This window comes from Pseudomonas sp. PSB11 (assembly GCF_014596605.1).
Lineage (GTDB): Bacteria > Pseudomonadota > Gammaproteobacteria > Pseudomonadales > Pseudomonadaceae > Aquipseudomonas > Aquipseudomonas umsongensis.
The window spans coordinates 397,110-510,368 of record NZ_NOIO01000001.1 but is presented as its reverse complement, the minus strand read 5'-3'; the positions used below and the strand labels follow the sequence as shown (position 1 = coordinate 510,368).

At 60.4% G+C, this 113,259-nt stretch carries 109 protein-coding genes and 1 pseudogene (2 of these 110 running past the window's edge); 50 read left to right on the top strand and 60 right to left on the bottom strand.

All coding sequences use genetic code 11. From position 1 onward, the window contains the following. Both mdcA and CGA21_RS02400 read right to left on the bottom strand, forming a co-directional pair. Positions 1-960, bottom strand: the 5' portion of a protein-coding gene (mdcA, locus tag CGA21_RS02405) for a malonate decarboxylase subunit alpha (protein WP_188263448.1). The gene continues 711 nt to the left of window position 1, outside the view; the window shows 960 of its 1,671 coding nt (coding positions 1-960); it begins with the start codon at positions 958-960; its stop codon lies beyond the left edge, outside the window. A 97-nt stretch (positions 961-1,057) separates the two neighbouring features. Beyond that, positions 1,058-2,161, bottom strand: a complete 1,104-nt coding sequence (locus CGA21_RS02400; protein ID WP_188263447.1) for an RHS repeat-associated core domain-containing protein — start codon at positions 2,159-2,161, stop codon at positions 1,058-1,060. Positions 2,162-2,541: 380 nt separating this feature from the next. On the opposite strand from CGA21_RS02400, the gene CGA21_RS02395 reads away from it, so the two are divergent. Then, entirely contained in the window at positions 2,542-2,910 is a 369-nt protein-coding gene (locus CGA21_RS02395; RefSeq protein WP_188263446.1) for a DUF6124 family protein, read from the top strand. A 143-nt stretch (positions 2,911-3,053) separates the two neighbouring features. On the opposite strand, the pseudogene CGA21_RS02390 reads toward CGA21_RS02395, so the two are convergent. Both CGA21_RS02390 and CGA21_RS02385 read right to left on the bottom strand, forming a co-directional pair. Then, positions 3,054-3,414, bottom strand: a pseudogene (locus tag CGA21_RS02390) (hypothetical protein). Next, on the bottom strand, positions 3,377-4,006 hold the full coding sequence (locus CGA21_RS02385) for a transcriptional regulator (RefSeq protein WP_188263445.1): 630 nt from the start codon (positions 4,004-4,006) through the stop codon (positions 3,377-3,379). Before CGA21_RS02385 ends, CGA21_RS02390 begins: the two are co-directional and overlap by 38 nt. A gap of 451 nt (positions 4,007-4,457) precedes the next feature. On the opposite strand from CGA21_RS02385, the gene CGA21_RS02380 reads away from it, so the two are divergent. Continuing rightward, positions 4,458-4,826, top strand: a complete 369-nt coding sequence (locus CGA21_RS02380) for a DUF6124 family protein (protein WP_188263444.1) — start codon at positions 4,458-4,460, stop codon at positions 4,824-4,826. Between the two features lie 113 nt (positions 4,827-4,939). Here the strand turns inward: CGA21_RS02380 and CGA21_RS02375 are convergent, their stop codons facing one another. From CGA21_RS02375 to pilG, 6 genes are all read right to left on the bottom strand, one after another. Continuing rightward, positions 4,940-5,407: a chemotaxis protein CheW gene (locus tag CGA21_RS02375; protein WP_188263443.1), complete on the bottom strand. Its 468-nt coding sequence runs from the start codon at positions 5,405-5,407 to the stop codon at positions 4,940-4,942. Then, positions 5,400-11,411, bottom strand: a complete 6,012-nt coding sequence (locus CGA21_RS02370) for an Hpt domain-containing protein (protein ID WP_188263442.1) — start codon at positions 11,409-11,411, stop codon at positions 5,400-5,402. The genes CGA21_RS02375 and CGA21_RS02370 overlap by 8 nt, the downstream gene beginning before the upstream one ends. A 49-nt stretch (positions 11,412-11,460) precedes the next feature. Beyond that, the gene (locus tag CGA21_RS02365; RefSeq protein WP_020797388.1) at positions 11,461-13,521 is read right to left on the bottom strand and encodes a methyl-accepting chemotaxis protein; all 2,061 of its coding nucleotides are present in this window, start codon (positions 13,519-13,521) and stop codon (positions 11,461-11,463) included. 155 nt (positions 13,522-13,676) lie between these two features. Further along, positions 13,677-14,210: a chemotaxis protein CheW gene (locus CGA21_RS02360; RefSeq protein WP_110750291.1), complete on the bottom strand. Its 534-nt coding sequence runs from the start codon at positions 14,208-14,210 to the stop codon at positions 13,677-13,679. 10 nt (positions 14,211-14,220) lie between these two features. Further along, positions 14,221-14,586: a twitching motility response regulator PilH gene (gene pilH / locus CGA21_RS02355; protein ID WP_110750289.1), complete on the bottom strand. Its 366-nt coding sequence runs from the start codon at positions 14,584-14,586 to the stop codon at positions 14,221-14,223. Between the two features lie 57 nt (positions 14,587-14,643). Further along, the gene (pilG, locus tag CGA21_RS02350; RefSeq protein WP_110750287.1) at positions 14,644-15,048 is read right to left on the bottom strand and encodes a twitching motility response regulator PilG; all 405 of its coding nucleotides are present in this window, start codon (positions 15,046-15,048) and stop codon (positions 14,644-14,646) included. 235 nt (positions 15,049-15,283) lie between these two features. Between pilG and gshB the strand changes: the two genes are divergently transcribed. From gshB to CGA21_RS02315, 7 genes are all read left to right on the top strand, one after another. Further along, a complete protein-coding gene (gshB, locus tag CGA21_RS02345) occupies positions 15,284-16,237 on the top strand; it encodes a glutathione synthase (protein ID WP_020797384.1) in 954 nt (317 codons plus the stop codon). 64 nt (positions 16,238-16,301) lie between these two features. Continuing rightward, a complete protein-coding gene (locus CGA21_RS02340) occupies positions 16,302-17,201 on the top strand; it encodes an energy transducer TonB (protein WP_020797383.1) in 900 nt (299 codons plus the stop codon). Between the two features lie 135 nt (positions 17,202-17,336). Next, entirely contained in the window at positions 17,337-17,909 is a 573-nt protein-coding gene (locus CGA21_RS02335) for a YqgE/AlgH family protein (protein WP_110750286.1), read from the top strand. Then, complete coding sequence (gene ruvX, locus CGA21_RS02330; protein ID WP_020797382.1) at positions 17,909-18,346, top strand: Holliday junction resolvase RuvX; 438 nt, start codon at positions 17,909-17,911, stop codon at positions 18,344-18,346. The genes CGA21_RS02335 and ruvX overlap by 1 nt, the downstream gene beginning before the upstream one ends. 86 nt (positions 18,347-18,432) lie before the next feature. After that, positions 18,433-18,936, top strand: coding sequence for a bifunctional pyr operon transcriptional regulator/uracil phosphoribosyltransferase PyrR (gene pyrR / locus CGA21_RS02325; RefSeq protein WP_020797381.1), 504 nt, complete (start codon positions 18,433-18,435; stop codon positions 18,934-18,936). A 27-nt stretch (positions 18,937-18,963) separates the two neighbouring features. Next, on the top strand, positions 18,964-19,968 hold the full coding sequence (locus tag CGA21_RS02320; RefSeq protein WP_020797380.1) for an aspartate carbamoyltransferase catalytic subunit: 1,005 nt from the start codon (positions 18,964-18,966) through the stop codon (positions 19,966-19,968). Then, positions 19,965-21,236: a dihydroorotase gene (locus tag CGA21_RS02315; RefSeq protein WP_188263441.1), complete on the top strand. Its 1,272-nt coding sequence runs from the start codon at positions 19,965-19,967 to the stop codon at positions 21,234-21,236. Before CGA21_RS02320 ends, CGA21_RS02315 begins: the two co-directional genes overlap by 4 nt. A 94-nt stretch (positions 21,237-21,330) precedes the next feature. On the opposite strand, the gene CGA21_RS02310 is transcribed toward CGA21_RS02315, so the two are convergent. Beyond that, positions 21,331-21,762: an NINE protein gene (locus CGA21_RS02310; RefSeq protein WP_042955345.1), complete on the bottom strand. Its 432-nt coding sequence runs from the start codon at positions 21,760-21,762 to the stop codon at positions 21,331-21,333. A 249-nt stretch (positions 21,763-22,011) separates the two neighbouring features. Between CGA21_RS02310 and CGA21_RS02305 the strand changes: the two genes are divergently transcribed. Beyond that, positions 22,012-22,629 (top strand): C40 family peptidase, encoded by a 618-nt coding sequence (locus CGA21_RS02305; RefSeq protein ID WP_188263440.1) that lies wholly within the window; start codon positions 22,012-22,014, stop codon positions 22,627-22,629. 105 nt (positions 22,630-22,734) lie between these two features. Here the strand turns inward: CGA21_RS02305 and CGA21_RS02300 are convergent, their stop codons facing one another. Further along, positions 22,735-23,769: a type IV pilus twitching motility protein PilT gene (locus CGA21_RS02300; protein WP_188263439.1), complete on the bottom strand. Its 1,035-nt coding sequence runs from the start codon at positions 23,767-23,769 to the stop codon at positions 22,735-22,737. Positions 23,770-23,825: 56 nt separating this feature from the next. Between CGA21_RS02300 and CGA21_RS02295 the strand changes: the two genes are divergently transcribed. The 9 genes from CGA21_RS02295 (at position 23,826) to CGA21_RS02255 (ending at position 30,504) form a co-directional block, all read left to right on the top strand. Beyond that, positions 23,826-24,512, top strand: a complete 687-nt coding sequence (locus tag CGA21_RS02295; protein ID WP_188263438.1) for a YggS family pyridoxal phosphate-dependent enzyme — start codon at positions 23,826-23,828, stop codon at positions 24,510-24,512. Between the two features lie 21 nt (positions 24,513-24,533). Then, entirely contained in the window at positions 24,534-25,352 is an 819-nt protein-coding gene (proC, locus tag CGA21_RS02290) for a pyrroline-5-carboxylate reductase (RefSeq protein ID WP_188263437.1), read from the top strand. 24 nt (positions 25,353-25,376) lie between these two features. After that, positions 25,377-25,964 carry a YggT family protein gene (locus CGA21_RS02285; protein ID WP_110750274.1) on the top strand — a complete coding sequence of 196 codons (588 nt, stop codon included), beginning with the start codon at positions 25,377-25,379 and terminating at the stop codon, positions 25,962-25,964. 183 nt (positions 25,965-26,147) lie between these two features. Beyond that, complete coding sequence (locus CGA21_RS02280; protein ID WP_188263436.1) at positions 26,148-27,287, top strand: homoserine O-succinyltransferase MetX; 1,140 nt, start codon at positions 26,148-26,150, stop codon at positions 27,285-27,287. Between the two features lie 7 nt (positions 27,288-27,294). Next, entirely contained in the window at positions 27,295-27,915 is a 621-nt protein-coding gene (gene metW / locus CGA21_RS02275) for a methionine biosynthesis protein MetW (protein ID WP_077046059.1), read from the top strand. A gap of 26 nt (positions 27,916-27,941) precedes the next feature. After that, positions 27,942-28,376: a DUF4426 domain-containing protein gene (locus CGA21_RS02270; protein WP_110750270.1), complete on the top strand. Its 435-nt coding sequence runs from the start codon at positions 27,942-27,944 to the stop codon at positions 28,374-28,376. Next, complete coding sequence (gene rdgB / locus CGA21_RS02265; RefSeq protein WP_188263435.1) at positions 28,373-28,969, top strand: RdgB/HAM1 family non-canonical purine NTP pyrophosphatase; 597 nt, start codon at positions 28,373-28,375, stop codon at positions 28,967-28,969. The genes CGA21_RS02270 and rdgB overlap by 4 nt, the downstream gene beginning before the upstream one ends. Continuing rightward, positions 28,966-30,171: a radical SAM family heme chaperone HemW gene (gene hemW, locus CGA21_RS02260; RefSeq protein WP_110750268.1), complete on the top strand. Its 1,206-nt coding sequence runs from the start codon at positions 28,966-28,968 to the stop codon at positions 30,169-30,171. The genes rdgB and hemW overlap by 4 nt, the downstream gene beginning before the upstream one ends. 9 nt (positions 30,172-30,180) lie before the next feature. Continuing rightward, on the top strand, positions 30,181-30,504 hold the full coding sequence (locus CGA21_RS02255) for a DUF3392 domain-containing protein (RefSeq protein WP_008063519.1): 324 nt from the start codon (positions 30,181-30,183) through the stop codon (positions 30,502-30,504). Between the two features lie 131 nt (positions 30,505-30,635). Here the strand turns inward: CGA21_RS02255 and trmB are convergent, their stop codons facing one another. The 4 genes from trmB to CGA21_RS02235 form a co-directional block, all read right to left on the bottom strand. Beyond that, on the bottom strand, positions 30,636-31,361 hold the full coding sequence (gene trmB / locus CGA21_RS02250; protein WP_020797367.1) for a tRNA (guanosine(46)-N7)-methyltransferase TrmB: 726 nt from the start codon (positions 31,359-31,361) through the stop codon (positions 30,636-30,638). A gap of 9 nt (positions 31,362-31,370) precedes the next feature. Then, entirely contained in the window at positions 31,371-32,165 is a 795-nt protein-coding gene (locus CGA21_RS02245) for a thiazole synthase (protein ID WP_020797366.1), read from the bottom strand. A gap of 60 nt (positions 32,166-32,225) precedes the next feature. Next, positions 32,226-32,426: a sulfur carrier protein ThiS gene (gene thiS / locus CGA21_RS02240; protein ID WP_007953386.1), complete on the bottom strand. Its 201-nt coding sequence runs from the start codon at positions 32,424-32,426 to the stop codon at positions 32,226-32,228. A 71-nt stretch (positions 32,427-32,497) separates the two neighbouring features. Then, the gene (locus tag CGA21_RS02235; RefSeq protein ID WP_110750264.1) at positions 32,498-32,878 is read right to left on the bottom strand and encodes a DUF423 domain-containing protein; all 381 of its coding nucleotides are present in this window, start codon (positions 32,876-32,878) and stop codon (positions 32,498-32,500) included. Between the two features lie 74 nt (positions 32,879-32,952). Between CGA21_RS02235 and mtgA the strand changes: the two genes are divergently transcribed. Beyond that, positions 32,953-33,675 carry a monofunctional biosynthetic peptidoglycan transglycosylase gene (gene mtgA, locus CGA21_RS02230; RefSeq protein WP_110750262.1) on the top strand — a complete coding sequence of 241 codons (723 nt, stop codon included), beginning with the start codon at positions 32,953-32,955 and terminating at the stop codon, positions 33,673-33,675. Positions 33,676-33,878: 203 nt separating this feature from the next. On the opposite strand, the gene rpoH is transcribed toward mtgA, so the two are convergent. The 4 genes from rpoH to ftsY form a co-directional block, all read right to left on the bottom strand. Further along, complete coding sequence (rpoH, locus tag CGA21_RS02225; protein ID WP_008065085.1) at positions 33,879-34,733, bottom strand: RNA polymerase sigma factor RpoH; 855 nt, start codon at positions 34,731-34,733, stop codon at positions 33,879-33,881. A gap of 112 nt (positions 34,734-34,845) precedes the next feature. Then, the gene (gene ftsX, locus CGA21_RS02220; protein ID WP_020797361.1) at positions 34,846-35,868 is read right to left on the bottom strand and encodes a permease-like cell division protein FtsX; all 1,023 of its coding nucleotides are present in this window, start codon (positions 35,866-35,868) and stop codon (positions 34,846-34,848) included. After that, entirely contained in the window at positions 35,865-36,536 is a 672-nt protein-coding gene (gene ftsE, locus CGA21_RS02215) for a cell division ATP-binding protein FtsE (protein WP_008065082.1), read from the bottom strand. Before ftsE ends, ftsX begins: the two co-directional genes overlap by 4 nt. Continuing rightward, on the bottom strand, positions 36,533-38,047 hold the full coding sequence (ftsY, locus tag CGA21_RS02210; protein ID WP_188263434.1) for a signal recognition particle-docking protein FtsY: 1,515 nt from the start codon (positions 38,045-38,047) through the stop codon (positions 36,533-36,535). Before ftsY ends, ftsE begins: the two co-directional genes overlap by 4 nt. Positions 38,048-38,390: 343 nt before the next feature. On the opposite strand from ftsY, the gene CGA21_RS02205 reads away from it, so the two are divergent. The 5 genes from CGA21_RS02205 to CGA21_RS02185 all read left to right on the top strand — a co-directional run bounded on the left by CGA21_RS02205 (position 38,391) and on the right by CGA21_RS02185 (position 43,742). Beyond that, the gene (locus tag CGA21_RS02205) at positions 38,391-39,746 is read left to right on the top strand and encodes a M16 family metallopeptidase (RefSeq protein ID WP_188263433.1); all 1,356 of its coding nucleotides are present in this window, start codon (positions 38,391-38,393) and stop codon (positions 39,744-39,746) included. Then, positions 39,739-41,229, top strand: coding sequence for a M16 family metallopeptidase (locus tag CGA21_RS02200; RefSeq protein ID WP_110750255.1), 1,491 nt, complete (start codon positions 39,739-39,741; stop codon positions 41,227-41,229). Before CGA21_RS02205 ends, CGA21_RS02200 begins: the two co-directional genes overlap by 8 nt. Then, the gene (gene rsmD / locus CGA21_RS02195) at positions 41,229-41,843 is read left to right on the top strand and encodes a 16S rRNA (guanine(966)-N(2))-methyltransferase RsmD (protein ID WP_110750253.1); all 615 of its coding nucleotides are present in this window, start codon (positions 41,229-41,231) and stop codon (positions 41,841-41,843) included. The genes CGA21_RS02200 and rsmD overlap by 1 nt, the downstream gene beginning before the upstream one ends. Before the next feature lie 63 nt (positions 41,844-41,906). Beyond that, positions 41,907-42,905: a hydrolase gene (locus CGA21_RS02190; RefSeq protein ID WP_110750251.1), complete on the top strand. Its 999-nt coding sequence runs from the start codon at positions 41,907-41,909 to the stop codon at positions 42,903-42,905. 3 nt (positions 42,906-42,908) lie between these two features. Beyond that, positions 42,909-43,742, top strand: coding sequence for an AraC family transcriptional regulator (locus tag CGA21_RS02185; RefSeq protein ID WP_110750249.1), 834 nt, complete (start codon positions 42,909-42,911; stop codon positions 43,740-43,742). A 125-nt stretch (positions 43,743-43,867) separates the two neighbouring features. Here CGA21_RS02185 and CGA21_RS02180 read toward each other — a convergent pair whose 3' ends face one another. Then, positions 43,868-44,722 (bottom strand): sulfurtransferase, encoded by an 855-nt coding sequence (locus tag CGA21_RS02180; RefSeq protein ID WP_188263432.1) that lies wholly within the window; start codon positions 44,720-44,722, stop codon positions 43,868-43,870. A gap of 48 nt (positions 44,723-44,770) precedes the next feature. Then, a complete protein-coding gene (locus CGA21_RS02175) occupies positions 44,771-45,439 on the bottom strand; it encodes a TetR/AcrR family transcriptional regulator (protein ID WP_110750244.1) in 669 nt (222 codons plus the stop codon). A gap of 145 nt (positions 45,440-45,584) precedes the next feature. Between CGA21_RS02175 and CGA21_RS02170 the strand changes: the two genes are divergently transcribed. From CGA21_RS02170 to CGA21_RS02145, 6 genes are all read left to right on the top strand, one after another. Next, positions 45,585-47,015 carry a coniferyl aldehyde dehydrogenase gene (locus CGA21_RS02170; RefSeq protein ID WP_188263431.1) on the top strand — a complete coding sequence of 477 codons (1,431 nt, stop codon included), beginning with the start codon at positions 45,585-45,587 and terminating at the stop codon, positions 47,013-47,015. Between the two features lie 28 nt (positions 47,016-47,043). Further along, positions 47,044-47,589 (top strand): twin-arginine translocation pathway signal protein, encoded by a 546-nt coding sequence (locus CGA21_RS02165; protein WP_110750240.1) that lies wholly within the window; start codon positions 47,044-47,046, stop codon positions 47,587-47,589. A 128-nt stretch (positions 47,590-47,717) separates the two neighbouring features. Continuing rightward, the gene (locus CGA21_RS02160; RefSeq protein WP_188263430.1) at positions 47,718-49,313 is read left to right on the top strand and encodes a GMC family oxidoreductase; all 1,596 of its coding nucleotides are present in this window, start codon (positions 47,718-47,720) and stop codon (positions 49,311-49,313) included. 142 nt (positions 49,314-49,455) lie between these two features. Next, positions 49,456-50,334 (top strand): SDR family NAD(P)-dependent oxidoreductase, encoded by an 879-nt coding sequence (locus tag CGA21_RS02155; RefSeq protein ID WP_110750236.1) that lies wholly within the window; start codon positions 49,456-49,458, stop codon positions 50,332-50,334. 188 nt (positions 50,335-50,522) lie between these two features. Further along, on the top strand, positions 50,523-51,002 hold the full coding sequence (coaD, locus tag CGA21_RS02150; protein ID WP_008065062.1) for a pantetheine-phosphate adenylyltransferase: 480 nt from the start codon (positions 50,523-50,525) through the stop codon (positions 51,000-51,002). Between the two features lie 181 nt (positions 51,003-51,183). After that, positions 51,184-51,435, top strand: coding sequence for a YfhL family 4Fe-4S dicluster ferredoxin (locus CGA21_RS02145; RefSeq protein ID WP_003195146.1), 252 nt, complete (start codon positions 51,184-51,186; stop codon positions 51,433-51,435). A 78-nt stretch (positions 51,436-51,513) separates the two neighbouring features. On the opposite strand, the gene mutM is transcribed toward CGA21_RS02145, so the two are convergent. Next, a complete protein-coding gene (mutM, locus tag CGA21_RS02140; RefSeq protein ID WP_188263429.1) occupies positions 51,514-52,326 on the bottom strand; it encodes a bifunctional DNA-formamidopyrimidine glycosylase/DNA-(apurinic or apyrimidinic site) lyase in 813 nt (270 codons plus the stop codon). Positions 52,327-52,368: 42 nt separating this feature from the next. Then, a complete protein-coding gene (locus CGA21_RS02135) occupies positions 52,369-53,184 on the bottom strand; it encodes an HDOD domain-containing protein (protein WP_177411623.1) in 816 nt (271 codons plus the stop codon). 208 nt (positions 53,185-53,392) lie between these two features. Here CGA21_RS02135 and CGA21_RS02130 point away from each other — a divergent pair, with 208 nt between their 5' ends. The 4 genes from CGA21_RS02130 (at position 53,393) to ilvD (ending at position 58,901) form a co-directional block, all read left to right on the top strand. Beyond that, positions 53,393-53,932, top strand: a complete 540-nt coding sequence (locus tag CGA21_RS02130; protein WP_110750230.1) for a type 1 glutamine amidotransferase domain-containing protein — start codon at positions 53,393-53,395, stop codon at positions 53,930-53,932. A gap of 171 nt (positions 53,933-54,103) precedes the next feature. Next, positions 54,104-55,300 (top strand): class I SAM-dependent rRNA methyltransferase, encoded by a 1,197-nt coding sequence (locus CGA21_RS02125; protein ID WP_110750229.1) that lies wholly within the window; start codon positions 54,104-54,106, stop codon positions 55,298-55,300. Between the two features lie 205 nt (positions 55,301-55,505). Next, the gene (locus CGA21_RS02120) at positions 55,506-56,741 is read left to right on the top strand and encodes a multidrug effflux MFS transporter (RefSeq protein ID WP_110750227.1); all 1,236 of its coding nucleotides are present in this window, start codon (positions 55,506-55,508) and stop codon (positions 56,739-56,741) included. 318 nt (positions 56,742-57,059) lie between these two features. Continuing rightward, on the top strand, positions 57,060-58,901 hold the full coding sequence (gene ilvD / locus CGA21_RS02115) for a dihydroxy-acid dehydratase (protein ID WP_020797344.1): 1,842 nt from the start codon (positions 57,060-57,062) through the stop codon (positions 58,899-58,901). 359 nt (positions 58,902-59,260) lie between these two features. Here the strand turns inward: ilvD and CGA21_RS02110 are convergent, their stop codons facing one another. Continuing rightward, the gene (locus CGA21_RS02110; protein WP_110750225.1) at positions 59,261-60,316 is read right to left on the bottom strand and encodes a haloacid dehalogenase-like hydrolase; all 1,056 of its coding nucleotides are present in this window, start codon (positions 60,314-60,316) and stop codon (positions 59,261-59,263) included. Positions 60,317-60,556: 240 nt separating this feature from the next. Between CGA21_RS02110 and CGA21_RS02105 the strand changes: the two genes are divergently transcribed. Further along, complete coding sequence (locus CGA21_RS02105) at positions 60,557-61,948, top strand: L-cystine transporter (protein WP_188263428.1); 1,392 nt, start codon at positions 60,557-60,559, stop codon at positions 61,946-61,948. 104 nt (positions 61,949-62,052) lie between these two features. Here CGA21_RS02105 and CGA21_RS02100 read toward each other — a convergent pair whose 3' ends face one another. After that, positions 62,053-62,565 carry a dihydrofolate reductase gene (locus CGA21_RS02100; protein WP_188263427.1) on the bottom strand — a complete coding sequence of 171 codons (513 nt, stop codon included), beginning with the start codon at positions 62,563-62,565 and terminating at the stop codon, positions 62,053-62,055. An 85-nt stretch (positions 62,566-62,650) separates the two neighbouring features. Between CGA21_RS02100 and CGA21_RS02095 the strand changes: the two genes are divergently transcribed. Then, positions 62,651-64,021, top strand: a complete 1,371-nt coding sequence (locus tag CGA21_RS02095; RefSeq protein ID WP_188263426.1) for a DUF2868 domain-containing protein — start codon at positions 62,651-62,653, stop codon at positions 64,019-64,021. Beyond that, the gene (locus CGA21_RS02090; protein ID WP_110750215.1) at positions 64,014-65,390 is read left to right on the top strand and encodes a GTPase/DUF3482 domain-containing protein; all 1,377 of its coding nucleotides are present in this window, start codon (positions 64,014-64,016) and stop codon (positions 65,388-65,390) included. The genes CGA21_RS02095 and CGA21_RS02090 overlap by 8 nt, the downstream gene beginning before the upstream one ends. Positions 65,391-65,496: 106 nt before the next feature. Here the strand turns inward: CGA21_RS02090 and CGA21_RS02085 are convergent, their stop codons facing one another. From CGA21_RS02085 to CGA21_RS02060, 6 genes are all read right to left on the bottom strand, one after another. Then, positions 65,497-66,054: a phosphonate degradation HD-domain oxygenase gene (locus CGA21_RS02085; protein WP_188263425.1), complete on the bottom strand. Its 558-nt coding sequence runs from the start codon at positions 66,052-66,054 to the stop codon at positions 65,497-65,499. 161 nt (positions 66,055-66,215) lie between these two features. Further along, a complete protein-coding gene (locus tag CGA21_RS02080) occupies positions 66,216-67,241 on the bottom strand; it encodes a putative 2-aminoethylphosphonate ABC transporter substrate-binding protein (protein ID WP_110750211.1) in 1,026 nt (341 codons plus the stop codon). Between the two features lie 33 nt (positions 67,242-67,274). After that, positions 67,275-68,999, bottom strand: coding sequence for a putative 2-aminoethylphosphonate ABC transporter permease subunit (locus CGA21_RS02075; RefSeq protein ID WP_188263424.1), 1,725 nt, complete (start codon positions 68,997-68,999; stop codon positions 67,275-67,277). Further along, the gene (locus CGA21_RS02070) at positions 68,999-70,075 is read right to left on the bottom strand and encodes a putative 2-aminoethylphosphonate ABC transporter ATP-binding protein (protein WP_110750207.1); all 1,077 of its coding nucleotides are present in this window, start codon (positions 70,073-70,075) and stop codon (positions 68,999-69,001) included. The genes CGA21_RS02075 and CGA21_RS02070 overlap by 1 nt, the downstream gene beginning before the upstream one ends. Positions 70,076-70,332: 257 nt before the next feature. After that, positions 70,333-71,196, bottom strand: a complete 864-nt coding sequence (locus tag CGA21_RS02065) for a LysR family transcriptional regulator (RefSeq protein ID WP_110747869.1) — start codon at positions 71,194-71,196, stop codon at positions 70,333-70,335. Between the two features lie 16 nt (positions 71,197-71,212). Continuing rightward, positions 71,213-73,474, bottom strand: a complete 2,262-nt coding sequence (locus tag CGA21_RS02060; RefSeq protein WP_188263423.1) for a heavy metal translocating P-type ATPase — start codon at positions 73,472-73,474, stop codon at positions 71,213-71,215. A gap of 85 nt (positions 73,475-73,559) precedes the next feature. Between CGA21_RS02060 and cadR the strand changes: the two genes are divergently transcribed. After that, the gene (gene cadR / locus CGA21_RS02055; protein WP_110747874.1) at positions 73,560-74,009 is read left to right on the top strand and encodes a Cd(II)/Pb(II)-responsive transcriptional regulator; all 450 of its coding nucleotides are present in this window, start codon (positions 73,560-73,562) and stop codon (positions 74,007-74,009) included. A gap of 126 nt (positions 74,010-74,135) precedes the next feature. On the opposite strand, the gene CGA21_RS02050 is transcribed toward cadR, so the two are convergent. The 3 genes from CGA21_RS02050 to CGA21_RS02040 all read right to left on the bottom strand — a co-directional run bounded on the left by CGA21_RS02050 (position 74,136) and on the right by CGA21_RS02040 (position 76,836). After that, entirely contained in the window at positions 74,136-75,107 is a 972-nt protein-coding gene (locus tag CGA21_RS02050) for a thymidylate synthase (protein ID WP_188263422.1), read from the bottom strand. A 49-nt stretch (positions 75,108-75,156) separates the two neighbouring features. Beyond that, positions 75,157-75,963: a prolipoprotein diacylglyceryl transferase gene (gene lgt / locus CGA21_RS02045; RefSeq protein ID WP_008064986.1), complete on the bottom strand. Its 807-nt coding sequence runs from the start codon at positions 75,961-75,963 to the stop codon at positions 75,157-75,159. 90 nt (positions 75,964-76,053) lie between these two features. Continuing rightward, the gene (locus CGA21_RS02040) at positions 76,054-76,836 is read right to left on the bottom strand and encodes a sulfite exporter TauE/SafE family protein (protein ID WP_188263421.1); all 783 of its coding nucleotides are present in this window, start codon (positions 76,834-76,836) and stop codon (positions 76,054-76,056) included. Positions 76,837-76,968: 132 nt separating this feature from the next. Between CGA21_RS02040 and CGA21_RS02035 the strand changes: the two genes are divergently transcribed. Further along, entirely contained in the window at positions 76,969-77,715 is a 747-nt protein-coding gene (locus CGA21_RS02035) for an NRDE family protein (protein WP_188263420.1), read from the top strand. Between the two features lie 104 nt (positions 77,716-77,819). Here the strand turns inward: CGA21_RS02035 and ptsP are convergent, their stop codons facing one another. Together ptsP and CGA21_RS02025 are read right to left on the bottom strand one after the other, a co-directional pair. Beyond that, positions 77,820-80,099: a phosphoenolpyruvate--protein phosphotransferase gene (ptsP, locus tag CGA21_RS02030; RefSeq protein ID WP_110747883.1), complete on the bottom strand. Its 2,280-nt coding sequence runs from the start codon at positions 80,097-80,099 to the stop codon at positions 77,820-77,822. Positions 80,100-80,121: 22 nt separating this feature from the next. Further along, on the bottom strand, positions 80,122-80,601 hold the full coding sequence (locus tag CGA21_RS02025) for an RNA pyrophosphohydrolase (protein ID WP_007897732.1): 480 nt from the start codon (positions 80,599-80,601) through the stop codon (positions 80,122-80,124). A 143-nt stretch (positions 80,602-80,744) separates the two neighbouring features. Here CGA21_RS02025 and CGA21_RS02020 point away from each other — a divergent pair, with 143 nt between their 5' ends. Next, the gene (locus tag CGA21_RS02020) at positions 80,745-81,401 is read left to right on the top strand and encodes an HAD family hydrolase (RefSeq protein WP_188263419.1); all 657 of its coding nucleotides are present in this window, start codon (positions 80,745-80,747) and stop codon (positions 81,399-81,401) included. Between the two features lie 104 nt (positions 81,402-81,505). Here CGA21_RS02020 and CGA21_RS02015 read toward each other — a convergent pair whose 3' ends face one another. Together CGA21_RS02015 and ilvA are read right to left on the bottom strand one after the other, a co-directional pair. Beyond that, positions 81,506-81,931: a DUF2269 domain-containing protein gene (locus CGA21_RS02015; protein WP_110747889.1), complete on the bottom strand. Its 426-nt coding sequence runs from the start codon at positions 81,929-81,931 to the stop codon at positions 81,506-81,508. Between the two features lie 40 nt (positions 81,932-81,971). Next, positions 81,972-83,486, bottom strand: coding sequence for a threonine ammonia-lyase, biosynthetic (gene ilvA, locus CGA21_RS02010; RefSeq protein ID WP_110747892.1), 1,515 nt, complete (start codon positions 83,484-83,486; stop codon positions 81,972-81,974). A gap of 269 nt (positions 83,487-83,755) precedes the next feature. On the opposite strand from ilvA, the gene rpiA reads away from it, so the two are divergent. After that, positions 83,756-84,430: a ribose-5-phosphate isomerase RpiA gene (gene rpiA / locus CGA21_RS02005; RefSeq protein ID WP_110747895.1), complete on the top strand. Its 675-nt coding sequence runs from the start codon at positions 83,756-83,758 to the stop codon at positions 84,428-84,430. 122 nt (positions 84,431-84,552) lie between these two features. Here rpiA and CGA21_RS02000 read toward each other — a convergent pair whose 3' ends face one another. The 4 genes from CGA21_RS02000 to CGA21_RS01985 all read right to left on the bottom strand — a co-directional run bounded on the left by CGA21_RS02000 (position 84,553) and on the right by CGA21_RS01985 (position 88,898). Further along, positions 84,553-85,470 carry an SdiA-regulated domain-containing protein gene (locus tag CGA21_RS02000; protein ID WP_188263418.1) on the bottom strand — a complete coding sequence of 306 codons (918 nt, stop codon included), beginning with the start codon at positions 85,468-85,470 and terminating at the stop codon, positions 84,553-84,555. A gap of 166 nt (positions 85,471-85,636) precedes the next feature. Continuing rightward, on the bottom strand, positions 85,637-86,560 hold the full coding sequence (locus CGA21_RS01995) for an SdiA-regulated domain-containing protein (RefSeq protein WP_188263417.1): 924 nt from the start codon (positions 86,558-86,560) through the stop codon (positions 85,637-85,639). A gap of 247 nt (positions 86,561-86,807) precedes the next feature. Continuing rightward, positions 86,808-87,473 carry a fumarylacetoacetate hydrolase family protein gene (locus CGA21_RS01990; RefSeq protein ID WP_110747904.1) on the bottom strand — a complete coding sequence of 222 codons (666 nt, stop codon included), beginning with the start codon at positions 87,471-87,473 and terminating at the stop codon, positions 86,808-86,810. A 30-nt stretch (positions 87,474-87,503) separates the two neighbouring features. After that, positions 87,504-88,898: an FAD-binding oxidoreductase gene (locus tag CGA21_RS01985; protein ID WP_110747907.1), complete on the bottom strand. Its 1,395-nt coding sequence runs from the start codon at positions 88,896-88,898 to the stop codon at positions 87,504-87,506. Positions 88,899-89,102: 204 nt separating this feature from the next. Between CGA21_RS01985 and serA the strand changes: the two genes are divergently transcribed. Then, complete coding sequence (gene serA, locus CGA21_RS01980) at positions 89,103-90,332, top strand: phosphoglycerate dehydrogenase (RefSeq protein WP_020797315.1); 1,230 nt, start codon at positions 89,103-89,105, stop codon at positions 90,330-90,332. Positions 90,333-90,383: 51 nt separating this feature from the next. Here serA and CGA21_RS01975 read toward each other — a convergent pair whose 3' ends face one another. Further along, positions 90,384-90,809: a DUF4399 domain-containing protein gene (locus tag CGA21_RS01975; RefSeq protein ID WP_110747909.1), complete on the bottom strand. Its 426-nt coding sequence runs from the start codon at positions 90,807-90,809 to the stop codon at positions 90,384-90,386. A 136-nt stretch (positions 90,810-90,945) separates the two neighbouring features. On the opposite strand from CGA21_RS01975, the gene CGA21_RS01970 reads away from it, so the two are divergent. Next, positions 90,946-91,530: a transporter substrate-binding domain-containing protein gene (locus CGA21_RS01970; protein WP_110747912.1), complete on the top strand. Its 585-nt coding sequence runs from the start codon at positions 90,946-90,948 to the stop codon at positions 91,528-91,530. A 123-nt stretch (positions 91,531-91,653) separates the two neighbouring features. Here CGA21_RS01970 and CGA21_RS01965 read toward each other — a convergent pair whose 3' ends face one another. Together CGA21_RS01965 and CGA21_RS01960 are read right to left on the bottom strand one after the other, a co-directional pair. Beyond that, complete coding sequence (locus CGA21_RS01965) at positions 91,654-92,139, bottom strand: DUF523 domain-containing protein (RefSeq protein WP_110747916.1); 486 nt, start codon at positions 92,137-92,139, stop codon at positions 91,654-91,656. A gap of 2 nt (positions 92,140-92,141) precedes the next feature. Beyond that, the gene (locus CGA21_RS01960) at positions 92,142-92,774 is read right to left on the bottom strand and encodes a 2OG-Fe(II) oxygenase (protein ID WP_188263416.1); all 633 of its coding nucleotides are present in this window, start codon (positions 92,772-92,774) and stop codon (positions 92,142-92,144) included. A 108-nt stretch (positions 92,775-92,882) separates the two neighbouring features. Between CGA21_RS01960 and CGA21_RS01955 the strand changes: the two genes are divergently transcribed. After that, a complete protein-coding gene (locus CGA21_RS01955; RefSeq protein ID WP_110747920.1) occupies positions 92,883-93,635 on the top strand; it encodes a DUF2059 domain-containing protein in 753 nt (250 codons plus the stop codon). 119 nt (positions 93,636-93,754) lie between these two features. Here CGA21_RS01955 and CGA21_RS01950 read toward each other — a convergent pair whose 3' ends face one another. Beyond that, positions 93,755-94,702: an alpha/beta hydrolase gene (locus tag CGA21_RS01950; RefSeq protein WP_110747923.1), complete on the bottom strand. Its 948-nt coding sequence runs from the start codon at positions 94,700-94,702 to the stop codon at positions 93,755-93,757. Between the two features lie 95 nt (positions 94,703-94,797). Between CGA21_RS01950 and CGA21_RS01945 the strand changes: the two genes are divergently transcribed. Continuing rightward, positions 94,798-95,379: a DUF6436 domain-containing protein gene (locus CGA21_RS01945; RefSeq protein WP_188263415.1), complete on the top strand. Its 582-nt coding sequence runs from the start codon at positions 94,798-94,800 to the stop codon at positions 95,377-95,379. 109 nt (positions 95,380-95,488) lie between these two features. Continuing rightward, positions 95,489-97,900 (top strand): penicillin acylase family protein, encoded by a 2,412-nt coding sequence (locus CGA21_RS01940; protein ID WP_188263414.1) that lies wholly within the window; start codon positions 95,489-95,491, stop codon positions 97,898-97,900. 136 nt (positions 97,901-98,036) lie between these two features. Here CGA21_RS01940 and CGA21_RS01935 read toward each other — a convergent pair whose 3' ends face one another. Further along, the gene (locus CGA21_RS01935) at positions 98,037-99,002 is read right to left on the bottom strand and encodes a GlxA family transcriptional regulator (protein ID WP_188263413.1); all 966 of its coding nucleotides are present in this window, start codon (positions 99,000-99,002) and stop codon (positions 98,037-98,039) included. A gap of 176 nt (positions 99,003-99,178) precedes the next feature. Here CGA21_RS01935 and CGA21_RS01930 point away from each other — a divergent pair, with 176 nt between their 5' ends. Beyond that, positions 99,179-99,820, top strand: a complete 642-nt coding sequence (locus CGA21_RS01930) for an HD domain-containing protein (RefSeq protein ID WP_110747933.1) — start codon at positions 99,179-99,181, stop codon at positions 99,818-99,820. Positions 99,821-99,961: 141 nt separating this feature from the next. Here CGA21_RS01930 and CGA21_RS01925 read toward each other — a convergent pair whose 3' ends face one another. The 8 genes from CGA21_RS01925 to CGA21_RS01890 all read right to left on the bottom strand — a co-directional run bounded on the left by CGA21_RS01925 (position 99,962) and on the right by CGA21_RS01890 (position 108,702). Beyond that, positions 99,962-100,849 carry an ABC transporter permease subunit gene (locus tag CGA21_RS01925; protein WP_110747936.1) on the bottom strand — a complete coding sequence of 296 codons (888 nt, stop codon included), beginning with the start codon at positions 100,847-100,849 and terminating at the stop codon, positions 99,962-99,964. Next, complete coding sequence (locus CGA21_RS01920; protein ID WP_188263490.1) at positions 100,846-101,727, bottom strand: ABC transporter permease subunit; 882 nt, start codon at positions 101,725-101,727, stop codon at positions 100,846-100,848. Before CGA21_RS01920 ends, CGA21_RS01925 begins: the two co-directional genes overlap by 4 nt. Before the next feature lie 35 nt (positions 101,728-101,762). Continuing rightward, positions 101,763-102,905 (bottom strand): ABC transporter ATP-binding protein, encoded by a 1,143-nt coding sequence (locus tag CGA21_RS01915; RefSeq protein WP_008064958.1) that lies wholly within the window; start codon positions 102,903-102,905, stop codon positions 101,763-101,765. A 71-nt stretch (positions 102,906-102,976) separates the two neighbouring features. Next, positions 102,977-104,074, bottom strand: a complete 1,098-nt coding sequence (locus CGA21_RS01910) for a polyamine ABC transporter substrate-binding protein (protein ID WP_033041955.1) — start codon at positions 104,072-104,074, stop codon at positions 102,977-102,979. 167 nt (positions 104,075-104,241) lie between these two features. Next, the gene (locus CGA21_RS01905) at positions 104,242-105,354 is read right to left on the bottom strand and encodes a polyamine ABC transporter substrate-binding protein (protein WP_110747941.1); all 1,113 of its coding nucleotides are present in this window, start codon (positions 105,352-105,354) and stop codon (positions 104,242-104,244) included. A gap of 168 nt (positions 105,355-105,522) precedes the next feature. Next, positions 105,523-106,887 carry an aspartate aminotransferase family protein gene (locus CGA21_RS01900; protein WP_188263412.1) on the bottom strand — a complete coding sequence of 455 codons (1,365 nt, stop codon included), beginning with the start codon at positions 106,885-106,887 and terminating at the stop codon, positions 105,523-105,525. Between the two features lie 59 nt (positions 106,888-106,946). Next, positions 106,947-108,305, bottom strand: a complete 1,359-nt coding sequence (locus CGA21_RS01895; protein ID WP_110747944.1) for a glutamine synthetase family protein — start codon at positions 108,303-108,305, stop codon at positions 106,947-106,949. Positions 108,306-108,342: 37 nt separating this feature from the next. Next, the gene (locus CGA21_RS01890; RefSeq protein WP_188263411.1) at positions 108,343-108,702 is read right to left on the bottom strand and encodes a gamma-glutamyl-gamma-aminobutyrate hydrolase family protein; all 360 of its coding nucleotides are present in this window, start codon (positions 108,700-108,702) and stop codon (positions 108,343-108,345) included. A gap of 278 nt (positions 108,703-108,980) precedes the next feature. Between CGA21_RS01890 and CGA21_RS01885 the strand changes: the two genes are divergently transcribed. Then, on the top strand, positions 108,981-110,357 hold the full coding sequence (locus tag CGA21_RS01885) for a glutamine synthetase family protein (protein ID WP_015097275.1): 1,377 nt from the start codon (positions 108,981-108,983) through the stop codon (positions 110,355-110,357). 226 nt (positions 110,358-110,583) lie between these two features. Further along, complete coding sequence (locus CGA21_RS01880; RefSeq protein ID WP_110747950.1) at positions 110,584-111,222, top strand: TetR/AcrR family transcriptional regulator; 639 nt, start codon at positions 110,584-110,586, stop codon at positions 111,220-111,222. 170 nt (positions 111,223-111,392) lie between these two features. Here CGA21_RS01880 and CGA21_RS01875 read toward each other — a convergent pair whose 3' ends face one another. The 4 genes in view from CGA21_RS01875 to ssuD are tightly spaced (at most 33 nt apart) and all read right to left on the bottom strand, a layout consistent with a single transcriptional unit that may run on beyond the window. Beyond that, complete coding sequence (locus CGA21_RS01875; RefSeq protein ID WP_003229256.1) at positions 111,393-111,608, bottom strand: molybdopterin-binding protein; 216 nt, start codon at positions 111,606-111,608, stop codon at positions 111,393-111,395. Between the two features lie 33 nt (positions 111,609-111,641). After that, positions 111,642-112,448 carry an aliphatic sulfonates ABC transporter ATP-binding protein gene (ssuB, locus tag CGA21_RS01870; protein ID WP_188263410.1) on the bottom strand — a complete coding sequence of 269 codons (807 nt, stop codon included), beginning with the start codon at positions 112,446-112,448 and terminating at the stop codon, positions 111,642-111,644. Then, a complete protein-coding gene (ssuC, locus tag CGA21_RS01865; protein WP_188263409.1) occupies positions 112,445-113,227 on the bottom strand; it encodes an aliphatic sulfonate ABC transporter permease SsuC in 783 nt (260 codons plus the stop codon). Before ssuC ends, ssuB begins: the two co-directional genes overlap by 4 nt. An 8-nt stretch (positions 113,228-113,235) precedes the next feature. After that, positions 113,236-113,259 carry the 3' portion of an FMNH2-dependent alkanesulfonate monooxygenase gene (ssuD, locus tag CGA21_RS01860; RefSeq protein ID WP_083349883.1) on the bottom strand. Its footprint extends 1,125 nt past the window's final position, so the window shows 24 of its 1,149 coding nt (coding positions 1,126-1,149); the start codon falls outside the window, past its right edge; its stop codon occupies positions 113,236-113,238.

Genomic DNA, 113,259 nt, shown 5'->3' with positions numbered 1-113,259 from the left:
GTTTTCCATGCCCAGTTCGGTGCCGAAGCAATGCACGCTTTCGACCCAGCCACTTTCAATCGCCGGGATCAGGGTGGGGTGGGGATTGAGTGTCCAGTTACGGCAGATCTTGCCCTTGAGGCCCAGGGATTCGCCGTAGGTCGGGAGGATCAGTTCGATGGCGGCCGTGTTGAAGCCGATGCCGTGGTTGAGCGACTGCACGTTGTGTTTTTCGTAGATCCCGCGAATCGCCATCATCGCCATCAGCACGTGCACCGGCTTGATGTGCCGGGGGTCACGGGTGAACAGCGGCTCGATGTAGAACGGCTTGTCCGCCACCACCACGAAGTCGACCCAGGAAGCGGGAATGTCGACCCGCGGCAAGTCGCTGACGTCATCCACCAGTTGGTTGACCTGGACAATGACGATGCCGTCGCTGAAGGCGGCCGGTTCGATCAGCGCCGGCGTGTCTTCGGTGCTCGGCCCGGTGTAGATGTTGCCGGCACGGTCAGCCATGAAGCCGGCGCTGAGCACCACGTTGGGAATCAAGTCGACCACCAGCCGCGCATAAAGCTCGATGTAGGTGTGGATCGCGCCGATCTCCAGCAGGCCATCTTCGAGCAACTGGCTGATACGCAGGCTCTGGGTGCCGGCAAAGGAGAAGTCGAGCTTGCGTGCAATGCCGCGTTCGAACAGGTCCAGATGCTCGGAACGACCGACGCTGGGCATGATCATGTGCAGGTCATGCAGCTTGCCTGGATCGGCCTTGGCCAGGGAACGAGAAAGAAAATCCGCCTGCTTCTGGTTGTTGCCCTCCAGCACCACGCGGTCGCCGGGCAAGATCAACGCCTCCAGCGCCGCCACCATCTTGTCGGTGGGCAACACCACACCGTCGGCCAGGTCTCGCACCAGCGCAAGACGCCGCTGCTTTTCGCTGCGCCGCCGCGTCCATCGCGAGTCGGGGGATATTGTTGTTGTCATGACCACTCCACGGGTTCGCTGTCGTGGGGGTCACCTTAGGAGCGTTGGGTGGGGGGCATCAATCAAGCAGGGTGGTGAATTGTTACGGTTACCGTAACTATTGCGATTCTCGTATTTTCTTCTGTTGCCGATCAAACCGATCCATTGCCGACTTCAACACCTCTCTTGCGCGAGCGTTATTTCCCTTCAATAAAAGTTCTTGATATCGGCTTATACCTACCTCAAGATTCGCATGAGCGCGACTAAAAGTCGGGAGGATTGACTTTCCTTTATCAAAATCAGCTACTTTTTCTAGCTCATCTAGTACACGATAATGTTTCTCCCGATGACTTATAAAGCTTTGTAGCTTCGGGTTCAAAACAACTGCGTTCAGATCGTAGGAAGAGTCTGGATTAGGAAGATCAAAATCTATTCTATGATTTTTTTTCATGAAGTCCAAGTTTAATGGATCAGAATCCCTCACGCTATGATAATCAACTGATGCCCTATTCGAAAATCGTTTCGGAGATCGCCATTTCGCAAGTTGTACGTTTGAATTGGATAATGGGTTTTCCAGATTATTCAAATGTTTTGCATGTGAAAATCTGTGCCCAACCGTAAACTTACTCATACTGGCAAATGTTGGATCGCGTTTGAAATTTGTAAAATCCATCGTTGATAGTGAAAACCAACGCATGTGGCCAGTGGGATCACTCCCGTTAACAGGATCCCCCAAACAATACGCATATGAATTCAATCCCCCCTTGCCAAACGGACTCAAACTGTCCGAACTGTTAAATCTCATCAACACCGGATTAAATGCTCGAAAACCATTACCTAACAAATAATGCCCTGTCACTGCATCCGGCCGCTCACCATTAAAACCCAGCAAACTGGTTAAACCACTTTCTGCGCGAAGATGCCCATAGGGCGAATAAACAATCGGAAGCGAATGCCCGCCAACAGTTTGCATCACTGAACGCTGCTGATCAGTGGCCAACAATGCCGTTTCCTGTGCGTCGCCCAATCGCTTCTGTTGCGCCAATAACTGGTCACCCTGTTGTACAATCGAACAGCGCGCCAATCCTTGAATCTCCGTGGCTAGCCGGGTCTTGCAGTAAAAGCGCTGAAGCGCGTCCGGCTTGGCCGAATTAAAGCCAATCAAACTGTCCAGCGGATCATAGTGATAAGTGCAGAGTACTTCTTCGTTTTGGGAAGGCATTGGCAGGGCTCCTGCTGCTCCTTGCTGATAGCATTGAGCTTCGGCTTCTTTGCTGAAAGTGTCTACTAGTAGAACTGATAGGTAATTGCTTGCCTAAAGCCTTCACCAAGGTCCGGGACAAGCTGCTCACGACAAGCGGCCTGAACCGATTGTTTTTTGTTTAATCATTTGTCTGCAGGAACAGCGTGAGGCTACGCAGTTTGACGCTGGGACCTACAGCAACCCCGGAACCCGCTGACCGGCGGGTGCGCGCGGGAGGCCTTCGAGTCTGCCGGGTTGTTATTTCCGTTTACCCCCGGATTTCCAGCCTGCGTACAGCTGCGACCCCTTCGCCTGGAAATCGAATGGAGCAGCTGAAACTCATTAAGCGGAGATTCAGTATGTTCAAGGTAACTCCCAATCCTCCGGAAACCGATCCCGATTCCCAAGATGCCTTGGAAGCCGAGAAGCCCAAGGAAGCCGCCGACCGCGCCCTCTCTCATTACCTCCCGCCCCCTCACGAAAAACCGGCCAGGCGCCGAAAATACCAGCTGTTCACCGTCTCTCCCGAGATCGGCACCGAAGTGCTTCTGGCCAACGCCTCCGAAGACCTGCTGTCCATCAGTGCCAGTGCTGCCGATCTGGCGGACGGCGTGGAAGGCTCGCGCCGCTCGGTAGCCTCGGCGCTCAGCAGAATGGCCGATGGCGTGCATTTGTTGGTGGAGCGGGCGCTGGATCATCATGAGTCGCTGGATCAGGCCAAGGTTTAGCCGTCAGGTTTTCGGTGGATTGAAGGCCGTATTCGCGAGCAGGCTCGCTCCCACAGTGATTCGGCGGCATTCACAAAACCTGTGGGAGCGAGCCTGCTCGCGAAGGGGCCAGGAAAGATTCCAAAGCGTTGGGCCATGGAACATCACAGCTCGCCCATCCGCTCCTGCACTCGAATCAAAAGCTGCGCAGTACTTTCCAACAACTGCGCCAGCAATGCTTCGTCTTCATCCATATAGCCTTCGTAATCCGCCAGATTTCGCCGCTCGTGGCACAAGGCGAAAAGTCGGACCTGAAGCTTGTTCGCATCGGCGGTATGAACCAGACACTGGAAAACCAGATAGCGCTTGTCGGAGCGGTATCCACTCAACCGCAGAGCGGTAAGCGCAATAGCGTGAGCAGCGTTGTAAGCCACGCATCAAGCCGTCGCATTCCTTGCGCTCCGGCGGCTCGACCTTTAACCCACCACTACGTACCAGATTCTCCAGACTCTCGTTGCTGCCCATCCTTGGACTCCATAGGGTTCTCACCCACCAGATTGATCTTGTCCTGCTGCGCTACCCGCACGACGAAGCTGTTTTCAGCCTTGGTTTTTGCGGCCCAGTCCTGAGGGGTGTAGAGCGTCGGGTTGAGGGTGCGGCCCAGTTGCTCTTCCAGGGGCAAGAGCCGTTCCATCACTTCGCTGTAGTGCAGCCCCTCGCCGATCAGCATGAGATCAATGTCACTGGATGCGTTGGCCTGATCCTTGGCGATCGACCCGTAGATAAACGCCCAAACGAGCTGATCGGCGAAAGGCTGCAATGCGTCGCGCAAAGGTTGTGCGATACCGAAGGTTTTGCGCGTGATACCCAGAAGTTCGGCATAGATCGGGCAATCAGGGTTGGCTTGATAGTGAGTCTGGTTGCCCTGTCGGGACATCGTCAGTACACCCGCCCGTTGCAAGCGACCCAGTTCGCGCATGAGGCTGCCTTTGCCCACTTGAGCCCAACGTGCGATCTCGTTGGCGTAGAAACTGCGGTCGGGTTTGCCGAACAATAGGCCCAGCACTTTTTGCTGGGTGGTCGTGAACAAGGCTTCGCTGAGGGAAAGGTTTTGCACAGTGACAACCAATGAGTCCCAAAATGGGAACGATAGGTCCCTTTTTGGGAATCTTCAACCTTTGGGCATCTTCGCCAGCCGATCGGGTTTTGTGTTTAAACATTTGTCCGCAGAAAGGGTGGAAGGCTACAACGCTTGGCATCGCTGCCTACAGAAATGCCGGAACCCGCTGACTGGTGCGCTTTTGCGCGGATCTTTATCGTGTGTGCGTCGCTGCAAATTCAGCGGCCGGGTTTGGAACCCCGAGGTGTAAAGGGCGAAAAAGCGCCATTCATAACGTATGCTTGCGCACCTTCATAGTGTGCATTCCGTTATGGCGGCTGTGCGCGGGAGACCTTCGGGTCTACCGGGTTTTCTCCATTTACCTCGGGTTCCAACCTGCGTACAGCTGCCACCCTAATTCGTTTGGAACCGAATGGGGCAGCTGAAACTCGTCAAATGGAGATTCAGTATGTTCAAAGTAACTCCCAATCCCCCGGAAACCGATCCCGATTTCCAAGCTGCCATGGAAGCCGAGAAGCTCAGCGAAGCCGCAGACCGCGCCCTCTCTCATTACTTCCCGCCCCCTCACGAAAAACCGGCCAAGCGCCGAAAATACCAGCTGTTCACCGTCTCTCCCGATATCGGCACCGAAGCACTTCTGGCCAATGCCTCCGAAGACTTGCTGTCCATCAGCGCCATTGCGGCCGATCTGGCGGACGGGGTGGAAGGTTCGCGCCGTTCGGTAGCCTTGGCGCTCAGCCGAATGGCCGATGGTGTGCAATTGTTGGTGGAGCGGGCGCTGGATCACCATGAGGCGTTGGCCCAGGCCAAGGTTTAGCCGTCAGGTCTTCGGTGAATTGGAGGCCGCTTTCGCGAGCAGGCTCGCTCCCACAGGGTTTGGTATTCGTCGCAAAACCATTGTGGGAGCGAGCCTGCTCGCGAAGGGGCCCTTCAGACGAGCGCGGCACTCACCAACAACTCCTCCAGTGCTAACAAATCCGGCACCTTGGCCACTTGGTCCGCCACCTGCACCGCCGCTCTCTCCAGCGGGCACAAAGGCACGTCCACATAGCTCAACTGACTGTCGAGCTTGTACGAGCGCGGTATCCCTTGAACCAGTAGCGCGATGAATTTCAGCTCGGGCCGACCGCCGAGCGCATTGAGAATGACGATTCGCGCGCGTTCGCCGATGACGATTTTCTGCCCGCACGCCGACTCGAAGCTGAGCAACGGTATCTGCCGGTTGCGCCACGCGACCCTTCCCAGATACCAGGGTGGCGAGTCCAGGTCGATGGCCGCGGGTTGGTAGCCGATCAGTTCAGCCACTGCGACGTTAGGCAGGATCAGGTGGCGGTCAGCCAAAGGCAGTAGCAGGCCGGTGAGTTGGCTGTCGCGCGGGTCGTGGCGACGCTCATGCATGGGTCTTGCTCCACAGGGCAATGCTTTCAAGCAATACCGATTCCTGGTACGGCTTGCCCAGGTAATCGTTGACGCCAATGGCCATGGCCCGGTCGCGATGTTTCTGGCCAGTACGGGAGGTGATCATGATGATCGGCAGGTGCCGCAGACGCTCATCGTTGCGCACCTGGGTGGCGACTTCGAAGCCATCCATGCGTGGCATTTCGATGTCCAGCAGCATCAGGTCCGGGATGTGCTCTTCCAGCAGCAGCATGGCGTCGACACCGTCCTTGGCGGTGAGCACGTTCATGCCGTGGCGTTCGAGCAAACGGCTGGTGACCTTGCGCACGGTGACCGAGTCGTCGACCACCATCACCAGCAACGGCCGCTGCGGTTCGACCTCGACGTCGTGACTGACCGGATGCTGCGGCGCACGGGCCTGCATGGCGCGAACCGGCGCCAGCAGGTCCAGAATCAGCACCACCCGGCCATCCCCCAGAATCGTCGCCCCGGACACCCCTTGCACGGCGGCGAACTGCGGGCCGAGACTTTTCACCACGATCTCGCGCGTGCCGGCCATGGCATCGACCTGCACCGCAATATGCCGCTCGTTGCATTGCACCAGCAACACCGGCAGCGGCAGGCTCTGGCCCAACAGCCGTGGACGTGGGCTGGTTTTCAGCAGCTCGCCCAGATAACACAATTCATAGCGCTGACCGGCGTATTCATAGCTCGGTGGATCAAGGCGGAAATGCCCTTCCAGTTCGTTGGGCAACACGCGGACAATGCCATCGATGGTGTTCAGCGGAATGGCGTATTGATCCTCCCCGCATTGCACCATCAGCGCCCGGTTGACCGACACGGTGAACGGCAGGCGAATGCGAAAATGCACGCCCTGCCCCGGCACCGAGTCGATGCTCATGGTACCGCCCAGTTGCCGCACTTCTTCGTGCACCACGTCCATGCCGACCCCACGCCCGGAGATCTGGGTGATTTTCTCGGCGGTGGAAAAACCCGGTTGCAGGATGAATTGCAACACGTCGTGGTCGCTGATGACACTGTCCGGGTCGAGCAGGCCGCGCTTGATCGCCTTGCGCCGCACCGCCTCCAGTGGCACGCCGGCACCGTCGTCGCGAATATCGAAAATGATGTCGCCGCCTTCGCGCAACAGATCCAGGGTGATCCGCCCTTGCGCCGGCTTGCCCGCCGCCACACGCACCGCGGCGGATTCCAGGCCGTGGTCGACGGCATTGCGCAGCATATGCTCCAGCGGCGCCGCCATGCGCTCGAGTACATTGCGATCCATCTCGCCTTCGGCGTTGCCGACGATGAACTCGACGTCCTTGCCCAGCTCACCGGCCACCTGACGGACGATGCGCTTCAAGCGCGGCAGCATTCGCTCGAACGGCACCATGCGCGTGCGCATCAGGCCTTCCTGCAATTCGGTGTTGATGCGGCCCTGCTGTTGCAAGAGGTTTTCCGCGTCCAGGTTGCGCCGATCGAGGGTTTCCTTGAGGTCGAGCAAGTCGGAGGCGGATTCGAACAGGGCTCGCGACAGTTGTTGGAGTTGCGAGTGGCGATCCATTTCCAGCGGGTCGAACTCTTCGTAGCCCAGGCGCTCGGCATCGACTTGCTGACGGCTGAGGATCCTGCCCTGGGTTTCGGTATCGAGCCTGCGCAACTGGTCGCGCATGCGCTCGATGGTGGTTTCCATCTCGTTGAGGGCGACCTGCGCGTCGTTGACCTGCTGTTCGATGCGACCGCGAAAGATCGAGGTTTCAGCGGCCAGGTTGACCAGGTCGTCGAGCAGTTCGGCCGAGACCTTGACCATGTCCGCCCCGGCATCGGGCTGCAGCGCTGGTGTCTCGGTTTTTGCCGTAACGGTGAGTGGCGCCGGGGCTTCAGGCAGCACCGGGTGACTGAAGTTCTGGATGGCATCGATCAGCCGGTCGGCCGGCGGCAGTGGCTCACCGGCGCGCGCTGCGTCGAGCATCTGCGCCAGCCGGTCATGGCTGCGCTGCAGCAGTTCGAACATCGCCGCCGTGGGTTGCAGCATGCCGGTGGATAAACCTTCGTAGAGAAACTCCAGCTCGTGGGCCAAATCGCCAATGGGAGCGATTTCCACCATGCGCGCACCGCCCTTGAGGGTATGCAGGTCGCGCAGCAGGGTTTCCATTTCCTGCCGGTTCGACGGCTCGGCCTGCCAGCGCAGCAGCGCCGCCCCGGAGCTTTCGATGATGTCGAAGCCTTCTTCAAGAAAGATGTCCAGCAACTCGCTGTCATGGTGGGCCGAGTCGACGCCAGCGGCAGCTTCGATGACCTGGGCATTGTTTGCGTGGCTTTGCCTGAACGCGCGAATCGCTTCGATCAGTTCCTCGGGATCGCCCAGGGCTTGATGGTCCTGCAACTGCTCAAGCATCTGCGCCAGATGGCCATGGCTCAGTTGCAGCAGTTGCGTCAGCACTTCGCTGTGGCTGTAACGGCGGTCCGCCAGGCCCTCATAGAGGTTTTCCAGTTCCTGGGCCAGGTCTGCGACCGGTTCGACCTCGGCCATCCGCGCGCCACCCTTGAGGGTGTGCAAGTCGCGCTGCAACGAGGACAGCGGCGCGGGGTTATGCGGGTCACTTACCCAGCGTTGCAAGGAATGGTTGGCGCTTTCGAGGATATCCTCGGCTTCCTCAAGGAAGATCGAAACGATGTCGTCGTCCAGTTCGGCTGCGCGGTCTCCTGTAGGAGCGAGCCTGCTCGCGATGGGCTCATAGGCGCCGCGTTTATCCAATGAAAGCGCGTCATCGTTAGCGTCCATCGCGAGCGTGCTCGCTCCTACAGGGGGGAGGGTGCTTTCAAGTTCGGCGGTGGCGTCGCCCAGCTCGCGGATGCTCAAGGTGCGACTGCCGTCACTGCGGATCAAGCCCATGGCCGAAGGGTCCAGGCTCTGATCGAGCAAGCCGTGCAAGGCCCGAATCCGCTCCGGGCGCGGGCTGACTTCCTGGCCAGCCGCCAGCTCATCAAGCATGTTGATCAGCGCTTCGTGGGCACTTTGGGCTTCATGGAAAAATTCCTCGCTAACCGCCAGGCTGCTCTCTTCCACAGCACCGTAGAGGTCGAGCAAGGCTTCGCAGAGCTCATCCACCGGATGCAGGTCGGCCAGGTGGGCGCCTTCGCCGAGGGTGGTCAATTCGTCCAGCAGTGCACTGAGTTCCTGGCGTTCGCCTGGATGCTGCTGCCAGCGCCGCAACAGGCTTTCGGCGTCGAGCAGGATGTCCATGCCCTGGGCCAGGAAGTTGTTGATCAACTGCGGGTCGCGCTTGATCCTCAGGCCGGCACTGGGCGTGCTCAAGTGACTTTGCAGGCGTTCGGCGAGCAGCGCCCTGGCGCGTTCGATCAGGGCCCCGGAGCCGGGGATTTCAGCCAACGGGTCGGTCTTGAGCTGGCGCAAGCCAAGACGGAACAGTCCTTCGGCCTCCAGCAGCACTTCGACTTCGTCCAGGTCGAGCGCGATCAGGTGAGCCTTGTACTCCCGGGCCAGTTGATCGAGCGGCGTCGCCAGCTCGGCAATCGGCACGACCCCGGCCATCGACGCACTACCCTTGAGGGTGTGCAAAGCACGCTGCAGCTCATCGCTGGCCTGCAGCGGCAGGCGTTCGGCGGCCTGGTCGAGAAAGCGGTTGAGGCTGCTCAAATGGGTTTCGGCTTCCTTGCGGAAGATTTCCAGCAATAGCGGGTCGAGGGCCGCGACGTCCTGGGTATCCTCGTCCGCTGCCGTGTTATCGCCCTTGGCCAGGGCGTGGGCACGGGCCGCCAACTGGTCAACATCATTGCGCTGACGCTGGGCATCGGCGGCATATTCGGCCACCAGTTCCGGCAGCAGATCGAGCACATCGTCGAGCAGTTGCTGCACGCTGGCGCCAGGCTCCACGCTGTGTTCCAGCACGCGATTAAGCAGGTTTTCCACGGCCCAGGCCAATTCGCCAAGCACCAGGGCTCGTACCATCCGGCCACTGCCCTTGAGGGTATGAAAGGCACGGCGCAATTCGCTCAGGGCCAAGCGGTTGGTGGGGTCCGCCGACCAGCGTGGCAAATGTTCGCGAAGGATCTCCAGCACTTCATCCGTTTCTTCGAGGAATACTTCACGCAATTCCTCATCCACCGGCTCTTCGCCTGAAGGTGGCGGCAGCAGGCTATCCGGGGTGTCGAGCGCGGGCGGGTTGAGGGCCGAAACCGGGCTGGCCAGCACATCGGCCAGGGCCTGGGCGATGGCCGGGGCATCCCGCTCCTGCTGTTGCCGCAGGGACTGCGCTTCGCCGGGGCTCAGGACATCCGCCAGCACTGGCACCTGTCGCTCGCTGGGGAAAAAACCGAGTGAGGCCAGGCGACTTTGCGCCACGTCGAGCAGTTGCTCACCGGGGGCTTCGGGGTCGTCGTTGAGGCGCTCAAGGTAATACTCGATGCTGGTGATCACGTCGGCCAGGCTGTCCAACGCCTGCCAGCCGGGCTGATGCGGCTCAAGCAGCAGGTGTTCATGAATGTAGTGATTGCAGGTTTCGATCAGGCCCGCCGCGCGGGTCAACGGGATCATCGCCAGCGCACCCCGCACCTGGGTCAGCAGGGCCGGCAGCCCCTGCAGGTGCTGTCGGTCCCAATCGGCATCGATGTAGTCGACGATCATGTCCTTGGCTTGCTGCAGACAGATGCGCGCTTCCTTGATGACGATCTGGTGGATCTGCGTCAGGTCGGTGGTGGGCAGCCGACTGTCTTCCTGGCTTTCAGGCTCTACGGTGCCGACCATGCCCGCCAGCGTCGCTTCGACGTAAAGCAAGGCCCCGGCCACGTCCATGAGGATCGCATCATCGGGTATGCGCTGGCCTTGGGCCAGGCTCAGCACCACGGCCAGTTGATCGATGATCACCTTGCGGGGTTGGCCGAAGCCCAGTACCGCCAGGGTGTCAGCGATTTGCCGCAGGGGCGCCAGCAGGCTGTCGAGGTCCGAAGTGTGTTGCCGATCGCTGCGCACGAACAGGTCCAGGCGCTCCTTGACCCGCACCAGCTCTTCGCACAATGCCGCCAATACCGAGCGCATGGCATCACGATCAGGACCGGCCAGGCGGGCGCGTTCTTCGTCGACCATCGCGCTGTCAGGCAATGCATCGTCCAGTGCGTAGCGATCTTTCATGGTCAGCATCTGCCCGGTGGGATGTTCGGCCTTGGCAATGTAGAACAGCAAACTCTTCAGCAACTCGGGTGGCGGCGGCTGATTGATGCCCTGCATGCCTTGTTCGAGCAGACGCTTGAGCTCTTTGTCGGCCTCCTTGAACAGGCTGCGCAAGGCCGGGCTGTTGGTAATGACGCCGGCGCGCATGCCTTCGACCAGCGCTGAAGCCACCTGCCACAGTGGGCTCAGGGGCGCTGAATCGCACAAGCCTTCCAGACGAGTAAAGACCTTGGCCAGGTACTCCAGGTGCGTGTCGTCATCCTGCTCACGCAGCAACCCGACCAGGGCCATCTGCAACATTTGCCGCAACTTGCGCAGCACATTCGGCAAGTCCGCCGGCTCCAGCCGCGCCAGGGCCGCTTGATCCAGGGCAGGCAGGTCTGGCAACTGCGGGCTGAACAGGCTGGTTTCCGACAACAGGCTTTCGCCGCGGGCGCTGCGCAGGTCGTTGATCAGCGGCAACACGACCAAAGGCAGATCGCGGCGTGCACCTTGCACGCGATCCAGGTAGATCGGCAACTGCCCCAGCGCTTGCAGCATTAGGTGCAACGCCTCGTCACGATGATGGACGCGATTGTGTTGCAAGGCGGTGACCAGTTGCTCCATTTCTTCGGCGAGCAACGCCGCGCCGTAGAACTCGACCATCTGCAGACTGCCGTGAACCTGATGGATGCACGCCAGGCATTCGCTCAGGGCGTGCGTCGCCTGCGGGTCATCAAGCTGGGTTTCGATCGCGTGATGAGCCTGCTTCAGCGTTTCGGCAATTTCGCCTTTGACCCATTCAAGGGCCACATAGTCGTGCCGATCACCCATAACCACTCCAATCCCCACTTCTATCAAGATAGCCATGCCCGGGGGCGGTTCAAGCTTTGTCCGCGACCTGCGCCTGGGTGGCCGGCAAGGTGAAGCCAGACACCGAACGCCGCAACTGGCTGGCCATTTTTGCCAGGTTGCCGATGCTCTCGGCGGTGGCGGTAGAGCCGGACGAGGTCTGCGAAGTGATCTGCTGGATCACGTTCATCGTCAGGGAAATCTGACCGGCAGACGACGTTTGTTGTTGCGCCGCGTTGGAAATGCTCTGGATCAGCGCCGCCAGGGTCTTGGACACCCCTTCGATTTCTTCCAGGGCCACACCGGCATCCTGCGCCAGACGCGCGCCGCGCACCACTTCGGTGGTGGTCTGCTCCATGGAAATGACCGCTTCGTTGGTGTCGGCCTGGATCGCCCGCACCAGGGTTTCGATCTGCCGCGTTGCGGCCGAAGAGCGTTCCGCCAGGCGCTGCACTTCATCGGCAACCACTGCGAAACCACGCCCGGCGTCACCGGCCATGGACGCCTGGATCGCCGCGTTGAGGGCGAGAATGTTGGTCTGGTCGGCAATGTCATCGATCAAGCTGACGATATCGCCGATTTCCTGGGAAGACTCGCCAAGGCGTTTGATTCGCTTGGCGGTGTCTTGAATCTGTTCGCGGATGTTGTCCATGCCATGGATGGTGTTGTGCACCACTTCATTGCCCTTGTTGGCGATTTCCACCGAACGCTCGGCCACCGCCGAGGATTCCGCGGCGTTGGCCGACACCTGATCGATGGACTCAGCCATGTCGTTGATCGCGGTGGAGGCTTCGGAAATCTGTTGGGCCTGATGTTCCGAGGCCTGCGCCAGGTGCATCGCGGTAGCCTGGGTTTCCTGCACGGCGGCTGCAACCTGGCCCGCCGTCAGGTTGATCGTTGCCACCAGATCGCGCAGTTGGTCCACGGAATAGTTGATCGAATCGGCGATGGTCCCGGTGAAGTCTTCGGTTACCGTGGCGGTCACGGTCAGGTCGCCGTCGGCCAGGTCTTCGATTTCGTCGAGCAGGCGCATGATCGCGTTCTGGTTGCGCTCGTTCTTTTCGGCAGTCTCGCGCAGCTGGCGATTGGTTTCGCGCACCATCACCAGGCCGATGAGGATGATCGACATCAGCGCCCCCAGGCCCAGGACATAACCGCCGATGGTGTCGGTGTCACGCCCTCCGGCGAGGTTTTCAAAGCCACTGGCCAAATGGGAAGCTTCGTCTAGCAGGGTTTGCGAAAGGCTGAAAATATTGGTGGCCGACTCACGAACCTTGAACAGCTCCGGTGAGGTTTCGAGGATTTCGTCCACTGAACCTGAGACGAATTCGAACAGCTCGGATATCTCGATCAGCCGCGCGCGCGCGTCACGGTCCTCGACCTGGCTGACCCGCAGAGAGGCGTTGCCCTGGAGCATGCCGTTGAGCACCTGGCCGAACCGCGCCGCATCACGGCCGAACGCATCGGCGGCCTGCTGTGAGTTTTCGTCGCCGGACAACACGGTATTGACCGCCCCTAAAATACGCTCGGCCAACAGTGATTGACGCTGCGCCATCGCCACCTGCGCCGCCGGGGCGCCACGTTGCAGCAGGGTTTCCACCACCTTTTCGTATTCAACCTGCAACTGCGGCACGGTTTCGGCCAGGGTCGCGGCGACTTGATGCAGCGACAGCACCGTCTGTTCACTGGACAGGATCGCATCGGTGTTTTTCAGCAAGCGCTCCCAGTCCAGTTGCACGGCGCGCATTTCCGGGCGCACGCTGGGCGGTGCCGGTGGCAGGCCGGTGGCGGGGTCGCCTTTCTTCAGATAGCTCCAGCGCCGGGCAAAATCGTTGCGCGCATCGCTGAGCAACTTGAATGCCGCAGCCTTGCCGGCAGCGGCCTCGGTCGCATTCTTGGCGATGCGCTGGGACAACACGCGCAGCTCACCGGCGTGACCGATGTACTGTTTGTCGTAGGTGGCCTGGGTGTTGAGGTACGCGAAGTTGGCGAACAACAACATGATGAAGATGATCAGGGCGATGAACAGCGCGATGATCTGCGATCGACTGCGCGACGCCTCCATTGGCTTGCCTGTTTTTGCTTTTATCATCGGTCTTCGCCTGTTAACCCACTTCTAGGCCTGCCAGAATCCCCTGTGGGAGCGGGCTTGCTCGCGAAAGCGCCAGTCCATTCAACATTGATATTGACTGATCTGCCGCTTTCGCGAGCAAGCCCGCTCCCACATTTAGAGCTGTGACGCTCCATTTAAACGGCAACGTTCATGAATCCCTGCGACCGCGCCAGCGTAAACAGGCTCAACACCTGCCAGCTCTGCTCGCGCTGAAACCGGCCGGTGATGAACGGTGCGATCGGGCCGCCCGGCGCGTCTATCGGCTGCAGACTGTCCCGGGCGAAGTGCTGCAAGCCGAAGACTTCATCGACCAGCAACCCGGCAAACACCTCGTCATGCTCCACCACCAATACGCGCCGCTGCTTGCGCGTCGCCGAGATTTCCTGGCCAAAAAAACCGCACAAATCAATGATCGGCAACAAACGCCCGCGCAGATTGGCCACGCCCTTTACCCAGGACTTGACCCCCGGCACCAGCGTAAAACGCGGTTCGTGCAACACTTCACCGATTTCCCCCATGGGCGCGACGTACCACTGTTCGCCCAGGCGAAAACCGATGCCGCTCCAGCTGTCCTGGCGGGCGGGCTGGGACGGCAAGTCCGCCGCCAGCAAGCGACAACGCCGGTCGATCTGCAATAGCAGTTCGAAGGCGGTCAGTGATTCGCTCATGGCCTTGTGATCAACCGGCCAGCACGGTGTTCAAGGTCTTGATCAGGGTATCTTCGTCAACCGGCTTGGTCAGGTAGTCCTTGGCCCCTTGGCGCGTACCCCAGACCTTGTCGGTTTCCTGATCCTTGGTGGTGATGATGATCACCGGGATGTGCCCGGTTTCCGGATCTTTGGTCAGCTGGCGAGTCGCCTGGAAGCCATTGAGTCCGGGCATGACGATATCCATCAGCACTGCGTCGGGTTTTTCCTGGCGGGCCAGCGCCACGCCGTCTGCGCCGTTTTCGGCTTTCAATACTTCATGACCGTGCTTCTCCAGCATGCCGGTCAATTTGTACATTTCGGTCGGCGAATCATCGACGATCAGGATACGTGCCATGGTCTTCCCCATTCTTGTCGGCGCAGGGCCCAATGGCCGAGCGTCACTGTAGGTGTCTTACTGCGGCAAAACAGCGGCAAAGCCCGGAACATGGGCCTGGATCGCGCTCAGCAGCTCTTCCTTGCTGAAAGGCTTGGTCAAAAACTGGTCGGAGCCGACAATGCGCCCCTTGGCCTTGTCGAACAGCCCGTCCTTGGACGACAGCATAATCACTGGCGTGCACTTGAATGCACTGTTGTTCTTGATTAACGCGCAAGTCTGATAGCCATCCAGGCGCGGCATCATGATGTCGACAAAGATGATGCCGGGGTGGTGATCGACGATCTTGGCCAGCGCATCGAACCCATCGATGGCCGTGATGACCTCACAACCCACGTTCTTGAGCAGTGTTTCGGCGGTGCGGCGAATCGTCTTCGAATCGTCGATTACCATGACCTTCAAGGCGTTGGGTTGCTGTTCCATAGTTGCTCTACCGTCGCCTTTAGGAATCTATTTGTCCATCTGCGGGGCGTCGAGGACTCGAAACCCTTGATGTTCAAGGGTCGGCACGACATGGCAGTCTTTTTAGCACAGTCTCCATATCCAATCTATCGGCCGGTCCCGGCAGTGGTTTTTCCTTGACCGGGAACACTCTCAGCGCCACTCTGACGCCACTTTTATATGGTCCTAGGCCTCACCCACTTTTGAGGAAACACCCATGAGCGTTCGTGTCGGGATTGTCATGGATCCTATCGCCAGCATCTCCTATAAAAAGGATAGCTCGCTGGCCATGCTGCTGGCCGCACAGAAACGCGGCTGGGAACTGTTCTACATGGAACAGCGCGACCTGTACCAGGCCGAAGGGCAGGCGCGGGCGCGGATGCGTCCACTGAAAGTGTTCGCCAACCCGGAAAAATGGTTCGAGCTGGAAGCCGAGCAGGACAACCTGCTGAGCGACCTGGACGTGATCCTGATGCGCAAGGATCCGCCTTTCGACATGGAATTCGTCTATACCACCTATTTGCTGGAACAGGCCGAGAATGCTGGCGTACTGGTGGTCAACAAGCCGCAAAGCCTGCGTGACTGCAACGAAAAACTGTTCGCCACGCTGTTTCCGCAGTGCACGCCCCCGACCATCGTCAGCCGTCGCCCTGACGTATTGCGTGAATTCGCCGACCATCATGGCGATGTGATTCTCAAGCCACTCGACGGCATGGGCGGGTCCTCGATCTTCCGTCACACCGCCGGCCACCCGAACCTTTCGGTGATCCTCGAAACCCTGACCCTGCACGGCCAGCAGCAAATCATGATCCAGGGCTACCTGCCGGCCATCGTCGATGGCGACAAACGCATCCTGATGATCGACGGCGAGCCGGTGGACTACTGCCTGGCGCGCATTCCTGCTGCCGGCGAAACCCGTGGCAACCTTGCAGCCGGTGGCCGCGGCGAAGCCCGTCCATTGACCGAGAAGGATCGCTGGATCGCGGCGCAAGTCGGTCCGACCCTGCGCGAAAAAGGCCTGCTGTTCGTCGGCCTCGATGTGATCGGCGAGCACCTGACAGAGATCAACGTCACCAGCCCGACCTGCATCCGCGAAATCGACAATGCCTTCGGCACCGATATTGGCGGCATGCTGATGGATGCCATCGATCAGAAGCTCAAGGCCCGTTGATAAGCCAAACCAACATTGCGTTATCATGCGCGGCCTGTGAAAACGCGATGTTGGTTTCCTTGTCATGACCCTCCCGTCCGATCTGCCCCCCGAACTCGCCCACCACGGCGTGCGCCCGGCCGATCGCCTCGGTTTTACCCTGTTCCTGGCGGCGCTGATCCACCTGGCATTACTGCTGGGTGTCGGTTTCACAATGGTCGAGCCCAAGCAGATCAGCAAAACCCTGGAAATCACCCTCGCCACCTTCAAAAGCGAAAAGAAACCGGAAAAGGCTGACTTCCTCGCCCAGGAAAACCAGCAAGGCAGCGGCACCCTGGACAAGAAGGCCATCCCCAAGACCACCGAGATCGCACCGTTCCAGGACAACAAGGTACAAAAAGTCACGCCACCGCCCGCCGCCAAGCCAGAACAGAAGGACGCCCCGCCCAAGGCAGCCGTGACCACCGTCGCACCCAAGCCGAAGAAAGCCCCGACAAAAACCGAGGAGCCCAAGCCCGTCACCAAACCTGTGGTGGCGGCACCGACATTCGACAGCGAACAGCTGTCCAGCGACATCGCCAGCCTCGAAGCCGAACTGGCCCAGGAACAACAGTTGTACGCCAAGCGCCCGCGCATCCACCGCCTGAGCGCCGCCTCGACCATGCGCGACAAGGGCGCCTGGTATAAAGACGAGTGGCGTAAAAAAGTCGAGCGCATCGGCAACCTCAATTACCCCGACGAAGCCCGGCGCAAGCAGATTTACGGCAACCTGCGCCTGATGGTCTCGATCAACCGCGACGGATCGCTGTATGAAGTGCTGGTGCTGGAGTCGTCCGGACAACCGCTGCTGGACCAGGCGGCCCAGCGCATCGTGCGCCTGGCAGCGCCGTTCGCCCCCTTTACCGGAGACCTGTCGGACATCGATCGCCTGGAAATCATCCGCACGTGGAAATTTGCACGCGGGGACCGACTCTCCAGTAATTAATTGAAGATCAAAAGATCGCAGCCTGCGGCAGCTCCTACATGTGGAATGCATTTCCCTGTAGGAGCTGCCGCAGGCTGCGATCTTTTGACGTGCTTCGGCTTGTCAGTTCGTCCCTCCAACGCCACACTAGCGTTCATGAAAAACGTCAGCCCCAGCTACCTCAAGCATCACTTCCTGATCGCCATGCCTCACATGGTCGACCCGAACTTTGCGCACACCTTGACCTACATCGTCGAGCACACGGCCAATGGTGCCATGGGGCTGGTGGTCAACCGTCCGCAGGACCTGAACCTGGCCGATATCCTCGAGCAATTGCGCCCGGACATCGAACCACCGGCACTTTGTCAGCACGTACCGATCTTCATCGGCGGGCCGGTGCAGACCGATCGTGGTTTTGTCCTGCACCCCAAGGGCCAGAGTTTTCAAGCGACCGTTGATCTGGAAGGCGAGCTGTCCCTGTCGACCTCCCAGGACGTGCTGTTCGCCATCGCCGATGGCGTCGGCCCGGCGAAAAGCGTTATCACGCTGGGTTATGCCGGATGGGAAGCCGGGCAACTGGAGGCCGAACTGGCCCAGAACGCCTGGCTGACCTGCCCGTACGATGCCGACATCCTGTTCAACACCAGCAGCGAGCTGCGCCTGGAAGCGGCAGCCAGGCAGCTGGGCGTCAATCTCAGCCTGCTCACCAGCCAGGCGGGGCACGCCTGATGGCCCTGCGGTTGATTCTGGGATTCGACTACGGCACCAAGCAGATCGGCGTTGCGGTTGGCCAGGTCATTACCGGCCAGGCCCGCGAGCTGTGCACCTTGAAGGCACAAAACGGTATTCCCGACTGGGATCAGGTAGAAGCGCTGATCAAGGAGTGGAAACCCGACGCCGTGGTGGTCGGCCTGCCGCTGAACATGGACGGCACACCCAGCGACATGTGCGCCCGCGCGGAAAAATTCGCCCGACGCCTCAACGGTCGCTTCAACCTGCCCTTCTATACCCACGATGAACGCCTGACCACCTTTGAAGCCAAGGGCGAACGCCTGGCCCGGGGCGGACAGAAAGGCAGCTACCGCGACAACCCGGTGGATGCCATCGCCGCCGCCCTGCTGCTGCAAGGCTGGCTCGACGAGAACAGCGCATTGTTCCAATCCTAATCCTGAAGAGCCGTCACCCGTCTCTTTTAGCTACAACCCGAGCCACCTCCCGCAACGATCCGGCTCGGGCCCAAGAAGGAGCAACCATGAGCCTGCCCAATCCCGCCGAACTGATCAGCCAGATGGCGACTGATCTCAAGGCACACCTGGAACACCGTGGCATCAGCGAACCGCGCTACATCGGCATTCGTACCGGTGGCGTGTGGGTTGCCCAGGCCCTGCTCAAGGAGCTGGGCAGCGCCGAACCGCTTGGCACACTCGACGTTTCCTTCTACCGCGACGACTTCAGCCAGAACGGCCTGCACCCGCAAGTGCGGCCGTCGGCCCTGCCGTTCGAGATCGAAGGCCAGCACCTGGTGCTGATCGACGACGTATTGATGAGCGGGCGGACCATCCGCGCCGCCCTGAACGAACTCTTCGACTATGGTCGCCCGGCCAGCGTGACGCTGGTATGCCTGCTGGACCTGGATGCCGGGGAACTGCCGATCCGCCCCAACGTACTGGGCGCGACCCTGTCCCTGGCAGCCCACGAGCGGGTGAAACTGTCGGGGCCGGAACTCAAGCTCGAACTGCAAGACCTCGCCCTTTAATTCGCCCTATTGAGAGTCCCCCTCGCGATGACGCCTCTAGATACCAAGCGCCCGCTGCAGCTCAATGATCAGGGCCAGCTGCGCCACTTCCTCTCGCTCGACGGTTTGCGCCGCGAGCTGCTGACGGAAATCCTCGACACCGCCGACTCGTTCCTAGAAGTTGGCGCACGGGCAGTGAAGAAAGTCCCGTTGCTGCGCGGCAAGACCGTGTGCAACGTATTCTTCGAAAACTCCACCCGCACCCGCACCACCTTCGAACTGGCGGCCCAACGGCTGTCGGCGGACGTGATCACCCTGAACGTGTCGACATCATCGGCAAGCAAGGGCGAAACCCTGCTCGACACGCTGCGCAACCTGGAGGCCATGGCCGCCGACATGTTCGTCGTGCGCCACGGTGATTCCGGCGCTGCACACTTCATCGCCGAACATGTTTGCCCACAGGTGGCGATCATCAACGGTGGCGACGGCCGTCACGCTCACCCGACCCAAGGCATGCTCGACATGCTCACCATCCGCCGGCACAAGGGCGGCTTCGAAAACCTTTCAGTGGCCATCGTCGGCGACATCCTGCACTCGCGGGTTGCACGCTCGAACATGCTGGCCCTGAAAACCCTGGGTTGCCCGGACATCCGCGTGATCGCGCCGAAGACCCTGCTGCCGATCGGCATCGAGCAATACGGCGTGAAGGTCTACACCGACATGACCGAAGGCCTCAAAGACGTCGACGTGGTGATCATGCTGCGCCTGCAGCGTGAGCGCATGACCGGCGGCCTGCTGCCGAGCGAGGGCGAGTTCTACCGCCTGTTCGGCCTGACCACCGCGCGCCTGGCTGGCGCCAAACCCGATGCCATCGTCATGCACCCGGGGCCGATCAACCGTGGGGTGGAAATCGAATCGGCGGTAGCCGACGGTCCACACTCGGTGATCCTCAACCAAGTGACCTACGGCATCGCGATTCGCATGGCCGTTCTGTCCATGGCCATGAGCGGTCAGACTGCGCAACGCCAATTCGAGCAGGAGAACGTTCAGTGAAGCTCAGCATTCTCGGGGCCCGCGTTATCGATCCGGCCAGTGACCTGGATCAAGTCACCGATATCCACATTGAAGCCTGCAAGATCGTCGCCATTGGCGCCGCCCCAGCCGGTTTTGTCGCTGTCGACACCCTCGATGCCAAAGGCCTGGTGGCCGCCCCTGGCCTGGTCGACCTCAATGTCGCCCTGCGTGAACCGGGCTACAGCCGCAAAGGTTCGATTACCAGCGAAACCCGCGCCGCCGCTGCCGGTGGCGTGACCAGCCTGTGCTGCCCGCCAAAGACCAAACCGGTGCTGGACACCTCGGCAGTGGCCGAGCTGATCCTCGACCGCGCCCGCGAAGCCGGTAACGCTAAAGTGTTCCCGATCGGCGCACTGAGCAAAGGCCTGGACGGCGAACAGCTTGCAGAGCTGGTTGCCTTGCGCGATGCCGGCTGCGTGGCCTTCGGCAACGGCTTGGAGAGCTTTCGCAACACCCGCACCCTGTGCCGGGCGCTGGATTACGCAGCCACCTTCGACCTCACGGTGATCTTCAACTCCCAGGACCACGACCTGGCGGAAGGCGGCCTGGCCCATGAAGGACCGACCGCGAGCTTCCTCGGCCTGCCGGGCATTCCGGAAACCGCTGAAACCGTGGCCCTGGCCAGGGACTTGCTGCTGGTCGAACAGACGGGCGTGCGTGCGCACTTCAGCCAGCTGACCAGCGCACGTGGTGTAGCGCTGATCGCCCAGGCCCAGCAACGCGGCCTGAAGGTCACGGCGGATGTCGCCCTGTACCAGCTGATACTGACCGACGAAGCGCTGATCGATTTCAGCAGCCTCTATCACGTGCAGCCGCCGCTGCGCACCCGGGCCGACCGTGAGGGTTTGCGCGCAGCCGTGAAGTCTGGCGTGGTCTCGGCCATTTCCAGCCATCACCAGCCCCACGAACGGGACGCCAAACTGGCGCCGTTCGGGGCCACCGAGCCAGGCATCAGCAGCGTCGAACTGCTGCTGCCGCTGGCGATGACACTGGTGGAAGACGGCTTGCTCGACCTGCCGACGCTGCTGGCGCGACTCAGTGCCGGCCCTGCGCAGGCCTTGCGCCTGCCAGCGGGCAAGCTGGCGGTGGGCGGCGCAGCGGATATCGTGCTATTCGACCCTGCAGCCTCGACCGTGGCCGGGGAAACCTGGTTGTCCAAAGGCGAGAACTGCCCGTTCCTGGGTCATAGCCTGCCGGGCGTGGTGCGCTATACCCTGGTGGACGGACGGATCAGCCACCAGGCTTAAAACCGCGCCGCCTGCATTCGCGAGCAAGCCCGCTCCCACATTGGATCTGTGTCGTTCACAAGTCCCCTGTGGGAGCGGGCTTGCTCGCGAAGACTTACTGGAAGGCGCCTCTGTTCTGCGCGTTGCGAATGGACACCTGGTCATTCAGCGTCCAGAAGTCATACAGCACCCCCAGAAAGAACAACCCACCCGTCACCAGGTACAGCAACCCGCTGATCCACTTCCCCTGATACATCCGGTGCACGCCGAACACCCCAAGAAACGTCAGCAGAATCCACGCCACGTTGTATTCAATCGGTCCAGCGGTAAATCGCAGGTCTGCTTCACGGTCCATGGCCGGAATCAGGAACAGGTCGATCAACCAGCCAATCCCCAGCAAACCGAAGGTGAAGAACCAGATCGTCCCGGTCACCGGCTTGCCGTAATAAAAGCGATGGGCACCGGTAAATCCAAAAATCCACAGCAGGTAACCAATCACTTTGCTGTGCGTGTCCTGATGCGGGACGGGGGGTTGATAGGTGTTCATGGAGGACCTCGATTCACGCGATAGATAAATATTCTTTAAATCTTTGTGACTTTTTTACGAGCAGCCGACGTATGGCAAATGCTACCGTCACTCTCGCCAAACCCTTATAGCACCTGACTTCTGTCGGACAATCGCGTCAATTTACCGCTTATTTGGTTCCGTTAGACCCCGATGGAATCGACCAACGGCCTCAGAATGCCAAAAAAAGCTGTTATAAAGTTGCGCGCTAACACATACGAGCCCTGCCTAATGCGTCCACTTTTCAAGACATGGCTAACCATTTGCCTATTATTGCCACTGGCCGCCCACGCCACCAATCGTGAGCAACGTCTTCCGAACGTTAATGGTTACACCCCAAAATCCCATGCGGCTGCTCCTTCGAGCAAAAGCAAGAAATCGGTAAAGCTGGCTCCACAGCTGGCCAGCAAGAGCAGCCTGGTGCCGCCAATGGCGACCCGGGAAAGCAGCAACGTGCTGAGCCGCGCCGTTAACGTCCTGGGTACACCGTACCGTTGGGGCGGCAGCAGCCCGAGCAAAGGCTTCGACTGCAGCGGCCTGGTGAAATACGCGTTCAACGACGCCACGTTTGACCTGCCACGCACCTCCAATGCCATGGCCAGCGGCCACGGCGAGAAAGTCGATCGCAACGACTTGAAGCCCGGCGACCTGATTTTCTTCAACATCAAGAGTCGTCGAGTCAATCACGTTGCCATCTATTTGGGCAACGACCGCTTCATCCACGCGCCACGCCGTGGCAAGTCGGTGAGCATCGACACCCTGAAGAAACCGTACTGGGAAAAACACTACGTCGTGGCCAAGCGGGTTCTGCCGAAAGACCAGAAAGCGTTGCAGGTTGTTCAGCGCTAACCTGAAGCAAGATCAAAAGATCGCAGCCTGCGGCAGCTCCTACACAGGGACTCGCGTTTCCCTGTAGGAGCTGCCGCAGGCTGCGATCTTTTGCTTTAAACGCCATCAGAAATTATCTGGCGACCGCGCCTTCTCCCGCGCCTGCTCGCGACTGACCAAGCCCTTGGTCACCAGGTCCCTCAGGCCCATATCCAGCGTCTGCATCCCCAGCGACCCGCCCGCCTGAATCGACGAATACATCTGTGCCACCTTGTCTTCACGGATCAGGTTACGGATTGCCGATGTCCCGAGCATGATCTCGTGGGCTGCGACCCGCCCTCCCCCGATCTTCTTGACCAGGGTCTGGGACACCACCGCCAGCAATGACTCGGAAAGCATCGAACGCACCATCGACTTCTCGTCCCCGGGGAATACGTCGATGATCCGGTCAATGGTTTTCGCCGCCGAGGTCGTGTGCAGGGTGCCGAACACCAAATGGCCAGTCTCGGCAGCGGTCAATGCCAAGCGGATGGTTTCCAGGTCACGCATTTCCCCCACCAGGATCACGTCCGGGTCTTCGCGCAGGGCCGAACGCAAGGCGGTGGCGAAACTGCGGGTATCACGATGAACTTCACGCTGATTGATCAGGCATTTGCGCGATTCGTGAACGAACTCGATAGGGTCTTCGATAGTGAGGATGTGGTGATGGCGGTGGCTGTTCAGGTAATCGATCATCGCTGCCAGGGTGGTGGACTTGCCGGACCCCGTCGGGCCTGTCACCAGGACCAGGCCACGTGGCGCATCGGTCATCTTGCGGAACACCTCGCCCATGCCCAGCTCTTCCATGCTCTGGACCCTGGACGGGATCGTGCGGAAAACCGCTCCAGCGCCTCGACTCTGATTGAAGGCATTGACCCGGAATCGCGCGACGCCGGGCACCTCAAAGGAAAAGTCGGTTTCCAGGTGCTTTTCAAAGGCCACCCGCTGGTTGTCGTTCATGATGTCGTAGATCAGCGCCTGCACCTCCTTGTGCTCCAAGGCCGGCAAGTTGATGCGCCGCACATCGCCATCGACACGGATCATCGGCGGCAGGCCTGCCGACAAATGCAGGTCGGATGCGCCTTGTTTGGCGCTGAACGCCAGCAACTCAGTGATATCCATAGCACCCCTCAATTCCAGTAGAATGCCGCCAACCTCAGACCGCTGGCGCCTCTTGAATGTCCACGATAGCAGACAACATTGAACGGGTTGGTTCACGTATTCGTGCCGCCGCCCTCGCCGCCCACCGCGATGAAAACAGCGTCCAGTTGCTGGCCGTCAGCAAGACCAAACCCGCCCAGGCGCTGCGTGAAGCCTATGCCGCGGGCCTGCGCGATTTTGGCGAGAACTACCTGCAGGAGGCATTGAGCAAGCAGGCGGAATTGACCGACCTGCCCTTGATCTGGCACTTCATCGGCCCCATTCAATCGAACAAGACTCGCGCAATCGCCGAGCACTTCGCCTGGGTGCATTCCGTGGATCGCCTGAAAATCGCGCAACGCCTGTCCGAACAACGCCCTGCCGATCTGCCGCCCTTGAACATCTGCATCCAGGTCAACGTCAGCGGTGAAGCCAGCAAGTCCGGCTGCACACCGCAGGACCTGCCGGCCCTGGCCAATGCGATCAGCGCCTTGCCGCGCCTGAAGTTGCGCGGGCTGATGGCAATTCCCGAGCCGACCGAAGACCGTGCCGCCCAGGATGCCGCCTTTGCTGCCGTACAAAGCCTGCAGGCCAGCCTGAACTTGCCCCTCGACACACTTTCCATGGGGATGAGCCACGACCTTGAGTCAGCGATCGCCCAGGGTGCCACTTGGGTCCGTGTCGGTACGGCCCTGTTTGGCGCCAGAGATTACGGTCAACCTTGACCCCCTTTATAAGGACCTGACATGAGCAAGACACGTATTGCCTTTATCGGTGCCGGCAACATGGCCGCCAGCCTGATCGGCGGCCTGCGGGCCAAAGGCCTGGAAGCGGCGCAGATCCGCGCCAGCGATCCGGGAGAAGAAACCCGTGCCCGCGTGAGCGCCGAACTCGGCATCGAAGTATTCGCCGACAATGCCCAGGCCATCGAGGGCGCCGATGTGGTCGTGCTGGCGGTCAAGCCCCAGGCGATGAAGGCTGTCTGTGAAGCCCTTCGCCCAAGCCTGAAACCCGGGCAACTGGTGGTATCGATTGCCGCCGGCATTACCTGCGCCAGCATGAACAACTGGCTCGGCGCCCAGCCAATCGTGCGCTGCATGCCCAACACGCCGGCACTGCTGCGTCAGGGCGTGAGCGGCCTGTTCGCCACCGATCAGGTAACCGCCGAACAGCGCCAGCAAGCTCAAGAGCTGCTATCGGCGGTTGGTGTTGCCCTGTGGCTGGACGAGGAACAACAGCTGGATGCGGTCACCGCCGTTTCCGGCTCGGGCCCTGCGTACTTTTTCCTGCTGATCGAAGCCATGACCGCCGCCGGCGTGAAGCTCGGCCTGCCGGCAGACATCGCCGCGCAACTGACCTTGCAAACCGCCTTGGGCGCCGCCCACATGGCGGTGTCCAGCGACGTCGACGCCGCCGAGCTGCGTCGCCGCGTCACTTCGCCTGCCGGCACGACCGAAGCCGCGATCAAATCGTTCCAGGCCAATGGCTTCGAAGCACTGGTCGAAAAAGCCCTGGGCGCCGCTGCGCATCGTTCGGCCGAGATGGCTGAGCAACTCGGTCGCTAATCAGCACTTAATAAGGAATCAACAATGCTCGGACTCAATGACGCTGCCATTTTTGTGATCCAGACCTTGGGCAGCCTGTATCTTTTGATCGTGTTGCTGCGTTTCATCCTGCAATTGGTGCGGGCGAACTTCTACAACCCGCTCTGCCAATTCGCCGTCAAGGCCACGCAACCGCTGCTAAAGCCGCTGCGCCGGGTTATCCCAAGCATGTTCGGGCTGGACATGTCCTCTCTGGTGCTGGCCCTGGTCGTGCAAATGGCGCTGTTCGCGGTCATCCTGCTGCTCAGTGGTTACTCGGTCGATGTACTGTTCCTGGCCCCCTGGGCGCTGATTGGCATCTTCGCGCTGTTTTTGAAGATCCTGTTCTGGGCAATGATCATCAGCGTGATTCTGTCCTGGGTCGCTCCGGGTAGCCACAATCCAGGCGCAGAACTGGTCCAGCAGATCACTGAACCGGTGCTCGCGCCGTTCCGCCGGATCATTCCGAACCTGGGCGGCCTCGACATCTCGCCGATCTTCGCCTTCATCGCACTGCAGTTGCTGCAGAGCTGGCTGATTCCGCGCCTGGCTTACTACGCGCTGATGCCGAAAGAACTGTTTGGCCTGATCTGAGACCGCGTTATCGTTCTTCGCGAGCAAGCCCGCTCCCACAGGAGGTTGCATTCCCATGTGGGAGCGGGCTTGCTCGCGAATGGCGCACCTCGGTCTAGCTGGATGAAATCAGGCCCGGCCTTTGCTTGCCGCTAACCCCAGCGGTCTTTAGACTTACGCCTCATTTCAACGAGAGCAGGGTCGATGCCAGCTGCCTTTCCCCCCGATTCTGTTGGTCTGGTGACGCCGCAAGTGGCGCACTTCAGCGAACCCCTGGCGTTGGCCTGCGGCCGTTCGCTTGCGGCCTATGACCTGGTTTACGAGACCTACGGCACCCTGAACGCCACGGCGAGCAACGCCGTGCTGATCTGCCACGCCTTGTCCGGCCACCACCATGCTGCCGGCTATCACAGCCCCGACGACCGTAAACCCGGTTGGTGGGACAGCTGCATCGGCCCCGGCAAGCCCATCGACACCAACAAGTTCTTCGTGGTCAGCCTGAACAACCTTGGCGGTTGCAATGGCTCCACCGGCCCGAGCAGCATCAACCCGGAGACCGGCAAGCCGTTCGGTGCCGATTTCCCGGTGCTGACCGTGGAAGACTGGGTGCACAGCCAGGCACGCCTGGCCGATCGCCTCGGCATCGCCCAGTTTGCGGCCGTGATCGGCGGCAGCCTAGGCGGCATGCAGGCGATGCAGTGGAGCATCACTTACCCCGACCGTATCCGCCATTGCGTGGCCATCGCCTCGGCACCCAAGCTGTCGGCACAGAACATCGCCTTCAACGAAGTGGCGCGCCAGGCGATCCTCACCGACCCCGAATTCCACGGCGGTTCGTTCCAGGAACACAACGTGATCCCCAAGCGCGGGCTGATGCTGGCGCGCATGGTTGGGCACATCACCTACCTGTCCGACGACTCCATGGGCGAGAAATTCGGGCGCGGCCTGAAAAGCGAGAAGCTCAACTACGACTTCCACAGCGTCGAGTTCCAGGTCGAAAGCTACCTGCGTTATCAGGGTGAGGAGTTTTCCGGGCGCTTTGACGCCAACACTTACCTGTTGATGACCAAGGCCCTGGACTACTTCGATCCGGCGGCCAACTTCGACGATGACCTGGCGAAAACCTTCGCCAACGCCACCGCCAAGTTCTGCGTGATGTCGTTCACCACCGACTGGCGTTTCTCCCCTGCCCGCTCGCGGGAGCTGGTGGACGCACTGATGGCCGCGCGCAAGGACGTCTGCTACCTGGAAATCGACGCACCGCAAGGCCACGACGCCTTCCTGATTCCGATTCCGCGCTACTTGCAGGCGTTCGGCAATTACATGAACCGCATTACGTTGTGAGATAGCCATGAGAGCTGATCTGGAAATCATCCAGGAATGGATCCCCGCCGGTAGCCGCGTGCTCGACCTCGGTTGCGGCAACGGCGAACTGCTGACCTGGCTGCGCGACAACAAGCAGGTCACCGGCTATGGCCTGGAAAACGACGCGGATAACATTGCCGAGTGCGTGGCCAAGGGCATCAACGTTATCGAGCAGGACCTGGACAAGGGCCTGGGCAATTTCGCCAGCAACAGCTTCGACATCGTGGTCATGACCCAGGCGCTGCAAGCGGTGCACTACCCGGACAAGATCCTCGACGAAATGCTGCGCGTCGGTCGCCAGTGCATCATCACCTTCCCGAATTTCGGTCACTGGCGCTGCCGCTGGTACCTGGCGAGCAAGGGTCGGATGCCGGTTTCCGAGTTCCTGCCCTACACCTGGTACAACACGCCGAACATCCACTTCTGCACCTTCGCGGACTTTGAAGCCTTATGTCGCGAACGTGAAGCCAAGGTCATTGATCGGCTGGCCGTGGATCAACAGCATCGGCACGGGTGGGCCAGTAAGCTATGGCCTAATCTGTTAGGTGAGATCGGTATTTACCGCGTCAGCAGCCCGGGACTTGCAGACCACAAGGTCGCGGTCTGAATCAGCACATTTCGAGGAGAACGATCATGGGTCGTCTAGCGCTGCTTCTACTTACTGCCTGCCTCAGCGTCACGGCCATGGCTGCCGACGCGATCAAAGGTGAACGCCAGGAAAAATTCGGCGACGTGACGGTGCACTACAACACCTTCAACTCAACGTTCCTGACGCCGGACATCGCCAAGGCTGCGCAGCTCACCCGCAGCAAGAACCAGGGCGTGATCAACATTTCCGTACTCAAGGACGGCAAGCCGCAGATGGCCCAGGTCAGCGGTACGGTCAAGGACCTGACCAGCCAAAGTGTGCCACTGGATTTCAGGCAGATTACCGAGCAAGGCGCGATCTACTACATCGCCCAATACCCGGTCCCGCAGCAGGAAACCCGCACCTTCGAGATCAAGGTGCAGACCGGTGACAAAATCAACACCATCAATTTCAACCAAGAGCTCTTCCCCGGCGAATGATCAACTTCACGCAACTCGTATTGGCCAGCCATAACGCCGGCAAACTCAAGGAACTCCAGGCCATGCTCGGCGAATCGGTGCAACTGCGCTCGATCGGCGAGTTCAGCAGCGTGGAGCCTGAAGAAACCGGTCTGTCGTTCGTCGAGAACGCCATCCTCAAGGCCCGCAATGCCGCGCGCATTTCCGGCCTGCCGGCCCTGGCGGACGATTCCGGCCTGGCGGTGGATTTTCTTGGCGGTGCGCCGGGCATCTACTCGGCGCGTTATGCCGATGGCAAAGGCGATGCGGCGAACAATGCCAAGTTGCTCGAGGCGTTGAAGGACGTGCCTGAAACCGAGCGTGGCGCGCAATTCGTCTGCGTGCTGGCGCTGGTGCGGCATGCCGACGATCCGCTGCCGATTCTCTGCGAAGGCCTGTGGCACGGGCGCATCCTGACCCAGGCCAGCGGCGAACACGGTTTTGGCTACGACCCGCTGTTCTGGGTGCCGGAACGTGATTGCTCCAGCGCCGAACTCAGTCCGGGCGACAAGAACCAGATCAGTCACCGCGCCCGTGCAATGGATCTGCTGCGCCAGCGACTGGGCTTGAAATGACCCGCGAATCCTCCGCGTCGTCGCTGATCTTCGGCGGCGCCGCGCAATCGCCTCGGGCCGCCCTGCCTGTGCTGCCGCCTCTGGCGCTGTACATCCACATCCCGTGGTGCGTACGTAAATGCCCTTATTGCGACTTCAACTCCCACACCGCCAGCCCCGTGCTCCCGGAAGAAGAGTATGTCGACGCATTACTGGCTGACCTCGATCAGGACCTGCACGCTGTCTACGGCCGCGAGCTGAGCTCGATCTTTTTCGGTGGCGGCACGCCCAGCCTGTTCAGTGCCCAGGCCTTAGGTCGCCTGCTCAAAGGCGTGGAGCAACGCATTGCCTTTGCCAGCGACATCGAGATCACGCTGGAAGCCAATCCGGGGACCTTCGAACAAGAGAAGTTCATCGCCTACCGAGCGCTGGGCATCAATCGCCTGTCGATTGGCATCCAGAGTTTCCAGCAAGAAAAACTCAATGCCTTGGGTCGCATCCACAACGGTGATGAGGCCGTACGCGCCGCCGGCATGGCTCGTCAAGCGGGGTTCGATAACTTCAACCTGGACTTGATGCATGGCTTGCCCGATCAATCACTGGAAGACGCCCTGAGCGACTTGCGCCAAGCCATCGCCCTGAAGCCGACCCACCTCTCCTGGTATCAGCTGACGCTGGAGCCGAACACCGTATTCTGGAACCAGCCCCCGACGCTGCCGGAAGACGACACCCTATGGGATATCCAGGAAGCCGGGCAGGCGCTGTTGGCTGAACACGGTTACGCGCAGTATGAAGTCTCGGCTTATGCCCAGCCAGGTCGCCCGGCGCGGCATAACCTCAATTACTGGAGCTTTGGCGACTTCATCGGCATCGGTGCCGGTGCCCACGGCAAGCTCAGCCATCCGGACGGGCGCATCGTACGCACCTGGAAAACCCGGCTGCCGAAGGATTACCTGAACCCGGCCAAACAGTTCAAGGCTGGCGAGAAAGCGCTGACCGATGAAGAGATGCCGTTCGAATTCCTGATGAACGCCCTGCGCCTGACCGAGGGCGTCGAATCGCGACTGTACCCGGAACGCACCGGCATGCCCCTTGAAAGCCTTGCCCAAAGCCGCCGCGAAGCCGAACAAAGCGGGCTTTTACAGGTCGAACCGTCACGTCTGGCGGCTACCGAACGCGGACAACTCTTCCTCAACGACTTGCTGCAGAAATTTCTGACATAAGGAAATCGAATGGATTTGGTACTCGACCTGCTCGCCACCGCGTCTCGCTGGAGCCGCAGCAACCTCTCGGAAATCGCTCTCGCCCTGGTCGGTTGCCTGCTGGTGCTGTTCGGTGCGGATTTCAAAGGCTGGGTCGAGCAACGCCTGGGCAGCATCGCCGGCGCCTTGCGCGTACCGCTGATGTCGCTGCTGTGCATGATCGGTAGCGGTGCGGCGCTGATCTACGCCACGCCGTGGATCGTCAAGGGCTTGAGCCAGTTCAACAATTACAGCCTGGCGCCGGTATTGTTGGTGGTGCTGGTGCTTATCGGCGTAGTCGCCGACCGCCGCTGATTTCAGCCATAACCGAAAACAATGGTGGGAGCGAGCCTGCTCGCGAAGGCGGTGTATCAGGCAGCATTTCTGTTGACTGACACTCCCTCTTCGCGAGCAGGCTCGCTCCCACAGTTCGTACGGTGTGAAGCTTAAGACTGCTTTTCGAACTTCAGATCCCACACGCCATGCCCAAGACGTTCGCCACGGCGTTCGAACTTGGTGATCGGGCGCTCGGCCGGGCGTGGCACGCACTTGCCGTCTTCGGCGAGGTTGCGGTAACCCGGTGCGACGTTCATCACTTCCAGCATGTATTCGGCATAGGGCTCCCAGTCGGTGGCCATGTGCAGGATACCGCCGACCTTCAACTTGCTACGCACCAGCTCCGCGAAGGACGCCTGAACGATACGACGCTTGTGGTGACGGCTCTTGTGCCATGGGTCCGGGAAAAACAGCATCAGGCGATCAAGGCTGTTATCGGCCACGCAGCGGTTGAGCACTTCGATGGCATCGCAATCGTAGACCCGCAGGTTGGTCAAACCCTGGGTCAACACGCCATTGAGCAGCGCGCCAACACCTGGACGGTGAACCTCGACGCCGATGAAATCCTGCTCCGGCGAAGCCGCGGCCATTTCCAGCAGCGAATGCCCCATGCCGAAGCCGATCTCCAGCGAGCGCGGTGCCGAGCGACCGAACACCTGGTCGAAGTCCACCGGCGCGTCGGCCAGGGGCAGTACGAACAGCGGCGCGCCCTGCTCCAGGCCACGTTGCTGGCCTTCGGTCATGCGCCCGGCGCGCATCACGAAACTCTTGATGCGGCGGTGTTGGCGCTCGTCGCCTTCTTCCGTCTGGATTGGCGTGTCGTTCGATTCAGTCATCAAAGGCTCTTACTTGATCAGACCATCCAGCGGCGAAGAGGCGCTGGCATAGAGTTTTTTCGGCATGCGGCCGGCGAGGTAGGCCAGGCGGCCTGCGACGATCGCGTGTTTCATGGCTTCGGCCATCATGATCGGCTGCTGGGCGTGAGCGATGGCCGAGTTCATCAGCACCGCATCGCAGCCCAGCTCCATGGCGATAGTGGCGTCGGAAGCGGTACCGACACCGGCATCCACCAGCACTGGAATTTTTGCTTCTTCAAGGATGATCTGCAGGTTGTACGGGTTGCAGATCCCCAGTCCCGAACCGATCAGGCCGGCCAGCGGCATCACCGCGATGCAGCCGATTTCCGCCAGTTGACGGGCGATGATCGGGTCGTCGCTGGTGTAGACCATCACGTCGAAGCCTTCCTTGACCAGCGTTTCGGCGGCCTTGAGGGTTTCGATCACGTTGGGGAACAGGGTTTTCTGGTCGGCCAGCACTTCCAGCTTGACCAGATTGTGGCCGTCGAGCAGCTCACGGGCCAGACGGCAGGTGCGCACGGCTTCGATGGCGTCGTAGCAACCGGCGGTGTTTGGCAGGAAGGTGTAGCGATCCGGCGACAGCACTTCGAGCAGGTTCGGCTCGCCTTCAATCTGGCCCAGGTTGGTGCGGCGCACGGCGAAGGTGACGATCTCGGCACCCGAGGCCTCGATGGCCTGACGGGTTTCTTCCATGTCACGGTACTTGCCGGTACCCACCAGCAAACGCGACTGGTAAGTACGACCGGCCAGAACAAAAGGCTTGTCGCTGCGAACGATGCTCATGGGGAATCCTCTTTAAGGGTGAGGGTCTTGCAGAATTCTGTGCCCTTGCAGGCCGGGCGGCTAGCCGCCGCCGATGGCGTGCACGACTTCGACATTGTCACCGTCGTTGAGCGTGGTATCGGCATGCTGGCTGCGCGGGACGATATCCAGATTGAGTTCGACCGCCACCCGGCGTCCGGTCAGGTCCAGACGGGTCAGCAGGGCCGCAACGGTTTCACCGTCGGGCAGTTCAAAGGATTCACCGTTCAACTGAATGCGCATGTCGAATGCCGCCATCATTTTTTGGGGCTGGCATTCTAGCCCGATCATGACCTAAAGGTCAGCAACAAGCGTCAAGCGGTCAACGGCAAGCGCCAGGCGGCTAGGCCCAGGCAAAGCCAGCCGATAAGGAACGCCAGGCCACCGAACGGTGTGATGATGCCCAGCTTGCTGACTCCCGTCAGCGTCAGCACGTACAGGCTACCGGAGAACAGCACAATGCCGATGGCAAAGGATGCGCCGGCCCAGGTAACGAGACGCCCCGGGATCTGCACAGCCAGCAACGCCACACCCAGCAATGCCAGGGTGTGCACCAGTTGATAGGTGACGCCGGTATGGAAAATTGCCAGATACTCGGCGCTCAGGCGGTTTTTCAGGCCATGGGCGGCGAACGCCCCGAGACCGACACCGGTGAAGCCGAAAAAAGCGGCCAGCATCAAAAAGCCACGCAGCATGAAGAACTCCAGTCAGTCTCGATCCACAGGGTCTGTATAATGGCCCGCTCAACGGGTTCGGCCAAGCCATCTCTATGCTGCGTATCTATTTCCGTCGTTTCGCCAAGGCCGTGCTCTGGTTCATGGGTGCCAGTGTAGTGTTGGTGCTGATTTTTCGCGTGGTGCCGCCGCCCGGAACAATGCTGATGGTCGAACGCAAGATCGAATCCTGGTTCGATGGCGAGCCCATCGACCTGCAACGTACCTGGAAACCCTGGGATGAAATCTCCGACGACCTTAAAGTCGCGGTGATTGCCGGCGAAGACCAGAAATTTCCCGAGCATTGGGGCTTTGACTTCGGCGCGATCCAGAAAGCACTGGCCCACAACGAGCTCGGTGGCACCATCCGGGGTGCCAGCACCCTGAGCCAGCAGGTGTCGAAAAACCTGTTCCTGTGGTCCGGCCGCAGCTGGTTGCGCAAAGGCCTGGAGGCCTGGTTTACCGGGTTGATCGAAGTGCTCTGGCCCAAGCAGCGGATTCTTGAGGTGTATCTCAACAGCGTCGAGTGGGATGACGGAGTGTTTGGGGCAGAGGCGGCGGCCAGGCATCATTTTGGCGTGAGCGCAAAAGGTCTCAGTCGCCAGCAATCGAGCTTGCTGGCGGCCGTATTGCCGAATCCGCGAGTATGGAGTGCCAGCCATCCCACCGCTTACGTGGCACGGCGTGCGGGCTGGATTCGGCGGCAGATGAGTCAGTTGGGTGGGGACAGCTACCTGGTGGGGCTCAATGATTCGCGCCGGGCGCCTTGGGAACAATAGACGATCACAATTTTCCAGACACTGATGCCCCCCTGTGGGAGCGAGCCTGCTCGCGAAAGCGATTGATCACATTTGTGCTGGCTGACTTGACGCTTTCGCGAGCAGGCTCGCTCCCACAGGGGCCAAGCTGATATTGAAAAATAGGCACCAACAAAAACGCCCCGATCGATGACCGGGGCGTTTTTTATTGCCTTTCGCGCGGGTTACGCGGCGATGGACAGTTTGAGCTTGTTCATCGCGCTCTTCTCGAGCTGGCGAATACGCTCGGCCGACACGTTGTACTTCTGTGCCAGGTCGTGCAGCGTGGACTTTTCTTCTGCCAGCCAGCGCTGGTAAAGGATGTCGCGGCTGCGGTCGTCCAGCACTTCCAGCGCTTCGTGCAGGTTGTGGTTGGAATTGTCGCTCCAGTCGGCATCTTCCAGCTGACGAGCCGGGTCGTACCGGTGGTCTTCCAGATAGTTGGCCGGTGACTGGAAGGCGCTGTCGTCGTCGGCTTCGGCCGCCGGGTCGAAGGCCATGTCGTGACCGGTCAGGCGACTTTCCATCTCGCGCACTTCCCGCGGCTCGACCCCGAGGCTTTCCGCCACACGGTGGACTTCCTCGTTGTTCAGCCACGCCAGGCGTTTTTTCTGGCTGCGCAGGTTGAAGAACAGCTTGCGCTGGGCCTTGGTGGTCGCGACTTTCACGATCCGCCAGTTACGCAGGATGAATTCGTGGATCTCCGCCTTGATCCAGTGCACGGCAAAGGATACCAGGCGCACGCCCATTTCCGGGTTGAAGCGCTTCACGGCCTTCATCAGGCCGACGTTACCTTCCTGGATCAGGTCAGCCTGGGCCAGGCCGTAGCCGGAATAGCTACGGGCGATATGTACGACAAAACGCAGGTGGGCGAGCACCATCTGCCGAGCCGCCTCAAGATCCTGCTCATAATAGAGACTCTCGGCCAGTTCACGCTCCTGCTCCGGCGTCAGCAATGGAATGCTGTTGACGGTGTGCACATAGGCCTCCAGGTTCGCACCCGGGACCAGAGCATATGCAGGCTGCAAAGAATTGGTCATACGAAAAAACCTCCCACTTACATACTCGTGCCATTGGCACTGCGAAAATTGACCGGAAACCGAAAGACAAGTTCCCCTAAAAACTGCAAGGTCAATACGCGCAAAAAAGATTCTACTTCGGCGCCAGCTCCCTGAGATGACGTGCGACTGCAATCCATGCACCGATATAACCCAACAGCACCGCGCCTAGCAAGAGAGACAGACCGTCGGCAACCGGTACGCCGGCCAGTGCGAAATCACTGCCGTACAACCCGGCCAAGCCGACCACCGCATCGTTCAGCCAGTTCAGGCCGAACGCCAATACGCCCCAGGAAAGAATCCCCGCACCGAAACCATACAGCGCCCCCATGTAGAGAAATGGTCTGCGCACATAGCTGTCAGTGCCGCCTACGAGTTTAATCACTTCTATCTCTGTGCGGCGGTTTTCAATATGAAGACGAATGGTATTGCCTATCACCAAAAGTAATGCAGAAACCAGAAGCACGGTCAGACCGAAGACAAATCGGTCGCCCAGCTTGAGGATGGCTGCCAGACGCTCGACCCAGACTAGATCAAGCTGCGCCTGTTGTACCTTCGGCAGTTCGGAAAGTTTTTGTCTTAATGCTTCAAGAGCTGGCTTGTCGACCTCGGTCGGCGTTACCAACACCACGCCAGGCAGCGGGTTTTCCGGCAGTTCCTTGAGCGCTTCGCCCAGGCCCGACTGCTGCTGGAACTCTTCCAGCGCCTGGTCCCGACCGACGTATTCGGCATCGGCCACCCCAGGGATACCCTTGATCTGTTCGCGCAGCGCCTCGCCATCCGTCGCGCTGGCCTCGAGTTGCAGATACAGGGAGATCTGCGCCGCGCGTTGCCAGGAACCGCCAAGGCGCTCGACGTTACTTAGCAAAAGTGACAGGCCCATGGGCAGACTCAAGGCAACCGCCATCACCATGCAAGTGAAAAAGCTGCCGATGGGCTGCTTGCCCAGGCGACGCAAGCTGTCGAGCAGGCTGGCGCGATGACTTTCGATCCAGGCGCGCAACAGCGTGGCGAAATCCGGGCCATCATCGTCGTCGTGTTTTTTCTTCTGCGGTTGCGGGTCGGCGGCCTTGGGGGCCACGCGCTCGGAAACCTTCGGACTGCGAGTAGCACTCATTCGCCGGCCTCCCCATCGCCGATCAATCGGCCGCGTTGCAGCGTCAGCATGCGATGGCGCATGCGCGCAATCAGGGCCAGGTCGTGGCTGGCGATCAGCACGCTGGTGCCCAGGCGGTTGATGTCTTCGAACACACCCATGATTTCCGCCGCCAGACGCGGGTCGAGGTTACCGGTCGGTTCGTCCGCCAGCAGCAGGGCCGGGCGGTGGACGATCGCGCGGGCGATACCGACGCGTTGTTGCTGACCGGTGGACAAGTCGCCGGGATACAGGTCGGTCTTGTCCGACAGCGCCACGCGCTCCAGCGCCGAGTCCACGCGCTTGGCGATTTCGGCCTTGGACAAACCGAGGATCTGCAACGGCAGCGCGACGTTATTGAATACCGTGCGATCGAACAGCAGTTGGTGGTTCTGGAACACCACGCCGATCTGCCGACGCAGGAAGGGGATCTGTGCGTTGCTGATGGTGCTCAGGTCTTGCCCGGCCAGCAGCAGCTTGCCGCTGGTTGGACGCTCCATGGCCAGCAACAGCCGCAGCAAGGTGCTCTTGCCGGCACCGGAATGGCCCGTTACAAACAAAAATTCGCCCCGACGGACTCGAAAGCTCAGCTCATGCAAGCCGACGTGACCGTTCGGGTAGCGTTTACCGACCTGTTCGAAACGAATCATGAACGCTCCCGTTCGGCAAACAGTGCCTGGACAAAGGGTTCAGCTTCAAAAGTGCGCAAATCGTCGATGCCTTCACCGACGCCGATATAGCGGATCGGCAGGCCAAACTGCTTGGCCAGGGCGAAAATCACCCCACCCTTGGCGGTCCCGTCGAGCTTGGTCAGCGCCAGGCCAGTCAGTTCGACAGTCTGGTTGAATTGCTTGGCCTGGTTGATGGCGTTCTGCCCGGTGCCGGCATCGAGTACCAGCAACACCTCGTGCGGCGCGTCGGCATCGAGCTTGCCGATCACCCGGCGAACCTTTTTCAGCTCTTCCATCAGATTGTCTTTGGTGTGCAGGCGACCGGCGGTGTCGGCGATCAGCACATCGATGCCACGGGCCTTGGCGGCCTGGACGGCGTCGAAAATCACCGAAGCCGAATCGGCCCCGGTGTGCTGGGCGATGACTGGAATCTTGTTGCGCTCGCCCCAGACCTGCAATTGCTCGACCGCAGCAGCGCGGAAGGTGTCGCCGGCGGCCAGCATGACTTTCTTGCCTTCCAGCTGCAGTTTTTTCGCCAACTTGCCGATGGTAGTGGTTTTACCGGCGCCGTTGACGCCCACCACCAGGATCACGAACGGCTTGTTCTGCGAGGTGATTTTCAGCGGCTGTTCGACAGGCTTGAGCATGGCGGCCAGCTCGGCCTGCAGGGATTTGTACAACGCGTCGGAATCGGCCAGCTCCTTGCGCGCGACCTTCTGGGTCAGGCGCTGGATGATCACTGACGTAGCCTCGACACCCACGTCGGCGGTCAGGAGGCGGGTTTCGAGGTCATCGAGCAGTTCGTCATCGATGGCTTTCCTGCCCAGGAACAGGCTGGCCATGCCTTCGCCGATGCTGGCACTGGTCTTGGACAGGCCTTGCTTGAGGCGGGCGAAGAAACCGGCTTTGGTTTCTTCGGTGCGTACCGGCTCGACTGGAACTTCGATAGGGGCAGCGACAACAGGAGCAATAACAGGTGCAGGTGCAGGTGCAGGTGCAGGTGCAGGTGCAGGTTCTGGCGCTTGGACAATCGGTGCAACCGGTGGGACGAATGCATTGACCGCCGGTGGCGGCGCAGCCTCAACGACGGGCGCCACGACCGGCTCGACCACGGGTACCTTAACCGGCTCAGGCGCAGAAACCGCCTGCGCCGGAATCGGAGGTGTCACGTGCGGTGCCAAGTCATTTTCGACCAGCGCCACCGGCTCTTCCGCCACCGGCAAGGTCAACCAGGGCTCGGTGACCGGGGTCAGCGGCAATTCGGCGACGACTTCAGTCGCTGCCTCGACAAGCGGTTGCAGCGCCGGCTCGGCGATCGGCGAAACAACCGGCGCAGGCTCGGCGTTTATTACCGGCGCGGGCGTTGGCTCAGGAAGTGGTTGTGGCTGTTCGACGACGGGTTCCTGCGGCTTTTTGCGCAGCCATCCGAACAGGCTTTTCTTTTCACCAGCCGCAGCTGGGGTCTTCTTGTCGTCGTTGGAACCAAACATGGAGGACGGCTATCTCACGGTAGCGACGCGCCAACGGGCGCCCCGGCAAATGAATATTCGATGCAGAACAGACTGCGATTGACCCAGCTTGTTCATGCGCAACATTTTGTCGAGGTGCAAAAGGCACCCTGCAAAAACGATTTCACTAAGGACTGATGGCGGAAAATCGGCGAAAAAGCAGAGTTTAGCTGATAAACCACAGCTTACTGCCGCAAACCCAAACAACCTGATCAAACGTAAAGGCCTGATAGGCGTGGCCGCCAGTAAAACGGATCAGTATCCTAGCACCCTCTCGCCCGCTGAAGCTAAGAACAAGCGGGCAGCCCCAAAGGTTTAAAAACGAATGAATGCCCTAGCCCGCCGCGCTGCAGGCCTGCTGATCAGCACACTTTGCCTGCCCCTTTCGGCCCTGGCGGCCGACCCGCAACCGACCCACGAATTCACCCTCGACAATGGCTTGAAGGTCGTCGTGCGCGAAGACCATCGCGCCCCGGTGGTGGTTTCCCAAGTCTGGTACAAGGTTGGCTCCAGCTACGAGACGCCCGGCCAGACCGGCCTGTCCCATGCCCTGGAACACATGATGTTCAAGGGCAGCGAAAAAGTCGGCCCTGGCGAAGCGTCGCTGATCCTGCGCGACCTCGGCGCAGAAGAAAACGCCTTCACCAGCGACGATTTCACGGCCTATTACCAGGTCCTGGCCCGCGACCGCCTGGGCGTGGCCTTCGAGCTGGAGGCCGATCGCATGGCCAGTCTGCGGCTGCCGCCCGACGAGTTCGCTCGCGAGATCGAAGTCATCAAGGAAGAGCGGCGCCTGCGCACAGACGACAAACCCATGTCCAAGGCTTACGAGCGCTTCAAGGCCATGGCTTACCCGGCCAGCGGCTATCACACGCCGACCATTGGCTGGATGGCAGACCTGGACCGCATGAAAGTCGAAGAGCTGCGTCACTGGTACCAATCCTGGTACGTGCCCAACAACGCCACGCTGGTGGTGGTCGGCGACGTGACGCCGGACGAGGTCAAGACCCTGGCCCAGCGCTACTTCGGTCCGATCGCCCGGCGTGAGGTGCCGTCGGCGAAGATTCCGCTGGAACTGGCCGAGCCCGGCGAACGCAAGATCACCCTGCATGTGAAGACCCAATTGCCCAGCCTGATGCTGGCCTTCAACGTGCCAAGCATCGCCACCACTGACGACAAGCGCCTGGTCAATGCCCTGCGGCTGATCTCGGCCCTGCTCGACGGCGGCTACAGCGGACGCATCCCGACTCAATTGGAGCGTGGCGAAGAACTGGTGTCCGGTGGCTCGTCGAGCTACGACGCCTACACCCGCGGCGACAGCCTGTTCACCCTGTCGGCAACGCCCAACAGCCAGAAGAACAAGACCATCGCCCAGGCCGAAGCCGGCTTGTGGAAGCTGCTTGAGCAACTGAAAACCACCGCGCCGACCGCCGAAGAACTGGAACGCGTAAGGGCGCAGGTCATCGCCGGGCTGGTGTACGAGCGCGACTCGATCACCAGCCAGGCCACCGCCATCGGCCAGCTGGAAACCGTCGGCCTGTCGTGGAAACTGATGGACACCGAACTCGCCGAACTGGAAAGCGTGACACCGCAAGACATCCAGAACGCCGCCAAGCTGTATTTCACCCGCGAACGTCTCAGCGTCGCCCATGTTCTGCCGGAGGAGACGACTCATGAGTGAACATAAAAAACCGCGCCTGGCCCTGCTCGGCCTGATCGCAGTCGCCCTGATCGGGTCGGCCGCGTTCTATTTTTCCAGGACCAATGACTCCGTTGCCAGTGAAGCGCTGGACAAGGCCAAGGCCAGCCAGAAGCTGCAGTCGTTGACTGAACTCAACGGCAAGGCCCCGAGCCACCGTAAGCTCGATGTGCAGACCTGGAACACTGCAGAAGGCGCCAAGGTGTTGTTCGTCGAAGCCCGTGAGCTACCGATGTTCGACATGCGCCTGATCTTTGCCGCCGGCAGCAGCCAGGACGGTGACGCTCCTGGCCTGGCGCTACTGACCAACGCCATGCTCAATGAAGGCGTGGCTGGCAAGGATGTCAGCGCCATTGCCCAGGGCTTCGAAGGCCTGGGCGCCGATTTCGGTAACGGTGCCTACAAAGACATGGCGGTTGCCTCACTGCGTAGTCTCAGCGCCGCGGACAAACGTGAACCCGCCTTGAAGCTGTTCGCCGAAGTGGTCGGTAAACCGACCTTCCCCGCCGACTCGTTTACCCGCATCAAGAACCAGATGCTCGCCGGTTTCGAATACCAGAAACAGAACCCCGGCAAACTCGCCAGCCTCGAGTTGATGAACCGTTTGTACGGCAATCACCCCTACGCGCACGCCAGTGATGGCACGGCGCATACCGTTCCGGCCGTCACCCTTGCGCAACTGCGCGCGTTCCACCAGAAAGCCTATGCCGCAGGCAACGTGGTGATCGCGCTGGTCGGCGACCTGTCCCGCGCCGAAGCCGAAGCCATTGCCGCGCAGGTATCGGCCGCCCTGCCCAAAGGTCCGGCCCTGCCGAAGATCGAGCAACCCGCCGAACCCAAGGCCAGCATCGGCCATATCGAGTTCCCGTCCAAGCAAACCAACCTGATGCTGGCGCAGCTGGGCATCGACCGCGACGATCCGGATTACGCGGCACTGTCCATGGGCAACCAGATCCTCGGTGGTGGCGGTTTTGGCACTCGACTGATGAGCGAAGTACGCGAAAAGCGTGGCCTGGCGTATGGTGTTTACTCAGGTTTCAGCCCGATGCAGGCACGTGGCCCGTTCATGATCAACCTGCAGACCCGCGCCGAAATGAGCGAAGGCACCCTGAAACTGGTGCAGGATGTACTCGCCGACTACCTCAAGACCGGTCCGACCGAAAAAGAGCTCGACGACGCCAAGCGCGAACTGGCCGGCAGCTTCCCGCTGTCCACCGCCAGCAACGCCGATATCGTCGGCCAGCTGGGCGCGATTGGCTTCTATGGCTTGCCACTCAGCCACCTGGAAGACTTCATGCAGCAGTCGCAGAACCTGACCGTCGAGCAGGTCAAGGCAGCAATGAACAAACACCTCAGTACGGACAAGCTGGTCATCGTCAGCGCTGGCCCCACCGTGCCGCAAAAGCCGTTGCCGGCCCCTACTGATAAACCCACCGAGCAACCGCTCGGGGTTCCGGAGCATTAATGGCCACTTCTCGCCCGAAAAAACCTGTCCACAACGTGCATAACGGTGTGAACCAGCTGCGCATCATCGGCGGCGAATGGCGCAGCCGCAAACTGAGCTTCCCCGACGCTCCAGGCCTGCGCCCGACGCCCGACCGGGTGCGTGAAACCCTGTTCAACTGGCTCGCACCCTACGTCCCGGGCGCCAAGGTGCTCGATCCATTCACCGGCAGCGGCGCGCTGTTTCTCGAAGCCTTGTCCCGTGGCGCAGCCATGGGCCAAGCGCTGGATGCCAGCAGCCTTGCGGTGTCCAGCCTCAAGGAGCACCTGGGCACGCTGCGCTGCACCACCGGCCAGGTCCAGACCGCCGATGCCCTGCGTTATCTGGAAACTCAGCCAGCGATTGCCTACGACCTGGTGTTCCTCGACCCGCCGTTCAACCAGAACCTGCTGCCTGCCGTTTGCACGCTGCTCGAAGAGCGCCAGTGGCTGGCCGAAGATGCCTGGGTGTACACCGAAAGCGAAAGCGCACCCTCGACCCTCGGCTTGCCGGGCAACTGGCGCCTGCACCGGGAGCAAAAATCCGGACGGGTCTATTATTCGTTATGGCAACGTATGGCAGAGATCGCCGGTTAATCGACCGGCCTGTACAAGGGGCGCGCCTCCATGCAGGCGTGCACCACTGCATCGAGACGAATCGTGTCCCATCCGCCAGAACGCTTCACCCCAGCCTTCGGCCTCGGCAATCCGCACTTGCAGACCTTGTGGGGCCCACTGTGGCGCAAAACCACCCACCTGCAACGTGAGCGTGAACGCCTGTGGCTTGAAGATGGCGACTTCCTCGACCTTGACTGGCATGGCCCGCACACTGTCGATGCGCCTCTGGTCCTGGTGCTGCACGGACTGACCGGTTCGTCGAATTCACCTTATGTTGCCGGCATACAGAAAGCGCTGGGCGACCAGGGCTGGGCCAGTGTCGCGCTGAACTGGCGCGGTTGCTCCGGCGAACCCAATCTGTTGCCGCGCAGCTATCATTCCGGCGCCAGTGAAGACCTGGCCGAAACCATCAGGCACCTGCGGGCAAAGCGTCCACTCGCACCGCTGTATGCCGTCGGTTATTCCCTGGGCGGCAATGTGCTGCTCAAGCATCTGGGCGAGACCGGCAGTGCCAGCGGCGTGCTCGGCGCGGTGGCGGTATCGGTGCCGTTTCGCCTGGACCAGTGCGCCGACCGCATCGGCCAGGGCTTCTCCAAGGTCTATCAGGCGCATTTCATGCGCGAGATGCTGGCCTACATCAAGAACAAGCAACGCCAGTTTCAGCATGATGGGCGCGAGGAGGGTCTCGCGGCACTCGCTGCGCTGGGCTCGCTGGAAAACATGCGCACGTTCTGGGATTTCGATGGCCGGGTGACCGCGCCCCTCAATGGTTTCGCGGATGCCCAGGACTACTATCGCCGCGCATCGAGCCGCTACTTCCTCGGCGAAATCTGCACGCCCACCCTGATCATTCAGGCTGCCGATGACCCCTTCGTTTTTCCCCACAGCCTGCCGCAGGCTGACGAATTGTCAGCCTGCACGCAATTCGAATTGCAGGCCCGGGGCGGGCATGTCGGATTTGTCGATGGCTCGTTCCGCCAACCAGGGTACTACCTGGAGCGGCGCATTCCGCAGTGGCTGACTACCGTGGGACGCGGCTAGGCCATGGGCAACACCCAGGGCGAGTCCATCCACTTCTGGCAAACGGCGCCGTTGGCCGGGATCGAGCTGTTGTCGGCACGCTACATCGATCACCGTTTCGCCCCCCATGTGCATGATGGCTATGTGATCGGCATGATCATGGCCGGCGCCCAGCGTTACCGCTATCGCGGCGCCGAACACCTGGCAGGCAGTGGCACACTGGTGCTGATCAACCCTGATGAACTGCACACAGGCCACAAGGGTACGGAAGACGGCTGGTTGTACCGGGCGTTTTATCCCGACAGCGGGCAGATTCTTTCCCTGCTGGCCGAGCTGGAGCTGCCGACTCATAACCTGCCGGCGTTCGGCGCCACGCTGTATCGCGACCAGGATCTGGTAAATGGCTTCTGTCAGTTGCATCGCTTGCTGGAAAGCCCGGCCACAGCCCTTCAACAGCAGACTGCCTGGCGGGAGCTGATGCTGTCACTGCTGCAACGTCACGCAGCGGTTCCCGTTGCCGGCAAACCGGGCAAGGAGCACCGGGCAGTAAAATTGGCCAAGGAGCTGCTGCAGGCACAATTGACGGCGCCGCCTTCGCTGGAAGAACTGGCGGCGGCGGTGAATTTGTCGCCTTTCCACTTCGCACGGGTGTTCCGCCGCGCCACCGGCATGCCGCCGCACACGTGGCTGATGCAGCAACGCATCGCTCGGGCGCGGGCGTTATTGCAGGGGGGATGCTTGCCGCTGGAGGTTGCGACGCAATTGGGGTTTGCCGACCAGAGTCATTTGAGCCGGCAGTTCAAGCAGGTGTATGGCGTTGGACCTGGGGCGTATCGCAGCGCCCGGCAGTTTCTCTGATCTTGAAGACGACGAAAACCTAATGTGGGAGCGGGCTTGCTCGCGAATGCGGTTTATCAGCCGGCATCAACATTGACTGTTACACCGCATTCGCGAGCAAGCCCGCTCCCACAGGGGGTTTGTGATTATTCGCCGGTGGCAACGCCCCGCGCAGGATCATTGATCCACTCGCTCCACGAACCGGCATAAAGCGCCCCTAACGGATAACCCGCCAGGCACAGGGCGAACAGGTTATGGCACGCCGTCACACCGGAGCCGCAATACGCCACCAGATCGGCCGGCGAGCGCTCGCCGAGTTTTGCGGCAAACCGCTGCTTGAGCTGGTCGGGTGGCAGGAAACGCCCGTCGCTGCCCAAGTTGTCGGTGAAGGCCGCACATTGCGCACCAGGAATGTGGCCGGCAATCGGGTCGATCGGTTCAACCTCGCCCTTGAAGCGCGGCAAGGCACGGGCATCGAGCAAGGTCAGCGCGGGTTGGCCCAGGCGTTTCTGCAACTGCTCGGCACTGAGGATCAGCGCGCTGTCCGGTACACCGGTAAATGTGCCGCGGCTGCTCGACGGTGGGTCCAGGCTCAGGGGCAAGCCCGCGGCGTGCCAGGCCTTAAGCCCGCCGTCGAGGATAAACACGCCGTCACACTTGCCCAACCAGGCCAGCAACCACCAGGCCCGCGCTGCAAAGGCACCCGGACCGTCGTCGTACAAGACCACTTCGCTGTCGGCGTTGATGCCCCACGCCTGCAGGCGTTCGATCAAGTCCGCCGGCTCGGGCAATGGATGGCGCCCGGTCACGCCCTTGACCACTTTGCCACTCAGGTCGCGCTCAAGATCGGCAAAAGACGAGCCGGCGATGTGCCCTTGTGCGTAGCTGCGCTGGCCGTAATCCGGGTCTTCGAGAGCAAAACGACAATCAAGAATCACCAACCCTGGCTGGTCCTTTTTCAGGTCCAGTGCTTGCGGGCTGATCAGTTGCGCAATGGGCATAACGGGCTCCTGTGATGGGCTGTTTTCGATCCTGCTGCATTCGTTATTTCATACTTCTTCCAATGCCTGGGCCAACGGCACGTAAAACTCTTCAAACAGCGCATCGACCGCATCGCGAGCCTGATCCGTGACGAAACCCGCCTCCAGCACCAACACCTGGTACACGCCGCGCTTGATGGCTTGTTCGCTGAGGTGGCTGGAGTTTTCCCGCGTGGTGCACAAAAAACGCACCCAGGAGGTGAGGATGATCCAGGCATTGATCGTCAGGGACTCGATCTGCACCCGATCCATCTTCAGGATGCCGGCGGCGACAAAACCCTCGTAGATGGCGGCGCCCTGAATCACGCAGCGCTGGGAAAAGCGCCGGTAGCGGGCCGCCAGTTCCGGGTCACTGTCGAGCAAGTGCTCCAGGTCCCGGTGCAGGAACCGGTAGCGCCACATGGCTGACAACAGCTCCTTGAGGTAGAAACGCTTGTCTTGCACCGTGGCGGCGCGCCCCTGTGGCGGACGCAGGAAGCTGTCCACCAGGCTCTCATACTCACCGAACAGCACGGCGATGATCGCCTGCTTATTAGGAAAGTGGTAGTACAGGTTGCCCGGAGAAATCTCCATGTGGGCGGCGATGTGGTTGGTGCTGATGCTGCGCTCGCCCTGCTGGTTGAACAGCTCCAGGCTGTTCTGCACGATGCGCTCGCTGGTTTTTATCCTTGGGGCCATGGCTTGAGCTTAAATTCAGAGTGCGATGAGGGCATCTTACGGCCTATCCGCGAGCGATAAAACAAAGCGGTGCCGAGGATGGTATTTGACTTTTTAGAGTATAGACTCTAAAAATGCGCTCACTACAAAAAATCCGGAGCCGACCATGACTGCTGACATTTCCTACCTGCAAAATATCCAGCAGCCCCTGCAAGAGCTTCAGACCCTGTTCGACGCACAGCGCGCGGCCTACGCTGCCAACCCGATGCCGCCCGCGGCCCAGCGCCAGCAATGGCTCAAGGCCCTACGTGATTTGCTGGACAACGAACGCCAGGCCCTGATCGATGCGATCAGCCAGGATTTCAGCAACCGCAGTGCCGATGAAACCCTGCTCGCCGAACTGATGCCCAGCCTGCACGGCATTCATCACGCCAGCCGCCACCTCAAGGGCTGGATGCGCGCGTCGCGGCGCAAGGTCGGTGTCGCGTTCCAGCCGGCTTCGGCGAAGGTGGTCTACCAGCCACTGGGCGTGGTCGGGGTCATCGTGCCGTGGAACTATCCACTGTACCTGGCCGTCGGGCCTTTGGTCGGCGCGTTATCGGCAGGTAACCGGGTGATGCTCAAACTCAGCGAATCGACCCCGGCCACCGGTATGCTGATCAAGGCATTGTTCGCGCGAATCTTCCCCGAAGACCTGGTTTGCGTGGTGCTGGGCGAAGCCGATATCGGCGTGGCGTTTTCACGCCTGCCCTTCGATCACCTGCTGTTCACCGGCGCCACCAGCATTGGCAAACACGTGATGCGCGCGGCGGCGGAAAACCTGACGCCGGTCACGCTGGAACTGGGCGGCAAATCCCCGGCCATTGTTTCCCATGACGTTCCGCTCAAGGATGCCGCTGAACGCATCGCTTTCGGCAAGACCCTCAATGCCGGCCAGACCTGCGTGGCCCCGGATTACGTGCTGGTGCCGGAAGATCGTGTCGGCGCGTTCGTGGAGGCCTATCGACAGGCGGTTCGCGGTTTTTATCCGACCCTCGCCGACAACCCGGACTACACCGCGATCATCAATGACCGACAACTGGCGCGGCTCAAGGGCTATGTCAGCGATGCCACCAGCAAGGGTGCCCTGCTGATTCCAGTGTTCGAGCAAGGCCAGGGCCGTCGCATGGCGCATAGCCTGCTGCTTAACGTCAACGACGAGATGACGGTGATGCAGGACGAAATCTTCGGCCCGCTGTTGCCGATCGTTCCCTACAAGCATCTGGACCAGGCCTTTGCCTATATCAACCAGCGGCCTCGCCCACTGGCGCTGTACTACTTTGGCTACGACAAGCGCGAGCAAAACCGTGTGCTCAACGAGACCCATTCCGGAGGCGTCTGCCTCAACGACACCCTGCTGCACGTGGCTCAGGATGACATGCCGTTCGGCGGTATCGGTCCTTCGGGCATGGGCCATTACCACGGGCACGAAGGCTTCCTGACCTTCAGCAAGGCCAAAGGTGTGCTGGTCAAGCAGCGCTTCAACGCGGCAAAGCTGATCTATCCGCCCTATGGCAAAGCCATTCAGAAACTGATCCAGAAGCTGTTTATCCGCTAACGATAGCCACCGCCGGGTAATAACAATAATGCACCCAAGCCTGTCCGAAACACCCGCGCTGTCGCGGCGCGGCCTGCTCAAATTCAGCCTCGGCGCCAGCGCCTTTCTTGCCACTGCCGGGTTGGGGGCCAGCCTCAGTGGCTGCTCATCGAGCGTGCCTGCCAGTGGCTTCACGGCACTGCGCAATAGCGACCTGCTGTTTCTACGAGCCCTGGTCCCGGCGATGCTCGACGGTGCAGTCACGACCGCAAGCATGCCGGACGCTGTCGAGGGCACCCTGAAAAGCCTCGATTACAACCTCGATCACCTGTCCCCGGAAATGCTCAAGCTCACTCGACAATTGTTCGATGTGCTGGGTATGGCCGTGACTCGCGGGCCGCTGACCGGGATCTGGGGCAGCTGGGAAAACGCCAGTGCCGAGGATATCCAGCACTTCCTCGATCGCTGGGAAAACAGCTCGTTGGGCCTGCTGCGCATGGGCCACAGTTCTTTGCTGCAACTGGTGATGATGGCCTGGTATGGGCGCAAGGAATCCTGGGCGCATTGCGGGTATCCGGGGCCACCAGCGGTTTGAGACCGCGTCGACGCTTTCGCGAGCAGGCTCGCTCCCACAGAGATAGCGTCCCCACGTGGGAGCGAGCCTGATCGCGAAGGCGCCAGCTGCTTCACCACTTCATCCAACAATAAAAAGAGAACCCGAAGATGCCCGTACCCGACCCGTTCCGCGAAGGCATGGCCCGCGGCTGGAAAACCCATGACGGCTCGCAACTGACCCAGGACCTGACCCTCGAAGCGGATGTGGCGATCATCGGCAGCGGTGCCGGTGGCGGGACCACGGCCGAAATCCTCAGTGCGGCCGGCTACAAAGTGCTGCTGATCGAGGAAGGCCCGCTCCAGACCAGCAGTGACTTCAAGTTGCTCGAAGACCAGGCCTACGCCAGCCTTTACCAGGAAGGCATTGGCCGCATGAGCAAGGATGGCGCGATCACCATCCTCCAGGGCCGGGCGGTGGGCGGCACCACGCTGATCAATTGGACCTCCAGTTTCCGCACGCCGGAGCCGACCCTGGAACACTGGGCCAAGGAACACGACGTAAAGGGACACTCCCCTGCTGAAATGGCGCCCTGGTTCGTAAAAATGGAACAGCGCTTGGGCGTCGCCCCGTGGATGGTCCCGCCCAACGCGAACAACGATGTGATCCGCAAGGGCTGCGAAAACCTCGGTTACAGCTGGCATGTCATCCCGCGCAATGTGCGCGGCTGCTGGAACCTCGGCTACTGCGGCATGGGCTGCCCGACCAACGCCAAGCAATCGATGATGGTCACGACTATTCCGGCCACCCTGGAAAACGGCGGCGAACTGCTCTATCTGGCCCGAGCGGAAAAACTCATCATCAGCGGCGAGACCGTTACCGGGCTGCACTGCGTGGCGATGGACGAGCGCTGTGTCGAGCCCACCGGACGCAGTATCAGGGTCAAGGCCAGGCATTACGTATTGGCCGGCGGCGGAATCAATAGCCCGGCGCTGCTGCTGCGCTCCGACGCGCCCGACCCGCACAAGCGGCTGGGCACACGCACCTTTTTGCATCTGGTGAACATGTCCGCCGGCTTGTTCGACGAAGTCATCAACCCGTTCTATGGCGCGCCACAGTCGATCTACTCCGACCACTTCCAATGGCAGGATGGCACCACCGGCAAGATTGGTTACAAACTGGAGGTTCCGCCGCTGCACCCGGCGCTGGCCGCCACCCTGCTGGGCGGCTTCGGCCAGGAAAATGCACGGCACATGGCTGACCTGCCGCACACTCACGCCATGCTGGCGTTGCTGCGCGACGGATTCCACCCGGACAGTCCCGGTGGCAGCGTTCAACTGCGCAGCGACGGTACGCCGGCGCTCGACTACCAGGTTTCACCCTACGTCTGGGACGGTTTGCGCCGGGCTTTCCACAGCATGGCCGAGATCCAGTTTGCCGGGGGCGCCAAGGCCGTAATGCCAATGCACGCCGACGCTCGATACGTAAAAACGTTTGGCGAAGCGCGCACGCTGATCGACGGTTTGAGCCTTGAGCTATACCGGACACGCCTGGGCAGCGCCCATGTGATGGGCGGATGTGCCATGGGCGAAGATCCGAAAAGTGCCGTCACCGACAGCCTCGGCCGGCATCATCAACTGGCCAATCTATCGATTCATGACGGCTCGCTGTTCCCCACCAGCATTGGCGCGAACCCACAGCTGTCGGTCTACGGGCTGACGGCACAACTGGCAACTGCCTTGGCCGAACGATTGAAAAGCACTTGAATCCCCAGAACCCGCGTAGCTGACCTGTTATTTCTGACAGTAGATCAATCAGGTCGTGAGGCGTAGCTTCGAAAAATACCGGCCAACGGCCTTCGCGCCATGTCGGGCAAAGAATACTTTCGAACACGCGGAGCGCCACGACATGAATCCGGACTTCAGCACGCTAGACGGCCAAATTGCGGTAGTTACCGGAGCCGGCCGAGGCATCGGTGAAGTGATCGCCCGGACGTTGGCGCACGCAGGCGCTACCGTCGTATTAATGGGGCGTTCGGCAGTGCATCTGGATGCTACAGTGCAGAAAATCCACGACAGCGGCGGCCGGGCATCAAGCATGACGCTGGATGTGACCGACGCCGCCGCGGTAAAACGGCGCTTCGAACAGATCACCGAGCAGTTTCACAGCATTGACCTGTTGGTGAACAATGCCGGCAACATGGGACCATTGGGTAAAACCTGGGAGGTGGAGCCGACGCAATGGTGGAACACGCTTGAGACGCATCTGCTCGGCAGCTTTCTTTGCGCCAGCGCGGCGCTCAAAGTGATGGCCCGAAACCGTCGGGGTCGCATCATTAATATTGTCAGCCACGCAGGCGTCTATCGCTGGCCAGCGGCGTCCGCGTACTCAGTCGCCAAGGCGGCAATGATCAAATTCACCGAGAACGTCGCCGTGGAAGCCAAATCCACTCAGGTCAAGTTGTTCTCGCTGCATCCGGGCATCGTCATCGGAGCAGGGCTGGTCAGCGAGTTGAGCGAACACCCAAAGGTCCCGGGCTCCGACCTTGCCAATCTGCTGGACTGGGTAGAACAACAACGACAGGCCGGCCACTCGGTCGCCCCGTCGGCCTGCGCGCACCGCGTACTTGAACTGGCCACCGGACACTTCGATGCCCTCAACGGCCGCTACCTCACGGCGCATGACAACTTGTCGGTTCTACTGGCACAGGCGCCCCAAATTCAACGCAGCGACGCTCTGACGCTACGTTTGAAGCCTATTGATTTCAACGATCCCACTGACCTATGAACATTTGTCGATCGCGGGTTTTTAGGGGGCTACGGCAGTGTATTTGGCAGCAAGCCGAGAAAAAGACGGGGGAAGGATTGGCATATTTCCATCGTCTATAGTGCTTTCTTACCCAACAGGCGACTTGGCCGACCGGTTAGGCTGCGATACCATCCGAATCCCCAACGCACTCCCGCCAGGACGACGCGATGAACCGAGTGTTGTACCCAGGTACCTTCGACCCTATTACCAAGGGCCATGGCGATCTGGTCGAACGCGCCTCGCGCCTGTTCGATCACGTGATCATTGCCGTCGCCGCCAGCCCGAAGAAAAACCCGTTGTTTCCCCTCGAACAGCGTGTGGAGCTGGCCCGCGAAGTCACCAAACATCTGCCGAACGTTGAAGTGGTCGGTTTCTCGACGCTGCTGGCGCATTTTGCCAAAGAGACGAACGCCAATGTGTTCCTGCGTGGCTTGCGCGCAGTGTCAGACTTCGAATACGAATTCCAGCTGGCCAACATGAACCGCCAGTTGGCCCCGGATGTGGAAAGCCTGTTCCTTACCCCATCCGAGCGTTATTCGTTCATTTCCTCGACGCTGGTTCGTGAAATCGCAGCCTTGGGCGGTGATATCACCAAGTTCGTACACCCGATAGTGGCGGACGCCCTCACACAGCGCTTCAAGAAATAATCCTGATCCGTAGGAGCGAGCTTGCTGGCGCTCAATACAACGCGGTGCACCTGATGCACCGCCTTCGCCAGCAAGCCGGCTCCTGCAGTACGTCGTAGTTGCGTGCACCGCAGACGCCAATGCGGCACAATTAGCGCATTGATTTATTGCGCCCGGGCCTGCCGCCCCGGCTGGAGTTAGCATGTCCCTGATCATCACCGACGATTGCATCAACTGCGACGTCTGCGAACCTGAGTGCCCCAACGCCGCCATTTCCCAGGGCGAAGAAATCTATGTGATCGACCCGAACCTGTGCACTCAGTGTGTCGGCCACTACGACGAACCCCAGTGCCAGCAGGTCTGCCCGGTAGATTGCATTCCTCTGGACGAAGCCCATCCAGAGACTGAAGAGCAGTTGATGGAGAAGTACCGCAAGATTACCGGTAAGGCTTGAAAGATCGCAGCCTCCGGCAGCTCCTACAGAGATCGCATTCCCCTGTAGGAGCTGCCGAAGGCTGCGATCTTTTGCTTTTCAGGTCTGACACCGAGGGCAAAAGACGCTGGCGCGCTGTCCGAGTTTCACTTCCCGCAGGCCCGTCCCACAGACTTTGCAGTGCTCACCGCCGCGGCCGTAAACGAACAGCTCCTGCTGGAAGTAGCCCGGCTGCCCGTCCCCGCCGATAAAGTCGCGCAATGTGGTGCCGCCGCGCTCGATGGCAGCCGCCAGGATGCGCTTGATCTCGATCGCCAGCTTCAAGTACCGCGCCCGGGAGATACTCTTGGCTTCGCGACGTGGGTCGATACCGGCGGCGAACAACGCTTCGGTCGCATAGATATTGCCAACGCCAACCACTACCGCGTTGTCCATGATGAACGGCTTGACCGCCATCGAGCGCCCGCGGGACAGCTGGAACAGCCGCTCGCCATCGAACAGGTCGGTCAACGGCTCCGGTCCCAGGCGAATCAACAGCTCATGATTGAGCGGATCGAGGCTCCACAGCATCGCACCGAACCGTCGCGGGTCGGTGTAGCGCAAGGCCAGGCCCGATTCCAGTTCGATATCCACATGCTCATGCTTGGCCGCCGGCAAGCCGGCTTCCACCAGGCGCAAATTTCCCGACATCCCCAAGTGGCTGATCAAGGTGCCGACCTCGGCATTTATCAACAGATACTTGGCGCGCCGCTCCACCAGCACGATGCGCTGACCGGACAAGCGCACATCGAGGTCTTCGGGGATCGGCCAGCGCAGACGGCGATCGCGCACGATCACCCGACTGACACGCTGGCCTTCCAGGTGCGGCGCAATCCCGCGGCGGGTGGTTTCGACTTCTGGGAGTTCAGGCATGGTGCTCTCGGATCAGGCGCTCGGTGAGAAGAGGTTCGCCGTTCAGCGGTGAGTGCCGAGGTCGCGAATCGTTTGCTTGAGGGTTTCGAAATCGTAATCCGAGAGACCCACGTAATCGAGCACCAAATGCCCGATGCTGTTCCACTCGTGGTCTTCGGGCTGGCTGCCCAGCACCCGGTAGGACGCACAAATGTGCTCAGCCATTTTCAGGATCGCCAGCAGGTTCTTCAGGGCGCTATGGCGTGACGACTCGTCGCTGAATATCGCCAGGGCATTGTGATGATTGGCGATCGCGGCAGACACGTGATCCGGCAGGCGCCAGGATTTGGCCGTGTAGTACCCGACCACTGCATGGTTGGTGTTGAATGCCTGGTTCTCGGTGTCCACTACCCGGCATTCGGGGCCGGCGTTGGCATAGGCCTGTTCCAGCACGCTCATATAGTTGGGAAACCGCTGCAGCATCAACGGCACGCCGCAGTCGTGGAACAGTCCCAAGGCATAGGCTTCATCGCCGGCCTGGGCGCCAATGCGCTTGGCCAGGGTCAGGCAGGTCATCGCCACGTCCTGGGCAGTATCCCAGAACCGGTTCAAGGTAACGATGGTGTCATCGTTCATCTCGCCCTTGATCGACTGCGCATTGATCAGGTTGATGATCGAGCGACTGCCCAGCAGATTCACCGCACGCTGGATCGAGGCGATCTTGTTGCTCAGACCGTAATACGGCGAGTTGACGATTTTCAGCAGGGAGCCAGAGAGGCCCGGGTCCTGGGAAATCAGCTTCGCGATCACATCCAGATCCGGGTCGGGCATGTACTGCTCCATCTGCAGATCCACCATGATCTGCGGTTGGGCCGGCACACTGATGCCTTGCAGGGATTGCTGGATTTGTTCGGGCGTCAGCTCTTGGGACATAAGTACACACTCTGGGACAGGCGCAGATTCTACCCTTTATAAAGTTGGATCCGACATACCAGCGAGCACATCGCAGGAACTTTCATGGATCACCTGGCTTCGGACTTTGTAGTGCTCACGGGCAAAATTTTTCTCTCAAGTCAGGAGCTTTTTCATGTCCAATTCCCTGAATGGCAAACGTGTTGCGATACTGGTGACCAATGGTTTCGAGCAGGTCGAACTGACCGGACCGAAAGAAGCGCTGGAACAGGTTGGCGCCCAGGTCGACATACTTTCGGCGAAGGAAGGTCAGGTCAAAGGCTGGAACCACGATAAACCGGCGGACGACTTCAAGGTTGACCGGACTTTCCGTTCGGCCAGTATCGAGGAATACGATGCCGTGGTCTTGCCTGGCGGCGTACAGAATTCCGACACCATCCGCATCGACCAGGATGCCCAACACCTGGTCAAGATGGGCGCTTCTGCCGGCAAGCCGATCGCGGTCATCTGTCATGGCAGTTGGCTGTTGATTTCGGCCGGACTGGTCAACGGCAAGACCATGACCAGCTACAAGACCCTGAAGGATGACTTGGTCAATGCCGGTGCCAATTGGGTCGACAAGGAGGTGGTTACAGATGGAATACTTGTCAGCAGCCGCCAGCCGGATGACATTCCGGCGTTCAATCGTGAGTTGATTGAGCTGTTGTCTGCGTAACCGAGAATCGCCATCGCGGGCAAGCCACGCTCCCACAGGATTAAGTTGAAATACAATCCTGTGAACGACGCAAAACCTGTGGGAGCGCGGCTTGCTCCACGTTTCATCGCCCGCAGAACCGTCCCGAGACTGAACACGCTATACTCCCGCTCTTTTTTCCGGAGCGACGTCATGTCCCTGCCTAGCCTGCGCCTCAAAGCCAATGCCGACCGTCGCCTGCGCAACGGCCACTTGTGGGTCTACAGCAACGAAATCGATGTAGCCGCTACACCTTTGCACGGTTTCAAGGCCGGCGACCAGGCGATCCTCGAAGCCGCCGGTGGCAAGCCGCTGGGCATCGTCGCCATGAGCCCGAACAACCTGATCTGCGCGCGCCTGCTGTCGCGCGACATCAAGCTGCCTCTCGACAAGTCGCTGCTGGTGCATCGCCTGAACGTAGCCCTGTCGCTGCGCGAGCGCCTGTTCGACAAGCCGTTCTATCGCCTGGTCTACGGCGATTCCGACTTGCTGCCAGGCCTGGTGGTCGACCGTTTCGGCGACATCCTGGTGGTGCAGATCGCCTCGGCGACCATGGAAGCCCATAAAGACGACGTGATCGCAGCGCTGACCCAGGTGCTCAAGCCAAGCGGCATCCTGTTCAAGAACGACTCCGCCGCTCGAGATGCGGAAGGCCTCAACCGCTACGTCGAAACCGTCTTCGGCCTGGTGCCGGAGTGGGTTGCGCTGGAAGAAAACGGCGTGAAATTCGAGGCGCCGGTGATCCAGGGCCAGAAAACCGGCTGGTTCTACGACCACCGCATGAACCGCGCACGCCTGGCACCCTACGCCAAGGGCAAGCGCGTGCTCGACCTGTACAGCTACATCGGCGGCTGGGGTGTGCAAGCGGCTGCGTTCGGCGCCAGCGAAGTGTTCTGCGTCGACGCCTCGAACTTCGCCCTCGACGGCGTCGAGCGCAATGCCGCGCTGAACGGCTTTGCCGAGAAAATGACCTGCATCGAAGGCGACGTCTTCGATGCCCTGAAAGAGCTCAAGGCCAGCGAAGAGCGCTTCGATGTCATCGTGGCCGACCCGCCCGCCTTCATCAAACGCAAGAAAGACATGAAAAACGGCGAAGGCGCCTACCGCCGCCTGAACGAACAAGCCATGCGCCTGCTCACCAAGGACGGCATCCTGTTCAGCGCCTCCTGCTCGATGCACCTGCCGGAAGATGACCTGCAAAACATCCTGCTGACCAGCGCCCGCCACCTGGATCGCAATATCCAGATGCTCGAGCGTGGCGGCCAGGGCCCGGATCATCCAGTGCACCCGGCCATCCCGGAAACCCGCTACATCAAGAGCATCACCTGCCGGTTGCTGCCAAACAGCTAACCCAAATCCCTTGTAGGAGCGAGCTATGCTCGCGATGGGCGTCAACGATTACGCGGGAAGCCTGACACCCCGCGGCGTTTTCGAGCTTTTCGCGAGCATGCTCACTCCTACAAGAGATTCAGAACTGTCCTACGCCTCCTGCAATTGACTTCCCCCCACATCAAGTCGACTCTCGACCGTCCCTCACGGATCGAGCGCGTTGTTGATGAGCCCCTCCCCGCACACCTCGAAAAAATCGTCGCTCATCCTGCTGTTGATGACCATGACGCTATTGGGCGTATTTCCGCTGGACGTCGTCCTGCCGTCTTTTCCCGCCCTGTCTGACTACTTCCAGACCTCAGCGTCCGACATTGCCCTTTCTGTCAGCCTGTTCGCCATCGGCCTGGGGATATCCGTGGTGCTGGTCGGACCGCTGTCGGATTTATGGGGGCGCAGGCAGCTTCTACTGATCGGTATCGCCATCTCGGTAATCGGTGCAGCGGGCTGCGTGATGACTCCGGATTACGGCTGGTTCCTGGTGTTTCGCGTTGTCCAGGCAGTTGGCTGCGGTTCCTTCGTGCTATCGCAGGCGCTGATTCAGGATCTATTCGTCGGCAGGGAACAGGAGCGCCTGAGAATCTGGATGACCACCGCAGGCGGCGTCTTCATTTCCCTATCACCACTACTGGGAACATGGCTGCAATTACATCTGGGCTGGGAGGGCAGCTTCTATGTCTTTATCGGGCTGGCGGTCATTGTCTGGATAAAGGCTGGCGTGTTGCTCAAGGAAACCCCGCGCATTCGCGACCCGGCCCCCAGTCGTTTATTCAGTGCCTACTGGCACCTGTGCTCCGACCCACGCTTCATGGGCTATTGGCTGATTTCCGCCCTCGCCTTCGCCTGCCATTTCTCGTTCATCGTCATCTCGCCGATCATTTTCATGGAGCGCCTGGCACTTACGCCCTACGAATTCGCCTGGGTCATGTTGCTGTACGGTGCCGCCTACATAGTTGGCGGGATAGTCGCCAGCGTTCTGCATCGGCACCTGCAGGCCAATACACAGATCATCGTCGGCCTGGGGCTGATCGCGCTATCGGGGTTGGTCATGCTGTGGCTGGCCAGCCAGTTCGGGCTCACTGCCACAGCCGTGCTGATACCGATGCTGATTTGTACCGCTGGCACTACGATTGCCCGCCCCATTGCCAACTCCAAAGCCATGACCCTCCACCCGCAGGATGCAGGCACATCCACTTCGGTCGGCGGTGTGATGATCTTCTTGTGCGGCGGCGTGATCAGCGTGGTGATCAATCTCGCGTCTGAAGACCTGACGACCGCCCTCGCCTCTTGCTTCCTGATCTTGAGCATCGCAGGACTGGGGCTGAACACGTTGATCGGGCGGCCGCCGTCCTGTAGGAGCGAGCTTGTCGAATCGTCGAATCGTCGCGATGGATGTCAACGATGACGCGGGAGGCCTGACACCCCGCAGCGCTCTCAGGTTTTTCGCGAGCATGCTCGCTCCTACAGGGGCTGTCCGTGCGGTCCGTGCGTCTTGTGGATGCTGACTGCATGCGTGCAGGCATTCCCTCCAGCCGCCAGCCGTGTAGAATCGCGAACATTCATCGCCAGTCATCCCCGGCGGGTTTATGAGCTCAAGCTGAAGCGCGCGGCGATCCCGCAAAGTTATCGGCAACTTCCGGACACCCGGCCATTTCTGAGTGTTCCAGACGTCAATAGAAGCTCACTTCCCTTTTGATACCTGATTAGCCGCCCGGAGTGCTTCATGCCTGATTACCGCTCGAAAACATCCACCCATGGCCGCAACATGGCCGGCGCCCGCGCACTGTGGCGCGCAACGGGGATGAAAGATGACGACTTCAAGAAGCCGATCATCGCCATTGCCAACTCGTTTACCCAGTTCGTGCCGGGCCACGTGCACCTGAAAGATCTGGGGCAACTGGTCGCCCGCGAAATCGAACGCGCTGGCGGCGTGGCAAAAGAATTCAACACCATCGCCGTCGACGACGGCATCGCCATGGGCCACGACGGCATGCTCTATTCGCTGCCGAGCCGCGAGATCATCGCCGACTCCGTCGAGTACATGGTCAATGCCCACTGCGCCGACGCCATCGTCTGCATTTCCAACTGCGACAAGATCACTCCTGGCATGTTGATGGCGTCCCTGCGCCTGAACATCCCGGTGATCTTCGTGTCCGGCGGCCCAATGGAAGCCGGCAAGACCAAGCTGGCCAGCCACGGTCTCGACCTGGTCGACGCCATGGTGATCGCCGCCGACTCCAGCGCTTCTGACGAGAAGGTTGCCGAGTACGAGCGCAGCGCCTGCCCTACGTGCGGTTCGTGCTCCGGCATGTTCACCGCCAACTCGATGAACTGCCTGGTCGAAGCCCTGGGCCTGGCACTGCCGGGCAACGGTTCGACCCTGGCCACCCACAGCGACCGCGAGCAGTTGTTCCTGCAGGCCGGCCGCACCATCGTCGAGCTGTGCAAGCGTTACTACGGCGAGAACGATGAGTCGGTGTTGCCGCGCAACATCGCCAACTTCCAGGCGTTCGAAAACGCCATGACCCTGGACATCGCCATGGGCGGTTCCACCAACACCATCCTGCACTTGCTGGCCGCGGCCCAGGAAGCCGAGATCGATTTCGACCTGCGCGACATCGACCGCCTGTCCCGTCACGTGCCGCAACTGTGCAAGGTTGCGCCGAACATCCAGAAATACCACATGGAAGACGTGCACCGCGCCGGCGGGATCTTCAGCATCCTCGGCTCGCTGGCCCGTGGCGGCCTGCTGCACACCCAGCTACCGACCGTGCACAGCCGCAGCATGGAAGAAGCCATCGCCAAGTGGGACATCACCCAGACCAACGACGAAGCGGTGCATCACTTCTTCAAGGCGGGTCCTGCGGGCATCCCGACGCAAACCGCGTTCAGCCAGTCGACCCGTTGGGACACCCTGGACGACGACCGTGAAAACGGCTGCATCCGCAGCGTCGAGCACGCCTACTCGCAAGAAGGCGGCCTGGCCGTTCTCTACGGCAACATCGCCCTGGACGGCTGCGTGGTGAAAACCGCCGGTGTCGACGAATCGATCCACGTGTTCGAAGGCAACGCGAAGATCTTCGAAAGCCAGGACAGCGCCGTACGCGGCATCCTCGCTGACGAAGTGAAGGAAGGCGACATCGTCATCATTCGCTACGAAGGCCCGAAAGGCGGCCCCGGCATGCAGGAAATGCTCTACCCGACTTCGTACCTGAAATCCAAAGGCCTGGGCAAAGCCTGCGCCCTGCTCACCGACGGCCGCTTCTCCGGCGGCACCTCAGGCCTGTCCATCGGCCACGCTTCGCCTGAAGCGGCTGCCGGTGGCGCCATCGGCCTGGTGCAGGACGGCGACAAAGTGCTGATCGACATTCCGAACCGCTCGATCAACCTGTTGGTCAGCGACGAAGAACTGGCCGCGCGCCGCGTCGAGCAGGACAAGAAAGGCTGGAAACCGGTGGAAGTGCGTCCACGTAAAGTGACCACTGCCTTGAAAGCCTACGCCCTGCTGGCGACCAGTGCCGACAAGGGTGCTGTGCGTAACAAGGCGATGCTTGATGGGCTGTAAGGCTTAAGCGTTGAAGGAAAAATACCCCGCCAAGTGCGGGGTATTTTTTTTGTTTCTGATCTGATCGTTCCCATGCGTGGGAACGATCAATCGTAGTCCCTTACGCAAGAACGTGCAGGTTTCGACTGTAGGAAGAAGTGGATCGATCAGAGGCTTTCATTGTACCGACTGGCTCATCGCGAGCAGGCTCGCTCCCACAATGGATCAGCTTTGCACACTGGATTGGAGGACAACACCAATCAAACTGTGGGAGCGAGCCTGCTCGCGATGGATTTAAGGACACCGCGTCAAATCAGAACGCACGTGTCATCGTTAACGACCATCGCGAGCATGCTCGCTCCTACAGTGAATCAAAGTCCTTACTGAATCTCTTGCGGTGTGACGACCACCCAATTTTTGTCCGCCGTCACCGGCAGCCCTTCCTTGGCCTGGGCCGCGGCGTTCTTGGCCATCATGCCTTGGATCTGGGTCATGTACTTGTCCTTGCGGTTGACCCACAAGTGGATACCGCCCTTGGCCACGTCAACGCCGTGGAACAGCATGTAGCCGTCGCTGGTCGGGGTATCGCCGCCGACCAGGACCGGTTTTTTCCACTCGTCGATGTAGGTCAGGATCGCCGCGTGCTTGCCGGCCATCCAAGTCGCCGGGGTCCACAGGTATGGCGTCAGTTCCAGGCCGAGGTTGGCCTTCTCGTCATATTTGCCAGCGGTGATCTGCTTGCGTGCGGTGGTCAATTCGCCCGTCTTCTGGTCCTTGAGCAGCATCGACACGCCGATCACGTTCTGCGGTTTGACGTTGTAGCCGTACTTCGGATCGGCCGCGACCATGCGCACCAGCTCTTCCGAGGCGGCGGTCATCACATAGACCTCGATGCCATTCTCCATCAGCTTGTTGTAGAGCTCTTGCTGGCCGGTGAAGATTTTCGGCGGGTTGACGTCGAGTTTCTTGACCACGTCGCCTTCGTAATAGGTGGCGGGCACCGGTTTGCCGGAGGCCATCAACTCATCCACGTAGCCCTTGAGCTCCTGGAGGGTGAAACCGGAGAACACCTGGGCGACCCATGGATAGCAAACCATGTCGTCGACTTCGCAGAGACGGTAGTAGTAGCTGAACAGGCTTTCCTTGTGGTCGGCGGTGTCCTTGAACGGCATCAGTTTCAGGGAGGGGTCGAGTTTGTCGCGGGTGATCAGGCCTTTGTTTTCCATGAACGGCAGCAACGACTCTTCGAGGTCGTAGCGGTAACTGGTGTTGTCCATGTCGAACACCGCGTAGTTACCTTTGTTGGCATTGGCGGCAATCATGGCATCCAGTGCCTTGGCCTGATCGGCGGGCCAGTGTTTCAGATCCGTGGCGAATACCTGGCCGGCGAGGCCAAGGCAAAGAGCTGCAGCCAGTAATTTCGGTGCGAACTTCATCCTCATATCTCCCTGATTGAAAGACATCGACGCTAACAAATACCTGTGACAGTCCTCATCCGTCAGCGACCGTCAACGTACCTTTCGCGCCAGTCACATTCTCAAAAGCGACATGCGCTTATTCCAAAAACGACACTTTCAAGACGTTTTTGATATTAAATCATTAGATTTCAAGCTGTTAGGCTTGCCGGTTCGCAACTGCCCCGGAAGGCAGTTCGCACCTGTCTAATGGGAGTTCCAATGAATCTGCCGCTGATTCTCAATCTGCTGGTGTTCCTCGCCCTGCTGCTGGGCTTGGCACAAACCCGCCACACAACATTTAGCCTGGCGAAAAAAGTCCTGCTCGCACTGGTGCTGGGCGTGGTGTTTGGTGTGGCGTTGCACACTGTCTACGGTGCCGGCAACCCGGTGTTGAAAGCCTCGATCGGCTGGTTCGATCTGGTGGGCAACGGTTACGTGCAGCTGCTGCAAATGATCGTGATCCCGCTGGTGTTTGCTTCGATCCTCAGCGCCGTGGCCCGTCTGCACAATGCCTCGTCGTTGGGCAAAATCAGCTTCCTGACCATTGGCACGCTGCTGTTCACCACCGCCATAGCGGCGTTGATCGGCATCGGCCTGACCAACCTGTTCGGCCTGACCGCCGAGGGCCTGGTGGCCGGCACCCAGGAAATGGCGCGCCTGCAAACCATCCAGAGCGACTATGCCGGCAAGGTCGCCGACCTGAATGTGCCGCAGTTGCTGCTGTCGTTCATTCCGCAAAACCCGTTCGCCGACCTGGCGCGGGCCAAGCCGACGTCGATCATCAGCGTGGTGATCTTTGCCGCGTTCCTCGGGGTTGCAGCGCTGCAACTGCTGAAGGATGACGTGGAAAAAGGTCGGAAAGTGATCAATGCCATCGACACCCTGCAAGCCTGGGTGATGCGTCTGGTGCGCCTGGTGATGAAGCTGACCCCCTACGGTGTGTTGGCGCTGATGACCAAAGTGGTCGCTGGCTCCAACCTGCAAGACATCATCAAGCTCGGCAGTTTCGTGGTGGTGTCCTACATCGGCCTGGGCTTGATGTTTGTGGTGCATGGCGTGCTGGTGTCTGCCGCCGGGATCAACCCGTTGAGGTTCTTCCGCAAGATCTGGCCGGTGCTTACGTTTGCCTTCACCAGCCGTTCGAGCGCTGCAACGATCCCGTTGAGCATCGAAGCACAAACCAGCCGCCTGGGTATCCCGCAATCCATCGCCAGCTTCGCCGCCTCGTTCGGCGCGACCATTGGCCAGAACGGGTGCGCCGGATTGTATCCGGCGATGTTGGCGGTGATGGTGGCGCCGACCGTTGGCATCAACCCGCTGGACCCGCTGTGGATCGCGACGCTGGTGGCAATTGTTACGTTGAGTTCGGCGGGTGTGGCTGGCGTTGGCGGTGGCGCGACGTTTGCCGCGTTGATCGTGCTGCCGGCGATGGACTTGCCGGTGTCATTGGTGGCGTTGCTGATTTCGGTCGAGCCGCTGATTGATATGGGGCGCACGGCGTTGAATGTCAGTGGTTCGATCACGGCCGGGGCGATTACCAGCCAGGTGATGCAGCAGACGGATAAAGAATTGCTGGATGCGGATGAGCATTCTGAGTTGGCTCACGCTTAAGTCTTTCAGCGGCTGAGCGGGCCTCTTCGCGAGCAGGCTCGCTCCCACACTGGATCTGTGAGCGACACAAACCCATTGTGGGAGCGAGCCTGCTCGCGAAGCTCTTAGCCTTTTTCCCAAACTTCGAAGTTGTATGCCGGCTTGTCATCCACAGCCGGGTTTTCGATGTTGGACACCAGCTTCCACTGCCCCGAATCAAACTCCGGAAACCACGCATCCCCTTCCGGGCTCAGTGCCACACGGGTCAGGTACAGCCGATCTGCCTGCGCCAACCCCTGCGCATACAACTGCGCCCCGCCGATCAGCATCAGCTCATCGACGCCCTGCTCTTTGGCCCATTCTTCAGCGCGAACCACGGCCGCCTCCAGCGAGGGGTAGACCTCCGCGCCTTCGAGCACCAGATCCGCCTGACGACTGACCACGATGTTCAAGCGACCTGGCAATGGGCGACCGAGGGAATCCCAGGTCTTGCGCCCCATGATGATCGGCTTGCCCAGGGTGGTGGCCTTGAAGTATTTGAAGTCCCCCGGCAGGTGCCAGGGCATGCTGTTGTCGATGCCGATCACGCGGTTTTCACCGAGGGCTGCGATCAGGCTGAGGGGGAGTGATTTAGTCATGCCGGCGAGGATACCAGAGCCGCGCTTACCCGGATAAGCGCCACAGCGGTTATGCTCACAGTTCAATTAAGCGACGGGATGCCGCGTGACTGAACTGAATAATCTCTGGCTGACAGAAACCATCCGCCTGCGCGAAGAACATGCCGGCCCCCTTGAAGATCTGGAAGCCAATCGGCTGGCCCGCAGCGCCGGCGGCGATCTGCCAGCACGCATTCAACGTCGCGCCCTGTGGCTGGCCGAACGCGATGGCTTGAGCGAGGCACTCAAACACTGGCTGCAGGGCGCACGATTGGCGCTGATCGTATTGGCGGTGCTGGCCGTGATCAGCGGCGCCGGCTTGGCCTTTGCCGCGATGGGCGACGGCCTGCACCCGGTGAATGTGTTCTGGGCGCTGGGCAGTCTGCTCGGGATCAACCTGATCCTATTGTTGAGCTGGGCCTTGGGCCTGGTGTTTGCTGGCGAACACGGCGCCAGCCTCGGCCGCTTGTGGTTGTGGCTAAGCGAAAAACTCGCCCGGGACGCCAAGGCCGCACAACTGGCGCCGGCCCTGCTGCTGTTGCTGCAACGCCAGAAACTCAATCGCTGGGCCATCGGTGTTCTGGTCAATGGCCTGTGGTTGTTGGCGATGCTCAGTGCCTTGGTGATTCTGCTGACGTTGATGGCAACCCGGCGCTACGGCTTCGTTTGGGAAACCACCATCCTCAGTGCCGACACATTCATTGCCGTGACCCAGGCCCTGGGTGCGCTCCCAGCCTTGCTTGGTTTCAGTGTGCCGACTGAACAGATGATCCGCGCCAGTGGCGACGCTGCACTGAATATCGAAAGCGCCCGTCAGGCCTGGGCTGCTTGGCTGGTGGGCGTACTGCTGGTCTACGGCGTCGTGCCGCGCCTGCTGCTTGCAGTGTTTTGCCTGTGGCGCTGGAAAACCGGCAGGTCTGCCTTACGCCTGGACTTGAACCTGCCCGGCTATGCGCAACTGCGCGAACGCCTGATGCCTACCAGTGAACGCCTGGGTGTCAGCGATGCCGCACCGGCTCAACTTCATCGAGTGGCAAGCGGCGTCAGTGAACAACAAAGCGATGGCGCGCTATTGGTCGCGATCGAATTGGACGACGACCGCCCGTGGCCGCCACAACTGCCCAAGAACGTCAGCAACGCCGGCATCCTCGACAGCCGCGAATCGCGACACAAACTCCTCGAACAACTGAGCCGCTTTCCGCCTGCGCGCCTGGCAATCGCTTGCGATCCACGGCGCTCGCCGGATCGCGGCAGCCTGGCACTGATTGCCGAACTGGCCCGCAGCGCCAGCGCGACCCGCATCTGGTTGCTGCAAGCGCCGCCGGGTGAAGCGCTGGATGCCGAACGCCTCGGCGATTGGCACGTGGCGCTGCAACAGCTTGAGCTGCCGTTCGCCGATTGCGCACCGATGAACTGGCTGGAGACGGGCCATGACTGACACCAGGAAGCAGCCTCTGAAACTCGCGGTTGTCGGCCACACCAACGTCGGCAAAACCTCGTTGTTGCGCACCCTGACTCGTGATGTCGGTTTCGGCGAAGTGTCCCACCGCCCCAGCACCACGCGGCACGTCGAAGGCGCGCGACTGTCGGTGGATGGCGAACCTTTGCTTGATCTGTACGACACACCCGGACTGGAAGACGCCATCGCCCTGCTCGATTACCTCGAACGCCTGGAGCGCCCCGGCGAGCGGCTGGACGGCCCGGCACGGCTGGCACGTTTTCTTGAGGGCAGCGAAGCACGGCAGCGCTTCGAACAGGAAGCCAAGGTGTTGCGCCAGTTGCTGGCGTCGGACGCCGGGCTCTATGTGATCGACGCCCGGGAACCGGTTCTCGCCAAGTATCGCGATGAGCTGGAAGTGCTGGCCAGTTGTGGCAAACCGCTGCTGCCGGTGCTGAATTTTGTCAGCAGCGACAACCACCGTGAGCCGGCGTGGCGTGAAGCGCTGGCCCGTTTGGGTTTGCATGCGCTGGTGCGCTTCGACAGCGTCGCACCGCCGGAGGATGGCGAACGCCGGCTTTATGAAAGCCTCGCGCTGCTGCTGGAAAATGCCCGGCCGCAACTGCAACGACTGATCGCCGACCAGCAAGCCCAGCGCCTGGCCCGCGAGCAAAGCGCGGCTCGCTTGATCGCCGAGCTCTTGATCGATTGCGCAGCCTGCCGACGCAGTGTGGTCAGCGATGCTGAGCAAGAGCGGCAAGCGATCAACGAACTGCGCAAAGCCGTGCGACAGCGAGAGCAGCGCTGCGTCGAGTCCCTGCTCAGGCTTTATGCCTTCCGCCTGCAGGACGCCACAGCGAGTGATTTGCCGCTGCTCGACGGTCGTTGGGGCGATGACCTGTTCAATCCGGAGACCCTCAAGCAACTGGGCGTGCGGGTCGGAGGAGGCATCGCCGCGGGTGCTGCCGCCGGCGCCGGCGTCGATCTACTGGTCGGCGGTATTACCTTGGGTGCGGCCGCACTGGCCGGTGCCATCGCCGGCGGCGCCCTGCAAACCGCCCGCAGTTATGGCAGCCGCTTGCTCGGCAAGCTCAAGGGCCAGCGAGAGCTGACGGTCGATGACAATGTGCTGCGACTGTTGGCCCTGCGCCAGCGCCAACTGCTGCAAGCGCTCAATGCCCGCGGGCACGCCGCAATGGACAGCATTCAGCTGGCTACACCCCAGGACAAGAGCTGGCGCGAAGGCAAACTCCCCGAAGCCTTGAACAAGGCCCGGGCGCATCCACAGTGGTCGTCGCTCAACGCACATGCGAAGTTGAATCAGGCGGAGCGGCAAGAGCAAATCGAAGAACTGGCGCAGCAACTGTAGGAGCGAGCCTGCTCGCGATGAATCTGAGAGCGTCGCGGGGTGTCAGGCTGCCAGCGTTATCGTTGACGTCCATCGCGAGCAGGCTCGCTCCTACAGTTGACCCGTTTTAAGCGGCGAGCAATCGCAACGCCTTATCCTTCAAAAGACCCAGGTCCATGACCGGCACCTGCATCTCCTTGGCCTGCTCATCCCACTGGCGCATGCGCAAACTGACTTCACACAAAGGGTCCTGCTCAAAAGCTTGCGCCTCGGCTTCCGTCATCACCCCGCCCTGATACTCCAGTGTCCGGCGACTGGCCTCGCTCAAGCGCTCGTAGTACCCCGGCTCCTTGAGCGTCAGATAACGCTTGGCCTGCACGTGATACTCCACCAACCGCGCCATGCGTTCGCTGAAACCAACACTGCGCAGGTAATCGGCGCCCAGCCGTTCATGGCTGACCACACCAAAGCCGCCCATGTTCTCGGCGCCCTCGGCGCAGATGTGCCCGATGTCGTGGAAAAAAGCGGCGAGCACCACTTCGTCATCAAAGCCCTCGGCCATCGCGCACTGCGCGGCCTGGGACATGTGCTCGATCTGCGACACCGGTTCGCCAATGTAGTCGGCATCGCCGAAGCGCTCGTAGAGGGCGAAAACCTTGGCGACTGCTTGTTCGTTTGGGCTCATCAGAAGTCTCGCGATGAAGTGGATTGGCGTTGAATAGTAGACCGTCTTCGCGAGCAGGCTCGCTCCCACAGATTTTCGGGTGAGACACAAACTCTGTGAACACCAACGATCCTGGTGGGAGCGAGCCTGCTCGCGAAGAGGCCCTTTCAGGCTGCGAAGATTTACTTGGCCGCCACCTTCTCGGACTTGCCGTCATAACGCTTGCGCCATTCGGTCAAAATCTCGTCGCGATTCTTCGACGCCCAAGCGAAGTCGTTCTTGATCAAACGCTGCTCATAGTCAGCCGGCAACTCGGTCTGCGGCTTGGCGATACCAGGCTGTGCGAGTACGGCGAAGTTTTCTTTATAAAGCTCCATCGCCTCGGGGCTGGCCGAGAAGTCCGCGAGTTTCTTCGCGGCGTCTTCATGTTGGGTACCCTTGATCACGGCCGTGGCTTCGATCTCCCAGCCCAGGCCTTCCTTCGGCAGGATGATGTCCAGTGGCGCACCCTGGCGTTTCAGCTGCACAGCCGGGTATTCAAAGGAAATACCGATCGGGAACTCACCCGCCGCCGCCAGTTTGCAGGGCTTGGAACCGGAGTGAACGTACTGGCCGATGTTCTGGTGCAGGCCGTCCATGTAGGCCCAGCCCTGCTTCTCGCCGAAGGTTTGCAGCCACGCGCTGACGTCGAGGAAACCGGTGCCGGAAGACGCCGGGTTGGGCATGACGATCTTGCCTTTGTACTCGGGCTTGGTCAGGTCTTGCCAGCTCACAGGCTTGCTCAGGCCCTGCTTTTGGGCTTCGACGGTGTTGAAGCAAATGGTCGCGGCCCACACGTCCATGCCGACCCAGGCTGGCGGGTTGGCGGCGTCGCGGTAGTTGCCGCCAATCTTGCCAAGGTCTTTGGGCGCGTAGCTTTGCAGCATGCCTTGCTGGTCGAGGATCGCCAGGCTCGATGCGGCCAAGCCCCATACGGCGTCAGCTTGTGGGCGGTCTTTTTCGGCGAGCAATTTGGCGGTGATGATGCCGGTGGAGTCGCGCACCCATTTGATCTCGACGTCCGGGTTGGCTTTTTCGAACGCCTGCTTGTAGGTCTTGAGTTGCTCGGCTTCGAGGGCGGTGTACACCGTCAACTCGGTTTTCGCCGCAAAGGCGTTCAGGCTGAAAGCGGTGAGGACAGCAGCGGCCAGGGCCATAGGCTTGAACATGATCTTTTCCTGTAGTTGAGTTGAGAGGGTGAATCAGTGACCAGGCGCGGTCTGCCGCCAGGCTTGCGAGCGACGCAGCAAACCGCGCGAAGCCCAGGCCAGCAGCAAGGACACGCCCGCCGAGGTGAACAGAATCAGGGTCGACATCGCCGCCGCACCACCGACATTGCCGGCATCGTCCATGTTCAGCACCGCGACCGCCGCGAGAATGGTGTCGGGGCTATAGAGGAAGATCGCTGCCGAGACGGTGGTCATGGCCGAGACGAACAGGTAGCGCACGATATCCAGCAGCGCCGGCAGGCAAATCGGCACGGTGACCCGCAAGTAATGCCGATAAAGCGGCGCCTTGAGTGACAGCGCGGCGGCTTCGAACTCGGCATCGAGTTGGCGAAGCGCGGTGGTGGCGGTCATTTGCGCGGTGGTCAAATAATGCGCAATGGTGCAGACCACCAGCAGGGTCATGGTCCCGTAGAGCACGTGCAGCGGGTTGCCGGTGAGGTTGAAAAAGAAAACGTAACCCAGGCCCAGCACCAGGCCCGGCACTGCCATCGGTACGAAGCTGAGCATGCGCAGGGCCAGGTTCAGTCCACGCTGGCCCCTGGTTTTTTCCATCAGGTACGCGCCGGTGAAGATCAACAGGCTGCCGATCAGCGCCGTGCATAACGCCATTTTCACGCTGTTGCCGTAGGCCAGCCAGCCGCCACCCGCGGTGTCGTTGAACTGATAGTGGTTGAGCGACAGCGACAGGTTGTACGGCCAGAATTTCACCAGCGATGAGAACACCGCCATGCCGAACACCATTAGCAACGCGGTGCAGATCAGCAGCACCACGACCAGGTAGCAGCCGTCGCGCAACGTCGACGGCGCTGGTTTAAAGACTTGCGCCCGACCGCTCATGGAATCGCCATGACGCCGACGCAACCAGGCATCGACCCCGAAACTGAACAGCGCCGGCAGCAACAGCACCATGCCGATCAACGCGCCGCGACCGAACTGTTGCTGGCCGACCACCGCCTTGTAGGCTTCCAGTGCCAGCACTTGATAGTCGCCACCGACGACCACGGGTACACCGAAGTCAGTGATGGTCAGAGTGAACACCAGACAGAACGCAGCAAATACCGCCTGACGGGTCGCCGGCCAGGTGATGCTGCGAAAGGCTTTTGCCGGACTGGCGCCCATACTCGAGGCGGCATCGAACAGGCGCGCATCCGCCAGGGAAAGCGCTGACAGCAAAATCATCAAGGCATGTGGGAAGGTGTAGATGACCTCACCCAGAACGATGCCCCAGAAGCCGTAGATGTTATCCGAGAGCAAGCTGCGTAACAGGCCCTGGTTGCCGAACAGATAAACCAGGGCAATCCCCGGCAGCATCGAAGGCGCCATCAGCGGCAACAATGAAATCCCCCGCCAGATGCCCTTGCCGGGAATCAGGGTGCGTTGCAGGGCGTAGGCAAACAGGTAGGCCAGTGGTACGACAATGGCGGCGACGCTGAGAGATACCTTCAGGCTGTTGCCCAGCAACCAATGAAAATTGGCACTGCCGATCAATTCTTGAGCAGCCAGCCAGCCTCCGCCCTGCCCGGCTTCGGCACTGAAGCCGCGCCAGAAGATGGCCAGCAACGGCATCAGTACCGCGACGCCAAGCAGCACCAGCAAAAGGACTTTGCCGCCGACCACGAACAGGCGGTCGCCCAGTTCGGCACGGGAATACTTCCGCACCTGCTTGTGCGTTAGCGGCAGCGCGATGTTCGAATTCATCAGGCAAACACCTGCAAGCTCTGTGGCGGCAAAGCCACCATGATCTGCTGCGCGCCAAGACGCGGCATGGCTTCGGGTGCCAGCTCGGCCAGCAGTGCGTGGCCAGGCAAATGGTCGAGCTCGAAGCTCATCCGACAGCGATTACCCAGGAAGGTGATTTCGCGAACCCTGGCCGGAAACAGGTTTTCTTCATGCACCGGCGGATTGACGTTGATCGCTTCCGGGCGACAGAACAAACGACCCGAGGCATTTTTTGCGCTGCCGTCGGCCAGGCGCAGGTTCATCCCGCCGACTTGGGCGTGGCTGTCGCTGTTGCGGCTGAAAGGCAGCCAGTTGCCCTGGCCGACGAACTCCGCCACGAACGGCGTGGCCGGACGGTTGTAGATTTCCTGCGGCGTGGCGTACTGCTCGACTTGGCCGTTGTTCATCACGGCAATGCGGTCGGCCATCAGCATGGCCTCGTCCTGGTTGTGGGTAACCATCAGGGTGGTGATGCCGAGGCTGCGTTGCAGCTGGCGCAGTTCGGTGCACAGGTGCTCACGGACGCGAGCATCGAGTGCCGACATCGGTTCGTCCAGCAACAACAACGAAGGTGCCGGGGCCAAGGCGCGAGCCAGCGCTACGCGTTGCTGCTGTCCACCGGACAACTGGCCCGGGTACTTTTTCTCACTGCCGCTCAGGCCAACCAGTTCCAGCATCTGACCGACACGCTGACGCACCTCTTCGCGGCCACTGCCGGCCAGGCCGTAGGCAATGTTCGCTTCGACGGTGAGATTGGGAAACAGTGCGTAGGACTGAAACAGAATGCCGTAGTCCCGCGCTTGGGGCGCCAGGTGGGAAACGTCGCGATCGCCTAGATAGAGCTCGCCGCTGTCCTGCTTCTCCAGCCCGGCGATGCAACGCAGCAAGGTGGTCTTGCCGCAGCCCGACGGGCCCAACAAACACACCAGCTCACCGGCCGCTACGTCGAGGGAAACGTTATCCAGCGCAGTAAACGCGCCAAAGCGCTTCTGTACACCGCGCACCTTCATCGGTGCGCCGGGGTTGGTCAGGGCAGTTGTGATCGAGTTGTTCATGGACGGACCTCATCTGGCAGATGGGGCCATCCTAGGGTTGTAATGCGTCCGTCATGTGGCAGTGAGGCAAAAACCGCCGATAGTGGTATTCGGGATTTTTGGTTGAGGCTGCACGATCTGTTGTGCCTTGTCTGGCCTCTTCGCGAGCAAGCCCGCTCCCACATTGAGTCTGCGTCGAACACAAAATTTGAGTTCACTGAAGATCTAATGTGGGAGCGGGCTTGCTCGCGAAGGGGCCGGTACTGTCACCGCTAATCTCAGGCCGGGGACATTTCCTGCGCCAATCCCAGAAACGCCGCCGGTAACCGCGCGTTTTTTCGCTCCTTGAGGCAATACAGGTACTCCGGAATCTGCGGCGCATTCTCGATGGTCAGCACGCGCAGTTGCGGATCATGCGGCACTTCCTGGCGGGCAATAATGCTGATCCCGATATTGCGCAACACCGCCTCACGGATCGATTCGCGGCTGCCAATCTCCAGCAGCGGCCCGAAACCGACACCGGCGCTGGCGAGCAACTCTTCGGTCAAACGCCGGGTGGTCGAACCCGGCTCTCGCATCAACAATGTGTGCCCTGCCAATGCGCCCAGCGGCACGTGATCGTATACCGCCAATGGATGATTGCGATGCACCGCCAGCACCAGCGGATCGCTGCCCAGCACCCGTCGAATCAGCCGCGCATCCTCCAGCAACTGCGAGGATGCCGCGACATCCACCCGGTACTCCTCCAACGCTTCGAGCACCTGCTGGGAGTTGCCGATTTCAACCGACACCTCTACCTGCGGCAGGCGTTCGCGGAAGGTTTTCACCAAGTCGAGGATGTAGTACGGCGCCGTAGCGGCGATGCGCAACATGCCTTGGACCTGCCCGCTGTTACGCAGGAAGAACTCGATGTCGGCTTCCTGTTGCAGCAGTCCCTTGACCATCGGCAACAGCCGCGCGCCCTCATCGCTGACGCTCAGGCGGCGGCCGCCCCGGTAGAACAACTCAACTGAGTACTGGCTTTCCAGGTTGCGAATCTGGGTGGTCACCGTGGGTTGGCTCAAACCGAGCTTTTTCGCTGCCAGGGTGATGCTGCCCAGGCGGGCGACCATGTAAAACGCCTTCAGCTCGGCACTCAGCACAACTGTCCCTCATCGTTTATTTGCGCAGCAGGCGCAAGCCATTGAACACCACCAACAGGCTCACGCCCATGTCAGCGAACACCGCCATCCACATGGTGGCGAGTCCGGCGAAGGTTACCCCAAGAAAGATCGCCTTGATGATCAATGCCAGGGCAATGTTCTGCTTGAGGATGCTCGAGGTTTGTCGCGAAAGGCGAATGAACGTCGGAATTTTGCGCAGATCGTCGTCCATCAGGGCGACATCGGCGGTTTCGATTGCCGTGTCTGTGCCAGCGGCAGCCATGGCGAAACCAATTTCGGCGCGAGCCAGTGCGGGCGCATCGTTGATGCCGTCACCGACCATGCCAACGTTATGGCCCTGAGCATAAAGTGCTTCGATGGCTTGCAACTTATCAGAGGGCAGCAGATCCCCTTGTGCCTGGTCGATGCCAACCTGCGCGGCAATCGCCTCGGCGGTGTAGAAATTGTCGCCGGTCAGCATCAGGGTCTTGATGCCCAGGTCATGTAGCTGCTGGATCGCTTCGCGACTGGACTCCTTCACTGTGTCGGCCACGGCAAACAGCGCCAATGGGCCGGATGAATCGAGTAGCAGCACTACGGATTTACCCTGTTTTTCCAGCGCGAACAGCGTCTCTTCCAGCTCCGGCGAGCACAGGTTCAGGTCTTCGACCAGCCGATGGTTGCCCAAGTGATAGGTTTGGCCGTTGATGTCACCGCGCACTCCACGTCCAGCCAGCGCCTCGAAGTTATCCACAACCATCAGCGGGTGTTGTTTATCCACAGCGGCATTGGCGATGGCCAACGACACCGGGTGATCCGAACGACCGGCCAGTGCTGCGGCAATTGCCGGCACCGCGGCATCGGCCTTCGGATCAAGCTCCAGATAATCAGTCTGCACCGGCTTGCCGTGGGTAATCGTGCCGGTCTTGTCCAGCGCCAGATAGTCGAGCTTGTAGCCACCCTCCAGATAGACACCGCCCTTCACCAGAATGCCTTTGCGCGCCGCTGCCGCGAGGCCGCTGACGATGGTCACCGGCGTGGAAATCACCAAGGCACAAGGACAGGCGACAACCAGCAGGACCAGCGCGCGGTAGATCCAGTCAAACCACAGCGCATTCATGAACAGCGGTGGAATCACCGCCACCGCCAGGGCCAGGACAAACACCGCCGGGGTGTAGATTTTCGAGAAGCGGTCAACGAAGCGCTGGGTCGGCGCCCGCGCGCCTTGAGCCTGTTCGACGGCGTGAATGATCCGCGCCAGCGTCGAATGGTTCGCTTCAGCAGTCACGGCATATTCCAGGGAGCCGGCCTGATTGATGGTGCCTGCGAATACCTTGTCGCCAACGGTTTTCTCCACCGGCAGGCTTTCACCCGTAATCGGTGCCTGATCGATGGTCGAACTGCCGGACACCACTTCACCGTCCAGGCCAATCCGCTCACCGGGGCGTACCCGCACCCGCGCGCCGAGTTCGATGGACTTGACGTTTTGCGCAATCCAGCGGCCATCGGCTTGCAACACCGTGGCCTGCTCCGGCGCCATCTGCATCAGGCCGCTGATTGCATTGCGCGCCCGGTCCAGCGACTTGGCCTCGATCAGCTCGGCCACGGTAAACAGGAACATCACCATCGCCGCTTCCGGCCATTGCCCGATCAGGATTGCACCGGTCACCGCAATGCTCATCAAGGCGTTGATGTTCAGGTTGAGGTTCTTCAGGGCAATCCAGCCCTTCTTGTAGGTTGCGAGGCCGCCACTGAGGATCGAGACCAGAGCGATGACCGCCACCACCCAATTCGGTGCAGCACTGGTGAAGTGAATCACTTCGGCCACCAGCGCACCCAGACCCGACAACGCCAATGGCCACCAGGGCTTTTTCACCGGCGCCGGGGCGGGCGCTTCAACACCCTGCTCCAGCGGCTCGGCCTGCATGCCGAGGGACTTGATGGCGTCGATGATCGGTGCAGTGCCTGGCAAGTCGTGGGTTACGCCGAGCACACGGTTGATCAGGTTGAATTCCAACTGCTGCACACCCGCCAGCTTGCCGAGTTTGTTCTGGATCAGCGTTTGCTCGGTCGGGCAATCCATGGCCTCGATGCGGAAAGTGCTCAACCGCGCGTTGGCGGTCGGCATTTCGTTCAACTTGATCAGCGACGGCGCCGCCACTTTGGCGCAACAGCAGGAATCCCCGGGGCCGCCATGCGCATGTTTGTGCACAGGCTTGAGTTTATGGCTGTGATCGTGATCAGCCTCGGGTTTGTGGGTGTGAAGGGAGTCGCTCATCGGGTCGCGTCCTTGAAGGTGCCTGTTGCCAAGTAAAGACCCTGTAGCCACTATAGGGTCAAGCACCTATTTGGAGATTGCCGTCATGAAGATTGGAGAGCTGGCCAAACTCACCGACTGCGCCGTGGAAACCATCCGCTACTACGAACGCGAGAACCTGCTGCCGGAACCGGCCCGCAGCGACGGCAACTACCGGGTCTACACCCAGGCCCACGCCGAACGCCTGACCTTCATCCGCAACTGCCGCACCCTCGACATGACCCTGGAAGAAATTCGCAGCCTGTTGGCCTTTCGCGACAGTCCGCAGGATCAATGTGAAAGCGTGAATGCGCTGATCGACGAGCACATCCATCACGTCAAGGCGCGGATCGATGGGCTGCTGGCCCTGCAGGCGCAACTGCTCGACCTGCGCCAGCGTTGTGGCGAAGGACCAGATGTCGATCAATGCGGGATTTTGCAGAGGCTGGAAGTGAGTGGCGGGGTTGTGGCGACGGAGGTTGAGCATTCGCATGTGGGCCGTAGCCACGGTCACTGAAAGCACTGCAACGCCAAAAGTGGGAGCGGGCTTGCTCGCGAAGGCGGTGTGTCAGTCATTAGAGATGTCGACTGATACACCGCCTTCGCGAGCAAGCCCGCTCCCACATTGGTTAAGCGTCAGGAATCAGACCGCCATTGGCGCGGTCATTGGCGCATGGTGCTCATAGCCTTCCAGCGAAAAATCACTCGGCTCAACCAGCTCCAGCCACTCCGGCTGGTAAACACCCGTCTTGGCAAACTCCGGTACGCGGTCGGAAATCACCAGTTTGGGCATCGGGAACGGCTCGCGCTTGAGCTGTTCGTTGAGCATGTCCAGGTGGTTTTCATAGACGTGGGCGTCGCCGATGAAATAGGTGAACCAGCGCGGCGTGTAGCCGGTCAGTCGACCGATCAGGCTTAGCAGCGCGGCGCCTTCGGTGAGGTTGAACGGCGTGCCCAGGCCCAAGTCGTTCGAACGGATGTAGAGGGTCAGGGAAATCTCCCTGGTCTCGACATTCGGGTGGAACTGGTACAGCAGGTGGCAAGGCGGCAGGGCCATTTCATCGAGCTGCGCGACGTTCCAGCCGTGAAACAGGATACGGCGGCTGCCCGGGTCCTTGATGATGGTGTCGACGCACTGGTGAACCTGATCGATGGCCTTGTACAACACCACATAGGCCTGTCCATCTTCTTCACCTTCGGCAATCTGGCGATAACCCTGCTTCAGGGTTTGCTCGATGGCGGCCGGGTTGCTGAGCGGGATTTGCTTGTACGCCGGCCATTTACGCCATTGCACGCCGTAGATCTCGCCGAGGTCGTCTTCACCCTGGCGGAACGGGTTGGCCAGCCACTGGGCGTTTTCATTGGCGTTCTGGTCCCAGACCTTGCAGCCCAACGCACGGAATTGCGCGGCATTGTTCACGCCACGCAGAAACCCGCACATCTCGCCGATGGCGGATTTGAAGGCCATCTTGCGCGTGGTGATCGCCGGGAAACCTTCCTGCAGGTCGTAACGCAGCATGGCGCCCGGAAAGCTGATGGTGTTCACGCCAGTGCGGTTGGCCTGCTTGGTGCCGTTCTTGATGACGTGGGCGACCAGTTCGAGATATTGCTTCATGAATTACCTGTGTCCTTGAACCCCGCAGCATCGCTGCGGGGTTCGAAATTTATACGGCCGCCGCTGGAGTCGCCGGGGCGCGGTGATACGCCAGCCAGATCAGGAACAGCCCGCCGACGATCATCGGCACGCAGAGCACCTGGCCCATGGTTAGCCAGTTCCAGGCCAGATAGCCCAGTTGCGCATCCGGTACGCGAACGAACTCGACAATGAAACGGAAGATGCCATAGAACAGCGCGAACATCCCCGATACCGCCATGGTCGGCCGTGGTTTGCGCGAGAACAGCCACAGGATCAGGAACAGCGCGACGCCTTCGAGCGCAAACTGATACAGCTGCGACGGGTGACGTGCCAGTTGTGCCGGATCAGTCGGGAAGACCATCGCCCACGGCACATCGGTAGCCTTGCCCCACAACTCGGCGTTGATGAAGTTGCCGATACGCCCGGCGCCCAGGCCGATCGGCACCATCGGCGCGACGAAGTCCATCAGCTGGAAAAACGACTTGTTGTTCTTTTTACCGAACCACAAGGCGGCCAACATCACGCCGATGAACCCGCCGTGGAACGACATCCCGCCCTTCCACACTTCAAAGATCAACAGCGGATTGGCGATATAAGCACTCAAATCGTAGAACAGCACATAACCCAGGCGACCACCGACAATCACCCCCATCGACATCCAGAACACCATGTCGGAGAGCTTCTCCTTGGTCCAGGTCGGGTCGAAACGGTTCAGCCGGCGCGACGCCAGCAGCCAGGCGCCGCCGATGCCGATCAGGTACATCAACCCGTACCAGTGGATTTTCAGCGGACCGATGGCCAAGGCCACCGGGTCGATCTGCGGGTAAGGCAGCATTGCGACTCCTCATGAGTTCAAATCAATTCCCGGGCGACGCTGTCACCTCAGGATTAAGCCAGGATTGTGTCGTGCGTCAGAGCAGATGCTTCAGACGAGAAAGTTCAGGCCAACGCCAAACAGCAAAGCGGCAAACAGTCTTTTGAGCAACCTTGGCGACAGATTGTGCGCCAGTCGCGCGCCGAAGCGGGCGAAGACCATGCTGGTCAGGGCAATGCCCAGCAGCGCCGGCAAATATATGAAACCGAGACTATGGGCCGGAAGCAACGGATCGTGCCAGCCCAGAATCATGAAAAATAATGCACTGGACAGCGCAATCGGCAGGCCGCAGGCAGAGGACGTGGCGACCGCTTGCTGCATCGGCACGCTGCGCCAGGTCAGGAACGGCACGGTCAGTGACCCGCCGCCAATCCCGAAAATCGCTGAAGCCCAGCCAATTACGCTGCCGGCTACGGTCAGACCGAGTTTACCCGGCACCGTTCGGCTGGCCTTGGGCTTGAGGTCCAACGCCAGCTGCGCAGCAATGACCAAGGCAAACACGCCGATGATCTTTTGCAGGTTGGGCCCGGAGATCGCTTCGGCAGTCAGCGCGCCAAAACCCGCACCAATCAGAATGCCCAGGGTCATCCACGTAAAAATTGGCCAGCGTACCGCTCCACGGCGATGGTGCTCCCGAATGGCGTTGACCGAGGTAAAGATAATCGTCGCCAGCGAGGTGCCTACGGCCAGGTGCGTGAGGATCGACGGATCGAACCCCTGGGCCTTGAAGCTGAATACCAGCACCGGGACGATGATGATTCCGCCCCCCACGCCGAACAGCCCGGCCAGCACTCCGGCACAGGCGCCGAGCGCCAGATAGAGCAGAAACTCCATGCTTTTCCCCTCCCAACCCCAAAACCGGAGCGGCATGGTAACGGATGCATGGCCTCGGGCTCCACTGGATGGCGATGGATACCCGCACGATGACTGCGTAGAGTGGGGGAAAAAACACACAAGGATCACCTTATGTGCCTGATTGTTTTTGCTTGGCGACCGGGCCACGCCCAACCGCTGATCGTGGCGGCTAACCGCGACGAATTTTATGCCCGCCCCAGCCTGCCACTGGCGCAATGGCCCGAGGCCCCCCAGGTGCACGCCGGGCGAGACCTGGAGGCGGGAGGAACCTGGCTCGGTCTCGGCGCCAACGGGCGCTTTGCGGCGCTGACCAACATCCGCGACCCGCATCGACCGCCAGGGCGCAGGTCGCGCGGTGAGTTAGTGGCGGGATTCCTCACCAAAGATGTGCCAATTGATGACTATTTAGACGACGTTGTCGCCCGTGCGCCTGAATATGGCGGATTTAACTTACTGATCGGCAACGCCAATGAGATGTGGCATTTCAATGCACGGGAATCGGAAGCGGTGATGCTACCGCCGGGGATCTACGGCCTGTCGAACGCCGGGCTCGATACGCCGTGGCCGAAACTGCTCAGGGCCAAGGCGGCACTGGGCGAGGTACTGGATGATCCGCAACCGCAGTCTTTGCTGGCCTTGCTCGGCGATTCACAGCAAGCGCCGTTTGCAGACCTGCCGGACACCGGAGTGGGGTTGGCCACCGAGACGCTGCTGTCGAGTGTGTTTATTGCCAGCCAGAGTTATGGGACGCGGGCGAGTACGGCGTTGATTGTGCAGGCGGATGGCTCGCGGCATTTGGTCGAACGGAGTTTCGGGCCGTTTGGCGGACATCTTGGGGAAGTGGATATTCGGCTTTAGTGTTGCGTTGTTCGTTCGACCCTCTTCGCGAGCAAGCCCGCTCCCACATTTGAAATGCGTTTAAATGTGGGAGCGGGCTTGCTCGCGAAGGGGGTGTCGCAAATTCAGAGAGGCTTGATCGCCGCCGGATTGATCATCCGTGCCAACCCAAGGTTCTTCAGCGCCAACTGCAGCGAACTGTGGATAACCTGCGGGTTGTCGATGGTCATCAGTTCGGCGAGCAGCTGCTTGGCCTTGCTCAAGTTGATCTGGCGCAGCATCCACTTCACCTTCGGCAAGTTGGTGGCGTTCATCGACAAGCTGTCGAAACCCATCGCCATCAATAGCACCGCCGCCGCCGGGTCACCGGCCATTTCGCCGCAGATACTCACTGGCTTGCCTTCGGCATGGGCGTCTCGCACTACGGTTTGCAGGGCTTGCAGCACCGCCGGGTGCAGGTAGTCGTACAGGTCGGCTACTCGCGGGTTGTTACGGTCCACGGCCAACAGATATTGGGTCAGGTCGTTGGAACCAACCGACAGGAAGTCCACCTGTCGCGCCAGTTCCTTGGTCTGGTACACCGCTGCCGGAATCTCGATCATCACGCCAATCGGTGGCATCGGTACGTCGCAACCTTCGTCGCGAACCTCGCCCCAGGCCCGGTGGATCAGGTGCAGGGCTTCTTCCAGCTCATGGGTGCCGGAGATCATCGGCAGCAGAATCCGCAGGTTGTTCAAGCCTTCACTGGCCTTGAGCATGGCACGGGTCTGCACCAGGAAGATTTCCGGGTGGTCGAGGGTGACGCGAATGCCGCGCCAGCCGAGGAACGGGTTGTCTTCCTTGATCGGGAAGTACGACAGCGACTTGTCGCCACCAATGTCCAGGGTACGCATGGTCACTGGCTGTGGGTGAAACGCGGCCAGTTGCTCGCGGTAGATCGCCAGCTGTTCCTTTTCACTCGGGAAGCGCTGGTTGATCATGAACGGCACTTCGGTGCGGTACAGACCGACGCCTTCGGCCCCGCGCTTTTGCGCGCGCGCGACGTCCGCCAACAGGCCGGTGTTGACCCAGAGCGGCATGCGGTGGCCATCGACCGTGATGCACGGCAGATCGCGCAGCGCATCCAACCCGAGGGCCAGTTGCTTTTCTTCTTCGACCACCTCGGCGAACTGCTTGCGCAGCACGTCGCTGGGGTTGGTGTAGACCTCGCCGCGGTGACCGTCGACGATCATGCCAATGCCGTCGACCTTGGAATACGGCAGGTCCACCAGGCCCATCACCGTTGGAATGCCCATGGCCCGGGCAAGGATCGCAACGTGGGAGTTACCGGAGCCAAGCACCGAAACCAGGCCCACCAGCTTGTTTTCCGGAACCTCGCCGAGCATGGCCGGCGTCAGTTCCTCGCTGACCAGGATGGTGTTGTCGGGATAGACCAGGGTTTGCTGGCGCTCTTCCTGCAAATAAGCGAGCAGGCGACGACCGAGGTCCTTGACGTCTGACGCACGCTCACGCAAGTAGGCGTCGTCCATCAATTCGAAGCGGTTGACGTGATCGGTGACCACTTGGCGCAACGCGCCCTGGGCCCACTGCCCGGTCTTGATCACGGTGGTCACTTCGCTGCCCAGCGCCGCATCGTCGAGCATCATCAGGTAGACGTCGAACAACGCGCGCTCTTCCGGGCGCAACTGCGTGGCGAGCTTGGCGGACAACGCACGCATGTCCGCACGCACACCTTCGATGGCGGTCTTGAACAGCCCCAGTTCCGCTTCGATGTCAATGATGGTCTTGTCGGGCACCACGTCCAGGTCGGCCGGCGGCAGCATGACCACCGCCGTACCGACCGCCGCGCCGGGCGAGCCCGGCACGCCGATGAACTTGGCTTCCTGGATACCCTTGCCCTGCCGGCCCAGGCCACGGATCGAACCGGTGGCCTCGGCGTGGGCGATAACCCCGGCGAGTTGCGCGCTCATGGTCACGAGGAAGGCTTCTTCGCCTTCATCGAACTGGCGGCGCTCTTTTTGCTGGATGACCAACACACCGACGACACGTCGGTGGTGGATGATTGGCGCCCCGAGGAACGAAGCGTAGCGCTCTTCACCGGTTTCGGCGAAGTAGCGGTAGCGCGGGTGATCCGCGGCGTTTTCGAGGTTCAGGGGTTCTTCACGCGTGCCGACCAGACCCACCAGACCTTCATTGGGCGCCATGCTGACCTTGCCGATCGAGCGCTTGTTCAAGCCCTCGGTAGCCATCAGCACAAAGCGGTTGGTCTCGGGGTCAAGCAGGTAGACCGAGCAGACCTGGCTGCCCATGGCCTCTTTGACGCGCAACACAATAATCCCCAACGCCGCCTTGAGATCCTTGGCGGAGTTAACTTCCTGGACGATCTTGCGCAGCGTATTGAGCATGGCTCGGGGTCGAACTCCGTCGTCAGTCGCGCGCTAAAAGGCGCGGGGCAAGCTCTTTGAGGGCGCGTCGATACACCTCGCGCTTGAATGTCACCACCTGGCCCAACGGATACCAATAACTGACCCAGCGCCAGCCATCGAATTCCGGTTTACCGGTCAAATCCATCCGCACCCGCTGCTCATTGGAGATCAGGCGCAGGAGAAACCATTTCTGCTTCTGGCCGATGCACAGCGGTTGGCTGTGCGTCCTGACCAGACGTTGCGGCAAACGATAGCGCAACCAGCCCCGAGTGCAGGCGAGTATTTCAACATCTTCGCGCTCCAGGCCCACTTCTTCGTTCAGCTCGCGGTACAAGGCGTCTTCCGGCGTCTCCTGGGGGTTGATCCCGCCTTGAGGAAACTGCCAGGCATCTTGATTGATACGGCGAGCCCATAGCACCTGGCCAGCATCATTCGTGAGAATGATCCCGACATTAGGACGGAAACCATCGGGGTCGATCACGGCAACAACCTCGCAAACGCATGTCATCGCATTGTTCCACAAAGGTTGTTAAGGCAGCAACGCGCCGGCCTACGTTATGTGCACTCTTGTGAAAAGTCCGTATTCTGGACGCCTTTCTACAGACTTTTCAGCGAGTAACTGCGATGCGGCTGGCTTTATTCGACTTGGACAACACGCTTCTGGGCGGCGACAGTGACCATGCCTGGGGCGATTACCTTTGTGAACGCGGCTTCCTCGACGCCGTCGCCTACAAGGCCCGTAACGACGAGTTCTACCAGGACTACCTGGCTGGCAAGCTCGATAACGACGCCTACCTGAACTTCTGCCTGGAAGTGCTCGGCCGTACCGAGATGGCCACCCTGGACCTATGGCACAGCGACTACATGCGCGACTGCATCGAACCGATCCTGCTGCCCAAGGCGATCGAGTTGCTGGCCCAACACCGCGATGCCGGTGACAAACTGGTGATCATCACCGCCACCAACCGTTTCGTGACCGGCCCGATTGCCGCGCGCCTGGGCGTCGAGACCCTGATCGCCACCGAATGCGAAATGCAGGACGGCCGCTACACCGGGCGCAGTACCGATGTACCGTGCTTCCGTGAAGGCAAGGTGACAAGGCTCAATCGCTGGCTGGAAGAAACCGGGCACAACCTCGAGGGCAGCTACTTTTATAGCGACTCGATGAATGACCTGGCGTTGCTGGAGCAGGTGGCGAACCCGGTGGCGGTCGATCCGGATCCGAACTTGCGCGCCGAGGCCGAGAAGCGGGGCTGGCCAGTCATCAGTCTGCGCGGCTGATATTGCTTTCGCGAGCAGGCTCGCTCCCACAGTGGATGTGTGAACGACACAATTTCCTTGTGGGAGCGAGCCGGCTCGCGAATGGGGCAACACGGTTTAACCGGTTAAACCGGCTTGGCGCCCATTAATCCCGCAATCGCCACAAAGCAGACGAAACTGAACAACGCCAGTGCAAAGGTAAATCTGCCCACCCCACCCGGCGTCTTGCGCACCTTGTTCAGCCTTACCAACAACCAGAACCACGACAACGCCGCAACGGTGTAAAGCACACTGGAAGCCAGCAACCAGGTCTGCCCCAACGGCCAGCCCACCAGGTGCACCATCCACCAACCGGTAAACGGCATGCTCAGCAAAGCCAGCCCCATCAACAGCCAGACGAACACCCGAGGCCGTTGCAGCGTACGGCTGCCCGCAGTCACGTCGCCGTTACGCCGGGTCCGCCAGACCCAGATCCCCAGGCCCAGCGCACAGACCAGCAACACCACCGTCGCCACCGTGTGCGCCGCTTTCAGGGCCGTCAACGTTTCCATGGTTCGATTTCCTTAAGGGCGTGCCCATCAGCGTAGCCGCTCAGCCGAGAAACAACTGATAGGCCGGATTGTCGGTTTCGTCCCAGTACGGGTAGCCGATTTCTTCCAGCGCTGCCGGCACCAAATGACGCTCCTCGTGAGGCACCTGCAGGCCCGCGACCACACGACCATCGGCCGCACCGTGGTTACGATAGTGGAACATGGAAATGTTCCAGCGCCCGCCGAGCTTGTTGAGGAAGTTGAACAGCGCGCCCGGACGCTCCGGGAATTCGAAGCGCAGGATCACTTCATCGACCACATGCGCCGCGCGACCGCCGACCATGTGGCGGATGTGCAACTTGGCCAGTTCGTTGTCGGTCAGGTCGACGACCGGAAAGCCCTGCTCGCCCAGGCTGGCGATCAGCGCGCGACGCGGGTCGGTTTCCGGATGAGTCTGTACCCCGACAAAGATGTGCGCTTCGCTGCCAGTGTTGTAGCGGTAGTTGAATTCGGTGATCTGACGCTTGCCGATGGCTTCGCAGAACGCCTTGAAACTCCCCGGCTGCTCAGGGATGGTCACGGCGATGATGGCTTCACGGCCTTCGCCCAGTTCAGCGCGCTCGGCGACATGGCGCAGGCGGTCAAAATTGACGTTGGCCCCGGAGTCGATGGCCACGAAGGTCTGTCCGGTGACGCCGCGGGACTCGACGTACTTCTTGATCCCGGCCACGCCCAAGGCGCCGGCAGGTTCGGTGATCGAACGGGTATCGTCGTAGATGTCCTTGATCGCCGCACAGATTTCGTCGGTACTGACGGTGATGACTTCGTCAACGTAGTCTTTGCAGATATCAAAAGTGTGCTGGCCGATCTGGGCCACCGCGACGCCATCGGCGAAGATGCCCACGGTCGGCAATACCACACGCTCACCCGCCGCCATGGCGGCTTGCAGGCAATTGGAGTCGTCCGGCTCGACACCGATGACCTTGATGTCCGGCCGCAGGTACTTCACGTACGCCGCGATACCGGCGATCAGGCCGCCGCCACCGACTGGAACGAAGATCGCATCCAGGGGCGCCGGGTGTTGGCGCAAGATCTCCATGGCCACTGTGCCCTGCCCGGCAATGGTGTGGGGATCGTCGTAGGGGTGAATGTAGACGTAGCCTTTTTCGTCGACCAGTTTCAGCGAGTAGGCCAGGGCCTCCGGAAACGAATCGCCGTGCAGCACCACTTTGCCACCGCGCGAACGCACGCCTTCGACCTTGATCTCGGGCGTGGTCTTGGGCATGACGATGGTGGCTTTCACGCCCAGGACCTTGGCCGCCAGGGCCAGGCCTTGCGCGTGATTGCCCGCCGAAGCGGTAACCACGCCGCGAGCGCGCTCTTCATCGCTCAGCTGCGTCAGCTTGTTGTAGGCGCCGCGAATCTTGAACGAGAACACGGGCTGCAAGTCTTCACGCTTGAGCAAAATCTCGTTGCCCAGCCGCTCGGAGAGCTGGCGAGCAGTCTGCAATGGGGTTTCTACGGCAACGTCATAAACGCGCGAGGTGAGGATCTTTTTGACGTACTGTTCAAGCATCGGAAAGCATCACTGAGCGGGTTGGGCAGGATCAAGGAGTCTAACCCGGCTTTTAGCCGCACGACCACCTGTTGTAGGAGCGAGCATGCTCGCGAGAAACCCAAAGGCGCTGCGGGGTGCCTGGTTTCACGCGTTATCGTTCACGACCATCGCGAGCATGCTCGCTCCTACAGGGTACAGTCACGGACCGCCAATCGGACAATGACCTTCCCTGCCCCGAGGCCTATAATGCCAGCCTTTCGTTCTCTCTTCGGCACTTCGGAGCCCGCATGACCCAGGATCAACTCAAACAGGCAGTAGCCCAGGCCGCCGTCGACTTCATCCTCCCGAAACTCGACGACAAGAGCATCGTTGGGGTCGGCACCGGCTCCACCGCCAACTGCTTCATCGATGCCCTGGCCAAGCACAAGGGCGCGTTCGATGGCGCGGTCGCCAGCTCCGAAGCCACCGCCGCACGCCTCAAGGGCCACGGGATCCCGGTCTATGAGCTCAATACGGTCAGCGACCTGGAGTTCTACGTCGACGGCGCCGACGAGAGCGACGAGCACCTGAACCTGATCAAGGGCGGCGGCGCAGCCCTGACCCGTGAGAAAATCGTCGCGGCCGTGGCCAAGACCTTCATCTGCATCGCCGACGCCAGCAAACTGGTGCCCGTCCTCGGCGCCTTCCCGCTGCCCGTGGAAGTGATCCCGATGGCCCGCAGCCACGTGGCCCGCCAGCTGGTGAAACTCGGCGGTGATCCGGTCTACCGTGAAGGTGTAGTCACCGACAACGGCAACATCATCCTCGACGTGTACAACCTGCAGATCACCAATCCGGTGGAACTGGAGTCGCAGATCAATGCGATCGTCGGCGTGGTCACCAACGGCTTGTTCGCGGCGCGCCCGGCAGACCTGCTGTTGCTGGGCACGAGCGAAGGTGTGAAGACCCTGCGCGCCCAGTAAGAACACGCACAATCCTTGTAGGAGCTGGCTTGCCAGCGATGAGGCCATCAAATCCAACATTGATGTTGAATGATCTGCCGCTATCGCTGGCAAGCCAGCTCCTACAGGTTCGTGTTCGTGGCTCAGGGCTGTGTTGGCTTTTTGAAGACGTAGAACAGATTCGGTTCACTCACCAGGTACATCGTACCGTCGTCGTCCATGGCGATACCTTCCGCTTGCGGCACGGTCTTTTGCAGACCTTGCCGGCCCTTGTTCAGTGACATGGTGCTCAGCGGTCGCCCATCCACATCCAGCTCCAGAATCAGCCGCGACTCGTCGGACAGCGCCAGCAAGTGCCCGCTACGCTCGTCGTATTGCAGGCTCGACAAATCCCGCACAAACATCCCGGCGTCGCGCTTGGGATTGTTGACCACATGTACCGCGTAGGACTTTTCCGGATTGAAATGCGGAAAGCCGTGCACTTCGTAGATCAGCATCGGGTCGCGCTCCTTGGCGACAAACAAGCGCTTGCCTACCGAATCGTAAGCCAAGCCTTCGAATCCCTTGTTGCCGCTCATGTGCACACCGAGGGTCATCTGTTCCGCGTCCGCCGCGTCGAGAAAGGTGGTGTCATGCTCCAGATGGATCTTGATCAGGCGCTGCTGGCGCTCGTCCGTGATCACGTAGGTGTCGGCGCTGATGAACTCGACAGCTTCAGGATCACCAAAACCGACCAACGCGATGCGCCGCAAGATCCTGCCCTCGAGCGACAGCTCGATCAATTCGGAGTTTTGATTGGTGACCGTGAACAGGCTTTTGCGCACCGGGTCGTACGTCAAGGCTGAAACATCATCGTCCAGCCCTTCAATGACCCGCCCCTCCAGCACCACCCGATACTGATCCAGGCCGATGGACTGGGTGCTCATCGGCTGCCAGAGCGTGCGCAGGTTGAACCAGGTGCGCTCGAACAGGCGTAAATGCTGCCCGAATGCGATCAATACACTCAGGGCAATCACCGACAGGAGCAACAGCAGAGGTTTGGGGCGGGCTAATCGGCGCATTCAGGCGGGCTCGGCTTCAGGACAGGCGGATGAAATATCACGCCTGCCTGAACTGAAGCTTAATGGCCATTGGCCCCGTAGGACAATGTAGGAGCTGCCGCAGGCTGCGATCTTTTGATCTTGTTTTTTAAAAGCAAAGTCAAAAGATCGCAGCCTGCGGCAGCTCCTACCGTTTTTCGAAACGGTAAAACAGGTTTGGCTCACTCACGATGTACATCGTGCCGGCCTCGTCCATGGTCACGCCTTCAGCCCGAGGTATGGTTTTTTTCAAGCCGTTGAAGCCACCGAGCAAGGTCATGAAGCTGACCTGTTCGCCTTTCTCGTCCAGCTCCAGCAACAGGTGGGAGTCAGCGGACAACACCAGGGTGTGGCCCGTGCGCGGATCGATGGCAAGGGCAGACAGGTTGCGGATGTCCAACTCGTCACTGACCAGCTTTTGCTTGTCGCCGCTGAGCGTCTTGCCGTCGCCTTTCCAGGCAAACAGCGCGGGTGGACGCTCTTCGCCGAGCAGCAATTGCTGATTGCGTGCATCCCATACGACCGCCTCAAACGCCTTGTTCTGGTCTTTCGAAGGGCCAAGGTCGTACTTGGGGAAATCAGCGATGTTCAGCTCGCGAGTGCCGGCATCGACCTTGACGAGGGAGATCTGGTGGTCACGCTCATCGACAATGGCCAGCACTCCATTGCCCAGCGCTGTTACCCCTTCAGGATTGCTCCAGCCTACCAAGGGCATTTTGCGCAGCACATCGCCTTGCAGCGACAACTCGACCAGGAACGGGTTCTTACCCATTACCGAAAACAGGGTTTTGGTCTGGGCATCGTAGGTGACGTCCGACGCTTCGTCCTTTTCCATGCCCGGAAGTGGCTTGGCGTCGATCACCGCATGATAGTCCGGCAGCCAGACGCTGCCCTGACGTTCGGCCGGGCTTTCAAAACGCTCCAGCACCCAGAGCACGCCGCGGTCATCCCAATGCATGGCAAACGCCAAACCGTAGGCGGCTGCGACCAGCAGCAACAGCCAGGAATACCAACGCAAGAAAAAGCGCGAGCGACGGGCAGGTTTGAGCGACGAGATTGGTTGAGTGGCCATCAGGGCATGCGTTCCAGAAATTCAGGCTTGGGGTAATAGCACAATTGGGCCCGGCTCAGATGCCGAAAGCCGTGGAATTATGCAGACCTGATGTGAAAAAAACGGGAAATGGCGAGACCACGCTGTATGGGCACCGCTAACCCTGTAGGAGCTGGCTTGCCAGCGATGAGGCCCTAACATTCAACGCCCATGTTGGCTGTTAGACCACTATCGCTGGCAAGCCAGCGCCTACAAGGGTTTGTGTTCCTTAGCGAACGCTGCTGGTGAAGCGGCTCGCGCCCGGCAGTTCCAGGACGATCTCGTCGCCAACATTCAGCGGGCCTACGCCCACCGGTGTGCCAGTGAGGATCACGTCACCGGCCTGCAGCGAAAAGCAACCGGCCATGTGCTGGATCATCGGCACGATCGGGTTGAGCATCGCACTGCTGTTGCCATCCTGGCGCACTTCGCCGTTGATGGTCAGGCGGATGCCGATGTCGGTCAGGTCGGCGAAGGTGCTGCCGGAAACGAACGGGGCAATCACTGCTGCGCCGTCGAAGGACTTGGCGATTTCCCAGGGCAGGCCCTTGGATTTCAGCTCGGCCTGCTTGTCGCGCAGAGTCAGGTCCAGGGCCGGGGCGAAGCCGGAGATGGCGTCCAGCACTTCTTCAACGCTGGGCTTGGTCGATAACGGCTTGCCAATCAGCACCGCGATTTCCGCTTCGTAATGCACCGAACCACGCTCGGTTGGAATGCTGAAGCCGCCTTCCAGCGGCACCACACAACTGCCCGGCTTGATGAACAGCAGCGGCTCGGTCGGCACCGGGTTGTCCAGTTCCTTGGCGTGTTCGGCGTAGTTACGGCCGATGCACACCACTTTCCCCAGCGGGAAGTGAATACGCGTACCGTCGACATACTGGTGCTGATAGCTCATGGACCGACTCCTGGTTCGTAGCTTTTAAAGTCAAACAGCGAAAATCTTGCCCGGGTTCATGATCCCGTTCGGGTCGAACACCGCCTTGACCGCTTTCATGTACTCGATCTCAACCGGGGAACGGCTGTAGGTCAGGTAGTCACGCTTGGTCATGCCCACGCCGTGTTCGGCGGAAATCGAGCCGTTGTACTTCTCGACGGTTTCGAACACCCACTTGTTGACGGTGGCGCACTTGGCGAAGAACTCGTCCTTGCTCAAGTTATCCGGCTTGAGAATGTTCAAGTGCAGGTTGCCGTCGCCGATATGACCAAACCAGACGATTTCGAAGTCCGGGTAGTGTTCGCCGACGATCGCGTCGATTTCCTTGAGGAATGCCGGCACTTTCGACACGGTCACCGAAATGTCGTTCTTGTACGGCGTCCAGTGGGAAATGGTTTCGGAAATGTATTCGCGCAGTTTCCACAGGTTCTGCAACTGGGTTTCGCTCTGGCTCATCACACCGTCCAGGACCCAGCCCTGCTCGACACAGTGCTCGAATGTTTCCAGGGCGTGGTTGGCCACTTCTTCGGTGGTCGCTTCGAATTCCAGCAGCGCGTAGAACGGGCAATCGGTTTCGAACGGAGCCGGCACATCACCACGATCCATGACCTTGGCCAGGGCCTTGTCGGAGAAGAATTCGAAAGCGGTCAGGTCGAGCTTGCCCTGGAAGGCATGCAGCACCGGCATGATCGAGTCGAAATCAGCGGTGCCGAGGACCATGGCAGTCAGGTTTTTCGGCGCGCGATCCAGGCGCATGGTCGCTTCCACCACGAAACCGAGGGTGCCTTCGGCGCCGATGAAGAGCTGGCGCATGTCGTAGCCGGTGGCGTTCTTGATCAGGTCGCGGTTCAGCTCCAGCACGTCGCCCTTGCCGGTGACGACTTTCATGCCGGCCACCCAATTACGGGTCATGCCGTAGCGAATCACCTTGATTCCGCCGGCATTGGTGCCGATATTGCCGCCAATCTGGCTCGAACCTGCCGAAGCGAAGTCCACCGGGTAGTACAGGCCCTTTTCTTCGGCCACGTTCTGCAGATGTTCGGTGACCACGCCCGGCTGGCAAACAGCGGTGCGGTCGGTGAGGTTCACGTCGAGGACCTGGTTCATGTAGTCGAACGACACGACCACTTCGCCATTGGCTGCCACTGCAGCGGCGGAAAGGCCGGTGCGGCCACCGGAAGGCACCAGCGCCACCTTGTGTTTGTTGGCCCACAGGACGATGGCCTGGACCTGTTCGGTGGTCTTGGGGAACACGATGGCGGTCGGGGCCGGAGCGAAATGCTTGGTCCAATCCTTACCGTAAGCATTCAGGGAGTCGGCATCGGTCAGCACCTTGCCAGGCTCAACCAGGGTCTTCAGCTCATCAATCAGGGCAGGATTGGTCATCGACAGAACTCTCGAACAATTCATGGTCATCCTGAGAACGCTTCACGTCGCAGGAATGAGTGTTTAGCGGGGTGCATATGCTAGCATACCGACCCCGCAGCATAGTGCCCAACGGCTGTTCTGCGGTGACGGTTTAGTTGCCGTCCGGGTCAGCATCTGTTGACCACTTCCTGCCATTTTTCTCCGGGATACAGGTTTACGCAGATGAGCAAGACTTCTCTCGATAAGAGCAAGATCAAGTTCCTTCTTCTCGAAGGCGTCCACCAATCGGCTGTCGACGTCCTCAAGGCGGCGGGCTACACCAGCATCGAGTACCTCACAGGTTCTCTGCCGGAAGCCCAGCTCAAGGAAAAGATCGCTGATGCTCACTTCATCGGCATTCGCTCGCGCACTCAACTGACCGAAGAGATCTTCGATCACGCGAAGAAGCTCGTGGCTGTAGGGTGTTTCTGCATCGGCACCAACCAGGTCGACCTGAGCGCTGCCCGCGAACGCGGCATCGCCGTGTTCAACGCGCCGTACTCCAACACCCGCTCCGTTGCCGAGCTGGTGCTGGCCGAAGCGATCCTGTTGCTGCGCGGTATCCCTGAGAAGAACGCTTCCTGCCACCGTGGTGGCTGGATCAAGAGCGCGGCCAACTCCTTCGAGATCCGCGGCAAGAAGCTGGGCATCGTCGGTTACGGCTCGATCGGTACTCAACTGTCGGTCCTCGCCGAAGGCTTGGGGATGCAGGTGTACTTCTATGACACCGTGACCAAGCTGCCACTGGGTAACGCCACCCAGGTCGGCAACCTGCACGAACTGCTGGGCATGTCCGACATCGTGACCCTGCACGTACCGGAAACCGCTGCCACCCAGTGGATGATCGGCGAGAAGGAAATCCGCGCCATCAAGAAGGGCGGCATCCTGATCAACGCCGCGCGCGGCACCGTGGTCGAGCTGGACGCCCTGGCGGACGCGATCAAGGACAAGCACCTGATCGGCGCGGCCATCGACGTGTTCCCGGTGGAGCCACGCTCCAACGACGAAGAGTTCGAAAGCCCGCTGCGTGGCCTGGACAACGTGATCCTGACGCCGCACATCGGTGGTTCCACCGCCGAAGCGCAGGCCAACATCGGCCTGGAAGTGGCAGAAAAACTGGTCAAGTACAGCGACAACGGTACTTCGGTATCGTCCGTGAACTTCCCGGAAGTAGCCCTGCCGGCTCACCCTGGCAAGCACCGCCTGCTGCACATCCACGAGAACATCCCTGGCGTGATGAGCGAGATCAACAAGGTCTTCGCCGAAAACGGCATCAACATTTCCGGTCAGTTCCTGCAGACCAACGAGAAAGTCGGCTACGTGGTGATCGACGTAGACGCCGAGTACTCGGACCTGGCGCAACAGAAACTGCAACACGTCAACGGCACCATTCGTAGCCGCGTTCTGTTCTAAGAGCAGCGTGCGGCATTAAAAAGGGAGCCCCTGCGAAGGGGCTCCCTTTTTTTATTTGACGTTTACAGTGATCTTCTCGGAGACGATCGGTGGGTCGAACGGCATGTGCCCGCTGTCGCCCAACTCCAGCTGCAAGGTATGCTTGCCCGGCGGCAGCGTTACTTCAGCCTGGGTCTGCGCCTTGCCGAAGTGCAGGTGGTTGGCATCGTTCGGGATCGGCTGGCCGGCCGCCGGCAGTTTGTCCACGTCAATCAGCAGGTGATGGTGGCCCGTGTTTTTGGTGACATCGCCAGCTGGCGCCAACGCGATGTTCTCGACAGCGAACTTCACCACGAACGTCTGCGGAACCGTGGCACCATCTTTGGGAGAAACAATGGACACTTCAGCACCTTTCGGGGCTGGCGTTGCTGCACTGGCCAACACTGAAACGCCCATCAGCAGACCAGCCAGAGCAGCACGTGACATAAAGGTTTTCATTCTCTTCTCCAGTTTTTACGTAAAATTCGCGTGACCATCACAACTTCATGGTCAATCGTTGTCGAAAGGCACTCGACAACCATAGCAAAGCGAGCCTGATCCAGAGCGTCGCGATAATGATTTCAAAGGAGTGACCATGCGTTTTCTGCCTGGCCTGATCTGCCTGCTACCCCTTTTGAGCCCGTTGGCTCATGCCGAACTGATTGACGACGTGAATGATCGCGGTGAATTGCGCATTGCCCTTGAGGCGAATACACCCCCCTTCAGTTTCAAGGAGGATGGCAATCTAAAGGGCTTCGAAGTCGAGTTGGGCCAACTGCTGGCCAACGAACTGGAGGTTCGCGCCGACTTTGTCGTGACAGATGCCAGTGATTTGCTGGCCGGCGTGGAAAGTGGCAAATACGACATCGCCATCAACCACATTGCACAGACCCCGGCGCTGTCGGATCGTTTCGATTTCAGCGAGCCTTACATCAAGGCCAATGCGCAATTGATCGCGCAGAAAGAAGAGCCGCGCTCGATATTGCTGGTGCAGTCGTTGACAGACCAAAAGCCGAAAGCCATCCAGGCAGTGAACTTGTCGATTCCATTCCAGAAGGGTAACCCGGCGTTTCACGCCAGCCTGGAAAGCGCGCTGCAACGGATCAAGGCGGATGGGCGGCTGGAGGCGCTGGAGAAGAAGTGGCTGGGGCCGGATGCCGGAGTGGCACCGAACCCCTGAGTCGCAAGCCAAACCTGTGGGAGCGAGCCTGCTCGCGAATGCGCAGTGTCAGTCGACGCCAGTGTTGTTTGACACACCACTTTCGCGAGCAGGCTCGCTCCCACAGTGGTTTTGTGTGGGTCGTTAATTGAGTTCTGCCAGTGACCGAGCCGCTTCGGCGAGTTCCAGCTCACTGAAGACCCGCACCCCATGGCGCCTGAGCAGCGCCGCCGTGACCCCTTCGCCCGTGACTTTCACTCCGCTGAACGTCCCGTCATAGGTCAACAGATTGCCGCACGAGGGGCTATTGGCCTTGAGCACGGCAATGCGTATGTCGTGTTGTTGCACCAGCTCCAGGGCTTGATAAGCCCCTGACAGAAACTGCGCACTGACATCCTCGCCTTCGGTGGTGATCACCGCCGCTTGGCCATCGAGTACATCACCGCCCTGCCCGCCGGGAATTTCCGCCGCCGCCCGTGGCGTCGGCAGGCCACCGGCAACTTCCGGACACAACGGCACCACCCGACCTTCGTCGATCCACCGTTGCAACTGATCGAAAGGCCCGCTGGCCCCGCCGTCATAGCGTACGCGGTGACCCAGCAGGCAGCGGCTTACCAGTATCTTTTGCATGATCAGAACGGCTCATTGCCTCGACGCCGGAACCAGCCGGTCAACGACAGGCGCTCACGGCTCGCAGGCAGGACTTCATGGGGGACCTCTCCCGACAGGAATACCACCAGGCATCCACCGATGGGTACTACATCGTATTGCGCACCTTCGTCCAGGTACATGCGCAACTGACCACCCTGCTCAGGCAGCCAGGCATCGTTGAGATAGACCACCGCCGACACCATGCGCCGGTCGTCGTCACGGAAACGGTCGACATGCTTGAGGTAGAAAGCGCCAGGCGGGTACATCGCGAAATGACTCTCGAAATCCTCCAACCCCAGGAACAGGCCACGGTTGAGCGCCTCACGCAGGCTGTCCATCAACCCCAGATAGCTGTCACAGACCTCAGCCTGGCCGGGCTCGATCCACTGGATATGATCGCCGCGAATCCCCTCGCGAATCTCCGATGAAGGCCCTCGACCCACGGCAGCCGGGGCCAACTCACCTTCGGCCGCACGTTTACGGCACTCAGCCGCCAGCGCTCGGGTCAGATCCTGAGGCAGGAAAATATTCTGCTGCGACCAACCGCGGGTAGCCAGGTCGTCGACGATTTGTAACAGCAGTGGGTGATCAGAAGGTATTTGCATGGCGCGCATAGTATTCCTGCGCCTGAAAATCCGACAGAGCCATGCAGCGGGTTGATACGAATTCTCGACAAGACTGGATGCCACACGGAGAATAGTCGCCTGCTGACAGGAGTCCCTATGCGCCGTTTGCTTTTCTCCCTGCTGATGCTCTGTGTTATGCCCGCCTGGGCAGACGGCCACGACCAACTGTACAAGGTCGCCGGCTGGCCAGAACAACGCGCGCATTTCAACGACGCCCTCACGGCCGCGCAACAGCGCTACCAAAGCAGCCTGCCACCGGCGGTTTTCCAGGCGCTGGTCGACAACAGCAATCAGCGTTTCGCACCCAAGGCCGTGGACCAGCGTGCCGAAGCACAGCTTCGCAAGAACCTCGCCGATCCGAAACCGGCGTTGGCGTTCTTCCAATCGCCGCTGGGCAAGAAAATCGTCGCCGCCGAATTGCTCGCGACCCGCCGCGATCAACTGGCGAAAAATGCCAAGGGCCTGCCCAAGATGCAGGCCAGCGACAGCCGGCTGCTGATCATTGGCCACCTGGCCCAGGCCCTGCCTGCTCGCGAGGCCGGCGCGGAAGTCAGCCTGGCGATTGCCGGTGTTGCGGCCGACAGCCTCAGTTCGATGATCCCCGGCCTGCTCGGCGCCGGCCAGACCCAAAGCATGCTCAATGGGCAGCGCCAGCGCTTGATGGAACAGATCGGCAACGACCTGAACAACACGCTGCTGTACGTCTACCGCGACCTGTCGGATGAGGAACTCGAAGAATTCGCCACATTTGCCGAGTCAGCCGAAGGCAAAGCCTATTACCAGGCGGCGCTGGCGGCGATTCGGGCCGGGTTGGCGGTGGGGCAAAGTACTTCCAACCTGACCCAGTAATTATCAGCGTCCGCGGAACCGCTTTCGCGAGCAGGCTCGCTCCCACAGTGGACCGATTTTTCAGATAGACGCGGTCTAATGTGGGAGCGAGCCTGCTCGCGAAGAGGCCACCAGGGTTGCTAAAGGTTCCGCCCCTTTATCCGCTTGGTCAAAAACCCGAAATACTCCCCGCGCAGCACCAGCGTTTCATTCGCCAGATGATGCCGTGCCTCAGGCAGCATCAATACCTGCGGCCGATCGAACTTGCCCCGCAGCACCTCAAGGTTGTGCTGCCAATCCACCGTCATGTCCGCCTGCCCCTGCACAATCAGCGGTCGTCGAGGGCTGGCGGGTGCCGCTTCGACTCGCTTGATCCAACGCGCCAACGCCCCGACCCATGCTGTCGGCAATCGCAGCGGCTGCAGCGGATCGGCTTGCAGGAACGGCAAGAACTCCGGGTCGTTGGAGTTCTCGCTGAAGCGTCGGGCAATGGCTTTGACGAAAGGCCTGAGCAGGTAATAGCTCAGTTGCGACCAGCCCCACGCCCGTGGCCGCACCAGCGGCGCCAACAGGATCACCTGGCCCTGGGCCGGACTGCCCGCCCCCGCGTTGAGCACATGATCGATCACGATTGCGCCACCGGTACTCTGCCCGCACAGGTGCCAGGGTTGTGGCAGGTCGAGCGATCGGGCTTCGGCAAACAAGCCTTGCAGGGTGTCCTGATACTCGGCGAAGTCCTTGATGCTCGCCCGCTCGCCACTGGAAAGCCCATGGCCCGGCAAGTCGCAGGCAATCACGGCGAAGCCTTGCTCCAGCGCCCATTCGATCACATGCCGATAGAGGCCGGTGTGGTCGTAGAACCCGTGAAAGACAAACAGCGTCGCCTTCACCTGCTCTGGCCACCAGACCTGGCTGACCACTTCGTAACCATCGACCTGAAAACGACCCAGGGCGCTGCGAACGTTACGCGAGGAAAAATCCAGCCCATAAAACCGTTGATAAGCCTGGGCCTCCGCTGACAACGGCTGCCCTTGCGCCAGCGGCCGCAGGCTGGCACGCAGATGATCGGGATCGAAGGTCACTGACATGGGCATTCCAGAGCGCGAAGCGGACTTTATAGACCTGCGATATTCATCTGTCGCGGCAAGCATGGCAAGCTAACCGACCCACAAGGAGTGACACCATGCGCTCGCACTATCGCGCCACCCTGCTCGCCAGCTTGCTCGCCCTCGTGTGCGCCGGAGTGCTGTGGGCGGCCTACCATTGGTTTCAGGGGCGCTATCTGCGGGCATTCAGCGAGCACACGGCGATATTCTCCGGTGATCCGCTACGCCTGCCCGACAATCTCGCCGGCCCCGGCGCCATCCGACTCGTGCATTTCTGGGACCCGGCCTGCCCGTGCAATGTGGGCAATCAACAGCACCTGACCGAACTGGTGGAACGCTATGTCCCGCACGGTGTGGAGTTCTATGCAGTACAAAGGCCTGGCAGCCACGGCCAACTACCCGCCACGCTCAGCAGCCTGAAAACCATCGACGTCCTGCCGGGCTCCGAACAGATTCCCGCCAGCCCCGCCGTGGCGATCTGGGACCGCAATGGCAGGCTGGCGTACTTCGGGCCCTACAGTGAAGGCCTGACCTGCAATTCCAGCAACAGCTTTATCGAGCCGATCCTGCAGGCGCTGAACGAAGGCCGCGAAGTGAGTGCCACGCACACACTGGCCGTGGGGTGTTACTGCCCGTGGCCTGTCGTCCCGACGAGTTAACGCAGGCAGCAAACGAGAATCCCTCCTACGGGCGATGGGCCAAACCGGCTTGTCGTGTTAAACAGTCTCGCCAGGGAATTGCTGTCACACATAACAATAAGGAGTCACCATGAAACGTAGCCTGACCGCGCTCGGTTTGCTGATCGTCGCGCTCGCCGTCGGCGCCGGTTGGTACGTCTACAGCAAGCAGCCATCACGCCAGGGCATGGTGGAACTGCAGCACCTGCAAGGTTCGGTCACCGTGCGCTATGACGAGCGCGGTATCCCGCACATCCGTGCCGACAACGAAACCGACCTGTACCGCGCCCTCGGCTATGTCCATGCCCAGGATCGGTTGTTCCAGATGGAGGTTTTGCGTCGCCTTGCCCGGGGCGAACTGGCCGAGGTGCTCGGACCGAAACTGCTCGACACCGACAGGCTGATGCGCAGCCTGCGCATTCGCGAACGCGCCGAAACCTATCTGGCGAACATGGACAAGCAATCGCCTGCCTTCCTTGCCCTGCAGGCTTACCTGGACGGCATCAACCAGTACCAGGACGGTCACGCCAAACCCGCAGAGTTCGATGTGCTGGGCATAACCAAGCGCCCGTTCACGGCGCAGGACACCATCAGCATCGCCGGCTACATGGCCTACAGTTTTGCTGCGGCGTTTCGCACCGAACCGCTGCTGACCTACGTGCGTGATCAATTGGGCGCCGGCTATCTGAGTGTGTTCGATCTCGACTGGCAGGCCAAGGGCGTGCTGGCGACCCCACACGGCGCGGCCCCGTCGCCCCTCGCCAGCACCGACTGGAAAGACCTCAACGCCCTCGCCCGCCTGAGCGAACAGGCCCTGGCCGACAATGGCTTGCCGCAGTTCGAGGGCAGCAATGCGTGGGCAGTTGCCGGCAACCGCACCAATAGCGGCAAGCCGCTGCTGGCCGGAGACCCACACATCCGTTTTTCCGCACCGTCGGTTTGGTACGAAGCACAGCTCTCGGCACCGGGCTTCGAACTCTATGGTCATTACCAGGCCCTGATGCCGTTCGCTTCACTGGGCATGAACCGGGACTTCGGCTGGAGCATCACCATGTTCCAGAACGACGATCTCGACCTGATTGCCGAAAAGGTCAATCCGGACAATCCGAATCAGGTCTGGTATCGCGGCAAGTGGGTAGACCTGGTCAGCAGCGAACAACAGATCGCGGTCAAGGGCCAGGCGCCAGTCACCCTGACGCTGCGCCAGTCACCCCATGGTCCGATCGTCAACGATGCGCTGGGCAAGAGCGTCGGCAAAACGCCGATCGCCATGTGGTGGGGCTTTCTCGAAAGCCAGAACCCGATCATCGAAGGCTTCTACCAGCTCAACCGTGCTGACACCCTGGCCAAGGCCCGTAGCGCTGCCGCCAAGGTCCAGGCTCCCGGCCTGAACATCGTCTGGGCCAATGCCAAGGGTGATATCGGCTGGTGGGCTGCGGCGCAATTGCCCAAGCGCCCTGCCGGGGTGCTGCCGTGGTTTATCCTCGATGGCAGCACCAGCGATGCCGACAAGGACGGCTTCTATCCGTTCAGCGCGAACCCGCAGGAAGAGAACCCGGCACGGGGCTATATCGTCTCGGCCAACTTCCAGCCGCTGTCGCCGACAGGAATGGAGATTCCCGGCTATTACAACCTCGCTGACCGAGGCCAGCAGCTCAATCGCCAGCTCAGCGACAAGAACGTCAAGTGGGATCTGGACAGTAGCCAGAAGCTGCAACTGGGCACCACCACCGCCTACGGCACGCGCCTGCTGGCGCCACTGATACCGACCCTGCGCGAAGTGGTCAGCGACCCTGCAGAGCTCAAGCTGGTGGAGCAACTGGCCCAGTGGCAAGGCGACTACCCGCTGGAGTCCACCAGCGCGACGCTATTCAACCAGTTCCTGTTCAACCTGGCTGACGCGGCGATGCATGACGAACTGGGCAATGACTTCTTCGAAACGCTGCTCTCGACCCGGGTAATCGATGCCGCCCTGCCGCGCCTGGCGGCAAACGCGGACTCACCGTGGTGGGACAACCGCAATACCCTCGGCAAGGAAACCCGCGCCGACACCGTCAAGGTCGCGTGGCTGGCCAGCATCGCCCACCTCAAGGCCACCCTGGGTGCCGATTCCTCGCAATGGCAATGGGGCAAGGCGCACACGCTGACCCATGGCCATCCACTGGGGCAGCAAAAGCCGCTGGACCGGATTTTCAATATCGGACCGTTCGCGGCCCCGGGCACCCATGAAGTGCCGAACAACCTGTCGGCCAAGATCGGCCCGGCACCGTGGCCGGTGACGTACGGCCCATCGACCCGGCGCCTGATCGACTTCGCCGACCCGGCCCACAGTTTGACGGTCAACCCGGTCGGCCAGAGTGGCGTGCCGTTCGACAAACACTTTGACGATCAGGCTGAGGCGTATATCGAGGGGATTTACTTCCAGGCGCATCTCAATGATGAAGAAGTGACGGCGAATACGCGCAGTACTTTGAAGTTGCTGCCGGCGCGGTCAGGACAATGAATCTCTATTGACCGGACTGACGCCTTCGCGAGCAAGCCCGCTCCCACATTGGACCGAGCCCGCCTGAATAACTCGATCAACTGTGGGAGCGAGCCTGCTCGCGAAGAGGCCCTCAAGAACAACACAAATTCATGTCTCAAACCATCGCCGAAAAATTCTGCCGAAACTGCTGCGGCGTCACCCCCAGCCTGCGGTTGAACACGCTGCGCATGTGTTGGGCATCGCGGAAACCGCACTGGTAAGCCACGGTCTTGAGCGGCGCGCGGGTGCTTTCCAGCATCACCCGCGCCGCATCAACGCGCGCGCGCTCGACAAACTCGGCCGGGGTGACTTTCGCTTCCTTTGCAAATACCCGGGAAAAGTTGCGTGCACTCATGTTGGCGGCATTGGCCAGGTCGGCGATGGCCAGGTCACCGGTCAAGTTCGCCAACACATAATGCTGGACCATCGCTACCGCCGAGGTCGGCTGCGCGTGGGGCGTGAGAAACGGGCTGAACTGTGACTGCCCACCCGAGCGCTGGGTGAACACCACCAAGCGTTTTGCCACGCTCAAGGCCACGTCCGGCCCGTGATCACGCCCCAGCAGATACAGCGACAGATCGATCCCGGCCGTAACCCCTGCCGAAGTGAAAAGCTCGCCGTCCTGAACGTAAAGCCGATCGGCATCGACTTGAGTTGTCGGACACACATCAGCCAACGCTGCGGCATCGCCCCAATGGGTGGTCACCGTCCGCCCTTCCAGCAATCCCGCCCGGGCGAGCATGAAGGCGCCATTGCAGATCGAGCCAAAGCGTTGCGCCCGTGCGCAGGCATCGCGCAGCCAGGCATCGAATGCAGCGCCGAACGTCATGAACGGCAATTGTGGCCCGCCGGCTACCAACAGCAGGTCATAAGCCTCCAGCGCCTCGCTGAAATGCCGATGGGCGTTGAGCGTCAAACCGTTGGAACACGCCATCACCCCGCGTTCAACACCAATCACCTCCAACCGATAGTGATCCTCGGGGGCAAGGAAGCGATTGGCTTCGCAAAACACATCCATGGGACCCGTGACGTCCAACGACTGGACGCCGGCGAACACGACGATGGCAACGGTTTTGCTCATGGTTCAAAGCGCCTCTCAAGGTATTGGTCAAAACGCTCCTGCAGGGTCTGCGAGGTTGGCGCGATATGCATGCTCATTGGCAAGGATCGCAGCCATGGATCGATTGTCCCGCTTGAGGCCCGCGAACAGACTTTAACCCTCAGCGCCGCCCCGGCGTCAACTTTGAGGAGAAGCCCATGAGCACCACCATCGCCGGCATCAGGATCCCCGACAGCGCCTTGGCCAGAGCCACCACCGAATACATCCGTGACATCGAATCCGACCTGCTCTACCACCACTCCCGCCGGGTATTCCTGTTTGGGGCGCTGAGCGGCGAACGCAAGCAACTGGCCTACAACCCGGAGCTGTTGTATGTCGGCGCGATGTTCCATGACCTGGGCCTGGTGGACGGTTATCGCAGCGCCAACGAACGCTTCGAAGTCGATGGCGCCAACGCGGCGGCGGCCTTCCTCAAGCCCTACGGATTCAGCGATGACGACATCGAGCAAGTCTGGCTGTCGATCGCCCTGCACACCACGCCGGGCGTGCCACAACACCTGCGGCCGACCGTGGCGCTGGTGACCGCAGGCGTTGAAATGGATGTGCTGGGCATGGACTACGCGGCGTTTTCCACCGTGCAGCGTGAAGCGGTGGTGCATGCGCATCCACGGGGCGAAGGGTTCAAGGAGTGCATCATCTGCGCCTTTGCCGACGGCTTGCGCCATCGTCCGCAGACCACGTTCGGCAATGTGAAGACCGATGTCTTGATAGATCAGGAGCCGGGGTTCAAGCCGATGAATTTTGTCGAAATCATTCGCCAATCCCCTTGGGTTGCCTAAAGCAAATGTGGGAGCGGGCTTGCTCGCGAAGAGGGAGTGTCAGTCCACATATTCGTGACTGACACTCCGCTTTCGCGAGCAAGCCCGCTCCCACATTAGATTTGGGTTGGTCACAGGATTGTGGTCAACCCGATTTAAGACTCACGCCGCTTCCGGCTGCGCGCGACGCACGTCCGGTTGCTTCCACGAATCGGCAGCGCTTTCCTCGATGGCTTGCTGGACCGCACGCTTGCGCGCTTCTTCGGCGCGACGGCTGAAGAACCAGACCAGGAACGTCATCAGCGACACCGCCAGCAGGATCAGGCTGGCCACGGCGTTGATCTCGGGCTTCACGCCCAGGCGCACCGCCGAGAACACTTCCATCGGCAAGGTCGTGGAACCCGGGCCCGACACGAAGCTCGCCAACACCAGGTCATCCAGCGACAGGGCAAACGACATCATGCCGCCGGCCGCCAGCGATGGAGCGATCATCGGGATGGTGATCAGGAAGAACACCTTCCACGGTTTTGCGCCCAGGTCCATGGCCGCTTCTTCGATGGACAGGTCCAGTTCACGCAAACGCGCCGACACCACCACCGCCACATACGCCGCACAGAACGTGGTGTGGGCAATCCAGATCGTCACGATGCCACGCTCCTGCGGCCAGCCGATCATCTGCGCCATGGCCACGAACAGCAGCAACAGCGACAGACCGGTGATCACTTCGGGCATTACCAGGGGCGCGGTGACCAGGCCGCCGAACAGCGTACGGCCCTTGAAGTGGGTGATGCGGGTCAGGACGAACGCAGCCAGCGTTCCCAGTGCGACTGCCGCCACCGCCGTGTAGCAGGCGATTTCCAGCGAACGCACCACCGAGCCCATCAGTTGGGTGTTGTCCATCAGGCCGACGTACCACTTGATCGACCAGCCGCCCCACACCGTCACCAGCTTCGAGGCGTTGAAGGAATAGATCACCAGGATCAGCATCGGCAGATAGATGAACAACAAACCCAGTACCAGCATCAGGCTGGAGAAACGGAAGCGTTTCATTCTTTACCCTCCATTTCCTTGGCCTGACTGCGGTTGAACAGGATGATCGGCACAATCAGGATCGCCAGCATCACCACCGCCAGGGCGGATGCCACCGGCCAGTCACGGTTGTTGAAGAACTCTTGCCAGAGCACTTTACCGATCATCAGGGTCTCCGGACCGCCGAGCAGTTCCGGGATCACGAACTCGCCCACCACCGGGATGAACACCAGCATGCAGCCGGCGATGATGCCGTTTTTCGACAGCGGCACGGTAATCTTCCAGAAGCTGTTGAAGGTGCTCGAACCGAGGTCCGACGCGGCTTCCAGCAGGCTGGTGTCGTGTTTCACCAGGTTGGCGTACAGCGGAAGGATCATGAACGGCAGGTACGAATACACTACGCCGATGTACACGGCGAGGTTGGTGTTGAGGATCTGCAGCGGCTCACTGATCCAGCCCATGCTCATCAGGAAACCGTTGAGCAGGCCGTTGTTGCTGAGGATGCCCATCCACGCGTAGACGCGGATCAGGATCGCGGTCCAGGTCGGCATCATGATCAGCAGCACCAACACCGTTTGCAGCTCTTTGCGGGCACTGGCGATGGCGTAGGCCATCGGATAGCCGATCAGCAGGCAGAGGATGGTGCTGAAGAGTGCCATCTTCAACGAACCGAGGTAAGCGGCGATGTACAACTCGTCGTCGCTGAGCATCACGTAGTTGCCCAGGTTCAGCAGCACCTGCAATTTCTGTTCGGCGTAGCTGTAGATCTCGGTGTACGGCGGGATGGCCACGTCGGCTTCGGCGAAGCTGATCTTCAGGACGATGAAGAACGGCAACATGAAGAACAGGAACAGCCAGATGAAGGGAACCCCGATGACCATCTGGCGGCCACCGGGAATTATTCGATTGAGGCGGCGTTTGAATTTGCGCATGTTCATGAGCGAAGTACCACGCCGCTATCGTCTTCCCAATACACGTACACCTGGTCACCCCAGGTTGGCCGCTGGCCACGGCGCTCGGCGTTGGCGACGAACGACTGGACGATCTTGCCGCTCGGCAGTTCGACGTAGAACACCGAGTGACCACCGAGATAGGCGATGTCGTGCACTTTGCCGCTGGACCAGTTGTATTCACAGGTCGGCATGGTCGGGGTCACGAGCAGTTTTTCCGGACGGATCGCATAGGTCACGGATTTGTCCTGCACCGAGGTGCTGATGCCGTGGCCCACGTAGATCTTCCGGTCGAGGTCCTTGCAGGTGATGATCGCGTGGCCCTCGGCGTCGTCGATCACTTCACCGTCGAAGATGTTGACGTTGCCGATGAATTCGCAGACCAGGCGGCTGGTCGGGGTTTCATAAATGTCGATCGGGCTGCCGATCTGGGCGATCCAGCCCAGGTGCATGATCGCGATGCGCTCGGCCATGGTCATGGCCTCTTCCTGGTCGTGGGTCACCATCACGCAGGTCACGCCAACGCGCTCGATGATCTCGACCAGCTCCAGCTGCATTTGCGAACGCAGTTTTTTATCCAGCGCGCCCATCGGTTCGTCGAGCAGCAGCAGCTTTGGACGCTTGGCCAGCGAACGGGCCAGGGCCACACGCTGGCGCTGGCCACCGGACAACTGATGCGGCTTGCGCTTGGCGTACTGGGTCATCTGAACCAGCTTGAGCATATCGGCCACGCGCGCATCGATCTCAGCGGCGGGCAGTTTGTCCTGCTTGAGGCCGAAGGCGATGTTCTGCGCCACGGTCATGTGCGGGAACAAGGCGTAGGACTGGAACATCATGTTGATCGGCCGCTCGTACGGCGGCATGTCAGTGATGTCCACGCCATCGAGGAAGATCCGTCCTTCAGTCGGTCGTTCGAAGCCGGCGAGCATGCGCAGCAGGGTGGATTTGCCCGATCCCGAACCGCCGAGCAGGGCGAAAATCTCGCCTTTCTTGATTTCCAGGGACACATCGTCCACGGCAATCGTCTCGTCGAACTTCTTCGTGACCCGGTCGATTTTGACCAGCACCTGTTTAGGTGACTGGTCGCCCTCGAGGGCTTTCTTATAGGCGCCGGAGGCAACTGCCATTTACGAAACTCCCAAAAAAAGAGTGCAGTTCGCTCAAGGTGAGCCAACCTTGGATAGTTTGAGCCTTGAAGCTATTTACCCGACTTGACCTTGGTCCAGCTGCGGGTCATCAAACGCTGTATGTTTGGTGGTAACTCGATGGACACGTAGGTCTTGTCGAGTACCGCTTGCGGTGGATAAACCGCTTCGTCGGTGCGAATGGACTGTTCCATCAGTTTGTCCGACCCGGGGTTAGGGTTGGCGTAGCCGACGTAATCACTGACCTGGGCAATCACCTCGGGTTTCAGCAAATAGTTGATGAACGCGTGCGCTTCCTTGACGTTGGCCGAATCCTTTGGAATCGCCAGCATGTCGAACCACAGCGCACCGCCTTCCTTGGGAATCGAATAGGCGATGTCAACGCCCTTCTTCGCTTCGGCCGCGCGGTTGCGGGCCTGGAACATGTCACCGGAGAAACCGATGGCCACGCAGATATCGCCGTTGGCCAGGTCCGCGATGTATTTGGAGGAGTGGAAGTAAGTCACGTAAGGCCGAACCGCCAGCAGCTTGGCTTCGGCTTTTTTGTAGTCTTCAGGGTTGGTGCTATTAGCATCCAGGCCCATGTAGTTGAGGACCGTCGGCATCATTTCATCGGCGGAATCGAGGAACGCCACGCCGCAACTTTGCAGCTTCTTGATGTTCTCCGGTTCGAATACCGCCGCCCAGGAATCGATCTTGTCGACGCCCAGCGCAGCCTTGACCTTTTCGGGGTTGTAACCGATGCCGTTGGTGCCCCACAGGTACGGCACGGCGTACAGGTTACCCGGATCGTTCTGCTCCAGGCGCTTGAGCAGCACCGGATCGAGGTTCGAATAGTTCGGCAACTTCGACTTGTCGAGCTTCTGGAAAGCACCGGCCTTGATCTGTTTGCCGAGGAAATGGTTGGACGGCACGACCACGTCATAACCGGTACGCCCGGCCAGCAACTTGCCTTCCAGGGTTTCGTTGGAATCGAATACGTCATAAACCGGTTTGATGCCGGTCTCTTTCTGGAAGTCGGCCAGGGTGGTCTCGCCGATATAGTCCGACCAGTTATAAATATGCACGGTGCCGGCAGCCTGAACATTGACGGCAAGCGTCAACCCGGCAGCGACCAGCATGGCATTGCGCAACAAAGAAAAAATAGGCAAGTGGAGGTCCTCTAAAATGAGTTGGGCTCAAGTTGCCCCGCGTTACATGACAGCCATGGCTGCCTTACAACAAAACCGGCGCGCAACTTACCCTCGAAAAACCGTTCCAGCAAACTTTATGAGAATCCTTGCAGGAGCGAGCATGCTCGCTCCTGCAAGGGTTTTACTTATTTACCCGATTTGATCTTGGTCCAGCTGCGAGTCATGATCCGCTGGGTCGCGGCCGGCAGGTCAGCAATCGCGTACAGCTTGGCCAGCACGTCAGCCGGTGGGTAGACGCCTGGATCGCTGGTGATGTCTTTGTCAACCAACGGCGTGGCCGCCGCGTTACCGTTCGGGAAGCGTACGGCGTTGGTGATTTCAGCCATGATTTCCGGCTTCTGCAGGAAGGTCATGAACTTGTAGGCGCCTTCGACGTTTTCGGCATCTTTAGGAATGGCGACCATGTCGTAGAAGCTGCCAGCACCTTCCTTGGGAATGTTGTAGCTGACTTTCACCTTGTCACCGGCTTCAGCCGCGCGGGACTTGGCCTGGTAGATGTCGCCCGAGTAACCCACGGCCACGCAGATGTTGCCGTTGGCCAGGTCGGAGATGTACTTGGACGAGTGGAAATAGGCGATCGAAGGACGTACCTTCATGATCAGCGCTTCAGCCTTGTCGATATCTTCTTTCTTCTGGCTGTCGGTTGGCAGGCCCAGGTAGTGCAACGCCACCGGAATCATCTCGGTTGGCGAATCCAGCAGGCTGATACCGCACGACTTCAGCTTGGCGGCATTTTCAGGCTTGAAGATCAGGTCCCAGGAATCGACCGGAGCGTCGGCGCCCAGTGCAGCCTTGACCTTCTCGGCGTTGAAGCCGATGCCGATCGAGCCCCACATGTAAGGGAAGGCATGCTCGTTACCCGGGTCGCTCACCGATACCGCTTTGAGCAGGTCGGTGTTCAGGTTTTTCCAGTTTGGCAGCTTGGACTTGTCCAGCTTCTGGTAGACGCCAGCCTTGATCTGCTTGGCCAGGAAGTTGTTCGACGGTACGACGATGTCATAACCGGACTTGCCTGCCAGCAACTTGGCTTCGAGGGTTTCGTTACTGTCGAAAACGTCATAGACCACTTTGATGCCGGACTCGTCCTCAAACTTCTTGATCGTGTCCGGAGCGATGTAGTCGGACCAGTTATAGACGTGCAACACCTTGTCGTCCGCCTGGACCGCACCCGCCATAATGCCCATCAGGGACATGGCGAGGAGAGTCTTGCCAGCAAGCTTTTTTCCTAATGCCTTCATGCGTAATGCTCCAAATTTTTCTTTTTAGAACCACTTCGTTCAGCGGCCGAACCCGGACAACTGGAACCGCAGCTAGTCTGGCAAGATCCAAGGCGGTCTTTCAAGGAAAGGCCGCCCTTTATGATTGCCCTGAGCGAAAGTTTCATACTTGCGCTCAGAGCCTAGCACTTAGGCCTGCAACGCACTCAGGGTCAGGTCCAGGCACTTGCGTGCCTTGGTCACCAACTCATCGATTTCCGCAGGCGAGATCACCAGCGGTGGCGCGATGATCATGGTGTCCCCGACCGCACGCATGATCAGCCCGTTATCGAAGCAGAACTGCCGGCAGATCATGCCGACGCCCTTGCCTTCGTAGCGCTTGCGAGTGGCCTTGTCCTGAACCAGCTCGATTGCCCCCAGCAGGCCTACCCCACGAACTTCGCCCACCAATGGGTGATCATTCAGCTCGCGCAGACGTTTCTGCAAATACGGTGCCGTTTCTGTCTTCACGCGCTCGACAATTTTTTCGTCGCGCAGGATACGGATGTTTTCCAGGCCTACAGCCGCCGCCACCGGGTGCCCGGAGTAGGTGAAACCGTGGTTGAAATCGCCGCCTTCGTTGAGCACTTCGACCACTTCATCGCGCACGATCAGGCCACCCATAGGGATGTAGCCGGAGGTCAGGCCTTTGGCGATGGTCATCATGTCCGGCTTGAGGTCGTAGAAGTCGCTGCCGAACCACTCACCGGTACGGCCGAAACCGCAAATCACTTCGTCGGCCACGAACAGAATGTCGTACTTGGCGAGGATTTCCTTGATGCGCGGCCAGTAGGTGTCTGGCGGAATGATCACGCCGCCGGCGCCCTGGATTGGCTCGGCAATAAATGCACCGACGTTGTCCACGCCGACTTCCAGAATCTTCTCTTCCAACTGATTGGCAGCCCAGATCCCGAACTCTTCAGGGGTCATGTCGCCGCCTTCGGCGAACCAGTATGGCTGGGCGATGTGGACGATGCCCGGAATCGGCAAGTCGCCCTGTTCGTGCATGTAGGTCATGCCGCCCAGGCTCGCGCCGGCCACAGTGGAACCGTGATAGCCATTCTTGCGGCTGATGATGACCTTTTTCTTCGGCTGGCCCTTGATTGCCCAATAGTGACGAACCATTCGCAGCATGGTGTCGTTGCCTTCAGAGCCGGAACCGGTGAAGAACACGTGGTTCATGCCTTCTGGCGCGACATCGGCGATGGCCTTGGCCAGCTCCAGCACCGGCGGGTGAGCGGTCTGGAAGAACAGGTTGTAGTACGGCAGCTCGCGCATCTGTTTGCTGGCGGCGTCCGCCAGTTCATCGCGACCGTAACCAATGGCTACGCACCACAGACCAGCCATGCCGTCGAGGATCTTGTTGCCTTCGCTGTCCCACAGGTAAACGCCCTTGGCGTTGGTGATGATCCGCGGGCCTTTCTCTTTCAGCTGCTTGAAGTCGCTGAACGGGGCCAGGTGGTGATCGCTGCTCAGGGTTTGCCATTCACGGGTTTGCGGGTTGTTGCTGGTCATACCAATCTCCTAAAAATTCCAGGTGAGAGCGCCACCCGACAACAGCGGCGCACGGCGCGTCAGACGGCAAAAAGCAGGAATTCCCGTTCCCACGAACTGATCACGCGCTTGAAGTTTTCATGCTCGGCCCGCTTGACCGCGACGTAGCCAGTGATGAAATTTTTGCCCAGGTACTTCTCGATGGTCGCGCTGTTTTCCATGCGTTCCAGCGCATCTTCGATGGTCAGCGGCAGGCGCAGGTTACGGCGCTCATAGCCACGACCCACCACCGGCGCACTCGGGTTGAGGCCTTCGACCATGCCGATATAACCGCACAGCAGGCTCGCGGCGATGGCCAGGTACGGGTTGGCATCGGCACCCGGCAGACGGTTTTCCACGCGCCGGTTTTGTGGACCGGCATCCGGTACCCGCAGGCCCACGGTGCGATTCTCTTCGCCCCATTCCACGTTCACCGGTGCCGAGGTGTCCGGCAGGAACCGGCGGAACGAGTTGACGTTGGGGGCGAACAGCGGCAGCAACTCGGGAATCAATTTCTGCAGGCCACCGATGTGCTGCAGGAACAGCTCGCTCATGGTCCCGTCTTCATTGGAGAAGATGTTCTTGCCGGTCTCGATGTCGATGATGCTCTGGTGCAAGTGCATGGCACTGCCCGGCTCGCCGGTCATCGGCTTGGCCATGAAGGTCGCTGCGACGTCGTGCTTGAGCGCGGCTTCGCGCATGGTGCGCTTGAACACCAGGATCTGGTCCGCCAGGGACAGGGCATCGCCATGACGGAAGTTGATTTCCATCTGCGCCGTGCCGTCTTCGTGGATCAGCGTGTCGAGGTCCAGTTCCTGCAATTCGCACCAGTCATAGACGTCCTCGAACAACGGATCGAATTCGTTCGCCGCCTCGATGGAGAACGACTGGCGACCGATTTCCGGACGCCCGGAGCGGCCGATCGGCGGCTGCAACGGATAATCCGGGTCGTCGCTGCGCTTGGTCAGGTAGAACTCCATTTCCGGCGCCACGATCGGCTGCCAGCCTTTGTCGGCATAGAGTTTCAGGACCTTCTTGAGCACGTTGCGCGGCGACAGCTCGATCGGGTTGCCCTGCTTGTCGTAGGTATCGTGGATGACGATGGCGGTCGGTTCGATGGCCCATGGCACCGGAAACACCGCGTTCTGGTCGGGGCGGCAGATCATGTCGATGTCGGCCGGGTCGAGCAGCTCGTAATAGATGTCGTCTTCGACGTAATCGCCGGTCACGGTCTGCAGCAGCACACTTTCTGGCAGACGCATGCCTTTTTCGGCGATGAATTTGTTGGTCGGCGAAATCTTGCCCCGGGTAATCCCGGTCAAGTCGGCGATCATGCATTCGACTTCTGTGATCTTGTGGTCTTTCAACCAATCGGTGAGCTGGTCGAGGTTGTTACTCATAAATGCCTCTAGGCTTTGAGTTTCCTGACGCTTGAGGTCAGGCGATAGTTGACGCATCGGCGTCGCGTTGAAATGCAAGTTTGCGCCAGGCTATCGTGCTTGTGTGTACTTCTGCACATACCAGGCGTGCAGAATCACGAGCGGTGCCCTGCACAAAGGCCGAGCCGCTATTGTGAATCGGTTCTATATTGAATGGAGTAACCGTAATGGGTGTGCCGTCGAGGCCGTCCAGAATATCGGACAGAGACGGTTGATCCGCCAGGGACGGGAAGATCACCGACAGGCCAGGAGCCGCTGCGACCTTGGCGCTGACGCAGATGTCGCCACTGATGTGATAAGCATTCAGACCGGTCTGCGAAGAGCAGGCGGTGACGCCGATTATCGGCAGGCGATACATGAAGCACCCCGGTATTATTGCTGTTATGGGTTTGATTCGAGCTTAGCCTTGTTCATTTTTTTACACAACACCCCCGTAAAAAATACAACACGGCCCGCTCAAGCCTGCGGGCGTCAAACGGCTTCGGGGGATGAAAACGCCCCAAAGAGCCTCAAAAAAGCCATGCGAGCGCTTTTTTAGGGCAAAAAAGGCCTCGCTTGACTTCGGCATGCCGTTCGGGTTGACTGGAATCCGAAAAGATCAATGATTGATATTTTTAACAACAAAGGTGTTGCATCATGTCGGTACCCCCGCGTGCCGTTCAGCTTAACGAAGCGAACGCGTTCCTTAAGGAACATCCTGAGGTTCTGTACGTTGACCTTCTGATTGCGGATATGAATGGTGTGGTGCGCGGCAAGCGCATCGAACGCACCAGCCTCCACAAGGTTTACGAGAAAGGCATCAACCTGCCGGCCTCTCTATTTGCTCTGGATATCAATGGCTCTACGGTGGAAAGCACCGGCCTGGGCCTGGACATCGGTGATGCTGACCGAATCTGCTATCCAATCCCCGATACCCTGTGCAACGAGCCATGGCAAAAGCGCCCGACCGCGCAATTGCTGATGACCATGCACGAACTCGAAGGCGAGCCATTCTTTGCCGACCCGCGCGAAGTGCTGGCCAATGTGGTGCGCAAGTTCGACGAAATGGGCCTGACCATCTGCGCCGCGTTCGAACTGGAGTTCTACCTGATCGACCAGGAGAACGTGAACGGTCGTCCCCAACCGCCTCGCTCGCCGGTTTCCGGTAAACGCCCGCACTCCACACAGGTCTACCTGATCGACGACCTCGACGAATACGTCGACTGCCTCCAGGACATTCTGGAAGGTGCGAAAGAGCAAGGCATCCCTGCCGACGCCATCGTCAAGGAAAGTGCCCCGGCGCAGTTCGAAGTGAACCTGCACCACGTGGCCGACCCGATCAAGGCTTGCGACTACGCAGTGCTGCTCAAGCGCCTGATCAAGAACATCGCCTACGACCATGAAATGGACACCACCTTCATGGCCAAGCCTTATCCAGGCCAGGCGGGTAACGGTCTGCACGTGCACATTTCGATTCTCGACAAAGACGGCAAGAATATTTTTGCCAGTGAGGATCCCGAGCAGAACGCCGCGCTGCGTCACGCGATCGGCGGTGTGCTCGAGACCCTACCGGCGCAGATGGCTTTCCTCTGCCCGAACGTCAACTCCTACCGTCGTTTCGGCGCGCAGTTCTATGTGCCGAACTCGCCGTGCTGGGGCCTGGACAACCGCACCGTAGCGATTCGCGTACCAACCGGCTCCGCCGATGCCGTACGTATCGAACACCGCGTGGCCGGCGCCGATGCCAACCCGTACCTGTTGATGGCTTCTGTTTTGGCTGGCGTGCATCACGGCCTGGTCAACAAGATCGAGCCGGGCGCTCCGGTGGAAGGCAACAGCTACGAGCAGAACGAGCAGAGCCTGCCGAACAACTTGCGTGATGCGTTGCGCGAGCTGGACGACAGCGAAGTCATGGCCAAGTACATCGATCCGAAATACATCGATATCTTCGTGGCCTGTAAAGAGAGCGAGCTGGAAGAGTTCGAACACTCCATCTCCGACCTCGAGTACAACTGGTACCTGCATACCGTGTAAGTGGTTGCAGTGAACAAGAAACGCCGCCGGCCTCACAGCCAGCGGCGTTTTTTTATGGCCGCCTGCGGCGGTTCGCGAGCAGGCTCGCTCCCACAGTAAGTTTCAGTGAACATCATTTTCGTGAACACAGGCAATCCTTGTGGGAGCGAGCCTGCTCGCGAAGGCGTCCAGGCAGACAACATCAAACCCTGCTCGTACAATGCCCCCTGCCCCGCAGGAGACTCCAATGACGCGCACCGCCACCGTTCGCAAACCCCGTGCACGCAGCCAGGCCCGGATCGATTCGATACTCGATGCCGCCCGCACGCTGCTGGCCGCCGAGGGCGTGGCCAGTCTGTCGATCTACAGTGTCGCCGAACGCGCGCAAATCCCGCCCTCCTCCGTCTACCACTTCTTCGCCAGCGTCCCGTCCCTGCTGGAGGCGCTGACGGCCGACGTCCACGCGGCCTTCCGCGCCTGCCTGCAGGCACCTATCGACCATGACGCATTGAGTGGCTGGCGTGACCTGTCGCGACTGGTGGAACAACGGATGCTTGAGATCTACAGCGAAGACGCCGCGGCCCGCCAATTGATTCTGGCCCAGCACGGCCTGACCGAAGTCACCCAGGCCGACCGCCAGCACGACATTGAGTTGGGCGACCTGATGCACAAGCTGTTCGATCACCATTTCGAGCTGCCAAGGTTGCCGGACGATGTCGATGTGTTTGCCCTGGCCATGGAGCTCGGGGACCGGGTTTATGCGCGCTCGGTGCAGCAGCACGGGCAGATCACGCCGCGCATGGCTGAGGAAGGGATGCGGGTGTTCGATGCGTATCTGGGGCTGTATCTGCCGCCGTACCTGCCAAAACGTGCTGTTCCTGCCTGATTCTTTATTGGTTTCACTGACCTCTTCGCGAGCAAGCCCGCTCCCACAATTGGAATGCATTCCCCTGTGGGAGCGGGCTTGCTCGCGAATGCCACACCGCCGCACCGACTGATTCACAGGCATAAAAAACCCGAAGAGCCTAAACCCTCCGGGTTGTTTATGCCTGTGACTCACAACTTGGCGATCGACACCTCGGTGGATTTCACGAACGCGATCACTTCGCTGCCCACCACCAGTTCCAGCTCTTTCACCGAACGCGTGGTGATCACCGAGGTGACGATGCCGGAAGCGGTCTGCACATCGATTTCCGACAGCACGTCGCCGAGTACGATTTCCTTGATGGAGCCTTTGAACTGGTTGCGTACGTTGATGGCCTTGATAGTCATGATGTTGATTCCTGTCGTTGATTGAGTCTTGAGTTATTGAGCCCAACGCAACTGCGTAGGCAAGGGTGAAACAGGTTCCGGCTCCGGTGGTTGCCCCGGCAGTGACAGCACGCGGTTGAGCACTTCGGTTTCCAGCGCCGCCAGCCGATGGGAGCCCCGGACCCGAGGGTGCGGCAGTTCCACGTGCAGGTCGAGGCCGACTTCACCGTCTTCGATCAGGATCACCCGATCGGCGATCGCCACCGCTTCGCTGACGTCGTGGGTGACCAGCAACACCGTGAAGCCGTGCTGTTGCCAGAGCCGTTCAATCAGCTGCTGCATTTCAATTCGGGTCAGGGCATCCAGCGCACCCAATGGCTCGTCGAGCAACAGCAGCCGCGGTTGATGGATCAGTGCGCGAGCCAACGCCACACGTTGCTTCTGCCCTCCGGACAAAGCCGCCGGCCACTCGTTGGCGCGATCCGCCAGGCCGACTGCTTCCAGGGCTTGCAGCGCTTGCCCACGCCAGTTGCCCTTGAGACCGAGGCCAACGTTGTCGATGATCTTTTTCCACGGCAGCAGCCGCGCTTCCTGAAACATCAGCCGGGTGTCTTCCCGCGCCTCGCTCAGCGGCGCGGCGCCGGCGAGCAATTCGCCAGCCGTAGGTTTGTCGAGGCCAGCAAGCAAGCGCAGCAAGGTACTTTTGCCACAGCCGCTGCGACCGACTACCGCGACGAACTGACCGGCCGGAATGTGCAGGTCTATCTCACGCAGCACCTGCCGCGAGCCGAAGGTTTTTTGCAGCTTGCGCACCGCCAGCGGGATTCCGCGCAGCAGGCGTGGAGGTTGTTGGGCAGTCATGCGGCACCTCCCTTGACGACCTGATAGGCCGGATGCCAGCGCAGCCATACGCGTTCAAGTCCACGGGCCGCGAGGTCGGCCAGTTTGCCGAGCACCGCGTACAGCAGAATCGCCAGCACCACCACGTCGGTCTGCAGGAACTCCCGGGCGTTCATCGCCAGGTAGCCGATGCCGGAGCTGGCGGAGATGGTTTCGGCGACGATCAGCGTCAGCCACATGAAGCCCAGGGCAAAGCGCACCCCGACCAGGATCGAAGGCAAGGCCCCCGGCAGAATCACCTGGCGGAACAGGCTGAAACCCGACAGCCCGTAGCTGCGCGACATTTCCACCAACGCCGGGTCGACGTTGCGGATGCCGTGATAGGTGTTGAGGTAGATCGGGAACAAGGTGCCCAGGGCCACCAGGAAAATCTTCGCCGATTCGTCGATGCCGAACCACAGGATTACCAAGGGAATCAGCGCCAGGTGCGGCACGTTGCGGATCATCTGCACCGAGCTGTCGAGCAGACGCTCGCCCCATGTCGACAGGCCGGTGATAAAGCCCAGGGTCAGGCCGATACCGCCGCCAATGGCGAAACCCAGCGCCGCGCGCCAACCGCTGATAGCCAGGTGCGTCCAGATTTCACCACTGCTGACCAGGCTCACCCCGGCTTCGATCACGGCAATGGGCGCAGGCAGAATCCGCGTCGACAACCAGCCCGCCGACACCGACAACTGCCACACCGCTACCAGCAAGACCGGTAATGCCCATGGCGCAAGGCTGTGAATGACTTTCTTCATGGCGCGCCTCAGCTCTGGGACGCAGCTTTAGG

Coding starts and splice junctions, on each gene's coding strand:
- CGA21_RS02400 (WP_188263447.1), bottom strand. CDS start 2,161: ATGCCTTCCCAAAACGAAGAAGTACTCTGCACTTATCACTATGATCCG.
- CGA21_RS02395 (WP_188263446.1), top strand. CDS start 2,542: ATGTTCAAGGTAACTCCCAATCCTCCGGAAACCGATCCCGATTCCCAA.
- CGA21_RS02380 (WP_188263444.1), top strand. CDS start 4,458: ATGTTCAAAGTAACTCCCAATCCCCCGGAAACCGATCCCGATTTCCAA.
- CGA21_RS02375 (WP_188263443.1), bottom strand. CDS start 5,407: ATGCATGAGCGTCGCCACGACCCGCGCGACAGCCAACTCACCGGCCTG.
- CGA21_RS02370 (WP_188263442.1), bottom strand. CDS start 11,411: ATGGGTGATCGGCACGACTATGTGGCCCTTGAATGGGTCAAAGGCGAA.
- CGA21_RS02365 (WP_020797388.1), bottom strand. CDS start 13,521: ATGATAAAAGCAAAAACAGGCAAGCCAATGGAGGCGTCGCGCAGTCGA.
- CGA21_RS02360 (WP_110750291.1), bottom strand. CDS start 14,210: ATGAGCGAATCACTGACCGCCTTCGAACTGCTATTGCAGATCGACCGG.
- pilH (WP_110750289.1), bottom strand. CDS start 14,586: ATGGCACGTATCCTGATCGTCGATGATTCGCCGACCGAAATGTACAAA.
- pilG (WP_110750287.1), bottom strand. CDS start 15,048: ATGGAACAGCAACCCAACGCCTTGAAGGTCATGGTAATCGACGATTCG.
- gshB (WP_020797384.1), top strand. CDS start 15,284: ATGAGCGTTCGTGTCGGGATTGTCATGGATCCTATCGCCAGCATCTCC.
- CGA21_RS02340 (WP_020797383.1), top strand. CDS start 16,302: ATGACCCTCCCGTCCGATCTGCCCCCCGAACTCGCCCACCACGGCGTG.
- CGA21_RS02335 (WP_110750286.1), top strand. CDS start 17,337: ATGAAAAACGTCAGCCCCAGCTACCTCAAGCATCACTTCCTGATCGCC.
- ruvX (WP_020797382.1), top strand. CDS start 17,909: ATGGCCCTGCGGTTGATTCTGGGATTCGACTACGGCACCAAGCAGATC.
- pyrR (WP_020797381.1), top strand. CDS start 18,433: ATGAGCCTGCCCAATCCCGCCGAACTGATCAGCCAGATGGCGACTGAT.
- CGA21_RS02320 (WP_020797380.1), top strand. CDS start 18,964: ATGACGCCTCTAGATACCAAGCGCCCGCTGCAGCTCAATGATCAGGGC.
- CGA21_RS02310 (WP_042955345.1), bottom strand. CDS start 21,762: ATGAACACCTATCAACCCCCCGTCCCGCATCAGGACACGCACAGCAAA.
- CGA21_RS02305 (WP_188263440.1), top strand. CDS start 22,012: ATGCGTCCACTTTTCAAGACATGGCTAACCATTTGCCTATTATTGCCA.
- CGA21_RS02300 (WP_188263439.1), bottom strand. CDS start 23,769: ATGGATATCACTGAGTTGCTGGCGTTCAGCGCCAAACAAGGCGCATCC.
- CGA21_RS02295 (WP_188263438.1), top strand. CDS start 23,826: ATGTCCACGATAGCAGACAACATTGAACGGGTTGGTTCACGTATTCGT.
- proC (WP_188263437.1), top strand. CDS start 24,534: ATGAGCAAGACACGTATTGCCTTTATCGGTGCCGGCAACATGGCCGCC.
- CGA21_RS02285 (WP_110750274.1), top strand. CDS start 25,377: ATGCTCGGACTCAATGACGCTGCCATTTTTGTGATCCAGACCTTGGGC.
- CGA21_RS02280 (WP_188263436.1), top strand. CDS start 26,148: ATGCCAGCTGCCTTTCCCCCCGATTCTGTTGGTCTGGTGACGCCGCAA.
- metW (WP_077046059.1), top strand. CDS start 27,295: ATGAGAGCTGATCTGGAAATCATCCAGGAATGGATCCCCGCCGGTAGC.
- CGA21_RS02270 (WP_110750270.1), top strand. CDS start 27,942: ATGGGTCGTCTAGCGCTGCTTCTACTTACTGCCTGCCTCAGCGTCACG.
- rdgB (WP_188263435.1), top strand. CDS start 28,373: ATGATCAACTTCACGCAACTCGTATTGGCCAGCCATAACGCCGGCAAA.
- hemW (WP_110750268.1), top strand. CDS start 28,966: ATGACCCGCGAATCCTCCGCGTCGTCGCTGATCTTCGGCGGCGCCGCG.
- CGA21_RS02255 (WP_008063519.1), top strand. CDS start 30,181: ATGGATTTGGTACTCGACCTGCTCGCCACCGCGTCTCGCTGGAGCCGC.
- trmB (WP_020797367.1), bottom strand. CDS start 31,361: ATGACTGAATCGAACGACACGCCAATCCAGACGGAAGAAGGCGACGAG.
- CGA21_RS02245 (WP_020797366.1), bottom strand. CDS start 32,165: ATGAGCATCGTTCGCAGCGACAAGCCTTTTGTTCTGGCCGGTCGTACT.
- thiS (WP_007953386.1), bottom strand. CDS start 32,426: ATGCGCATTCAGTTGAACGGTGAATCCTTTGAACTGCCCGACGGTGAA.
- CGA21_RS02235 (WP_110750264.1), bottom strand. CDS start 32,878: ATGCTGCGTGGCTTTTTGATGCTGGCCGCTTTTTTCGGCTTCACCGGT.
- mtgA (WP_110750262.1), top strand. CDS start 32,953: ATGCTGCGTATCTATTTCCGTCGTTTCGCCAAGGCCGTGCTCTGGTTC.
- rpoH (WP_008065085.1), bottom strand. CDS start 34,733: ATGACCAATTCTTTGCAGCCTGCATATGCTCTGGTCCCGGGTGCGAAC.
- ftsX (WP_020797361.1), bottom strand. CDS start 35,868: ATGAGTGCTACTCGCAGTCCGAAGGTTTCCGAGCGCGTGGCCCCCAAG.
- ftsE (WP_008065082.1), bottom strand. CDS start 36,536: ATGATTCGTTTCGAACAGGTCGGTAAACGCTACCCGAACGGTCACGTC.
- ftsY (WP_188263434.1), bottom strand. CDS start 38,047: ATGTTTGGTTCCAACGACGACAAGAAGACCCCAGCTGCGGCTGGTGAA.
- CGA21_RS02205 (WP_188263433.1), top strand. CDS start 38,391: ATGAATGCCCTAGCCCGCCGCGCTGCAGGCCTGCTGATCAGCACACTT.
- CGA21_RS02200 (WP_110750255.1), top strand. CDS start 39,739: ATGAGTGAACATAAAAAACCGCGCCTGGCCCTGCTCGGCCTGATCGCA.
- rsmD (WP_110750253.1), top strand. CDS start 41,229: ATGGCCACTTCTCGCCCGAAAAAACCTGTCCACAACGTGCATAACGGT.
- CGA21_RS02185 (WP_110750249.1), top strand. CDS start 42,909: ATGGGCAACACCCAGGGCGAGTCCATCCACTTCTGGCAAACGGCGCCG.
- CGA21_RS02180 (WP_188263432.1), bottom strand. CDS start 44,722: ATGCCCATTGCGCAACTGATCAGCCCGCAAGCACTGGACCTGAAAAAG.
- CGA21_RS02175 (WP_110750244.1), bottom strand. CDS start 45,439: ATGGCCCCAAGGATAAAAACCAGCGAGCGCATCGTGCAGAACAGCCTG.
- CGA21_RS02170 (WP_188263431.1), top strand. CDS start 45,585: ATGACTGCTGACATTTCCTACCTGCAAAATATCCAGCAGCCCCTGCAA.
- CGA21_RS02165 (WP_110750240.1), top strand. CDS start 47,044: ATGCACCCAAGCCTGTCCGAAACACCCGCGCTGTCGCGGCGCGGCCTG.
- CGA21_RS02160 (WP_188263430.1), top strand. CDS start 47,718: ATGCCCGTACCCGACCCGTTCCGCGAAGGCATGGCCCGCGGCTGGAAA.
- CGA21_RS02155 (WP_110750236.1), top strand. CDS start 49,456: ATGAATCCGGACTTCAGCACGCTAGACGGCCAAATTGCGGTAGTTACC.
- coaD (WP_008065062.1), top strand. CDS start 50,523: ATGAACCGAGTGTTGTACCCAGGTACCTTCGACCCTATTACCAAGGGC.
- CGA21_RS02145 (WP_003195146.1), top strand. CDS start 51,184: ATGTCCCTGATCATCACCGACGATTGCATCAACTGCGACGTCTGCGAA.
- mutM (WP_188263429.1), bottom strand. CDS start 52,326: ATGCCTGAACTCCCAGAAGTCGAAACCACCCGCCGCGGGATTGCGCCG.
- CGA21_RS02130 (WP_110750230.1), top strand. CDS start 53,393: ATGTCCAATTCCCTGAATGGCAAACGTGTTGCGATACTGGTGACCAAT.
- CGA21_RS02125 (WP_110750229.1), top strand. CDS start 54,104: ATGTCCCTGCCTAGCCTGCGCCTCAAAGCCAATGCCGACCGTCGCCTG.
- CGA21_RS02120 (WP_110750227.1), top strand. CDS start 55,506: ATGAGCCCCTCCCCGCACACCTCGAAAAAATCGTCGCTCATCCTGCTG.
- ilvD (WP_020797344.1), top strand. CDS start 57,060: ATGCCTGATTACCGCTCGAAAACATCCACCCATGGCCGCAACATGGCC.
- CGA21_RS02110 (WP_110750225.1), bottom strand. CDS start 60,316: ATGAAGTTCGCACCGAAATTACTGGCTGCAGCTCTTTGCCTTGGCCTC.
- CGA21_RS02105 (WP_188263428.1), top strand. CDS start 60,557: ATGAATCTGCCGCTGATTCTCAATCTGCTGGTGTTCCTCGCCCTGCTG.
- CGA21_RS02100 (WP_188263427.1), bottom strand. CDS start 62,565: ATGACTAAATCACTCCCCCTCAGCCTGATCGCAGCCCTCGGTGAAAAC.
- CGA21_RS02090 (WP_110750215.1), top strand. CDS start 64,014: ATGACTGACACCAGGAAGCAGCCTCTGAAACTCGCGGTTGTCGGCCAC.
- CGA21_RS02085 (WP_188263425.1), bottom strand. CDS start 66,054: ATGAGCCCAAACGAACAAGCAGTCGCCAAGGTTTTCGCCCTCTACGAG.
- CGA21_RS02080 (WP_110750211.1), bottom strand. CDS start 67,241: ATGTTCAAGCCTATGGCCCTGGCCGCTGCTGTCCTCACCGCTTTCAGC.
- CGA21_RS02075 (WP_188263424.1), bottom strand. CDS start 68,999: ATGAATTCGAACATCGCGCTGCCGCTAACGCACAAGCAGGTGCGGAAG.
- CGA21_RS02070 (WP_110750207.1), bottom strand. CDS start 70,075: ATGAACAACTCGATCACAACTGCCCTGACCAACCCCGGCGCACCGATG.
- CGA21_RS02060 (WP_188263423.1), bottom strand. CDS start 73,474: ATGAGCGACTCCCTTCACACCCACAAACCCGAGGCTGATCACGATCAC.
- cadR (WP_110747874.1), top strand. CDS start 73,560: ATGAAGATTGGAGAGCTGGCCAAACTCACCGACTGCGCCGTGGAAACC.
- CGA21_RS02050 (WP_188263422.1), bottom strand. CDS start 75,107: ATGAAGCAATATCTCGAACTGGTCGCCCACGTCATCAAGAACGGCACC.
- lgt (WP_008064986.1), bottom strand. CDS start 75,963: ATGCTGCCTTACCCGCAGATCGACCCGGTGGCCTTGGCCATCGGTCCG.
- CGA21_RS02040 (WP_188263421.1), bottom strand. CDS start 76,836: ATGGAGTTTCTGCTCTATCTGGCGCTCGGCGCCTGTGCCGGAGTGCTG.
- CGA21_RS02035 (WP_188263420.1), top strand. CDS start 76,969: ATGTGCCTGATTGTTTTTGCTTGGCGACCGGGCCACGCCCAACCGCTG.
- ptsP (WP_110747883.1), bottom strand. CDS start 80,099: ATGCTCAATACGCTGCGCAAGATCGTCCAGGAAGTTAACTCCGCCAAG.
- CGA21_RS02020 (WP_188263419.1), top strand. CDS start 80,745: ATGCGGCTGGCTTTATTCGACTTGGACAACACGCTTCTGGGCGGCGAC.
- CGA21_RS02015 (WP_110747889.1), bottom strand. CDS start 81,931: ATGGAAACGTTGACGGCCCTGAAAGCGGCGCACACGGTGGCGACGGTG.
- ilvA (WP_110747892.1), bottom strand. CDS start 83,486: ATGCTTGAACAGTACGTCAAAAAGATCCTCACCTCGCGCGTTTATGAC.
- rpiA (WP_110747895.1), top strand. CDS start 83,756: ATGACCCAGGATCAACTCAAACAGGCAGTAGCCCAGGCCGCCGTCGAC.
- CGA21_RS02000 (WP_188263418.1), bottom strand. CDS start 85,470: ATGCGCCGATTAGCCCGCCCCAAACCTCTGCTGTTGCTCCTGTCGGTG.
- CGA21_RS01995 (WP_188263417.1), bottom strand. CDS start 86,560: ATGGCCACTCAACCAATCTCGTCGCTCAAACCTGCCCGTCGCTCGCGC.
- CGA21_RS01990 (WP_110747904.1), bottom strand. CDS start 87,473: ATGAGCTATCAGCACCAGTATGTCGACGGTACGCGTATTCACTTCCCG.
- CGA21_RS01985 (WP_110747907.1), bottom strand. CDS start 88,898: ATGACCAATCCTGCCCTGATTGATGAGCTGAAGACCCTGGTTGAGCCT.
- serA (WP_020797315.1), top strand. CDS start 89,103: ATGAGCAAGACTTCTCTCGATAAGAGCAAGATCAAGTTCCTTCTTCTC.
- CGA21_RS01975 (WP_110747909.1), bottom strand. CDS start 90,809: ATGAAAACCTTTATGTCACGTGCTGCTCTGGCTGGTCTGCTGATGGGC.
- CGA21_RS01970 (WP_110747912.1), top strand. CDS start 90,946: ATGCGTTTTCTGCCTGGCCTGATCTGCCTGCTACCCCTTTTGAGCCCG.
- CGA21_RS01965 (WP_110747916.1), bottom strand. CDS start 92,139: ATGCAAAAGATACTGGTAAGCCGCTGCCTGCTGGGTCACCGCGTACGC.
- CGA21_RS01960 (WP_188263416.1), bottom strand. CDS start 92,774: ATGCGCGCCATGCAAATACCTTCTGATCACCCACTGCTGTTACAAATC.
- CGA21_RS01955 (WP_110747920.1), top strand. CDS start 92,883: ATGCGCCGTTTGCTTTTCTCCCTGCTGATGCTCTGTGTTATGCCCGCC.
- CGA21_RS01950 (WP_110747923.1), bottom strand. CDS start 94,702: ATGTCAGTGACCTTCGATCCCGATCATCTGCGTGCCAGCCTGCGGCCG.
- CGA21_RS01945 (WP_188263415.1), top strand. CDS start 94,798: ATGCGCTCGCACTATCGCGCCACCCTGCTCGCCAGCTTGCTCGCCCTC.
- CGA21_RS01940 (WP_188263414.1), top strand. CDS start 95,489: ATGAAACGTAGCCTGACCGCGCTCGGTTTGCTGATCGTCGCGCTCGCC.
- CGA21_RS01935 (WP_188263413.1), bottom strand. CDS start 99,002: ATGAGCAAAACCGTTGCCATCGTCGTGTTCGCCGGCGTCCAGTCGTTG.
- CGA21_RS01930 (WP_110747933.1), top strand. CDS start 99,179: ATGAGCACCACCATCGCCGGCATCAGGATCCCCGACAGCGCCTTGGCC.
- CGA21_RS01925 (WP_110747936.1), bottom strand. CDS start 100,849: ATGAAACGCTTCCGTTTCTCCAGCCTGATGCTGGTACTGGGTTTGTTG.
- CGA21_RS01915 (WP_008064958.1), bottom strand. CDS start 102,905: ATGGCAGTTGCCTCCGGCGCCTATAAGAAAGCCCTCGAGGGCGACCAG.
- CGA21_RS01905 (WP_110747941.1), bottom strand. CDS start 105,354: ATGAAGGCATTAGGAAAAAAGCTTGCTGGCAAGACTCTCCTCGCCATG.
- CGA21_RS01900 (WP_188263412.1), bottom strand. CDS start 106,887: ATGACCAGCAACAACCCGCAAACCCGTGAATGGCAAACCCTGAGCAGC.
- CGA21_RS01895 (WP_110747944.1), bottom strand. CDS start 108,305: ATGAGTAACAACCTCGACCAGCTCACCGATTGGTTGAAAGACCACAAG.
- CGA21_RS01890 (WP_188263411.1), bottom strand. CDS start 108,702: ATGTATCGCCTGCCGATAATCGGCGTCACCGCCTGCTCTTCGCAGACC.
- CGA21_RS01885 (WP_015097275.1), top strand. CDS start 108,981: ATGTCGGTACCCCCGCGTGCCGTTCAGCTTAACGAAGCGAACGCGTTC.
- CGA21_RS01880 (WP_110747950.1), top strand. CDS start 110,584: ATGACGCGCACCGCCACCGTTCGCAAACCCCGTGCACGCAGCCAGGCC.
- CGA21_RS01875 (WP_003229256.1), bottom strand. CDS start 111,608: ATGACTATCAAGGCCATCAACGTACGCAACCAGTTCAAAGGCTCCATC.
- ssuB (WP_188263410.1), bottom strand. CDS start 112,448: ATGACTGCCCAACAACCTCCACGCCTGCTGCGCGGAATCCCGCTGGCG.
- ssuC (WP_188263409.1), bottom strand. CDS start 113,227: ATGAAGAAAGTCATTCACAGCCTTGCGCCATGGGCATTACCGGTCTTG.